The sequence below is a fragment of the Neobacillus drentensis genome (genome assembly GCF_036962125.1).
Taxonomy (GTDB): Bacteria; Bacillota; Bacilli; order Bacillales; family Cytobacillaceae; genus Neobacillus; species Neobacillus drentensis_B.
Genome location: NZ_JBALOA010000018.1, coordinates 57,672 through 168,875, shown reverse-complemented (window position 1 = coordinate 168,875; position 111,204 = coordinate 57,672). Strand labels below are relative to the sequence as shown.

Genomic DNA, 111,204 nt, shown 5'->3' with positions numbered 1-111,204 from the left:
AGCTTCCAAGTCTTTTTTAGTAACCTTCAATTATTTACAAAATATATGTTTACCAATTCTTTTGATTTGCGGCCGACTCCAGATCCAGCCGCTTGTCGCGGTATCAGGATTAAAATAATAAATCGCTCCGCCACTTGGGTCCCAGCCGTTAATAGCATCCATAACTGCTTTCTTTGCAGTGGCATTGGGTGTTAAATTAATCTGTCCATCCGCTACTGCTGTAAAGGCACCTGGTTGATAGATGACACCTGCAACTGTATTCGGAAACGATGTGTGGCTGACTCGGTTCAAGATAACAGCTGCAACGGCAACTTGCCCGGTGTATTCCTCTCCGCGGGATTCCCCGTAAACAGCGTTAGACATCAATTGTATATCATTTTGGGAATAACCGTTAGGTACTGAAGCAGAACTGGTGCCTGATGAACCTTGTTTTTCATACTTGGTTGCTTTGACGATTGCTGCCTTTGTTTTAGCCCCAACCACACCATCAACAGGCAGACCGAATTGGTCTTGAAAATTCCGAACGGCCCAGTATGTATTCCAGCCAAATACCCCGTCGACCTTACTTGTGAAATAGCCGTTATATTTGAGCCGTGATTGTAGCTCAATTACATCTTCTCCTGTCGAACCTCTTTGCAGCACCTGACTTGTGAATGCTTGTACATCTTTACTTTGTTCGCTAGTGGTGATTACCACAACAAGTAAAAAAGTGAAACAAAGTGGTAACTTGAGGATCCCTTTTCCCAGCATACCTGTCCTCCTAACGACAATACTTGCTATTAACATATATTCTTCCAATCTTGTCTCTTATTATTTATTTCCATCATGGTTTGATACTAATTTTTACAGAGAGTTAAAAAAAGAATACCACCTAATAGGCGGTATCCATTCTTAGCTATTAGCTTCTTTAATGACTTCGGCATAAAACTGAATGGCCCTGAGGTAATTTTCAACACTGATCTGTTCATTCGTGCCATGCATCCGGTTTAGATCTTCGGAGGTAATCTGAACTGGTAAGAATCGATAGGTATTACTTGATATCCGGTCATATTGTCTAGCATCAGAGCCGGCAAACATTAAGTAGGGGGCGACGACGGCATTTCCATAAACATTTCTGGCCGCCTGTTGAATCGAGGTAAATTGCCATCCCTTAATCGAAGACACCTTGGATGCTTCGTTGCCCGTTATCGTTACTTTAATATCATCATCGTCAATCGTTTTCTCTATAAATGATTTCACCCCAGCTAAGGAATCGCCAGGCATGAGTCGAAGATTAATAAAGGCGGTAGCTTTTTCGGGTAAAGCGTTATACTGTTCACCGGCTTGAAAAATTGTCGGGGCAATTGTGGTCCGAATTAGTGCCGCCGAAGCTGGCTGCCTGAGCAATATTTTTTCAATAAGCGGCTCAAAGATCCCCTTGTTGGCAAATACATATTTCATTCCAAAACTCATTTCCGGTGCTACGAATTCAAACAAGTCTTCACCAGGTCCTCGAAGGTCACCGTTAAACTGGGTTTCTTCTAATTTAGCAATCGCGCTTGAAATTCGGCCAATATTGGTGTGATCCTTTGGCTGGGAAGAGTGACCACCGCTGCCTTCAATCGTCAATTTTGCCGTAGCCGAACCTTTCTCGGAAATACCCACGACACCAACCGGCTGGCTCACACCTGGAACCATGTTTTCGACTATTGCGCCTCCTTCATCTAGAACGTAGTCAAAGGTAATTCCTCTATCTTTTAGAGTGTCTACAATGGCATTGGCACCTTCGTCCCCGCCAATTTCTTCATCAAAACCAAACATAAGGTAGATATCACGCTCTGGTTTGAATCCTTCCGATAATAAATAATCAACGGCTTGTAAAATACCAATCACGCCGATTTTGTCATCCAGCGTTCCCCGGCCCCATATTTTACCGTCCACAACAGCACCACTAAAAGGGTCTTGCTCCCACTTAGACTCCGTACCAGATAGGACAGGGACAACATCATAATGACTGGTTAAGCCGATAGGATTTTTGCTTGCATCTGACCCTTTCCATTTAAAAACGAGGGCATAATCATTTACTTTTTCAAATTCAAGCCGTTCATAAACGTTGGGGAAGGTTTCATGTAAAAAGGCAATAAACTTCTCGAATTCCTTAAAGTCAAACTTACTCCGATCCTGATAAGATACCGTTTTGTAGGTGATTGCTTTGGATAAATGCTGAACGGCTTCGTCCTTGTTAATTACTATGTTTGTTGGGTGGGGGACTGGTTGTTTTGACTTAATTACGAGAGAATTAAAAACGGTTACAATTAGAAAAACAAGAGCAATCCCACCAAGCAACTTTAGTGCAAGTTTTCCCTTTTCCATACAAAGATCCCCACTTTTCCTATTAATATCTTAATAGTACAATATTTATCTGAATAGGGGGAATTTTATGTGAGTTTATAAAAAAAGAACGATTATGCCAGAGGATAATCGTTCTATTTCCAAGCTTCTTTATTTAAGTGCCTTGCTAACCTTCAGTTTTTTCCCTTTAATCGTGGCGTTCTCCATCGCCTGTAAAACAAGCGCACCTTTGCCATTAAGAATATCAACATAGGTCATTTGATCATGGATGGTAATAATGCCGATATCATCGGCTGTGACTCCAGGAATCTTCGCGATGGTTCCGACAAAATCGACCGCCCGCATCTTTTTCTTTTTGCCGCCGCTGAAATGGAGTTTGGTAATACCTTGGTTAATCCGAGCTGTTTTATTATTTCGTACGACGCGACGGCCATTGATTTTTTCCTCAAACGCGTCCTTTCCTCTCTCTACGTCCTCAGGCTTTGGTGCTTCGATTTTCGGAATCTCAAAACCAATATAACGTTCAATCGCACGAACGAATTTTCCTTCATGAGGGGTGGCAAATGTGATTGCTTTTCCTTCATTGCCGGCACGGCCTGTTCTGCCTGTACGGTGGACATAACTTTCCTTTTCCATTGGGACGTCATAATTGATGACGAGGGTGACGTTATCAATATCAATTCCGCGCGCAGCCACATCCGTTGCGATTAGGTAGCGGAAATTCCCCATTTTAAAGCCATCCATGACAGCAAACCGGTCTTGCTGTTCTAATCCTCCATGGAGTCGTTCACAGGAATATTTAGCGCCTTCTAATTCTGAATAGACCGTATCGACATGTTCTTTGGTCCGGCAAAAAATAAGGCAGCTATCTGGATTTTCGACAACGGTAATGTCTTTTAAGAGGGCAAGCTTAGCATCTTCTTTAACCTCAATTAATTGATGCTCAATTGTATCGGTCGTGATACCTGTAGATGCGATCTCGATATTAACAGGATTTTTCATGTATTTATGACAGAGGTTTTCAACATCCTCAGGTAAGGTAGCCGAGAAGACCATGGTGATTCTGTCCGAAGGGAGTTCTTTGATGATCGCTTCGACGTCGTCGATAAACCCCATATTGAGCATTTCATCCGCTTCATCGATAATAAGATACTTAATCTCATCAAGTACTAGGGTTTCTCTATCAATATGGTCGATGACACGTCCTGGTGTACCCACAACAACATGCGTTTTTTGCTGCAATTCTTCCTTTTGTTTTGAAAAGGGCTCTTTTCCGTAAACTGCCATCGCTTTAATCCGTTTAAATCGGCCGATATTGGTTACGTCCTCGCGTACCTGTACCGCAAGCTCCCTTGTTGGGGTAAGAATTAATGCTTGTGGGTTTCTTTCTTCCCAATCGATCATGTCGCATATAGGGATTGCAAACGAGGCCGTTTTACCACTGCCTGTTTGTGATTTAACGACAAGATCTTGATTTTCCAGTGCTAAAGGGATGACTTCGGTTTGAACCTCGGTAGGAGCATCATATTTTAAAATAGCCAGTGCTCTAGTGATTTCCTCACTTAAATTATAATCTGAAAAGCTTTTTTCGCTCATGTATTAACCTCATTTTATAGTATTATCCAGCTTATCTATAGGATTTCTCGCAAAGAAAATTCATATGCATAATCAGAACATGGTTCATTATACTTGAAAAATAGAAAAAAGACGAACAGTGCCAGCACTGTCCGCCCTATTTAATTCGCGGGAATTGTATTTTTAGCGACGCTTATTTTGTGTGTTTCCTTTTTCAATCCGTAAAGTGCATAAATCAGAAAGGCCAGGTTTAACAGAACAAATATCGATAACCAACCTAGTGAATATTGAATACTGTGAACCCCGTATTCACCAGTTGCCGCATATTCTATCGCATCTAGAATGAAATGAAATCCGATGGCTGGAAGTAAACTCTTATTTTGTAAGCGCATTGCTGTAAGGGCCATACCGCCAATAAAGGTCCAAGCAAACTGGAAAAGAGCAAAGGATACATCAGCGCCAACAAAAATATTGCCTAAGTGTGTTGCTCCAAACAAAAGCGAAGGGATGATGATGGCAACCGCTTTTCCAAATGGGAGCATAGCACGAAGTAGGATTCCACGAAACAGGATTTCTTCATTAATCGCCACGCCTAAAGCGGCAATCAATAAGAATGGGACATGACTCCATGGTGAGTGAAAACCTAAATAAAAGGCTAAAGTTAATGGAATAATTAGTACCGGTAACCACATGTACCATTCCTTAACTGAGGGTTTAATTAAACCAATCTCCTTATCGATCCTTACCCATTTAACTGCTAAAACGGCACAGACGGCATATAATAGCATGATTAACCAGCCTAAATCCTTTTGGACAGAAAGTGTGGGGTTGAACATTTGAATACCTTTCACTGTCACCATTCCGAGGATTCCTCTGCCAATCATAACCCCTAGAAATAAAACTACGGCATGCCGGTATAAAAATGACTTCATTAAAATCTCTCCTTTATTAACTAATTTGTATCCTCATTATCAAACAGAATTGGTCATAACAAACAGTGAATTTCGTCATTAAATGTTCTGGTAAAGTCATATGACTTTTGAAACAGGAAATATGGATTAGTTTGTTGAATTACTTACTTTAATTGGATTAAATTGCACAGAAGGAGAGCATTATGCTGCCATTGCAAAATGAAACCCATTGGGTTTACAAAGCTGCACAAATCACGAGAATAGGCTGGTTCATTTTTCATTTATTAATTATGGTAGTATTCCTGCAGCCCTTTCAGTTAGATTGGCTGCTCTTGACTTTGCTATTTGCTGCTTTTCTTATTCCTCAATGGATAGGGGATTGGTTTAGTACATCTAAAAGAACAAACTATCCGTTGCTAGAATTAATTTTTAGCGGACTGTTCTTAATTGTTGCTTGTTCCTTATTAGGCAAATATTCTTCCTTTTTGGCTATTCCATCCCTTTGTGCTGGTATATACAGTAAAGCTGGGAGAGAGAGATGGTTTCTATGGGGAGGTTTTACTATTGTGCCTTTTCTCGCCTACACAGCCATTGGGATAAACGAGATGGGAATGGGAGTGATTGATGGGTTCTTTTTTTTCGGGGTAGGTATTGCTGTTGCTAAGGTCCTTGAGGCAGAAAAAAAGACACAGCTTTTACTGGATGAAAACCGTCGCCAAAATCAACTGTTAGAGGAATACGCCAAACAGATTGAAAAAGTCACATTATTGGAAGAACGAAACCGGCTTGCCAGGGACTTGCACGACACGGTGGGACATACATTTACATCAGTGATTATGGGGCTTGATGCCCTCTCATTCATAATGGATTCTTCGCCCCAAAAAGCTAAAGAACAAGTTGGCAGGTTAAGAGAAGTAATGAGCAGGTCGTTAGATGAAACAAGAACCTATATTCATCAAATTTCGCCGAATGAGGGAAGAGAGGATTTCTCTACCCTACTGAGGAAAATAGCAAGTGAATTTGCTTCCCATACAAAAACAAGCGTTATCTTTAAAAATTTAGGTACCCCAGCTAATATCTCTTTCCAAGGGTCGACTGCCTTAAGCCGCTGTTTACAGGAAGCACTAACAAATGCAGTCCGCCACGGTCAGGCAAAGGAGATTATCATCATGTTGAAACAGGAACCTTCACAGGTTATCTTAACGATTATAGATAATGGGATTGGTATGGACAAAGAAAAGTATGGGTTTGGTCTGAACGGAATGAGAGAACGCTTAGAAGCACTTCAAGGTGAATTGACTATTGAGTCGAAGGTGGAGGATGGTACGGTTGTTACTTGCTTTTTACCAATAAGAGCTGAACGGAAATTAGGGGGAATCAAACAAAATGATAAAAGTGTTGATTGTGGATGACCAAGAGCTCATCCGTGAGAGTCTGTCGATTGTATTAGGAGGGGAAGATGATTTAGAAATTGTTGGGGTAGCCGAGGATGGAAAAATGGCGGCAGCAATGACACAGCAATTTTTACCAGACCTTGTATTGATGGATATTCATATGCCTGTAATGGACGGAGTGGAAGCAACAAGGCAAATAAAGAGTCAGCTTCCTAAAGTTAAGGTGATAATTTTAACTACCTTTCAGGAATTGGAATATGTCAGGGAAGCATTGGCAGCCGGGGCAGAAGGCTATCTACTTAAAGCCATCCATCCGAGAGATTTAGCTGCAGGGATTAGATTGGTTCATCACGGTGGAACCCTAATTACACAGGAGATTGCCAAACAGCTGATTGCTGATTGGATTAATCCTTTGGAACAACCAAAAGCGGAAAAAAATAAAAAAACATCCTACGGTTTGACTGAAAGAGAAATGGAGGTGCTGATGGTACTTGCACAAGGGGCTAGCAATCGTGAGATCGCCAGAAAATTATTCTTAACAGAAGGAACAGTTAAAAATTATATCTCCAATATTTATTCGAAATTAGAAGTCACTGGACGACAAAAAGCTGTCTTCAAAGCAAAGGAAGAAGGAATCATACACCCTAATTAATTGATGAATTTAATTTTTTTTTTAAAAAGTGCCTGACACCAAAAAGTATTGATATAACTGGTGTCAGACACTATTTCTGTTGAAAAATATTATTGTGATGTGACATTTGTCATACCCTGCACATGACACCTGCTACTAACAAGTCCAAACTCCCTTCTATATACTGTGGTTATAACGATACAAAGAAGGAAGGGAATTTAAAAATGACCTTACAAAATACGAAGAATCTAAAAAAACAAGTAGCTCCCTTTGAAAAATCAACGACAAAAGAAAGTGTATGGCAGATGATTAACACGGTCGTGCCATTTATTGGTTTGTGGTATCTAGCCTATCTAAGCTTATCTGTTTCTTATTGGTTAGCATTAGTTCCGATTGTGCTTGCAGCAGGGTTTTTAACTAGGATTTTCATCATCTTTCATGACTGTACCCATCACTCCTTTTTTAAAAGCCGTCGTGCTAATCGAATTGTCGGAACGGCGATGGGTGTCCTAACCATCTTCCCGTTTGATCAGTGGGGCCATGACCATTCGGTTCATCATGCGACAAGCGGTAACTTGGATAAACGCGGCACAGGTGATATTTGGACTCTGACTGTTGATGAATATTTAGCTGCACCACTTAGACTTCGTTTAGCTTATCGTTTTTATCGTAATCCACTTGTGATGCTTGGATTAGGACCGATTTATGTGTTCCTAATTAAAAATAGATTTAACCGCAAAGGTGCGAAAAGAAAGGAACGTAATAACACGTATTTAACTAATGTTCTGATCGTTGCTTTGGTTAGTTTCCTTTGTTGGGCCATTGGATGGCAGTCGTTTCTATTAGTTGAGGGCTCAATTTTCATGATTTCAGGCGCAGCAGGGGTATGGCTGTTTTACGTGCAGCATACATTTGAAGATTCTTACTTCGAAGAAGATAAGGAGTGGGAATATGTGAAAGCAGCAGTTGAGGGCAGTTCATTCTATAAGCTTCCAAAAGTTTTGCAATGGCTGACTGGAAATATTGGATTCCACCATGTACACCATTTAAGCCCACGGGTGCCTAACTATAAATTAGAGGAAGCACATAATAATACGCCTCCGTTACAAAACGTACCAACCATTTCTCTTGCTACAAGCTTAAAATCACTACGTTTCCGTTTGTGGGATGAGGAAAGAAAGAATTTTGTGAGCTTTAGAGAAGTCAAAGCTTTAGCGAAAAAGAAGTTTTCCGTACAAGTGAAACCTGAAATTTAACTAGGTTAATAAAGGCTTGCTCCCCTTAATTTAAGGGGAGTTGTTATTTACATAACAGCTGCCAGATAAGGAGAGAACTTATATGATTCGAATTGTGATTGCTGAGGATCAGGAACTTCTATTAGGGGCAATGGGTTCTCTCCTGAATTTGGAAGAGGATATAGAAGTTATCGGTCAAGCGAGTAATGGGGAAGAGGCTCTTGCACTTGTGCACCGATTGCAGCCTGATGTTTGTCTTATGGATATAGAAATGCCTATAATGAGCGGACTTGATGCAGCTGAGGCTTTAAGGTCATTGAGTTGTAAGGTCATAATCCTCACAACCTTTGCGCGTAGTGGATACTATCAGCGTGCCTTACAAGCGGATGTAAGCGGGTATTTATTGAAGGACAGTCCGAGCGAGGAATTGGCTCGATCAATTCGTAGAATTACTGATGGACAGCGAATATACTCCTCTGAACTTATCGATGAAGACGCGGTCGATAACGAACAGAACATCAACATGCACCAAGCCCTAAAAGAAAGACCGACAAAAACTAACATCGTCAGAAACTACTTCTCCACCATCCTAGATAAAATAAAATTACCAACAGGATAAAAATTAGGTGTCAGGTACCATGTGAAAATTTCACATGGTACCTGACACCTTTTAAATTTCAATAATGATCGGCAGGATCATTGGTTTTCTTTTCGTTTGGGCGAATACGTATTGCCCAACGGATTTTTTGATGTTTTGTTTAATGACATTCCATTGTCTGATATTTTCGCTTTGCAGGTCATTGATGGTCTTTCTGGCAAGGCGATTAATCTCTTTTAGCAGTTCATCCGAATTTCTTGCGTAGACGAAACCACGGGTAATCGTGTCCGGTCCGGAAATGATCTTCCTATCGCCCTTATTAATGGTGATGACAATCACGAGCATTCCATCTTCAGACAGTTGTTTACGATCGCGCAGAACAATGTCACCGACATCGCCAACTCCCATCCCGTCAACATAAGTATCCCCAGCTGGTACTGACCGGGTCTGACGAGCAACTTGGTTTTCCACATCGACCACATCACCATTTTTTATTATGAAGGTATTTCCCTGCTCCACTCCTACGGATTCAGCCAACAACCGGTGGTGGTGCAGCATGCGATATTCACCATGGATTGGAATAAAGTAGGTTGGTTTCATAAGAGTTAGCATCAATTTTAAATCTTCTTGATAGCCATGCCCAGAAACATGCATACCTGTGGTACTTCCAGACCCATAGATCACTTTAGCTCCCAATTGAAATAAGTTGTCGATGATGCGTGAAACGTCCTTTTCATTTCCTGGTATTGGTGATGCAGCTAAAATAACCGTATCTCCGGGATAAACGGAGACATCGCGAAAGTTTCCACTCGCCAGGCGGGAAAGAGCTGCCATTTGCTCCCCCTGACTACCAGTACAAAGGATGACAACCTTTTCAGGAGAAAGGCGATCGACTTCGCGAGGTTCGATAATCATCCCCTCGGGCATGGTTAAATAACCACGGTCAATCGCAACAGAGACGACATTTACCATACTCCGGCCAAGAAGTGCGATCTTTCGATTGGCCTTTATCGCTGCCGCAACCACCTGCTGAACACGATTCACATTCGATGCAAAGGTGGAGATAAAGATTTTTCCGTCAGCTTTCATGAAGGCCTCATCCAAATTGTCACCAATCATTTGTTCGGACGGTGTCAGCCCTTTTCGCTCAGCATTCGTACTTTCAGATATTAAAACAAGGACACCTTCCTGACCAATATTGGCCATTTTATGAATATCTGAATGTTGATTATTCACAGGTGTTAGGTCAAATTTGAAATCTCCAGTATGAACGACATTACCTTCAGGTGTATGAAAAACAACACCGAGGCAGTCCGGAATGCTATGACTGACTCTGAAAAAGGATACAGTCACATCGCCAAACTCAAGTTTGGAGTTAGAGTCAATTGTCATAAGCTTGGTGTTGCCTTGAAGCCGATGCTCGTCAATTTTTAATTCAATCAGCCCAAGTGTAAAATGAGTGGCATAAATAGGTATGTTCAATTTTCTTAAGATATAAGGAATCCCGCCAATATGATCTTCGTGCCCATGAGTCACAATCATCGCACGGATCTTCTCTTGATTTTCTTCAAGGTAGGTAATATCGGGGATAATCAAATCAATGCCTAATAAACTTTCATCTGGAAACTTACCACCGCAGTCAACAATAAAAATATCATCCGCGTATTGAACCACATACATGTTTTTGCCAATCTCATTGATGCCGCCTAAAGCGAAAATGGACAGTTTATTATTATTAGTTCCCAAGGTTAAAATCCTCCCTAATCCCATTAAATAAAAGTAGTATGCCCTTTTGGGAAAACTTTACCCGAAAGGAGGGAGAGAAGTTAACTTTTAACCGGAAACCAATAAAAAGCTGCCAAACACATTGTGTTTGACAGCTTATAGTACACTTTAAGATAATACTTTCACTTTACTTGCTGGAAGAATCCCTTGTAGAGTTATTTTTTCTTCATCGCTTAACGGGAGCAATGGCAGGCGCAGACCGCCTACATTTACTCCATTCATATTCAAGGCTGCTTTTACCGGCGCTGGGTTTGGTGCTGTAAATAATCCTTTCATAACAGGGAGGAGACGGCGATGAGCGATTGCCGCCTCTTGGACACGACCATTTTTAAAGAGATTAATCATTTCTTGTAATTCATTACCTATGACATGTGAAGCAACAGAAACAACACCTGCTCCACCAATCGCTAATACTGGCAAGGTTAAACTATCATCACCACTATAAAGGATAAAATCACTTGGTGTTTGGCTAATAATTTCAGCCATGGCATCAAGGTTGCCGCTTGCTTCTTTCAAGGCAACAATATTTTCTATTTTTGAAAGGCGGACAATGGTCTCAACCGATATGTTGACCACACTACGGCTAGGAATATTATAAAGCATGATCGGTAATCTTGTGGAATCAGCAATCGCTTTGAAATGTTGAAACATCCCTTCTTGACACGGTTTGTTGTAGTAAGGAGCAACCAGCATAATCCCGTCTACACCTGCTTCCTCCGCCTGCTTTGTTAAACTGATCGATGCTCTAGTATTATTAGAGCCAGTTCCGGCAATGACTGGAACTCTTCCATTGACAGCAGCAGCGACAAATTTAAATAAAGCAACTTTTTCCTCCATTGTTAAGGTAGGTGACTCACCTGTTGTACCAGCAACGACAATTCCATCCGTACCATTTTCGATTAAATAGTCTACAAGTGTTTTTGTTGCGTTAAAATCAATCTCACCATTTTGATTAAATGGCGTAACCATCGCGGTTAATACTTGGCCAAAATTCATCAGATTTCACCCTTTATAATAAATTTTTTAAAATTTAGAGGGGGTAGGCCATTCATGAATCAACGCAAAAAAGCAACAGCGAGGGTTCGCTGTTGCAGTAGAAACGTAATAAAAATAAGTTCCCGTGCGTAAGATAGCCCTCCATATAGTTACCTATATGACAGTTCTGTATTTCTTCAATAGCAGAACCAGCTTCATGTCAATGAGATTCATGGAAGCTTCGGCAAATTCCCCTTTCCACAGTCATCAATGGATCTCATTATCCTCCGTTTGTGTACTGATGGTTTTTGCGCCTCTATCCTCACTTCATAATAGTGAAGTAAGAAAATATATAATTGTTGTAAATATATCAGAATATTTCATTTCGTTCAAGGGGATATAGAACTATATTTACAACCAGCACTAAATTTTCATTGCTTCTAATCTTTGCTTTTCCTTTTCTACTTCCAATGCCGAGACGATATAGGCAAACCCGTTCATAACTAAATAAATAACATTAGATTGAACTTTTTCCTTTTCTCCTAAATAAGTATTTAAGATAATACTAAAAGAAAAGAAGACAACAAACGATAAGGCTATTTTATTAAAAATTACCATACCTAACGACCCCTTTAATTAGGATTCTTATGATAATCATATTTGCCAAAAATCAGTTTTATGCGTGCCTTCGATAGGGTGCCGTGCTTCCAATTAATTAGGATTAGCTGTTGGTTGAGTCCTCAATGATCTTACCGCATTTTCTTTCTTACCATGTAAAAAGTAATAAAGGACAATAGCGGCAAGCGAGACAATGCCTAAGATGACGTACAGGGTCCGATAGCCTGTTAATGGAATGATGAAGCCAAGCAAATAGGGACCGAATCCAAGACCTGCATCCAGAAAAATAAAAAAGGTCGAGGTTGCTAATCCCATCCGGTGGGGAGCAGTCAGTTTAACTGCGATTGCTTGGGTACTTGACTGCATGTTTCCAAAGCCGAGGCCAATTAATACGCCTGCTAATAATAAGGTTATGCTGATTGATGCGGTACTTAAAAGAAACAGGCCAGCTGCTAAAGTGATAAAGGCTGGATACATGATATAGTTTGACCCTTTTAAATCCATTAACCGACCTGTGATTGGACGTGATAACAATACGGCAATTGAATAGACGAGAAAGAAGAAACTTGCAGCACTAACTAAATCAATTTCAATCGCGTAGAAGTTAATAAATGAAAGGACACTGGAATAGCAAAACGCTACAACTAGCGTAATCACAGCGATTGGCAGTGCCTTTGGTTCAATATAGTTGAAAAGCTTAAATCCTTTTGCTTCGGATGGTTTTCCTTTTAATTCTAAAGCAGGTACATCTACGAAGAAAGCGGTGAGCAAGCTAATTACCCCTAATACAAGTGAAAAAGCAAAAATCATTTGGAAACTGGTATGCTGAGTCATGTAAAGTCCGATAAATGGCCCAATCGCGGTAGCTAAGGTCGCACTCATGCTGAAGTAACCGATGCCTTCCGCTTTACGAGAAGCCGGAATAATCTGGGCGACGATGGTTCCTGTTGCTGTCCCGACCATTCCCGCTGCAATACCATGAAGAAAGCGAGTAATCAGCAGGAATGTAATCCCAGAATTCACAAAGTATAAAAGGAGCGTCAAAATAAAACAAACGGTCCCAATGATTAATGTTTTCTTTCTGCCTATCGACTCAATAAATCGGCCAATCAACAATCGGCCAATTAACGACCCGACAATAAAAATCCCTGTTACCAGTCCAGCTTGGCTTGTTGAGGCATGATATTCATCAACGGCATAAACACCGATGATGACGATTAATAAATAAAAGACTAAAGTGATGAAAAAATTGACTCCGGATACAATAATGAAATCCTTGCTCCAAAGTTTTGCGCTATGTTGATTCATGTGGTTAAACCCCTTAGTTAATAATATTATTGCGAATTTCTCCCATCATACGAATCGCCGCAAGCTGTTCCTGCTCGGAGATTCCTTTTAAAATATCTGATTCAAATTGATCAATGGTTACTCGGACATCCAAATATACTTTTCTCCCAAGCTCTGTTAGTTGGATCCGTTTCTCACGTTTATCCTTGCTGGGGACTTGCTCGACGTATCCAAGTTCTTCCAAGCGGTTAATGGTCCTGGTTACTGTAGGCTTCTCTACATATAGATAATGAGAAAGGTCTACAAGTGTGGCCGCACCATGGTTAAATAAGTAGTATAAAATGGACCATTGCGCTCTATGCAGTTGATGCTCGGCAAGATGGATATTAAGTTTATTCTCAAATGGCCGGTACAATCTTAGTAATTGATGAAAAAATTTTTGAGAAGTTTTTATGTGAATCACCTCTTAATAAATAGTTATCTAGAGTAATAATTACCTTAGGTAACTATAGTAGTGTACCAGATGTCATCATAAAATTCCAATCACTGAAATTTTTTGAACTCGATAGAAAACTAATCAAACGTTTGATTAAAAGGGGTTGAGTCCTTGGTATATATGACTTTTGTTTGAGGTTGGATGAAACCTCTGGAAAACTAACCAAACGTTTGATTAAATAGGGCTGAAGCCTTAGTATATATGAATTTTCAAAGGTTGGATGATATTTCTAAAAAACTAATCAAACGTTTAATTAAATGGGGATGGGACCGTGGTATATATGTGTTTTGAGAGGTTAGATATTATTTTTTGCTAAAAACTAATCAAACGTTTGATTAAAAAGTAAGTGTTTTTTATTGAAAAAAACTAATCAAACGTTTGATTAGAGAGGGATGAAGGCTTGGAATGTTCCCTTTTCTAGTGGTCTAGACCTTATATAAACGAAGACCTTTACTGGTTTCGATACAAATACAATCCAAACCCTAGCGTATCTCTCCCCCAAGTCAAATAAGTCCGGCGCCATGTTCGAATCCGCTCCAGCATAGCACCACAATCTGGGTCATTTGGATTCAGAAGACAATAATTCTCAATAGACATAGAATACAACCATTCATACTCATCCCACTCATCATCGTTGGCAACATAAGACCAAAGCGGGATTAGTCCTAATTCTTCACCAGTCTTTACTGTGTCTGCATGGCTTTTACATTCCGATTCGTCTGCTCCTCCAAGCGCCTCTAAATAGGCAGGACTAGGAGTCTGCTTCCAATAGCCTTCACCAATCAGAATATAGCCGTTTTTCTTTACGAGACGTTTTAAGGTCTTTAAGGTGGGTTCAAGCCCGTCCAATGCATGAGTAGAACCGATACAAACTCCTAAATCATATCCAGCTTCCTCACATTTTTCCACCGCCAAGGCGGCATCATCCACAATAAACTCAATACTGCCGTCAGGGATTCTATTGCTTGCCTTTCGCTTTGCTTCGTCGATCGCACCGTCATATAATTCGATTGCGGTAGCAGATACTTGGAAATTCTCCACTAATCTTATCAACAGTTCACATTTTCCTGCACCAATATCTATTACCTTTTCTGAAGGTTTAGGTGAGATCATTTCAAGCATCTTCATAATTTTTGCTTCGCTAATTGGATTACTAAATGAATGGTTTTGATGGGCTATTGCTGAGAATTTATTTCTATCCATATTACAACTGCTCCTTTTTACTCTTTTTGAATCAACATTTTACCGAACCTCAATTAAACTTTGTGGAAAATTTTTATTATAGCTTCGCCAGCACCGTTTATAATATATATACCATATCTAATTTAGACAAGAAATCCGAAATTAGGAACTCACCATACTTATTTTAGTTGACTCAGATGATTATTCATGTTAATTTGTATATGCAAATGAAAATGAGGATTGATAAGAATGAATGAAGAGGAACAAGTATTAATTCATTGTTTATATTTTACTGCCAGCCGCTTTGCTCGTAACATTACAAAGTTAGCTGAAAATACCTTTGATTTCGAGGACCTTGCTCCATCATATTTTTACATGATCATGACTGTGAAATTCCATCCAGAAATCACCCAAAAAGAACTATGCCATAAATTATCCATCGCGCCTTCCACGAGTACGAGGTTTATTGACAAACTCGAAAAACTTAAGCTGGTAACGAGAAAAATGGATGGCAAACAAACTCATATTTCTTTAACAGATGAGGGAGAAAAAGTATACCACCAGTTCCGTACATCATTAAAAGAATTGTTTACGGGCTACTCAGAAATTTTAGGTCGAGAATTTAGTATTGATTTAAGCAAAATGCTTCATGAAGCGAGCAATAAGCTAGAAAAAGAACTGTAATTTTTTTACCCTTTCATTTGCATATACAAATATAGGTTTAACTAAATGAAAAAATAGTAGAAGTTATATTGGAGAAAGTAATATTTTTTTAACTTTTCATTTGTATGTACAAATGAAAACAGGATTTATTGATGGAATGAAAAGCTATAGGCTAGATAAATCTAGAGTATTAGCCATGGAAAGTTAAAATTCAAAAGGAGACTAAAACATGAAAACATTAGTTATTGTCGCACATCCAAACTTAAAGCACTCAGTCATAAACAAAATGTGGGTGGATCGATTATATGAAGAAAAAGATATTACTGTGCATGAATTATATAAAGCCTATCCCGATGGAAAAATTGACGTAGCGGTTGAACAGCAACAATTGCTAAACCACGATAGAATTGTCTTTCAGTTTCCATTCTACTGGTACAGCAGCCCGTCATTACTAAAGGAGTGGCAGGATGTGGTCCTTACTTACGGATGGGCGTACGGCTCGGAGGGAACTAAATTACGTGGAAAAGAGTTTATGCTGGCGATTTCTACGGGCGGGCCAGAAGCGGCATATCAAGCTGGCGGCTATAATCACTACAGCATGAGTGAATTAACAAAGCCATTCCAAGCAACAGCCAACCTGACAGGAATGCGCTTCCTGCCAACCTTTACCGCACAAGGAGTCCGATTTCTATCTAACGAGCGAGTTCGTGAAAGCGCAGAGAATTTAGTAGAACGCCTAAAAGCTTCATATTAATTGGTTTTAAGGATCTGTTGATTTCTTCAATCGGAATATTTGGATTGACGCGTGCAGGTTGATACAGGTCAATATAATCGATACCTAATGTGGGCCAAGGAGTTATTTACTACTTGCGGACGGCCTTCTACGCCATTCCACGACTTAGTTGCAATCCATAGGGTAATTCTGTTTAATAAGAACGTAATCAAAAATAAAGGCTTTGTTATTTTTCATTGTTGATTTCTGTATAGGTATGAGAACTCATAAGCGGAGAATTTCCGGCTATGTAATAAAGGAAGTGTAAGAAGCGAAAATAAGCGGAGAGATTCCGGTTAACCGCTCGACGTAAGACAAAATCCAATGATTTCGATCATATAAGCGAAAAAACTCCGCCTGTTTTTAAGGAAATATGGGTGTTTCCCAATTTAAACGGAATTCTTCCGTCTATTTTTCAAACACATTGAAATCAGCAATCAGATATAACAGAGCTAGTTAAATGGGGTTATCGATATGAAAGCACTCGTGTTTAATACATTCGGAGGGCCAGAGGTCCTTGAGTATACCGAAATTATGGATCCTGTGATCGGTCCAGATGAAATCCTACTTAAAATGAAAGCAATTGGTTTAAATTTTGCCGATATATATAGAAGAAAAGGAAACTATCATCTCGCCGGTGAACCACCCTATATCTTAGGCTATGAAGGAGCAGGAATCGTTGCAAAGGTAGGAACAAATGTGCAGGGCATCAGCATTGGCGACCGGATTGCCTTTGCGGATGTACCATATGCTAACGCTGAGTTAGTAGCCGTTCCAGTGGAAAAAGCAATTCCATTGCCTGAAGCCATTTCATTTGCTGAAGGGGCTTCTGTGCTGTTACAAGGATTGACGGCTCATTATTTAACAAAAGATAGTTTTTCCGTGAAAAAGAATGATACGGTGCTTATCCATGCAGCAGCCGGTGGAGTCGGTCAGCTCCTCGTACAAATTGTAAAATTATTAGGCGGGACGGCAATTGGGTTAACTTCTTCGACGGAAAAAGCAGCTGCCGCACAAGCGGTGGGAGCAGATAAAGTTTTCTTGTACAAGGATGACTGGAAGAGCCAAGTCCTAGAGGCGACGAATGGCAAAGGCGTTGATGTGGTTTATGAATCAGTAGGGTCAACACTCCAAGACAGCTTTGCAGTCACTCGAACAGGTGGAACGGTTGTTTTTTACGGGATGTCAGGTGGAGACCCTGCTTTGGTTGACCCAAGAATGTTAATGGATACCTCCAAAACCTTGACGGGTGGGGACCTATGGAATGTCCTTACTTCCCGTGAAGAGCGAATTGCTCGCTCGAATGAGCTGTTTAAGTGGATGGAGGAAGGGAAAGTTACGCTATCCGCACCAACGGTCTTCCCGTTGCAAAAGGGCCAAGAAGCACACCGATATTTAGAAAGCCGGAAGAGCACAGGGAAAATCTTATTAATTCCATAATTGAATGACAAGATATTCAATCACGAAACTATGTTCTGGATTTTAACAGCCTCCACAATGGTGGGGGCTGTTTCTATTTAACTTAACAATTAATTCCATTACAAAAAATCAAAAACTTTCTCTTGCAAGAGCGCTTACATTGGGTTTATAATATGAATAAATCGATTTACTAAATCGGTTTACTAAAACGATTTACTATAAAAAGGGGTCCTTGTTATGAAACAAGTGATTGTCCCGTTAAATGCTTTTGATAAAACAGAAGTATTAACGAAGGGACAAACTTCATTTATTAAGCTCATTGCTGAATCCGGTGCTTTTGGAATCGAGATTCGCCGTGAATTACTGACGGAACAAGATCCGCCACTAGATAGCATTAGAAAAGAAATTGATCAATATCAGCTATTTACCGTTTACTCCGCGCCGATTGAATTATGGAGAGCCAATCACCAGTTAAATGTTGAAGAATTAACTGAAATTTTTCATGAGGGAAAACAGCTTGGGGCAAAGTGGATTAAAGTTTCACTAGGGCATTTTCTTAAGGATTCATCTGAACTAAAAGATCTCCTTACATTTTTGAAGCAGCAGCAAGGCATTCAATTGTTTGTTGAAAACGACCAAACATTGCATGGTGGGAATGTTCATCAATTAATAGCCTTTTTTGAAAGCGCATCCGAGCAGGATATACCAGTGAAAATGACCTTCGATGCGGGGAACTGGTATTACTCCAACCAGGATGTCGATGAAGCATTCAGTAAACTGGCACCATTTGTTCATTATCTTCATTTAAAGCAAGTAGAAAATGATAATGGTGAACTGCTAACTGTTCCACTTCAAAAAGATGGGCGTCACAGCTGGGAGAAGGTTATGAATAGTTTTCCATCTGACATGGTAAAGGCACTTGAGTTCCCGATTGAACCAAAAGAGAAAACAAGTGAGTACATTCAGATGATAACGGAAAGTGAGGCAGTAACATGCAACAATTAGATACAATTACGTTTGGTGAAGCAATGGCCATGTTTATGGCCAATCAGCCGGGTTCACTGCATGAGGTAAGCCAATTTACCCGCGAACTAGCTGGAGCAGAGACAAATGTTGCCATTGGACTTGCCAGACTTGGCTTGCGCTCTGGATGGGCAAGTAAGGTTGGAAACGATGCGTTTGGAAAATTTGTTATCAATCGGATTAAAAATGAAAACGTTGACATCAACCACGTGTTAATTGATAAAAATTATCCAACAGGATTTCAATTAAAATCGATGGTGTTAGAAGGTGACCCAGAGGTTCAATATTTCCGCAAAGGGTCGGCAGCAAGCCATCTATGTAAAGAAGATTTCAATGAAGCCTATTTTCTAAGTGCAAAGCACTTGCATATGACAGGTATTCCTCTAGCACTCTCGAACAGTGCAAGAGCCTTTGCTAAATACGCATTATCCTTTATGAAAAAGAATGGCAAGAAGGTTTCCTTTGACCCGAATTTAAGGCCAACTCTTTGGGCATCACAAGAGGAAATGGTAAATGAAATTAATAACGTCGCCTTTCAAGCAGATTACGTATTACCAGGAATCGCTGAAGGTGAAATCTTAACTGGTTCAAAGGATCCGCGTGAGATTGCTTCCTTTTACTTAGAAAAAGGTGTCGAGCTTGTGGTTATTAAGCTTGGGGCTGAGGGAGCTTTTTATAAAACAGCAACTGAAGAAGGTATCGTACGAGGATTTCATGTGGAAAAGGTGGTGGATACCGTTGGTGCAGGTGATGGTTTTGCGGTTGGGGTGATCAGTGGATTACTCGAGGGTCTTCACGTTCGTGAGGCGGTATTAAGAGGCAATGCGATAGGTTCGTTAGCCGTTCAATCACCTGGTGACAATGACGGCTATCCAACCAAAGCAGAGTTAGAAAAATATATAGAAAATCAATTAGAGGGAGTGAAATAACATGAAACAAACAATTGCAAAACAACGATGGTTACGTCTTATTCCAATTGCTTTTATCACTTACAGCCTTGCCTACCTTGACCGGGCCAACTATGGATTTGGTGCAGCTTCCGGTTTAGCGGAGGATCTTCACATTACAGCGGGGACCTCATCATTACTTGGTTCATTATTCTTCTTAGGATATTTCTTTTTCCAAGTGCCAGGTGCGGCATTTGCTGAGAAAAAGAGTGCCAAGGTTCTTATTTTCTGGTCATTGATTGCATGGGGATTATTAGCATCTTTTACAGGTATGATTACAAATATTAAATTGTTATTTGTGATTCGCTTTGCTCTAGGGGTCGTCGAAAGTGCCGTAATGCCTTCGATGCTAGTCCTTTTAAGTAACTGGTTTACGAAAGCAGAACGTTCTCGTGCCAATACGTTCTTAATTTTAGGTAACCCAGCAACCGTATTATGGATGTCGATTGTTTCTGGTTATTTAGTAAACTCTGTGGGCTGGAGATGGATGTTCATTGCTGAAGGTATTCCAGCTGTTATTTGGGCCTTTATTTGGTGGAAAATTGTCAACGACAAACCTAGAGATGCTAAATGGTTAACTGAACAAGAAAAGAATGATTTTGAACAACAATTACTAAAAGAACAAGAAGGTATTAAACCGGTTAAAAATTACGGCGAAGCCTTTAAATCAAAACCAGTTATTTTGTTAAGTGCGCAGTACTTCCTTTGGAGCATTGGTGTATATGGATTTGTTATGTGGCTTCCATCGATTATTAAAGCAGCGCCAAATATGGATATTGTAAAAACAGGCTGGTTATCATCTGTACCTTATATTTTAGCTATTATCCTAATGTTAGTTGCTTCTTATTTCTCTGATAAAACCTTGAATCGAAACGCCTTTGTATGGCCATTTCTACTAATTGGTGCAATCGCTTTCTATGCTTCTTATGCAATTGGAACAGAACATTTCTGGATCTCCTTTATCTTACTCGTAATTGCAGGTGGTGCGATGTATGCACCATATGGACCATTCTTTGCAATTATTCCAGAAATACTGCCACGTAACGTAGCAGGTGGCGCGATGGCTCTTATTAACAGTATGGGTGCGTTAGGCTCCTTTGTCGGTGCCTATATCGTCGGCTATTTGAATGATTCTACTGGTGGATTTGGTGCATCATATATTTTCATGGCAGGCTCGCTATTCCTTTCCGCGATTTTAACAATCTTAGCGGTAAAAGCGGCAAAAAAAGATAAAAGCAAGCCAGTAAATGTAAAAATGACTGCTTAACACTATTAACAGCTTTGGAATTTTTCCAAGGCTGTTACTAATTTAAAGTAAAGAAAGGAAGTTTTATAAATGGGAGTAGAAGAAATCAAAAAGCGTGCAGTTGTCGCGGTTATTCGCGGTGCAAAACTGGACACGATCATTCCGATGGCCCATGCCTTAAAAGAAGGCGGAGTCACAGCTCTTGAAATTACCTTGGAAACACCAAAAGCACTAGCCATAATTGAAAAAGCTGCCGATGTGTTTGGTGATGAGATTTTTGTTGGTGCAGGAACCGTATTAGATGCGGAGACAGCGCGTGCAGCCATTTTGTCAGGTGCAAAGTTTGTTTTTTCACCGACAGTAAGAAAAGAAACAATCGAGATGACGAAACGATATGGAGTAATTAGTGTTCCAGGTGCATTTACAGCAACGGAAATCCTAACTGCCTATGAGTACGGTGCCGATGTAATTAAAGTGTTTCCAGCCGGAAGTGTAGGACCAGGATATTTTAAAAATATCGCTGGTCCACTGCCACATGTTCCGTTAATGCCAACAGGCGGCATTGATATGGAAAATGCAAAGGATTATATCCGTGTAGGGGCTGTGGCTGTTGGTGTTGGAAGTTCGTTAGTGGACCCGAAAAAAGCTTTAACGGAGGATTATTTACGGCAAATAACCCTGAATGCAAGAAAGTTAATGGAAGAAGTCCAATCAGCACGATAAGCGTAGAGAGGGAGGATAGCCACTTTGTGGAGAGTACTTGTTATTACGGGAACTCTGTTGCAAAGTTGGTTATCCTCCTTTGGTTTACAGGGAATTATCCTCTATTCGAACATTACTGGAAAATTAGTATTTAAGGCGCTAAAATGAAGACATTGGAATAAGAGGAAGAGGGAAGATAGGCATGGAAAAAGTAACAATGGCCGATGTTGCCAAAGCGGCAGGTGTATCGAAAAGTACAGTTTCTCAATATTTAAATAATCGGTTTGAATATATGGGGGAAAAAACGAAGCTTAAAATTCAAGAAGCCATTGAAGAACTCGGCTATCAGCCAAATTTTATCGCAAGAAGTTTAAAACAAAAGCGTACCTCGATGGTTGGTATCATTGTTGCGAATATTACTCATTATTTTTCGACGGAAATCAGCCGGGCGATTGAGGATTTCTGCCATACGCATGACCTGCACGCCATTGTCTGTAATGCAGATGATGATCCTGAAAAAGAGAAGAAATATATTGAGATGTTAAGAGCTAAACAGGTTGACGGGTTGATTATTTTTCCAACAGGACAAAATAATGATTTATATGAAAGTATGGTTCGGCAGGGCTACCCTGTTGTGTTTGTTGATAGAAGAGTAGAAAACCTAGAGGTATTTTCAGTGATAACGGATAATGCCGAGTCCACTTACAAGGCCGTACAGCATTTCATTGAACAAGGTCACCAGAATATTGCCTTTGTCGTTCAGCCGTTAAAGGTTAGTACCCGCATCGATCGATTGGCAGGATATAAAAAAGCATTAGTAGATGCTGGATTAGAAGTTAATCCAAATCTGATTATTGAAGCAAGCATTTCCGATATGAAAAGCGAATTGGAGCGGCTCTTTTCGTTAGAGGGGAAACCAACTGCCCTGTTTGCTGCCAATGATCGTGTATTTTTAGAGGTGGGGGAATTTTTAAAAGAAAAGGGAATTAAGCTGGATAACGAGCTTGAGTTGGCTGTGTTTGATAATATCCCATTTGCCCACCTGCTTGATGCACCGATTTCTTTTATTACTCAGCCTGCAACAGAAATGGGAAAAAAGGCTGCCGAGCTGCTATTTGGACAAATTAATAAAGAAAACAATCCTCCTGAAGTGTTTGTTTTTCCAAGTGAAATTTTGTGATTGGAAGCATTAGTGCCTGACACCACCGACCCGGTTCAGGCACATTTTGCACATTGAAAAACGCTTTCAAATGGAGTATAATCAATTCATAAACCGATTTAGTAAACCGATTTATCTACACCTTATGAAAAGGAGTTCGGATTATGAAAATACAACTTGCTTTGGATCGTATGGAAATAGCTGAAGCGATTGAAATGACTAGACAAGTAGAGGAATCCATTGATTGGATTGAAGTGGGAACCTCATTAATTAAGGAATTTGGTGTATCAAGTATCAAAGAAATAAGACAAGCGTTTCCCAATAAACAAATTGTCGCAGATATAAAAACGATTGATAATGCCCGTTATGAATTTGACCTATGTTTTGAATCAGGGGCTGATGTGGCAACCGTTATGGGAGTATCTCCCCTTGTTACAATCGACACTTGCATGGAAGTGGCCAATCGTTATCAAAAAAAGGTCATGATTGACCTGTTAAATACCTCAGATGAACAAAAACGAGAATTACGGAAGTACAAAGATGCCATTTTTTGCGAGCACGTAAGTAAGGACCAGCAAGAGGAATTAGGCAGTCAAAATCAAGGGATAAGCGAAAGTGCTTTTTCAGGGTTTCAAATAGCAGCAGCAGGTGGAATCAAGTTGGATTCGATTCAAGAGCTGGCGCAATCATTAAACCCCGCGGTTGTGATTATTGGCTCTGCCATTACCAAAGCGAATCATCCATCCAAGGCTGCGGCCCAATTTAAACAACTGATTAACCAAATGGGGGGAAAATAGACGATGTTAGTTATGCCTACGATATTAAAAGAAGTGGAAACAGTCCTGAGCCAAGTGGACGAAGGGCAGTTACAAGAGTTAGCGGTGCAATTACAAAAGGCAAATCGGATTTTTGTGATTGGAGAAGGACGTTCCGGTTTAATGGCAAAGTCATTTGCAATGCGCTTAATGCATTTGGGTGCTACGGTGTTTGTTGTCGGGGAAACGATCACTCCGTCCATCGCAGAAGGGGACCTTTTAGTCGCTATTTCAGGCTCAGGGACAACGAAGAACGTGGTATGGACCGCTGAAAAAACAAAGTCACTTGGTTGTTCGGTCATGGCCATCACCACGAATCCCGAATCACCGTTAGCGGCGGCAGCAACGCAGATCTTTCACGTACCTGCAGCGACCAAATATCGCCGTGAAAATGAGTTAAAAACAATTCAGCCGCTTGGTTCACTATTTGATCAATGTGCCCATATTATCTTCGATACCTTATGCCTACTGTTCAGCAAATTGAATGAAGTAGATCATAACCTAGCTTTCGGAAATCATAGCAACTTAGAATAAGAATGGTGTCAGGCACCTTTTTTTTCCAAATTATAAAATAATAAAGGCTTCAACCAAGTTGATGGTGTGGCTTGTTATGAATATATTTTGAAGAAATAAAACCAGCATAGACTTGTATCCCTAGGATGTATTAGAATAACAGGATGAATGGAGGAATTTCAATGTCTAATTTGCCAAATTGCCCGAAATGTAATTCTGAATACACCTATGAGGACGGAAGTCTTTTTGTTTGTCCAGAATGTGCCCATGAATGGAGTTTAGAAACAGAAGCAGAACAGGACGAGCAAAATGTTGTGAAAGATTCCAATGGAAATGTCTTAAACGATGGAGACTCTATTACTGTTATCAAGGACTTGAAAGTAAAAGGAAGCTCTTCGGTCTTGAAAGCAGGTACTAAAGTTAAAAACATCCGTTTAGTAGATGGCGACCATAATATTGATTGCAAAATTGACGGTTTTGGCGCGATGAGTTTAAAATCTGAATTTGTAAAAAAGTTATAATAAATAGAGCTAGGTAGACGCCTAGCTCTAACTTTTCACAGAATAGGGCACGTAGAGCCATCCTACGTTACCATTCCACCTTTAGCAATGTCCCATTTCTACATGGTAGTTTTTTTCGGTAAGAACTTTATGCAATTGTTCTATATGCTCATGGTTTTTAGTCTCTACTGAAATTTCAATTAGGGCATACCCAGGATAGATATCCTTGCCAATCCGGTGAAGATTAACGGATTGGACGTTGGCATCTAATTCGGTGATCGAACTTAATACTCTTTGAAGTTCTCCCGGTTTGTCTTTCAGAGTAATCGTGAAATTCGCGTACCTGCCAGACTCCACTAAGCCTCGTTCGATAATCCTTGAAATAAAATTCATATCGACGTTCCCGCCGCTTAACACAGCTACTACTTTTTTCTCTTTGATATTCAATTTTTCATAAAGTAAGGAAGCAAGTGAGACGGCACCAGATCCCTCTACTAACAGTTTATTTCTTTCCAATAACATAAGCATGGTTCGGGCGATTTCCATTTCATCTACACAAAAGACATCGTCCACATATTTTTGGACAACTTCAAAGGGTCTAAGCCCGGGCTTCTTAACGGCAATCCCGTCTGCCATGGTAGGCGTGGAGTCAACCATTACCGGTTTATTTTCAAATAAGGACTGCTTCATACTCGGGCAGGCTAGTGCCTGGACACCGTAGACAGCAATATGAGGATTTTTTTCCTTTACAGCCATTGACACCCCTGCGATAAGTCCTCCGCCGCCTATTGGGCAAATTACTGCTTCCACGTCTGGAAGTTGATCAAGGATTTCTAAGCCAACCGTTCCTTGCCCTGTCATCACTTCTTCGTCGTCAAAAGCATGGACAAACGTGGCATCCATTTTCTCTTTCAGTTCTAAGGCATAGGCAAGAGCATCATCAAAGACGGCTCCTTCTAAAACCACCTCGGCCCCGTATTGTTTCGTAGCAAGAATTTTACTCAGTGGAGCCCCTTTCGGCATCACAATCGTGCAAGGAATACCTAGCATTTGACTTGAATAGGCGACACCTTGAGCATGGTTTCCAGCTGAGGCAGCAATTACTCCCTTTTTCAGTTCTTCCTCTGATAATGATTGAAGCTTATTGTAAGACCCCCTCACTTTAAAGGAGCCTGTTTTTTGCAGGTTTTCTAGCTTTAGATAGACCTCATTATGTGCAAGCTGACTGAATGTTTTCGAGTAATCTAGGGGAGTGGTATGGACAATGCCCTTCATTTTGTCGCGTGCTATGATAATATCATCGATGTTCAAGTTCTTTTCCTCCTCCGTCCAACATGTATTTGTTTTTAGGATGTGACTTTCGAAAATAAACTATGTCAAAAACGCCTAATTTTAGAAAAACGGTGCCATCAATTACTTCCTCTGAGTTCCGCCCATGTTACTAATGTGAATGCAAACTGCTTTCTTCCATCCAGTAGGCTTCTCGAATATTAATCTGTTTGCGGATTTTTCGGATGACATCTGAAGTGATTTCACCTTCTTCGTATAAATTCTGAATCTCATCCCGTTCTGCCTGGAAGGCCTTAACGCGCAGTTCTCTTTGCAATTGGCTGTAATGTCTAGAATCTCCTCCTTTTCTAGCCAGTTTAAACTTCGTGATCATTTCGCTATATTCTCCGATAATGCTTAAATAGACATGTTCATTTTCAGGTGTCATTTGACTATTCAAATACTTAATGGCTGCTTTAGCCATATTCACTTTTAACTGGATGATTCTCTTCGCGTGTGCCTGTTGGTTTTTAAGTCGTTCCTGCCTCTTCGGAACAAAAAGCTGTAAAAGCCTAAAGAAACTTCTTTTAGCCAAAGTCCATATAAATAGTCTTCGAAAGTGAATCCGATTGGTAACAGCGAGCCGCATGCGATGAATATGTTCATCAGACATATAAATGGTTTCGCGGTCAATTTGTCCCCCATTTTTCAACTTTTCTATGTAGTTTGCCTCGGCATCGAGGGCCTTCATCCGAATTTCAGTTTCTAATATTTTTAATCGCTCGGAATTCACGTCATTATTAACTGTGTTCAGTCGATTACGAATTTGATTATAAGATGTGATTAGCGAGACCGCCGCGCCACGATTTTCATCATTCATTAATTCGCGTATTGACAGGATCGCAGCATCAATCGTCCGCAGTAAGGCACCTCGTTCCATTTCTTCCCTTAGTTCATTCGTATTTCCTTTTTCCGGCTTCGCAAGCAGCGGTAAGAATACGCTTGCCGCGATAAGAGTTACTAAAATAACGCCAGCAGCAATAAAAATAATTAAGGAACGCTGTGGAAAGGGACCCCCATCGGCCAGAACATAGGGAATCGTAAAGGCTCCGGTTAGTGTAACAGCCCCCCTGACACCGGAAATTGTAAGGATGCCAATTGCCCTCATCGAAGGCATTTCGATTTGTTTCCTGAGCCAGCCCCACTGCCAGGCAGCACCGATCCATAAAAATCGAAGGACGAGCAGGGCGGCAGATAGGATGAAAATGTACTTGCTCACTACCCAATTATTAAACAGCGGGTCTTTGAAAATTTCACTGATTACATTTGGGATCTGTAAGCCTAAAAGTAAAAAGACTAACCCATTCAAAATATAGATAAGTACCGTCCATGTACTTTGGGAAACGACTTGCAATTGCATCGCTGGAGATTGGTCACGTTCCCGATAAATGGTATGAACCATGCCAGCCGCTACTACCGATAAAATACCAGATAGATGAAGATGCTCCACTATATAAAAGATCACAAACGGGGTGAGAAGTTGAATCAGCATGTGGATTGTCACATCTTCCATCCCGAGCCGGCGAATAAAAATTTTCAGTTGAATGATTAGGATAGATAGAATGGTTCCACCTACTAAACCGCCGATTGAAATCAATAAGAAACTCCCGCTTGCCTGAGTCAATGAAAATACACCCGTTACTGTTGCGGCCACCGCGAATTTAAAGGCGACCAATCCGGAGGCATCGTTCATAAGGCCTTCTCCTTCTAGGATATGCATAATCGTTTGTGGTATTTTCACTCTGCTCGAAATGGCACTCACAGCGACCACATCGGTAGGGGAAAGAATCGCTGCCAATGCAAAGGCTGCAGGCAATGGAATCGACGGAATCAGCCAATAGATTAAGTATCCAATCGCAAATACGGTTACAAACACTAAACCGAGAGCTAGCAAGAGGATCGGTTTTCGTAGTTTCCATAACACATGCCTAGACACATTTTTTCCATCATGAAAAAGTAATGGGGCAATAAATAATACAAAAAACAATTCCGGCTCCATCGGGATATGAATGCCAAAAGGCAGCGATACAAGCAATATCCCCAGCGCAATTTGAACCAGCGGCACGGGGACGTACGGCAAAAAATGATGGATGAAACTAGATATTCCGATGACAGTAAGTAATAAAAGGGTAAGTAGAAAAAAATCCATGACACGTCTCCTCTCTTACGTATTTTGTGTAACAAAGATATTTTTCAACACATGAAATCGTTCTAACCTTGTTTAAACGGCTCCGCACAATTGGTGCAACTGAAGACTAATGCCCGTCGAGGTCCAAAAATCGGTGCAACGGTAACTAGAGGAGGCGACTAATGCCCGCCGAGATTTATAATTCAGTAAATAACAAAAAACCGGGCGATTTTGCCCGGTTCTCTTTTACACTTCAACTTGTGCAACTTTTAATGTCCAGTGGAATGGATCCTCTTTTTTACCAAGTTGGATACCAGTCATCTCATCATAGATGCGCTGAGAGAGTTCGCCGATTTTTCGGTCATTGATGACAATTGCTCGGTCATTCCAATTTAATTCGCCGACAGGGGAAATAACGGCTGCCGTTCCTGCCCCAAAGACCTCTTCAAGTTCTCCTCGTTCATGGGCAGCAAAAACTTCTTCAATCGAAATCCTCTCTTCATGAACAGGGATGTTCCAATATTTTAAAAGCTCGATGACTGAATCACGGGTAACGCCAGGTAAAATACTGCCATTTAATCTTGGTGTAACAACCTCTCCGTTAATTTTGAAGAAAATATTCATACTGCCGACTTCTTCAACATATTTATTTTCTTTTGCATCGAGCCAGAGGATTTGCGCAAAACCATTTTCTTCTGCTTTCTCTTGTGCCTTCAGACTGGCTGCATAATTTCCGGCAGTCTTTACATGACCGACCCCGCCAATTACTGCACGGACATAGTGCTCTTCGACATATATTTTCACAGGGCTTAATTGGTCGCCATAGTATGCTCCAGATGGTGAAAGGATGACAAGCAATTTATATTGCTTTGCAGGCCGAACTCCTAGATATGGTTCGGTTGAGAAAATAAATGGACGGATGTAAAGGGAAGTCCCTTCACCATTAGGAATCCAGTCTTTTTCCGTTAAAATTAATTGCTTAATGGCCCCTAATAAAAATTCCTCGTCAATTTGGGGAATGCACAGCCGTTCGCATGAATCATTCAAGCGTTTCATGTTTTTTTCGGGACGGAAAAGCTGAATCGTGCCATCCGCTGCTTTATATGCTTTCATTCCCTCGAAGATTGCCTGTCCATAATGAAAAACCATCGCAGACGGTTCAAGTGTTAATGGTTCATACGGAGTAATTCGCGGGTCATACCAGCCAAGTTCATGATGATAATCCATCACAAACATGTAATCGCTGAAATACTTTCCAAACCCAAGTGCATTAAAATCAGGCTTTTCCTTTAAAACTTCTCTTTGAATAAATCCAATTTCTTGTTTCATGGTTACACCCCTTGTCCATTCTTCTAAAGTAGGCTATGCTTTCAGGAAAACTTAAATTACTGAATCACCATATTATCCAAATAGGATGACAAATTGAAATTAACTGTATTATCTAACTATACCACTTAAATAGTACTGACTTCCATTCTCTATTAACATAATTATTTCAAAAAAGGATTAAACTAGGTAGGGTAAATCATACCTAAAGTCAGACGGGGGGCAAACAAGTGGTAGATGTTTATACAGAAATAATAATTGACCGTCCAGTTAAGCTGGTTTCAAACTATGCCGCCAATCCTGATAATGCCCCTGATTGGTATGTAAATATTCAATCAGCCGAATGGAAGACTGAAAAGCCATTAAAATTGGGGTCAAGAGTTGCATTTAATGCACAATTTCTTGGAAAAGAACTTGCATATATCTATGAAATTACCGAGTTTATTCCAGAAAAAAGGTTAGTTATGAAAACCGCGCAGGGTCCTTTTCCAATGGAGACCATCTATACTTGGGAAGAGTTAACGAAGAACCGAACAAGAATGACGTTAAGAAACAAAGGAAATCCTAGCGGTTTCTCAAAAATATTTGCCCCAATTATGGCCCCGATGATGAAGCGTGCAAATAGGAAAGATTTAAAAAAAGTGAAAGATATTCTGGAATCCAAATGACAACCGGATCCAATAAAAAAACGCCACATAGGGCGTCAAAATTAATCATGATTGTTCGTTGTTGTCACTACTATTTGTAAATGCATTTGGGTCGACCGTATTTGCGCCGTAATCTGGAACATGGCTGGCATGCTCTTTGTGATACTCCGTCCCAGACCCTTGTTGAGTAGGATTTACTTTCCCTTTTTGCTGATTGTTTTGTTGATTTGGCATTAAATTCACCTCCTAAACACAAAGAATAGTATGTGTAGGATGGTGGTAATTATGCAAATTAGAAATGGACATAAGGGAGTGAGACAACCAAATTTCCTTCCTTTTTATTTAGGAATTATGAGTTTTAGCGCTATTTCACCATTTCATGATTAATAATAGAATAAATGATTTTCTTAAATAAACAGCACACAGGCATAAAAGCCTGTGTGTTTATTTGTGTTTAAATAAAACTTGATTTTCATGTAAATATTTTAGAATTTTCAGGCTTATATAAATAAGTATTGACGTCTGTTCCTGTTTTGTTATATATTTTAACAAATTGATGTTAGGAAATATAACATGAGGGGCTGATTCTTTGAAAAAGATTGAGGCAATCATTCGACCGGAGAGGCTCACTGAGACGATTAAAGGATTAAAAAGAATCGGAATTACCGGTTTTACCGTTTCACAAGTTGTTGGCAGGGGGAAACAAAAAGATACTCAAGGAGTGTATCGCGGGAAGAATTATCAGGTTACACTCCATCCAAAAGTGAAAATGGAGATTGTTCTATCGGATTATTTGGTGGAGTCTACCATCCAGTCGATTATTACTTCTGCTCAGAGTGGTGAAGATGGGGATGGGAAGATCTATGTATATCCAATCTTAGAAGCATATAACATTCGGACCGGTACCATTGACTTTGATATTGAAGATTTAGCGAAGGGTGAGGGGTGATCTTTTGGAACTTATGTACATAAATACAGTCTGGGTTGTCCTTGCGGCAGCTATGGTGTTGTTTATGGAGGGTGGATTTAGTTTACTCGAAGCCGGGTTTGTCCGAACAAAAAATGCGGTTAATGTGACGATGAAAATATTCGTAGACTTAACGATAGGAGCCTTGGCGTTTTGGCTTATTGGATTTGGGATTATGTTCGGAAAGGATGCATTTGGTTTCATTGGGACCAGTCTTCTAGGAAATCCCGAAAAAATTGCACTTTCCATTGAATTGCCAAGTGTTGCCTTTGTCCTTTTTCAAATGGGATTTGCTGTGGCCTGTGTCTCGATTATTTCGGGAGCAGTAGCAGAACGGATGAATTTTAAAGCCTATGTGGTCACGGCTGCACTTATTTGTATGATTATCTATCCTCTTTCCGGTCATTGGATCTGGAACAGTGATGGATGGCTGGAGAGGCTTGGAATGAAAGATTTTGCGGGTTCCGCCGCGATACATGCTCTCGGAGGGTTTACGGCTTTCACAATGGCAAAGCTTTTGGGACCAAGAAAAGGAAGGTTTAATTCGGATGGAAGCGTGAATGTTTTTGCCCCCAGTAACATTCCTTTAGCTTCAGCAGGTGCCTTTATTTTGTGGTTCGGATGGTTTGCTTTTAATGCAGGAAGTACTTTAGATGCTTCAAGTTCAGCTCTGGCACCTATTGCTATTAATACGATGTTAGCCGGGGCAAGTGGCGGTTCAGCAGCTCTCTTTTTGACGATGAGGAAGTTCGGAAAAGCTGATCCGAGTATGACGATAAACGGGGTATTAGCCGGGCTGGTTGCGATAACGGCCGGATGTGCCTATGTTTCTGAATGGAGCGCAATCCTGATTGGTATTTTAAGTGGGTTAATCGTGATTTATGCCACTCTGTTTGTTGATTATTTAAAGGTAGATGATCCAGTCGGGGCTGTGGCGGTTCATGGTTTCGGTGGTGTGTTTGGAACCATCGCTGTTGGATTGCTTGATCAGTCACAAGGCTTCCTAACGACGGGTGATTTCTCGCTTTTAAAGGTCCAGTTGCTAGGCGCAGTGGTGGTCATTGTCTGGGGGCTAATTGGTGGAACGATTATTGCAAAGGTATGCGAAAAGACAGTCGGTTTCCGGGCATCAGAACGGGAAGAAGAAGAGGGCTTGGATATGTCTTATCACGGGATTCCTGCTTACAATGAATTAGAGCGTTTTACCGATATCCCAGCCAGCCTATTTAATTTTGAAGAAACAACAGGTATTACAGTTGCCTCACCGGCCATTAGGAAGGAAAAGGAAGTAATATAGTTTTATCTTTAAAAAATATAGTAGATTGCTAAGGAATCCCTTTATGGAGGGATTCCTTATTTTTAGCTATGTTATAACTGAAATGTTGATTTCACAGTGTTTGAAAAAATAAACGGATAAATTCCGGTAAACGTTCAAATCGTTTTATATAGTAGAAATGCTATTTTTAATATCACATAATCATCCATGTTTCTTGGATTGTAGCCGGTCAGTTTGTCTAGTTTATTTAGTTTGTACTGAAGGGTATTTTTATGAATAAAAAGATCGTCTGCACATTTTGTGATGCTCCCATTATTTTCTCCGTAAACCCTTAAGATGTTACTGTAATCATTGATTTCTGCATCAGACAAGTTTGAAAAGACTTTTTTAAGAAAAAAAGTTTTGTCATAGGAAGCAGTGGAATTTAAAATCAACCCTAAATCTAAATTGTTAAAGTAGTAAATACCATTGTTGGAAAATAGTCTTACCCAATTTAGCGTCTTTTTGGCCATTTCATAGGAAGCTTGATGGGAAATGGTTGGACTTGTCGTTAGACCGATTCCAAAAAGTAAATCGGTGGATAGATTTTCTGCTGCTTCCTTTAACATGCTGTGAAGATTGAATTCAAGATCATTTACAAAGGTATGATCAATGATCATGATGATTTCGTCGTTTTTGATCGTATAAATATTTTGCTGCTTACTAGGAAAATATTTATCAAGGATGATATTCATTCGCTCCGTTACATTAGGAGGAGATTCTTCTCTTTTAATCATGTTACCAACCACAACAATTTTAGGGGAAAGTAAATTAATATCAAACATATTTGAAAAACTAGAACGACCTTCCTCATGGTCAGAACTAAACAGTAAATAATCAATGATGGTCCGATAATTTTCCCTTAACTGAATGATAAAATCCTTGACCCAAGCTTCTTTAATTAAGATTTCGGTCATTTTTTTAATAATTTGCCCGTATTTGACTACCTCGTTTTTTTCTCCAGTAATTCCGATAACCCCAATTAGCTTATTTTCAAAATAAATGGGTAGATTGATTCCTTCCTTGGTTCCTTTAAATTGGCCCGTATCTTCAATGATTAGGTCTTCCTTTGTAGAAATTACTTTTTTGGCACCTTCATGGTAGGTATTAATTCGGTTTGGGTCTGTACTAGCAATCACAACACCATCCGTATCCATGAAATTTAACTCTTGGTTGATAATTTTTTTCATATCCGTAACGATCACTTGGGCTAAAGTAGAAGAGATTTCCACTAATATCACGTTCCTTGCAGCTTTTAATAAAAAATATGTTATGCATAATAAAAAAAGGCTCGTTTAAACATGAAATACCTATTACCTATAATATAGCAAAAAAAATGAAAAAGCCTAAAATTAGAAGTGTAGTAAATGAAATTAATCAACCTGTACTGAATGTAAATGCATCAATTGTTTGGTATGATGGACGAATATTATAAAGTTTGTGAAAAAACGCACAAGTGAATTGATTAAAGCTAACAGATTGAAAGGGGATTATAAAATGAAAGTTGGATTTATTGGATTAGGAATTATGGGTAAGCCTATGGCAAAAAACGTATTAAAAGCTGGTCACGAACTGATAGTTTTTGATTTTAATAAGAGTTCAATTGAAGAGCTAGTTGCAGCTGGTGCTACGGCAGCCGAGAATGGCAAGGGAGTAGCAGAGCAAGCGGACGTAGTCATTACAATGCTGCCAAACTCTCCACATGTGAAAAGCGCTATTTTTGCTGAAAATGGCCTAGCAGAAGGACTTTCAACAGGTAAAGCCATTATCGATATGAGTTCAATTTCTCCAGTAGCTAGCCGTGAATTCGCTGCTGAATTAGAAAAATATAAAGTAGACTTTCTAGATGCACCAGTTTCAGGCGGAGAACCAGGAGCCATTGCTGGTACGATTGCTGTTATGGTTGGAGGCAAGAAAGAAGTCTTTGATAAATACTATGATTTATTAATGACAATGGCTGGCTCTGTTACTTATGTTGGTGAAGTGGGCGCAGGAAACATTACAAAATTAGCTAACCAAATGATCGTTGCTTTAAATATTGCTACTGTAAGTGAAGCATTAACTTTTGCTACAAAAGCTGGCGTAGACCCTGAATTAGTATTCGAAGCAATTAAAGGCGGTTTAGCAGGAAGCAATGTGATGAATGCGAAAGCTCCAATGATGTTAGACCGTAACTTTAAAGCTGGTTTCAGAGTGGAATTGCATATTAAAGACTTACAAAATGCATTGGATACTTCACATGAAATTAATGCTTCCATTCCGTTCACATCACAAGCAATGGAAATTCTTCAAGCGATTAAAATTGATGGCTATGAAAAAGAAGACCATTCAGCCATTGCAAAATACTTCGAAAAACTTAACAATATTACGATTCAAAGCAATAAATAATCAAAGCTGATTTGAGAAGTTATTAAGAAAATGAAGCCATAAATTTTTCTTAATAGCTTCTCCATTGCTTTATCATTTTTCATTTTAAAGTTTATGAAAACGCTTTATTTAGATTTCATTTGATATATATATTAGGAGGATTTGAAGTTATGTCCATTCCAAAAGTTACTGAAATGAGAGTTATCCCTGTTGCTGGTTATGATAGTATGTTAATGAACTTAAGTGGGGCACATGGTCCCTATTTTACAAGAAACCTTGTTATTTTAACGGCGGATAACGGTGAAACTGGGGTCGGTGAAGTTCCGGGCGGCGAGAAGATCCGTACCACACTTGAACAAGCAAAGGAGCTTGTGATTGGCCGATCAATTGTAGAATACAAGAATATCTTAAAATCAGTCGAAGATCAATTTGCCTTTCTTGATCAAGGTGAGGGTGGAAGAGGTTTACAAACCTTCGACCTTCGTACAACTGTACATGCGATGACAGCAATCGAAGCGGCATTACTAGATTTACAAGGAAAGTTCTTTGAATTACCGGTTGCCGCTTTATTAGGAAACGGTCAACAACGTGAAAGTGTAAAAATGTTAGGCTATTTATTCTATATCGCTGATATCAATAAGACAGATTTACCATACCTAACTGGGGATGATGATTCAGATGATTGGGGGAGATTAAGAAGAAAAGAAGCCCTTACTCCCGAATCAATTGTTGAGTTAGCTACCGCAGCCTATAAACGTTATGGATTCCAAGACTTTAAGCTAAAAGGCGGAGTGCTTGAAGGAAAAGAAGAGATTAAGGCTATTAAGGCATTACATGAAGCTTTCCCAGATGCAAGAATTACGTTGGATCCAAATGGTGCCTGGTCCCTTGATGAGGCAATTAGCCTTTGCAAGGATATGCATGGAATCATGGCCTATGCCGAAGATCCATGTGGGGCAGAGAATGGATACTCTGGACGTGAGGTTCTTTCTGAATTTAGAAAAGCAACTGGCTTGCCAACAGCTACAAATATGATTGCTACCGATTGGCGTCAAATGTCACATGCTGTGGCACTTCAAAGTGTGTCGATTCCATTAGCTGATCCACACTTCTGGACAATGGAAGGATCCGTTCGAGTCGCACAATTATGTCATGATTTTGGGTTAACTTGGGGTTCTCACTCTAATAACCATTTTGATATTTCTTTGGCGATGTTTAGCCATGTGGCTGCAGCTGCACCTGGCAATATTACCGCGATTGATACCCATTGGATTTGGCAGGATGGACAAGGCTTAACGAAAAACCCACTGGAGATCAAAGACGGAGAAATCGCCGTTCCTAAAGATATGCATGGCTTGGGTGTTGAACTGGATATGGAAAAAGTAGAAGCAGCTCACCAGCTTTATTTAGAAAAAGGTTTAGGCGCACGTGATGATGCAATCGCGATGCAGTACTTAATTCCTGGCTGGAAGTTTGATAACAAAAAGCCAGCTTTAGTTAGATAATTGATAATGGAAGGATTCAAGTTATTATTGAATTCTTTATAAATAATAGAGTTGTGAGGGATCATACAGTGAAAACGGATTTTATAAAAGGGATCATTGTTCCAATTATTACACCGGTTGATGCAGAAGAAAATATTGATGAAAAGAAGCTGCGCTTTATGGTGGATCATGTCATTGAAGACGGAGTTCACGGAATCCTTGCTTTTGGAAGCAACGGTGAATTTTACATGTTTGATGATGAAGAACTTCAACGCGGCTTTGAAATTATGGTCGATCAAGCAAACGGACGGGTTCCCGTTTTCTTCGGAATTGGCGCTATCCGTACCAAACATGCCATTAAGCTGGCAAAAATGGCTGAATCATGCAAAGCAGATGGAATTTCCATCTTGCAGCCAATGTTTTTAAAGCCAACGAATGATGAATTGTACGATCATTTTAAGGCGATTGCAGAATCTGTTCCGAACACTCCTGTGTTACTTTATAATAACCCAGGAAGATGCGGATATAATATCTCAGTCGAATTAGTTGAAAAATTAGCCTGCAACGTTGAAAATATTGTCGGCATCAAGGACTCAAGTGGTGATTTCACGATGCTGAGCGAGTTTGTTCGAACAACTAGAGATATTGATTTTAAAGTTATGGCTGGAAAAGATACGCTTGTTTTCCCTGGACTATGTATTGGTACAGTAGGAAGCGTTTGTTCCATTGCTAATATGTTTGGACCACTAGTTACCTCTATTTATGAAAAATATATGGCAGGCGATATAGCAGGCAGCTTAGAAGCACAATTCAGGTTAAATCCAGTACGACTTTCTCAGGATAAAGCAAGTTTCCCTGTGGCAACGAAGGACATGGCCAATATGATGGGCTTAGAAGTTGGAAAGTCGGTCCTTCCTAGCCAAGCATCTACTGGTGCAGTATTGGAGAATATGAAGAACAAAATAACTGAAGCAGGTTTGTTATAAGAGATAGTCCCCCCACTATCCATATATAGTAAATGGCCCCCAAAATAGGGGGCCATATTTATCTTTATTGGTAAACGGGTAGTTCGATTGTAAATTTTGTGCCATTTCCATTGCTGCTGGCACGAATTGTTCCTTTATGGTTTTCTACGATTTTTCTGGATACGGATAATCCTAAACCGGTACCAGTATCTTTAGTCGAAAAGAAGGGGTCAAAAATATGTCTAAGGATAGAAGGCTCGATGCCTATACCATTATCACTAAATAAAATTTGAATATGAGAATTAACTAATTTGGTACTAATGTTAATTTTTAAAAAGGAATCTCCTTTGGCTTGAAGTGAATTTTGAAATAGATTAATAAATACCTGCAACAGTTCTCCGCGATTACAATGGATTGACAGGTATTTAGAAGCAGGAAGAATTTCTAATTCGATATCGGCATTGTATAATAAGGATTCACTTTTTAGGAATTCACAGAGATAATCATTTAAAAACTTGTCGACTTGGATCATCTCTAACTCTTGATCTGAAGGCTTGGTAATCCTTAAAAAGTCAGAAATAATTTTATTAGCACGATCAATTTCTGGAATTAACAAGCTATCAAAAATCTGCGCTACCTTTTCCTCTACATCACTACCCAAAAATTGCAAATATCCTCTGACTGTGGTTAAGGGATTTCTAATTTCATGGGCAATTCCAGCGGCAATTTGACCGGCAAGGGCTTGTTTTTCGGCCTCTTTTATTTTCTCATCTAACAAATACCATTCAGTTATATCCCTGTATTGGCCAAATGCACCAACCACTTTTTCCTCTTCATAGATTGGCTGTGCATCAAATAAACAGACCACCAAATCGCCATTTTTATTGATAAATTTAAGCTCAAGATTTTCCTGCTTTTCTTCATTCTTAATGATCCGTTTAAAATAGTCCCCATTCAAAATGGACTCATAGACAATCTTTCCAATCACCGAACTTCTACTCTCATTAAAAATTTGCTGGGCAAAGTCATTAAACTCAACAATTATTCCATTTTCATCTGTAATGACTATTCCATTTTTTGTTCTATCTAACATGATTTGATTCAAAATATTAAGTTTTCTATTTTGTTTTCTAAGAAGTAATTCTCGTTCGATTGAATCTACCACCTGAGATAACATTGTTAATAATAAGGGATTTTGAAAATAAACAGGTGTCATAATCGATACACTACCAAGTAAATTATCTTCATCTGTATAATGGAATGGTGCGCCATAACAAGCAATTTCATAAAGAAACTTATGATAATGGTCTTGTCCAATTAGCTTTACAGGGTGTCTTTGCTGTAGTGTTAAACTGATTACATTTGTCCCCATGTCTTCTTGTGTAAAAAGGCAGCCTACGTTTATCCCCAATTTTTCAATAGTAGATTTGATAGTTTCGTCTCCAACCATGTCTAACAAGTAGCCATTAGAGTCGGAGATACAGATTAATACAGGCGTTCCTTTTAATGATTCCATAAGCTTTTTGGAGAAATAACTTACGACGGACAAAACTTCTCTGTAGGCCTTTCTCTCAAAATCAAGATCTTGACTTGTCAAAAAATGTTTCGGGCTAGCTATTTCGTTTGGGTCCATTCCACTTTCTTCACACATTTTCTTTGATTGAGTTATATAAATTGGTTCTCGTTCACTCATGATTTTGCCACCTCAGGATTTGTAAAAATAAAACAATAGTAGGTTAATCATAATTTAATTAATGCTCAATATGCTATAACAATCACATAGTAATAGATAATTAGTAAGTCAAATGTAACGGGATTGTGACCATCGAAACCAAAAACTATAGATGCGCGTTATAATTCTATGGGTAACAAAATGGGCTTTTTAACGAAGGCAAGGAAAAGGCAGTCTAGCGGAAACAAAGAGGAACAATTTGATTTAGAATAATTGAAACCTTATGGGACTTTTTTCGTATAACTATAACAAAGATTAAAAGGAGCGGTATGTCATGTTCTTAAAAGAACTTCAACAAGAGGAGAAGATAGCCTTCCTAGAACTGGCGGCACTAATTGCCAACATTGATGGGAAAGTATCTATTTATGAAAATTCCTTACTAAAAAAGTATCAAAAAGAAATGGAATTAGAGGATTATAAACTCCAAGGTCTTGCAATCGATGAAATATTAGCGGTATTTAAAAATGAACGCTCCAAATATATTGTCTTAGCTGAAATTTTTCAGCTGATTTATTCAGATGGCGTTTTCCACGATCAAGAAGGTGAATCCGTCCGTCTTATTAAGACACATTTTGGATTTAATTCAAGTGAATTTGGAAGTTTCAAGGATTGGGTTGAAAAAATAAAGGAATTATCAGTGACCTAGCCAGAGCATTAGATTTGTTCAAAAACCAAGATGGCCCCAGTCCTCCTTAGGACTGGGGCCGCTTTTATTTTTAAAAATTACAGTTAGATTTTCTTAGTAAAACTGGACTATTCCTCTTCTGTATAAGCTTCAGTGGTCGTATCCATACACTCCCAGCATTCGCTTCTATTCCTCTCAAATTTGGAAAGTTCATTCCCACAAGAAATGCAAACATCCATCGCAATTGATTCCCCTTTCAAGTGAAAATTTTACCTATTTATAATTATTTATATTCCGGCATAGCTTGGAAGAGAACCTAGAATCAACATACAAAATAAATCTACCGTATTTCCTATTTTAGAATTTCATCGCGTAGTGGCATTGGGCAATACCATTGTTTAGACAACATGTCTAAGCAGGCTTGGTCAATTTCCATATTAATATAGTATTAGATCATCTAATGTTAAATTTCTTCCACAATAAAAGATAGTTCGATTTCAATTTGTCCAACCGTTCCAAATTCGTTAAACTATAGAGGATGGAATTTTTTTCAGGTAACTTATAAATGGGTGGGAGAGAGCATTAGATGAGTAAAAGAGTAGTGATTACAGGTATTGGAGCAGTCACACCTTTGGGGAATGATGCTCAAACAACATGGGAAAACATAAAAAACGGGGTATCAGGAATCGGACCTGCTACTATTTTTGATATTGAAAAGGTCGATATCAAGATTGCGGCGGAAGTAAAAAGCTTTGCCCCAGAAGAGTTTATGGACAAAAAAGAAGCAAGAAGGATGGGGCGTTACAGTCAGTTTGCTGTGGCGGCAAGTTTAATGGCAATTAAGGATGCAGAAATCGAAATCGGTAAGGATATTCAACCTGAACGTGTGGGGGTTTGGATTGGATCAGGAATTGGCGGTTTAGCTGAGTTCGAGGAACAGCATCGAAAATTTATTGAAAAAGGTCAAAGAAGGGTCAATCCGTTTACGATTCCGATGTTTATCCCAGACATGGCAGCTGGACAGGTTTCGATTGCACTTGGAGCCAAAGGGATCAATAACTGTTCTGTTACGGCATGTGCGTCAGGTGCCAATTCCATCGGTGATGCATTCCGCGTCATTCAAAAAGGGGATGTGGAGATGATGATTGCGGGTGGAACAGAAGCGACGATTACAGAAATGACCGTTGCCGGATTTTCAAACATGACCGCTCTTTCCAAAAATCCTGATCCAAACACAGCAAGCCGTCCTTTTGACCAGAACCGCGATGGATTTGTCATTGGGGAAGGTGCAGGAATAGTTGTGTTGGAAGAATTAGAACACGCGCTTGCCCGTGGTGCTAAGATATATGGAGAATTGGTTGGATATGGAGCAACGGGTGATGCCCATCATATCACCACACCTGCACAAGATGGAGAGGGTGCAGGCAGGGCCATGAAATTAGCATTAGATGATGCGGATATTTCGCCTGAACAAGTCGATTACATTAATGCCCATGGGACCTCCACTTATTATAATGATTTGTATGAAACGTTAGCGATTAAAGAAGTTTTTAAACAACATGCCTATCATTTATCAGTGAGTTCTACTAAATCAATGACTGGCCACATGTTGGGAGCAACAGGTGCTATTGAAGCGATATTCTCTGTTTTAGCCATTAGGGAAGGAATCGTCCCTCCAACCATTAACTATGAAAACCCGGATGAACAGCTTGATTTAGACTATGTCCCTAACGTAGCAAAGAAAAAGGATGTACAAGTGGCTTTATCGAACTCATTAGGATTTGGCGGCCATAACGCTACATTGATTTTTAAAAGGTTTAGCAAATAACAATAGCAGCTATAAAAGAAGGTGTCTAAATATCGATTTAGATACCTTTTTTGATGAACAAGAATAAGTAGTACATAGTTAATATTGGGGTAGTTCAAAAAAAGAATTATTGACAAAAAAATCAAATGTATTATAATTATCTCGTATTCAAGATATTTTAATTCGAGATTTCAAGAGGAGGTGTACTTAATGGAGAGGAAATGCAATAACTTGCCCTTTCTGATATTAATGCAAACATCGAAATCCATTCATGACCGAATAAAGGAAGAAATGACAAAAAACAAGCTAAGTATAACGGAATTTTCCGTTTTAGAGGTACTTTATCAAAAAGGGAAACAAACCATTCAACAAATTGGAAGTTGCATATTGGTTTCAAGTGGTTCGATGACTTATGTGATAGATAAGCTAGAACAAAGGGGTTTATTAAGCAGAAATGCCTGTCTGGAGGACCGTCGTGTGATACATGTGAGATTAACTGAAGATGGTAATGAATTGATGAATGAAATCATGCCGAAATATCATAAGTTTGTTAATCAAATGTTTGACTCATTAGATTTTGGCGAAGCAGAGACATTAGTGCACCTTTTGAAAAAAGTAAGGAAAGTTTAAACTACATTTTTTTTGAAAATTTATCTCGAATTCGAGATAAATAACATTTAGGGGGATTTTAAGGTGATAAATATTAGTTTATTAATCATTTAACGTGACCTTTTACCCCTAAAGGGGAACATTAATTTGAAACAAAAGAATTGAGTTATATTGTGACGGGAGTGAAATGAGATGGAACTCTTAGGACTACATCATGTATCAATACTAACTGGAAAAGCGGAAAAAAATTATGAATTTTATACAAAAATTTTAGGAATGAGATTAGTAAAGAAAACTGTTAACCAAGATAATACAGAATCCTATCATCTTTTCTATGCTGATGCGGAAGGAACGCCAGGAACTGAAGTTACGTTCTTTGACATTCCTCATCTTGGGCAAACATACAGGGGAACTTCAGATATTTCTACTGTATCATTAAGAGTTAAAAATTCGGATTCATTGGTATTTTGGAAAGAACGTTTTGACCAGTTTGGGGTTAAACATGATGATATTCAAAAAAGAGCAAATCGAGATACATTGGCTTTTACAGATTTCGAGGGGACTCGTTTAATACTGGTAGCCGATAACGATGAAAAAGGTGTGAGAGCTGGGGTTCCTTGTAAAAAGGAGGATATTCCACTGGAACATGCGATTATTGGTTTAGGACCTGTAACCCTCACAGTCGGAATTGCAGAACCAACGATCGGTGTTTTAACAGAAGTTATGGGTTTTCGATTTGCCGGTTCGTATCCTTCCCTTGAAGGGGATTATGCTGATATATTGATTTATGCGACGGGAGAAGGCGGCAGCGGTGCGGAAGTTCATATTGAAACAAGACCCGATTTGCCAAGAGTCCGCTTAGGACGTGGTGGTGTTCACCATGTTGCCTTCCGTATTCCGAATGAGGAAGAATATGATCAATGGGCAAAGCGTTTGAAAGAAAACAGATTACCGAATTCAGGGAAAGTGGAACGGTATTACTTCAAGGCACTATATTTTAGGGAACCCAATGGGATTCTTTTTGAATTATCAACAGATACACCAGGATTTGCGACAGATGAACCAATGGAAACAATGGGGGAAAAACTAGCACTGCCACCATTTTTGGAATCGAATCGAAAAGAGATCGAAGAAAAATTAAGACCATTGATTTTAAATTAAAATTTGGAGAAACATATCAAATGGTACAGGGGTGCTGTAGAATCCTGTAGATTTCATTAAAGGAAGTATGAGAAGAACTGTACTTCAAGAAACGTGTGCTCCGCTTAAGAGTTACAAAAAGTGGATAGTAAAATGGCTCAGGAGGCACCTGAGCCATTTTACTATTTAATTGCAAAAGCAGAGACAAAAGGCAGTAAAAATTTAGTTACATTTTCGGGTTTTTGCGATAGGAAACGGAATCCGTTATAAAAATACCCGGTTCTCTTTTGTCTATTCAATTTTCCTTAATAGGAAATTACTTTGCTTCTGCTTTTCTGATTTGTTTGCTTCGCAACTGTCCGCATGCCGCATCAATATCAGTTCCGTGTTCTTGACGGATTTTACAATTTACTCCGCCTTTTTTCAACGTATCATAAAATGACAATACGGATTCCTGCTCACTTCTTTGGTATTGACTATGCTCATCGACAGGATTATATGGAATTAAGTTCACGTAGACCTGCTGTCCTAGTGGACGCAGGAGTTCGGCAAGTTCCACGGCTTCTTGCATATGATCATTGACATCCCGCAATAGAATATATTCAATTGTAATCCGTCGGTTGGTTTTATCTACATAATATTCCATCGCCTTCATCAACTTTTCAATCGGAATCGCACGGTTTATTTTCATAATCCGCGTCCGAAGTTCGTTGTTTGGAGCATGTAAGGAAACCGCTAAATTTACCTGCAGCCCTTTATCGGTGAACTCAATCAACTTGTCCGCAAGACCGCTGGTTGAAACGGTAATCCGTCTAGCCGCAATGGCGAGCCCTTTATCATCTTTAATCACCTTAATAAAGTCGATGAGGTTTTTAAAGTTATCAAATGGTTCACCTATTCCCATTACGACAACATGACTAACGGTTTCTCCTTGACCTTTTTTGTCCAGATGCAGCTGCACATTCATGATCTGCTCAACAATTTCCCCGCTCGTTAAATCCCGGCTTTTTGCTAATAAACCACTCGCGCAAAAGCTGCAGCCAATGTTACAGCCTACTTGGGTAGTTACACAAACGGAAAGGCCATACTTCTGGCGCATTAAGACTGTTTCAATTAAGTTCCCATCCTGCAGTTTAAATAAGAATTTAATCGTCCCATCAGCTGATTCTTGTTTAATATGCTCTTGCAAGGTTTGAATCTCGAAGTGGTCTGCCAATACCTCAACACACTCTTGGTTAACTTCTGTCATCTCCGAGAATGCAGTGACACGCTTTCGATAAAGATATTCCCAAACTTTCTGTGCTCTCGATTTCTTGTGACCGTGCTCTTCAAGCCAGTCTCCCATTTGATCTATGGTTAATCCATATATGCTTTGTTTATTCATATGTTCCTCCTCGTTTTCAAACGATAATACTATAAACTTTATATAAATAGTGAATTGACGATAAAACAGTTATCCACCATACATGTAATCTTAAAAACATTATCTATTATACCAAGAAAATACACATAATAAAAAAATACCTTTAATTGGTTGTTAAACAAGGTGTTAACTTTTAAAATTGGAGGCAGTTACATGAAGGTTCTATCAATGATTCAGCCTTGGGCAAGCCTTTTTGTTCTGAGAGAGGCCAAGTTTGAAACAAGAACATGGAGAACAAAATATCGAGGGCCGTTGGCAATTCACACGAGCAAAAAAATAGATAAAGCGGTCTGTAACCATATCGCGATACAAAAGCTGCTTGGTAAACATGGGTACCAAAAAGAGGACCTTCCGACGGGGAAGATAATTGCTGTTTGCCAACTTATGAATTGTTTAAAAGTCATAGAAAACAACGAAACATGGGCGGTTCTTGAAGATGGACGAATCGTTTCTGGCAATGACTATTTCTTAGGTGACTACCGTGTGGGCGGCTTCGCTTGGGAGGTTGAGGATATGAAAATACTTGAGGAATACATCCCAGCGAAGGGCCACTTGGGTATTTGGGAATATGAATAGGATTATTTATTTATAAATAGATGGTGATTTTTTACTCGGTAAAAAGGCGTGATTTACTAGAATCGCGCCTTTTTATAATTTTAAAGAAATTTAACAAAAAATTTTTAAAATTTATATTGCAGCTATTGTATTGTTTAATTATAATACAAGATATAACAAATAAAACGTTTTCACTTAAAAGGAGGGAGTCTTCAAAACCAAAAATATGAATTAAAGGAATGAAAGTATTATCAAAACCCGCAAGATGCAATCATGAGATCTCTTAACAAAATAAAGGCAATGGGAATCTTATCATCTGAATATGGAGGAACTCTTTATGAGTAATGGTGCACTTACACGCAAGCTGGGTTTCTGGTCTGCGCTAGCAATCGCTGTTGGAACGACGGTGGGATCAGGTATATTTGTTTCTTCTGGAGATGTGGCAAAAGCGGCTGGCAGTCCATCTATTTCTATTCTTGCCTGGATTATAGGCGGAGTTATTGCGATTCCGCAAGTAATGGTATTAGCCGAGCTATCAACAGCCTATCCCCAAAATGGAAGCGGTTACGTTTATTTGAATAAAGCAGGGTGGAGACCACTTGGCTTCCTGTATGGCTGGGCAACGTTCTGGGCATTGGATCCACCGTCTATTTCGATTATGGCGTTAGCGATCGTGTCCTACATAGCATCCTTTGTACCGTTCTTTTCAGGGGTGCCAGGGAAATTATTGGGTATTGCTATCATCCTCATTATCACAGCTATTCATTATCGAAGTGTTAAAGAAGGCGGCCTTTTCCAAGTCATTATAACAATTGTAAAAATCATTCCATTCTTGATTGTTATTGTTCTAGGATTAATGTATATGAATCCAGAAAACTTTGCCTATACTCCTGCAACTGGAGTGGTAAAAACAAGCTTAATTGGCGGTGTTTCCGCTACGACTTGGGCTTATACAGGTATGGCAGCTATTTGTTTCATGGCAGGAGAATTTAAAAACCCTGGAAAGGTTCTTCCACGTGCACTTATTAGTTCTGTATTCATTGTACTAGCCCTATATACGTTACTTGCCGTTTGTGTTATAGGTTTAATGCCTTTTGAAAAGTTAATCAACACAAACGCTGCTGTATCAGAAGCTGTAAAGTATATCCCTGGACTGTCTGATATTGCCTCTTCATTTGTAGCAGTAACAGCAATTATTGTAATTTTAGGATCATTGAGTTCCTGCATTATGTTCCAGCCTCGCTTGGAATATGCGATGGCAAAAGATGGCTTATTTTTCCAACGCTTTGCAAAAGTGCATCCAAAGTATGAAACACCAAGTTTTTCGATTATTGTTCAAGTAGCGTATGCCTGTATCCTCGTCATGTTTAGTAATTTAACCGCATTACTTGGGTATTTCACGCTTATTCAATTGGTAATTAATATATTAGATTTTGCAGCAGTCTATAAATGCCGGAAAAGAGATGATTATAAGCCAGTTTATAGGATGCCGGCCTGGAAATTAACAACGGTATTGGCTATTCTTGGCGCATCATGGTTAGCATGGGGAACATTTACCTGGGCTCCTTGGCAAGGCATGCTTGCTGCGTTAATAGTCATCGCAACAGGTCTTCCTGTTTACTACTATTGGGAAAAGAAATATGGGTCGAAGATAGAGAAAGATAGTAACTCAGTTGCTTAGTAACGAGGTGGGGGAAGTTAGAGTTGTTTAAGTAACTTCCTTCTTTCTTAAAAATACACAAATAAACAGCTTAATAAAATGGAATGAATTAGTTCACGTTCCATTTAGAGGAGGAACCATACATGTTAAAATTTGATGAAGAATTATTTCTTAAACTGGTAGAAAAAGAGGGCCTTACTTTTAGAGGTCAAATTGAAGACATTGTGGATGGGATTTCAAAAAGAGGCTACAGCAATATTTTCTTAATCGGTGCTGGAGGAACGATTGCAATGATGTATCCTTATGAATACATTTTAAAGTCCAACTCTACAATTGATGTTCATGCAGAAATTGCAGCAGAATTTATGGTCATGAATAATAAACGTTTTAGCAAAGATTCTGTTTGTATCTTTACCTCCGTATCTGGTACAACAAAAGAAACAGTGGAAGCAGCAGAATTTTGTAAAGAAAGAGGAGCCACTACGATTGCCTTAGTTGCTGAGCCGAATACTCCATTAACACAAATTGTCGATTATTGCATCACAACTGGTTCAGAAAAACATTCATTTGATACGTTCTTTATGCTTCTCTACATGGTGGTTTTCCGTTTCATGTATAACAACAATGAATTCCCTCAATATGAACAATTCACCAAGGAAGTAGCACTGCTTCCAAGAGCTATTCTAAGTGCAGTAAAAGCTTTTGATAAAAAAGCAGAGGAATTCGCCATTAAACACAAAGACACAAACTACCACATGATGGTGGGTTCAGGTAACTTATGGGGTAACACCTATTCATACGCCATGTGTATTTTAGAAGAAATGCAATGGATTCATGCGAAATCCATTCATGCAGCAGAGTTTTTCCACGGTACACTTGAGCTTGTTGTCGAGGATACAAGTGTGATTTTACTAAAGGGTGAAGACGAAACTAGACCATTGATGGACCGAGTGGAGAGATTTGCTGAGCAGATTACAAAAGAGCTTACCATTATTGATACGAAGGACTTCGAAATGGAAGGCATCAGCGACGAATTTAGAAAGCACTTTGCTGTGAGTATTAACTGGTCTGTGTTAAGCCGGATTAGTGTTTACTTAGAACGTGAACGAAACCACTCTTTAGATCTTAGAAGATATTATCGAGTAATGGAATATTAAGTCCAGCAATGAGCACTACATTGTAGTGCTCGTTTCTTCCATTTAATGATTAATCATTAGAAAGAAGGGTAAAGGATGAGAATTGCAACAGTCGGAGATAACTGTATGGATGTTTATCATGCAAGCGGGAAGGCCTATCCCGGAGGAAATCCTGTGAATGTGGCTGTCTATTTAAATCAATTAGGTGCCGATTCTGCGTATATTGGCTGGGTTGGTACCGATACATATGGTAATAGAATGATACAAGCAATAAAAGATAAAGGGGTAGATGTCACTCATTTATCGCAGAAGGTAGGAAAAACAGCCATTACCTTGGTTGAATTAATTGACAATGACCGGAAATTTGGGGAGTACGATGAAGGAGTAATGGCTAACTTTTCCTTAACCCAGGAAGAACTTGACTTCATTGGAACACATCAGATTGTCCATGCAGGAATTTGGGGTCATGTTGAGAGGTATTATCCACTTTTTAAAGAGAGAGGAATCCCTACCTCCTTTGATTTCTCCGATCAATTAGATCATAGTTTAGTAAAAACGTTACCGCCATTTGTAGATTATGCATTCTTCTCCTACACAAAGGACGATGTATATATTCGTCAGTTATTAAAGGATGTCAAAAGGGGCGGTTCTAAAATGGCTGTAGCAACCTTAGGGGAAAATGGCTCGCTGGCCTTCGATGGTGAACAATTTTATCAATGCAGTGTGGTTGATACAGATGTTGTCGACACGATGGGAGCCGGTGATTCGTTTATTGCTGGCTTTATTTATGGAAGATTACAAGGACTCGCAATCAATGAATGTTTAGAGCTGGGCACTGAGACAGCTTCAAAAACGATAAGATATTTTGGTGCATGGTGACGAGGATTGGTAATCAAGGTATAATAGATACTATATAATTTATTTACGGATAAGGATGAAATAAGCTATGAATTTAAATCCTTCAACCCCCCAGCCTCTCTATATGCAGATTAGGCAAATGTTGAAGAATGATATTCAGAACGGAAAATATAAACCAGATGAACAAATCCCTACTGAAGCAGAACTTTGCGAAATCTATAATGTAAGTCGGATTACGATTCGAAAAGCTATTGAGGAATTGGTGAAAGAAGGAACCTTGACACGGATTCCCCGTAGAGGTACTTTTGTTGCGTCTAATAAGTTTCATAATGAATTATTATCGGTAAGTGGATTTTCAGAGTTTAGTCATCAACTGGGGATGATACCTAATTCTCGTATTCTAAGAAGCGAAGTGATCCCAGCAACTGAAGATATTGCAGGGCATCTCCATATTGAGATGGGAAGTCCTGTTTTGGAACTGGAGCGGCTCATGTATGTAAATGGCCGGCCTCTTTTTTACGATATTGCTCACTATTCGTTGATGCATTTTCCAGATTTAGAAAAGAAAATTGCAGGGGATGAATCAACTTATAAGATCCTTTTGGAAGATTACCAAACAGAAATTGTGAGTAATGATAAAATTATTGATGTAATTGGTGCTACACAAGATTATGCTAAGTTATTAGAATGTGATATTGGTGCGAATCTCTTCCGAATTTTAAAAATTGCATTTGATGCAAACGATCAGCCTGTCCACCTTTCAACGTTTATGTGTGAGACCAATAAAGTCAATTTGACCGTCCATCGGGCTAAATAGACGCTACAGTTTTCGTGTGAAAGAATAATTTAATAAAAGCTAGGAGATACTCAGACGTACAGCGATTGGGTGTCTCTTTTTTATATTTCTTCGACAATGGGTGAAAGAGGGTTGCTTTTGACCTGTTTTATACTAAAATGAACATAAAAAGCATTAAAAACTCAAATAAGTAAGGAACCGAAGGCAGTTTTTTTAAAGTGTTTGCAACAGGAGGATTACTACAAATGACAACAGTAGGGACATTTAATGGTGTCGATGGAATAGAACTTTTCTTTCGTGTAATCGAACCATTAACGGCTCCAAAAGCGGCGGTTATTTTAGTTCATGGACATGGTGACCATAGTGGAGGGCTCCAGAACCTTAGTGCCAGCTTGGTTGAAAGTAATTATATCGTTTATGCCTATGATTTACGAGGTCATGGAAAAAGTGCGGGTAAAAGAGGATTTATCCGAAGCTGGGATGAATTTAGAGACGATTTACACGAGTTTCGTAAGCTTGTTTCTCTTGATCAGCCGGAATTGCCTTTGTATATCGTAGGACATAGTCTTGGAGGCTTGATGACTCTCGATTATACCTTGGACCATAGTGCTGGCATTTCAGGGATCATCGCCATTTCTCCTGCCATTTCATACGAAGTGAAACCATTTGAGCAAATAGGTATCACGCTAATGGGAAAAATCAAACCAGACTACAGTATCAATAAATCTAAAAAAATTCGCTTATTAAAGAAGAATTCAACGCTGCATACAAAATACTATTCTGATCGTCTACGTCATAATATCGTTACACCTGGATTGGGAAGTGGCTTGGTCCAAGCGATAGCCCGGTTAGAAAATCAGGCCGCGTCGATTAAATTACCCTTATTATTGCAAAACGGAATGGAAGATAAGATTACACCGCCAACCAAACTAAACCAATTTTTTCACCTAGTAGCCTCTAAGGACAAGCAGTTATACGAGTACCCTTTGGCCAAACATCGTCCCTTTGATGAAGTAGGAAAAGAGAAGTTTTTAGGAGATTTAGTTGCCTGGTTAGACAATCAAATGAATAAAAAACAAAAAGTGTTATACAGAGAGATTGTTTAGGGTATAGGAAGAGGAAAAATAGAAAATTTAGTAGGATTATTAAGAAAAAAGCGGAGATATCCCCGCTTTTTTGTGTGTTTGGGCATTTTGTTTATTTTTATTTAACGAGTTGTCCAATCAATGGGCGAATTTCTAAGGTTTATGAGCGAATTTTAGCTCCCAATGAGCGGATTCTCTATTTCAATGGGCGAATCTAGTATTTTTATGAGCGAATCGAATTTTATAAAGCGTTAGTAGCGCCGAATGTAATGCAAATCTATAGCCACCCGCCAATTTGCAAAATCGTCAAGACAATCTCAATCACAATCAGAGTTACGATGATCCATTCTACAAATAATCCCCGAATCGAATGGCTAATAGTGGAAAAGCCGTCCATGATGTTATACAGAATATCTGTTTTACTTTTTAAAATTTTATAACGGTCGTTCAACTCGAAAAACTCGACCATCTTGTCGTAAAACTCGCTGGCTGTGCTGCTCGACCAGGTAATATCAGGCTTATCCAATATCATGATATATGCAAGCGTATTGTACTCGTGGCGGACGATTTTTGCCGTGGTCCGGGCCAGTTCCTTATTACCGATGCGGAGGTTGCCTTTTTCCAGCCTGTCAATCATGGTTTCGAGTTTGTCGTGAATTTTCCCAAGCTGTTCCTCTGTTTTCTCAAGTGCCACCGATTTTGCAATGACAGTAGAAATCAATTCAGGGTAGAAATCCTCATATTCAGGTACCACCACATATTCATCGGTCAATTCCAGGTTCTCTGTTTCACTGATGTGAAGACAATAATCATCGCTATATCGGTCAGCCTGTTCGATGTCAAAGTCAGGTTCAAAAGAATGGATGTAGTGCAATAAACTTTGAATCTCATCAACACGTGAATGATTAATGAAGACAATGCTGCCAAACGAAAATATAAGCACCATTTGCGAGTCGTCTACATTTTTATGAAGGATTGATTCAAGAATGGCGCCTCTCAGAATTAATGGTTGCTCCCAAGTGAATTTTTTTGGTATCCCGCAATGGATGGCGATTTTGTTCAAATCAATTTCATGGGTAACAGCAAATGCTTTAAAGGTAATTTCTTTCACATTGATCACCTTTCCAGTGGATTGTCCTTTTTTCGATTGTATTCTATACATTACAATAACATGCTTGGGCAATTCTTGGAAAAACATATTTGATAAATAATCACTAAATAAAAAAAGAGATCGGTTCTATTAGGAACCGGTCTCTTTTTACCTGCTTAGATTATATTATGCTAATCTCATCTTGAAGTCCTGATAGCCGAATTCGCGCACGACTCGACAATCTCCATCTTTATCTTGAACAGCGATGGCAGGTAGTGGCATGCCGTTAAATGTGGAGTTTTTGACCATCGTATAAATCGCCATATCACCGAAAACTAATCGGTCACCGCTCTTCAGGGGTTGATCAAAGGAATAATCTCCGATGACATCACCTGTAAGGCAGGTTTGGCCGCCGAGCCGATAGGTAAATGGCTTCTCACCAGCTTCTCCTGATCCAAATAAAGGAGGACGGTAAGGCATTTCTAAAACATCAGGCATATGGCAGGTTGCCGACGTGTCAAGAATCGCAATTTCCAAACCATTTTCGTGGAGATCAAGAACGGAGGTAATTAAGTATCCTGCATTAAGAGCGATTGCTTCTCCCGGCTCAAGATAAACTTCTAATCCGTACTTATCTTGCATTCTCTTAATACACGCTTCTAGTCTAGGAATATCATAATCTTCTCTTGTAATATGGTGACCGCCGCCAAAGTTAACCCACTCCATTTGCGGAAGCCATTCTCCAAACTTTTCTTCAAAAGCATTGAGCGTTGTTTCTAAATCGTCCGAGTTTTGCTGACAAAGGGTGTGGAAATGCAGACCAGAAACCCCTTCAAGCAAATCGGGACGGAAATTCTTCTTAGTGACACCAAACCTTGAACCTGGTGAACATGGGTCGTAGATCGCATGACCAATTTGGGTAGAGCACTCAGGATTGATACGCAAGCCCACTTTCCGGCCAGCAGCAAGTGCCTTATCTTTAAATTTTTCCAACTGTGAGAAGGAATTAAAAATAATATGATCACAAATCGAGATAATTTCATCGATTTCATCTTCACGGTAGGCAGGGGCAAAGACATGATTCTCTTTGCCCATTTCTTCGTACCCTAGGCGCGCTTCATACAAGCCGCTTGCAGTGGTACCACTTAAATACTTTCCAATGAGTGGATACATGGTTGTCATCGAGAATGCCTTTTGTGCCAAAACAATCTTTGCTCCCGTACGTTCCATGACTCCGTTCAGGATTTTTAGATTTTTTTCAACAAGCGCTTCATCGACTACATAACATGGTGTTGGTAATTCTTCAAACCGCATCTTATCGAACTAGCTCCGGTTCTTTTGCTTCTTCAGGTAATTCATCAACAAGCACAGGACTAAAATCTTCTACCCATGGAAGTCCCCATTTATTTAACTCTTCCATAAATGGATCTGGATTAAATTCTTCAATATTGAATACGCCTGGTTTATTCCATTTGCCAGTCATGATCATTGCTGCACCGATCATCGCAGGAACGCCAGTTGTATAAGAGATAGCTTGAGAGCCGACTTCTTTATAGCACTCTTGGTGGTCACAAATATTATAGACGTAATAGGTTTTATCTTGTCCGTCTTTTTTCCCTTTGAAGATACAGCCGATGTTGGTTTTCCCAACTGTACGTGGACCAAGGGATGCTGGATCAGGTAAAACTGCCTTCAAGAATTGAAGAGGAATGATTTGTTTTCCTTCGAATTCAATTGGCTCGATAGAAGTCATTCCTACATTTTCAAGGGCTTTTAAGTGTGTAATATAACTTTGGCCAAATGTCATGAAGAAACGGATGCGCTTAATTCCTGGGATATTTTGCGCAAGAGATTCAAGCTCTTCATGGTAAAGTAAATACATATCCTTTTGACCAACTTCAGCGAAGTTATATTCACGTTTAATTTCCATTGGCTCAGTTTCGACCCACTCGCCGTTTTCCCAGTATCTTCCGTTAGCAGAAACCTCACGGATATTGATTTCAGGATTAAAGTTTGTTGCAAATGGATAGCCGTGGTCGCCGCCATTACAGTCAAGAATATCGATATATTCGATTTCATCAAAGTAGTGCTTTAGAGCATAAGCAGAGAATACACCTGTTACACCAGGGTCGAAGCCGCTGCCTAAAAGAGCTGTAATTCCAGCTTTTTCAAAACGCTTGCGGTAGTCCCACTGCCATTTGTATTCAAATTTTGCCGTATCTTCCGGCTCATAGTTTGCTGTGTCCATATAATGTGTTTTTGTAGCAAGGCAAGCATCCATGATCGTTAAATCCTGGTATGGCAATGCTAAGTTCATGACGATGTCTGGTTTAACTTCTTCAATTAAAGCAATTAACTCGTCCACATTATTTGCATCTACTTGAGCAGTAGTAATTTTTGTTTTGCCGCCATCTAATTTAGCTTTTAAATCATCACATTTTGATTTTGTGCGACTAGCGATACAAATCTCTTCAAATACCTCACTGTTTTGAACACATTTATGAATGGCTACTGAGGCCACTCCACCACAACCAATTATAAGAGCTTTTCCCATTTTCTTATCTCCTAACTTAATAGACTTTTTGATAAAGCAACGAGGAATTCCATAACAATATAACGATGAAAAGAACAAAGAAGACGAATGTCATAACCTCTTAAGAACGTTTGCAACACAACAAAAAAAAGCAAGTGAATCATAACGCAAACCTGCGCACAACACTTGCTTTTGATATAATCATCAATATTAAAAAGCATACGTATACCGTAATAGAAAACATACTACTACAATAAACATCCTTGATTTACTAGTAAGGAAGCTTTTATAATATTCAAAATATATCGTCATAGGATCAGAGTCTATATAGCAAATAATTACTTTTACTACTCTTATTGACCGTTTCACAAGTTGTGTGCATATGCACTGGTTGTAAAGTAACCAACTTATAAAATTTGAGCTTCTAACTCAATCAATAAGGCAACTAAAGTTGCCAATCGGCATTTGACCCGGCTGTCCGTATGGCCTTGACTTCTTTTTAAGGAAGTGGTCAAAAATTATCTGCTTGGAAAGATCCAGACATATTGAATATTAGCTTTCCAATTTACGCACCTCCAATAATATCAGCAACTTATATAAATGGCAATAAGGAAATTAAAAAAAGTGTCGGAAAATCTTAGCAATCTTAACTTTTAAAGAAATTACTATCAAATGGGAGCCATTCTCCAGGCCAATTCAAATCTTTTAAGGAAGTCTTTCTGGAAATACATTGCTGTATTCCTTCTTTTCTTGACAAATACTTGAATTAACAATAGTGTATCACTATCCATTCGAACTTCATTTCAGGAGAGATACAGATGAATATTTATGTTGATGCTGATGCTTGTCCGGTAAAAGATATTATTATCTCTGAAGGCAGAAGTGCAGGAATCCCTATTACCCTTGTCACGAGCTTTTCCCATTTTTCAAATGCGGAGCAGCCATCAGGAGTGGAAATTATTTATGTGGATTCTGGAGCGGATGCAGCCGATTATCGAATTATGAAGTTAGCCAAATCAGGAGATATCATTGTGACTCAGGATTATGGACTTGCATCGCTAGGATTAGCAAAAGGATGTATAGTTCTCCACCACAAAGGGTTTACCTATACAAATGAAAACATTGATCAATTATTACAAACACGATATTTAAGCGCAATGGCTCGGAAAAGCGGGAAGCGAACAAAGGGACCAAAGCCTTTTACCGCGGAAGACCGGGATCAATTTAATAGGCTGTTTTTACAAGTTATTTCTCGTTATCAATAATTTAATGGTAAACAGTTGCAGGCACTTGTTCGCTAAGTTTCAATCCAAAGGCGGTTCGGACTTCTGAATCGTCTTTTAATTCATTCCACTGGGCCAGTATCTCCGCATGTAACCTCAAAAAGCTAACTACAACGATTCAACTACTAAAATACAGACTCCAATCTAATAGTAGAATATTTACATTTTGTTTGAATGTATTTTACAAAATTTCATTGTTTTTTAAAATTTAGGTAAAAATCTGAATTAAATAGATAAATCTAAATCATTCTGGTGGAAATGGAAATATTTTTTTACATTTTGTTCATTCTTTGTTTAACGTTTGTTCAAAATATGTGTTATATTATTGAAGTGATTTTAGAACTACTGATGAAAGCGCTCGCTTAGTCCGGTAAGTGAAGGAGGGAGAGTTGTGAAAATGGCATTTCACAACAATTAATATGGGATTTGTTGGTTTATTTCTTTCGGGAGCAGTTTTATTTCTAAACAGTTTGATGCTACTAGGAAAAGCAGAGGCAAAGAGTGTTGGTATTTTTAATATTTTTGTAGGAACTCTTCAAATAATAATTCCATGTTATTTAATCGTGGTTTCGGGTCAAGACCATTGGGAGCTTTATAATTATGCATCTATTTTCTTATTTGGGTTAACTTATTTATATGTTGGCTGTACCGCTTTGAAGGGACTTGAAGGCAGCGGACTTGGCTGGTTCAGTCTATGGGTTGCTATTATTGGAATCGTATATACTTTAACAGCTGTTATTCACTTTCATAATGTTGTCGATGCACTAACATGGGCCATGTGGGTATTCTTATGGTTTCTGTTCTTTTTATCAAGTGCACTTAATAAGAAAATTGACCATTATCTCGGAAGAGTTGCATTTGTTCAGTCATGGTTGACATTGACTATACCAGCGCTCCTTTATTTTTTAGGGGTTTGGAATACACCAATTGTTTATCAAATCTGGACCTATGTATTAATTCTGGCCATCGTCTATTTTATTATCAGCTTTTTCAGATTGAAGCTTTCGTATAAAAAAGAGAAAAGTAGTCAAGCAATTCAAGTTATTAATGCTTTGGAGGTAAAGTAATATGTCAATCTTAATCGGAATCGTTGGTATCCTAGTTCTAGTAGGTGCTGCTTGGTTAATGTCCAACGATAAGAAAAACATAAACTATCGTGCAGTTGGTATAATGGTAGTCGTTCAGTTGTTTATAGCTTGGTTTATGCTCAATACTTCAATTGGTCAAAAGGTTCTTCACAAGGTTGTAGAGGGCTTTAACAAGGTTCTTTCTTTCGGGAATGACGGGATCTCATTCGTATTCGGTGACCTTGCAGGTAAGAATTTATTCTTTGTGAATGTTCTCATGATGATTGTATTCGTAACAGCTATTCTCGGTATCTTAACCTATTCAAGAATATTACCATTAGCGATTAAATACATTGGTGGGGCAGTTAGTAAAATTACTGGTCTACCAAAAATTGAATCCTTTGTTGCGGTGAATTCTATGGTATTTGGTGATACTTCCGCTATTCTTTCGGTTAAGTCATTCATACCTAGTCTTTCTGGAAACCGCTTGTTTGTTGTTGCAACTTCTTCTCTTGTGGCAGTAAGTTGTTCAATCCTCGGTGCTTACATGCAAATGATTCCACCAGAGTTTGTATTGGTTGCCTTACCAATTAACGTCTTCTCTGGACTGATCTTATCAACGATTGTATGTCCTGTAAGTAAAGAAGAGGATGAAGTAATCGATATTAAGGGAATGATACCTGAGAAATCTCTTTTCGAAGCAATCGGCAACTGGACATTGCTCGGCGGAAAGACGGCCTTAATCGTTGGTGCTATGCTTATTACTTATGTAGGATTAATCGCGGCTGTTAACTGGATTTTTACTTCAATCTTCGGTATTTCTTTCACCGGCGTACTTGGATATGTTTTCGCGCCAATCGCTTGGATTATGGGTATTCCTTCAAATGAGATTGTTAGAGCTGGCTCAGTCATGGGTACTAAGGTAGCGGCTAACGAGTTCGTCGCTATGTTAGACTTCATGAAAATGATCCCTAAACTATCTCCGAAGACAGTAGGTATTGTATCAGGGTTCTTAGTATCATTTGCTAACTTTTCTTCAATTGGAATTATCTTGGGAACTGTGCAAGCAATTGATGGGGAAAAGGCAAGTCAGTTAGCTAAGGTTGGTTTAAAAGTTCTATTAGTAGCTACAATGGGATCAGTCTTAACTGGAACGATGATCGGCTTATTCCTATAATTTCTAATAATCTTTAGTACCCTAAGAAAGCCCTGATCAGGGGCTTTTTTTTGATGAAAAAAATCAAAAGACTCGCTTCAGCCAAAGAGTCAGTTTCATGTTCAACATTCCGTCAAATCATTTCAAACAAACTGTGAACTTATCACTATACCTATGTTGTTTAAGGTGAAAAGTGATTATAGTGTAATCATAAAGAACAAATAAATCGCGAAGGGCGGAATGAACTTATGTTTAATAAATTTTTAAGAGAAAATAAAATTGCAGCGGCAATTCTTACGGTCTTACGTTTATACCTTGGCTATTCTTGGCTTACAGCCGGTTATGGAAAATTATCAAGCGGCGGCTTTGATGCGGCAGGATTTTTAAAGGGGGCAATCGCCAATCCGGTAAAAGGTCCAGATGGCGCGGTTGTATTTGGCTGGTATGTAGACTTCTTGAAACACTTTGCCTTACCAAACGTTGATGTGTTTAACGTCATTGTACCTTGGGGCGAAACCTTAATCGGTTTAGGGTTAATCTTAGGCTGCTTAACAACTACAGCAATGTTCTTTGGTCTAGTGATGAACTTCAGCTTCTTCTTAGCAGGTACTGTTTCTCATAACCCAAGAGACATCTTCATTGGCTTCATTATCCTAACAGCAGGTTATAACGCTGGAAGAATCGGCTTAGACCGCTGGGTGGTTCCATTCTTTACAAAAATGAGCAAAAAAGGTACTGGCAACGAAAAAGCAAACGTAAGTGCATAAATTAGTTCTTACCTAAAAGACGATTCGGAATTCCGAATCGTCTTTTTGTGCATGGCGCTGAGTATCTGATGGGATAGACTTTCTGAAAATCGGTTGCTGTCTTCCGTGTTTTGTTGATAAATACTTAGATAAACATAGAGAAGACATTGTGCGGAAAGCGAACAAAAGGGCCGAAGCCTTGACAAATTTAGGAATTCTATTAAACTAAAAATAGTTTTATCCTCAAATTCTTCTCTAAATATTCTTACTTATATTAGCTACTTCGCAAGTCTATATTTGTTTTTACATTCTCCAATTGCATCCACATTTAACACTCTTTTTACTCCTATTAATCTCATTAATTTTTACAATTTATCTGAAGCTGAATGAAGAATTTACACCAATAACAATATTGGATACAAGGGAAAATTGATAATAGTAGAAATGGAGGAAAGATGGTATGGGATTTGAAGAAGAGTACCAAGTATTTTTTAATGCTCACTTGCAGGGCAAGATCCGGTGAACGTTTGCGGCGCTTACAAGAAGGTCATAACCAGGCTGAAAAGTTATTTTTGAAGCAGGTGTGGTGGCCTTCATTTTACCACTTTCGGTATCTGCATCCGGAATATGAAGTTGATGATTTTAAGGATGGGAAAAGGTATTTGGATTTTGCATATATACGTCCCGCCATCAGGATTTGCTTTGAGGTCGACGGGTATGGTCCTCACCTTAAGAACATAAGCAGATGGCAATTTTCCGACAGCTTGGAACGTCAAAACCAGTTGGTGATTGACGGATGGACAGTAATCCGCTTTTCTTATGATCAAATCAATGAGAATCCTCGCCGATGCCAACAAATTGTTCAGCAAGTAATAGGCCGATGGCTAGGTGATGAACTGGACCAGACATCTCTGTCCTTTGTCGAAAAGGAAGTGCTTCGGCTAGCGATTCGAAAAGGAGAAGCCATAACCCCTATAGAAGTCGAGAAGTATTTGAATTCAACTGACAAGACTGTAAAAAAGGTACTTTCACAACTAGTTGATAAAAAGATGCTAATTCCCACATCTGGAACCATGAGGGTCCGCTCTTATCGGTTGGGGGATCAGGTTAAGCATCCAATCTTATAAATAGACGGAAAAATTCCGCTTAATTAGTAAATAGAATTAATAATAGCTTAAATAGGCGGAGGGATTCCGCTTATTCACCCGAAGAACATGAAACTAGGGGGATTTTGCATTGAATAGCCGGAAATTCTCCGCTTATATATCCCGAAACGTGCTCCATTCTGCAAATAAGCGGAAATTCTCCGCTTATTTTTTTCTGGTTACTTAATTAAGGATAGAACTTCTATTTAAAAAGGATTGGACAAGCATTCTTTTGTTATCTCATTTAAATCCATCAATTAAAACCATTGAGTTCTACTGAGGAAAAGTCATTCAAAAAAGGAAATTTAGACCATTTTTTTGTTTGAACTATTATAATAAAAGTATTGTTTGAAATTGTTATATAAATAGAAGGTTGAAGGGGGGAAGACATGAATGATCCCAGCAAAAATAGAGCCTATTTCAATCACTACCATAAGCAAAAAAGGCGTAGATTCCATCTACGATTGGTTGGAGAAGCATAAACAAACGTTCTATATACTTGGTTGGTCTTATCTTCGTAATCATCAGCAAATGGAAGAGCTATTTTACCGATTCATAATAAAAGTCCACAAGGAGTTGCCGCGATTTAAACGTGAAACATCATTCGAATTGTGGGTTACATCCATTTTCATACCTATTTGCCGGGAACTTTCTGTGGATCAAGGGGAAAGTGAACCACGTCAGGATCTATTCAACGCACTTGATCAATTGAAAGAGTACGAGAAAGAAGCGATGATCCTTACCTACGTAAAAGGACTTTCACATGAGGAAGCGGTACAGCTTCTCCAAGTTTCTGTAGAAAAGATAAAGGAGCTTTTATTTTCAGGAATTCAGTCGCTCAGAAAAGAAATGGGATATGAATCCGCCTTTAATGGCTGTAGGGAGTATCACAAGTATTACATCGATTACTTAGAAAGAACCCTGGAGCGGCCGAAAAAAATTGATTTAGAGATACATATATATCATTGTCAAGACTGTCAGGATGATTTGGCTTCCTTTCAGGATGTCCTGTTAACCATGGCAAATCTTTCGGAAAAAATGGAGGATTTCCATGTGCCAGCAGATTTCATGGAAAATGTTAAAACTCGACTGGCAGAAAGGGAAAAACATAGACAACAGAAGAACAAGAAACGTTTAAGAATCGGCATGGTTATTGCGAGTTTTTTCGCATTATTGATAGGGATAGAAGTTTTTACAGGGGCATTCACCAACTACTACTATACATGGACAGAGGAAGATCAGGAATTGCGTGCCTTATTACAACAGGACGCGGGTGAGAGGCTAAACCTTGAAGCGGAAAGTGCTGGGGTGAAAATTAAGATCAGGAGTGCGGTGGCTGATGAGGTTCAGACTCTAGTTTTTTATGAAATTGAAGATACAGCTGAAGATAATCAATATATGATGAATTATGATGATGGAGTGTTTGTGGAGAACGAACATAAAATCATGAATACTGAAAGCCAACCATGGTACAATCCTCCTGACCTTAAATCGGCTGTAAATAAGAAAAGAAAGAACGTTTATCAAGGAAAGCTTAGTCTGCTGCCACTCACAACGGATAAAGGGACAATCAAACTCAAGATCACAAAGCTCCTGAAATTGATTCGTGATTCCTCTGACCAAAGTAGTTTTATGGCTTACGACAACACGGAATATAAAACAGGGGAGTGGAACTTCGAAATCCCTGTCACCAAAAAGCCTTCCGTCGAATACGCATTAAAGGAAGAAACTGAAGTTGAGGGGATCCCGGTTAGATTTGATAGACTAACTATTGCCCCAACTGCTACAATTCTGCAATATAGTATTAATACTGAACAGACAGAGAAGCGGATCGATGCTCTTAATTTTGACAATATAGAAGTGAACAATAAAAAAGTGAAAACGGATATGTTTGGCAGCTCATTTATGAATGCACAGCAAGTCATGAATTGGACTACTTTTCAAACATACTTTGACCCTCTTTATGGAGAAAAACCAAAACAGATTAATGTTCCACTCAAATCTATTCATTTAACGTTTGAAGACCCAAAAACTATCGAACTGGATGCTTCTCAAAAATATCCTCAAACCTTTGAATATGCAGGCAGTACAATCTCCATCGATAAGGTGGAAGTTGGACTACCTTCCATGGTTGTCATAAGCAATCATGAAATTAAGAATCGAGCGTATGAGGAGCTTAACTTTAGTGTTCTGGGTGAGGAAGAAAATGAGCCTATTTCAATGGAGATGGATACTGAAGGAGTACTCGTTGATAAGAATGGGATGGAATACAATCAAAATAAAATCCCTGTCTCATATGAAGAAATTGATCAGCCCCGTAATTTCATTACAGTTCAAAGCTTTCGGATAGACGGTAACAGTGCTGGAGAGAAAGTGATTCCTAAAAGGCTGGAGATTTATGGGTATAATACCACGAAATATTTGGATGATATTGTGAGAATTTCATTGAAATAAGCTGAAAATTAAGTGACTGACCTCCAATGCACGCTGGAGGTCAGTCACTGGTTAGTTAGTGGGTAAAAAAACTCTCACTTCAGTCCCTTTTTTTACCTCACTATTAATTTTTATCGTACCATTATGTTTTTCGATAATACGGTTGGAAGTTAATAATCCCAGCCCTGTTCCTTTTTCCTTTGTGGAGTAAAATGGTTCACCAATCTTCTTTAATCGTTCTTTTTCAATCCCACTTCCGTTGTCAATAAAGATAATTTCTACTCCACTTTCTGGAACATTCCTCAAATATATATATATGTCCCCATTACTACTAATGGCTTCAACCGCATTTTGAAAGATATTAATAAACACTTGTTTAATCTCATTTGGATTACACATAATTGGGTAAGAACGATCTAACTCTGAGTGAATAGTAATATTTTTCAAGTTTGTTTGACTTTCAAAAAGAGTCATTACATTTCTAACAAGAGTATCAATATTTTGATGTGATTGTAGTGAGCTTTGGTTTGGTTTCGCTAATGATAAGTATTCGGAAACAATAGACTCAATTCTCGATATTTCACTTAACATGATTTGTACGTGGTTGGGATTAAATTCTCGTTCTTGATTAGCTAACTGCATAAACCCTTTTATTGAAGTGAGCGGGTTTCGTATTTCATGGGCAACACCAGCAGCAAGCTCACCTACCACAGCAAGTTTTTCAGATCTTAAAAATAAGTCATATGCCATCTTTCGTTCTGTAATATCCCGACCAATAACCAATAAACTTTTCCTGCTGCCGTCTGCAAAAAAAGTAGGAACCTTGATAATATCAAATGTAGCGGAGAACTCATTTTCTATAGAAAGTTCCAATTCAAATCGATAGGGAGTGCCTTTCTCCCAAGAAATTTCATCATTCGAAAAGCAATTTTGAAAGTTTCTAAACCATTCATTTTTGGAAAAAAGTTCGTCAAGATGTTTATTCCTATAATCAACGTCTTCCAAATTAAATAAGGCTGTGGCATATTGATTCATTTCGATAAATCTTCCTGTGCCATCCTGAATATAAATTAAATCGGGCATCGAATTGATCAGGGCTAAAATTTGTTGTTCATTGTCCTTTCTTACTTCTTCCTTTTTTGCATGATCATCTCTTTCGACTGCTCTGCTATAGCGAATTTGCAGGAAAGCAACTAGAAAGGTAACCGAAAGTGTAAATAAAAAGTAAGAAAAGTCACCATTGTGATAAGTATAATTAAGACGATCTCCGTATTTATAAAAATGGGCACCTATAAAAATACTAAGTATACTCATTAAAATAACAGGCCGGTAATCCTGATATAAAGATAAAATAAAAATGACCAAAAAAATGAGGTAGAAATTAGATATAACAGGCTCATTATCGATAAGGACAAATGTTACAAATGACATCCCCAGAACACATAAATACATGGTTTGTTCAATAAAAAGTTTCTTGAAAATAAAAATTGAAATGATACCACATACTAAAATCCCGCTGCCAAAAAGGATACTGATAAAAGCAGGATCTTTATGTTTTAAAACTTGGACTAACATACACAGGATAAAGCAGCCCCATAAAATACGGATTAACAAAACATTCTTACTGTGAATTTTTTGAATATTCAACTTTCACTTCACCTCTAAGTAATACATAAACTACCTTTTAATTAATCTGATAGTATGCTCCAATAATACATTTTACCTGTAGATGCTATTAATTAAAATGAGAAACATCGCAATCCTATAGCTGCTGGAATAGCGTTCTTTAAACTGTTCAAAAGTTGGTCAAAACAATTCAAACAAACTGTGAACTTATCACTATAACCGTGTTGTTTAAGTGGAAAATGCAATATAGTGTAATCATAAAGAACAAACAAATGACGAAGGGCGGAATGAACTTATGTTTAATAAATTTTTAAGAGAAAATAAAACTGCAGCGGCCATTCTTACGGTCTTACGTTTATACCTTGGTTATTCTTGGTTTACAGCAGGTTTTGGAAAATTATCTAGTGGCGGCTTTGATGCAGCAGGATTCTTAAAAGGAGCAATTGCAAACCCAGTAAAGGGTCCAGACGGCGCGGTCGTATTTGGCTGGTATGTAGACTTCTTAAAACACTTTGCACTTCCAAACGTAGATGTCTTTAACTAATCGTCCCTTGGGGCGAAACATTAATCGGTTTAGGGTTAATCTTAGGATGCTTAACAACAACTGCGATGTTCTTTGGTCTAGTGATGAACTTCAGTTTCTTCTTAGCAGGAACCGTATCTCATAACCCAAGAGACATTTTCCTAGGCTTCATCATCTTAACAACTGGTTACAATGCAGGTAGAATCGGTTTAGACCGTTGGGTGGTTCCATTCTTTACAAAAATGAGCAAAAAAGGTACTGGCAACGAAAAAGCAAAAGCGAGTGCATAAATTAGTTCTTACCTAAAAGGCGATTCGGACTTCCTAATCGTCTTTTCTGCGCTTTGCATAAGGAACACTTACTCAGGCAATAAAGAATACTACGGTTAAAAAGGTTTGATGCTCGTTGGGAGTATCAACCCTTTTTAACACTGAGCAAACCCTTTCAGCATTAATTGTTTTTATGTAATTTCATACGAAAAAGTCTAATTTATTAAAATATGAGTATTATTTTAAAAAGAAGAGGAGGGGATACGGTGAAATCAATTGGAATCTTAGGCGTAGGCCAAGCAGGAGGAAATATAGCGGAAATAGCATCAAGTATGGGCTTTCAAACAGCGCTTATCAATACGAACCAACGAGATGGCTTAGTAAACACGAGGGTGGAAAAGAAATATTTCGTCCCAGGGTATAATGGTGCTGGGCAGGATCGATCAATAGGATTAAACGCAGTTAATCACAACTATCGAGAAATTATTGACTTTGTACAGCGGTCCTTTAAGAACATTAGGCTTTTGTTGGTGGCCTTTTCTACCGACGGTGGTACGGGATCTGGTATGAGCCCGATATTAATTGATTTGTTATTAGACCAACTCCAAGGTGTCAACATAGGTGCGATTGCGATTGTACCTGATCGTAATGTATTGGCTGGGAATCGAATCAATGCTACTGAATGTATTGAAGAAATTTCTAAGATTGACTCGATTTCATCTGTGTTTCTTGTAGACAATGATCAGATGCGCAAGTTGAACCCACAATCCAGTAAACATGAAATCTACCTTTCTTCTAATCATCAAGCTATGGAAGCTATTAAGAATGTGCTGCAAGTAACGAAAAAGAGTTCCTTTTACGGAAACTTCGATGAGACGGATCTGATGAATATACTTAGTACAAGAGGCGTTACGATTATATCTTCAACCACGCTTACAGACGCAAAGACAACCACAGATGTAGCTAGTAAAATACAACAATCTTGGGGAAACTCGATATTTTGTCCAGTTGAATCGACAGGTGTGATTCGAGCAGGTTTGATTTATCAAGGACCAGAGAATATGGCAAAGCTAATTAATGTCCCATTGGTTTTTGAAAGGGTGGGAGAACCTCTTGAATTGTTCGAAGGAACCTATATCTCAGAATCAGACCCCACAATAACCACCATTTTAGCGGGAATGTCATTTCCTACCCGCAGGATGAGGGCTCTTGAAGAATCCCTTGAGAAAAATAAAGAGCGTCTACAAAGCCTAGTTAACAAGGAACATACCCAGAAATATGATTCAAAAATATCATGGGCCTCCAACTTAAAAGCGAGAACACCTCACAAACAGACTGGATCGGTAACCTCCAAGTTATCAAAGTATCAGAGATAATGAATGAACGGGTCAGTTCACTATCGTGCAAAACGATGGGGGACTGACCTTTTTTGCAAAGAAAGACTAGGCTTTTGTCAATAGCAATTAGAGGTATACGCTTATTTAGTAGAGGAAATTCCGGCTAATGTTGATAGATGAGCTTAAAAAGACGGTTCGGGCATCCGAACCGTTTTTTTTTCTAGGGATGGTAAAAGATTACACATCTGATTTTCCGAATCAATGTTAAAATGTATATATTACTTTTGGAGGTTAAGAACCATGCAAAATACTTTGGATTACACTAAAACTGCCGAAAAAGACAAACTGGTTCCAACAACATTTTCACGAACAAATCCATTTCATGCAAAGATTATTAAAAACATCAATATAAATGGTGTAGGATCTAGTAAAGAAACAAGACATATTGAGTTATCTCTCGAAGGGTCTGGTCTTTCTTATGTACCAGGTGATGCCCTTGGCATTATTCCCTCAAACGATCCAGGACTTGTGACTTCCCTACTTGAGGAGATGCACTGGGATGATGAAACGATGGTAACGATCAATAAGCAAGGTGAGACACTTCAGTTGAAGGAAGCACTAACTACCTATTTTGAAATAACACTCCTATCAAAAAAGGTTTTACAGCAGGCAGCGGCATTTACAGAAAATGAAGAGTTACAAAAGCTTCTCCTGCCTGATAATGCAGCCCAATTGAAGGAATATTGCTATGGGCGGGATTTACTTGATATGTTACGTGAATTCGGTCCATGGAAAGCAACTGCTCAAGAATTCGTCTCTATCTTAAGAAAAATGACGCCTCGCCTTTACTCGATTGCAAGCAGCATAGCAGCCAATCCGGATGAAGTACATTTAACCATTGGTGCTGTGCGCTACACAGCTCATGCACGCGAGCGTAAAGGGGTTTGCTCTATTTTATGTGCTGAACGTGTAAATGAAGGAGATACACTTCCAGTTTTTATTCAAGCAAATAAACATTTTCATCTGCCGGAGTCTCAGGATACGGATATTATTATGGTTGGACCAGGGACAGGTATTGCACCATTCCGTTCTTTTATACAAGAGCGTACAGTGAACAAAGGAACAGGCCGATCTTGGCTATTTTTTGGTGACCAGCACGCAGCTACTGATTTCTTATATAAAGATGAATTGGAAAAATATCAACAAGATGGGGTCCTTTCCAAATTAGACACTGCCTTCTCTCGTGACGGAGATCAAAAGGTTTATGTTCAACATAAGATGATTGAACAAAGTAAAGAGCTATTCGAATGGCTGCAAACAGGTGCTTATTTCTATGTGTGTGGAGATAAGGATTATATGGCGAAAGACGTCCATGAAACACTGATCAGCATCATTGAAAAAGAAGGTTCAATGAGCCGCGATGAAGCAGAAGCGCATCTAAAAGATATGCAGAAGCAAGGGCGTTATCAACGTGATGTGTATTAAAAAGTAAGGATAAATATACTGCAAAAAACCTTCGTTCCTTGTTGGCACGAAGGTTTTTATATAGTATTTTGGGTCACTGGCAATGGCTCCAAAAAAGAGGACAACCTGTATAGCTAGGAAGTCCTCCGACAAAATTAGAAATAGTCATTAATGCATTTGATTCATCACTGAATGATTGACGACCACGCGGCGGATGAAGAATGCCAGAGCGAGGCCGACCAGTGTCACAATCATCGCAAATAAGAACACATGCTGTGAGCCTGCCGTCATAGCGTTAGCCATCTCGGTCTGCTTAGTCGGTGCAGAGGAGTCATGCAAATAGTTCTCCATTCCAGTCGTAAGAATGATGATTGCGATAGCTGTACCAATCGCACCCGCTACCTGCTGCAACGTGTTCATTACTGCTGTTCCGTGTGGGTATAGCGCAGGAGGCAGCTGGTTCAGGCCGTTGGTCTGTGCTGGCATCCACACCATAGAAATGCCGATCATTAATCCAATATGAAGGACAACGATAAAAGCGACCGATGATGTGGGCGTTATGCTGGAGAAAAACCATAACGTTACCGCAACGACGGCAAGTCCGGGAATAACGAGCCACTTCGGTCCATACTTGTCAAATAATGTTCCCATCCGTGGTGATAAGATGCCGTTTAGCGCGCTGCCCGGCAACAGCATAAGCCCGGCAGTAAACGCAGACAGTTTCATACCATTTTGAAGAAACATTGGCAGAATAATCATGCTCGACAAAATGATCATCATACACGAGAGCACCATAAGTAATCCTACATTGTACATTGGATACTTGAAGACGCGCAGATCCATCATCGGATCGCTCATGGTCATCTGCCGTAGTGTGAACAGAACAAGAGCGATTAACCCGACGGCAATCGAAGTAATCACGACCGTGCTGGTCCAACCCTCGGATCCTTCTCCTGCTTTGCTGAAGCCGAAGACAACTCCTCCGAAGCCGATAGTTGATAATACAACGGACAGTAGATCAATCCGGGGCTTCGTTACATCGGTGACGTTTTCCAAATACTTCAGCCCTACCAACAGCCCAATAACCAAAAACGGCAGTGAGAGCCAGAAGATGTAGTGCCATGTAAAATATTCGATGAGAAGACCTGCCACAGTTGGACCGGTTGCCGGCGCAAACATGATGACAAGTCCAACGAAGCCCATCGCGGCTCCACGTTTCTCCGGTGGATACACGACGAGGATCGTATTGAACATGAGCGGTATCAAAAGACCCATGCCTGCAGCCTGTAGAATACGAGCGATCATAAGCATTTCGAAGTTGGATGCGAGAGCCGCAATCAATGTACCGATGATAGAGCTTACGAGCGAACCGATAAACAATTGCCTCGTCGTAAACCATTGTAGAAGCAACCCAGTCATCGGCATAAGAATGCCGAGAGTAAGCAGGAACCCCGTCGTCAGCCACTGTGCTGTCGCTGCCGAAATTCGGAACACCTCCATTAAATTACTAATGGCAATGTTTAGAGCGGTCTCGCTGAACATGCCAACGAAACCGCAAATGAGTAGCGATGCCATGATGGCACGCGTATTGTATTGCTTCATTATCTATATCACTTTCCTCTCCTGAAAAATCTTTCTCTTATACTCCCCTAAAAATACGGTTATTTGATACAATACAGTTCAAATTTATCCTAGTCAATCAATCAAGCTCAGTTTTGGCGTAGGGTGAAACAGACTCCTCTCCGTATAGCACCTTTGAAAAGAGATGTGACATTTTCATTTTAAGGAGATCGAAAGCTGTTCAACATTCCGTCAAATCATTTCAAACAAACTGTGAACTTATCACTATACCCATGTTGTTTACTGTGTAAAGGGATTATAGTGTAATCATAAGAACAAACAAAACGCGAAGGGCGGAATGAACTTATGTTTAATAAATTTTTAAGAGAAAATAAAATTGCAGCGGCGATTCTTACGGTCTTACGTTTATACTTAGGCTATTCTTGGCTTACAGCTGGTTATGGAAAATTATCAAGCGGCGGGTTTGATGCAGCCGGATTTTTAAAAGGAGCAATCGCCAACCCAGTAAAAGGCCCAGATGGCGCCGTTGTATTTGGCTGGTATGTTGATTTCTTAAAACACTTTGCACTTCCAAACGTTGATATCTTTAACGTAATCGTTCCTTGGGGCGAAACATTAATTGGTTTAGGATTAATCTTAGGTTGCTTAACAACTACTGCGATGTTCTTTGGTCTAGTGATGAACTTCAGCTTTTTCTTAGCAGGTACTGTATCTCATAACCCAAGAGACATTTTCTTAGGCTTCATCATCTTAACAGCTGGTTACAATGCAGGTAGAATCGGTTTAGACCGTTGGGTGGTTCCATTCATCACAAAAATGAGCAAAAAAGGTACTGGCAACGAAAAAGCAAAAGCAAGTGCTTAAATAAATTTACACACAAAAGACGGTTCGGGCATCCGAATCGTCTTTTGTTTGATGTAAACCCCAAGCTCCAACTAGTGATAGATAAGGCAGCTGTAATTAAAACACTTATTTGAAAACATTTTAGGTTATACTAAGTTCATTCAATAACGAAGGCTATAATGAGGAGTGAAAATGTGGCATCAAACACACAGATAGCCAAAAAGTTGTCTTTAATATCACTAGTTTTAATGATTTTTACTTCTGTTTATGGATTTAACAACATTCCACGATCCTTTTATAAGATGGGTTATGCCGCTATTCCTTGGTACATATTTTCAGCAATCACCTTCTTTGTACCTTTTGCATTAATGGTGGCTGAATTTGGTTCCGCCTTCAAAGACGAAAAGGGTGGAATCTATTCATGGATGGAAAAATCCATTGGTCCTAAGTTTGCCTTTATTGGAACGTTCATGTGGTATTTTTCTTATATAACCTGGATGGTTAATGTTGCCTCAGGTATGTGGGTTCCAGTATCCAATGCGATCTTTGGAAAAGATACAACGCAAAGCTGGACTTTTCTTAATCTGCAGGGGCCACAGGTTCTAGGTATTTTAGGAATTGCCTGGATTCTTGTCGTTACCTACACATCCACCAAGGGTCTGGATAAGATTAAGAAAGTCACCTCTTTAGGTGGTTCTGCCGTTTTGCTATTGAATGTATTTCTTTGGGTTGGTGCCATAGCAGTACTTATCGGTAATCACGGCCACTTGGCACAGCCGATAGAAGGGGTAAAATCCTTTACTCAAACACCAAATCCGGTATATGCCGGGGATATTATCGCTTCCTTAGCGTTTGTCGTATATGCCCTATTCGCTTATGGCGGACTTGAAGCTGTTGGTGGGTTAGTGGATGTAACGGAAAATCCAGAAAAAACGTTTCCGAAAGGAATTCTTCTATCCGCAGCCATCATCTCTGTCGGCTATTCATTAGGAATACTATTATGTGGCATATTCACAAACTGGGCAGTTGTCATGGGGATAGAAAATGTGAACCTAGGAAACGCAAGTTATATTGTTATGGCTAATTTAGGCTACTCGCTTGGAACCGCATTTGGAGCAAGCCATGCTGCAGCCGCGGCGTTGGGCTCTGGGGTGGCAAGATTTGTCGGACTATCGATGTTCCTAGCACTTTCCGGAGCTTTCTTTACTTTGATGTTTTCACCGCTAAAGCAGCTAATTGAAGGAACACCTAAGCGACTGTGGCCAGGAAAAGTTGGCGAAACAAAGAATGGATTACCTATTAATGCGATGTGGATTCAAGCTACAATTGTTTGTGTGATGATCGCCTTAATCGCTTTCGGTGGCAGCACAATGGCCGCATTCTTTAACATACTCGTTTCGATGACGAACGTGGCTATGACGCTCCCCTATGTATTTATCGCACTTGCCTTCCCGTATTTTAAGAAAAAGGTGGAAATAAAAAAATCGTTTATCGTTTTTAAAACGCAAGCAAGTGCAAATTTTTGGGCATGGGTGGTTATTCTAACTGTTGGATTTGCCAATTTTTTTAGTATCATGCAGCCAGCTTTAGAAGGGGATATGCAAACAACCATTTGGAGCGTGGCCGGACCTGTGATTTTTTCGATTGTTGCCTGGTTAATGTATCGAAGATATGAAAAAATGCCTGATATAGAAAAGCAGAAACAGACGAAAATAAGTTAGGATATTCATGCTGAAAGTCCAATTCAAAAACAAAAGATCAATTACAAGGACATTTCCTCTATTATGAAGTCGGAAATGTCCTTGTCCGAAAACGTGTGAACTTCGGACACGGCAAGGCTGAAAAAGCAAGGTCGTGTCCGAAGACGTGTGAACTTCGGACAAGAAAAGGCCGAAAAAGCAAGGTCGTGTCCGAAGACGTGTGAACTTCGGACAAGGCAAGGCGGAAAAAGCAAGGACGTGTCCGAAGACGTGTGAACTTCGGACAAGGCTGGGCCGAAAAAGCAAGGACGTGTCCGAAGACGTGTGAACTTCGGACACGGCAAGGCGGAAAAAGCAAGGCATGTCTGAAGACGTGTGAACTTCGGATAAGGCAAGGCCGTTATTTATTTAAAATGCAAAATGTCTTTTAAAGAATTATCGGAGGGAAGGATAGATATAGTAAAATCGTTAACTTCAGGAGGGTAAGTATGTTTAGTCAAGTAGCAAAAGCAGTACCCAATTTATTTACAATGGGAAATTTATTGTGTGGGGTTCTTTCTATTACTTGTAATATGAGTGGCTTTTTAGAAGTAGCCTCCCTTTTAATTTTCATTTCAGCTATTTTTGATCTACTTGACGGAAGGATTGCAAGAGGATTAAAAGTTAACAGTGAATTAGGTGTACAATTGGATTCCTTAGCGGATATTGTTAGTTTTGGTGTTGCTCCTGCGCTGCTATTTCATACCATTGCAGCACCGTCCATTTTAACTTCTTTGGCATTTATCCTTTTCCCGATATTGGGTGCGTTAAGATTAGCCAAGTTCAATGTAAAACCAACTATAGGATATTTTAGTGGATTGCCTATTCCAGCGGCTGGATTGCCAATTGCTGCAATGGCGTTCTTTTCATATAGTAATGCATGGATTACCATTATTCTTGCAGTTTTGATGGTAAGCCCAATTAAAGTGAAAAAACTTTAATTTGGATTCATATGGCGAACAGTGACAGATCCTGTTCGTCTTTTTTATGCAATTTAGGGGAGTAACCTCTCATTTCGTGAATTATATTAGAACGTTTTCATTTTTTATTATTTTATAGAACAAAACTTGATAGAATAAAAAGTATTTTATTTTTAGAGGGAGGTGAGTGGCTTGAATACTTTAACCAGAAAAGAAATTATGTTTATTGGATTTATGCTATTTTCCATGTTATTCGGTGCAGGAAATTTAATTTTCCCGGCCTTTTTGGGACAAGCGGCGGGAGAAAATGTCTGGCAAGCAGTTAGTGGATTTATTATTTCAGATGCGGGTTTCGCTGTCCTAGCTTTTATTGCAATTGCAAGGTCAGGGACCTTCGATACTTTAATTAATAGAGTACATCCTATATTTGCATTACTATTTCCAATGGCAATTTACCTGTCGATCGGACCTGGTCTTGCGATACCACGGGCAGGTAGTCTGGCATTTGAAATGGGGGTAAAGCCTTTTTTACCAAATACTATTCAATCTTCACCCATCGGATTAGTGATTTACACAGTCATATTTTTTAGTATTGTCTATTGGTTTGCCAAATCACCATCTAAATTAGTAGATAGATTTGGAAAGATTTTGACCCCTTCATTATTAGTATTAATTATCATCGTGTTTATTAGATCTATATTTACAGACCTATCTAGCTTTAAAGGTGCTGCATTAGCTTATAAAGAGAATCCAATCTCACAAGGATTTTTAGATGGATATCAAACAATGGATGCCATCTGCGCTTTAATTTACGGAATTGTATTTACAACTATTTTTAAAAATAAAAAAATAAGTAATTCCAAATTACAGGTTAAATATTTAGCCATTTTTGGCCTTATTTCTGGTCTGCTTTTAACGATTTGTTATCTCATTATTGCTTACTTAGGTGCATCAACGGCCATTCAAGGAAACGTTGAAAATGGAGCAGTGGTATTAAGTACGGTATTACAGCAATTGTTTGGGCAGGGAGGAACGATTGTCTTAGGCTTAATTTTTACCTTGGCTTGTCTAAGTGTGTGCATCGGATTAATTACATCCTGTGCTCAATACTTCTCAAGTGTTTTTCCAAAATTATCGTATCTTAAATGGGCCATTCTTTTATGCCTAATCAGTGGGTTTGTCGCCAACCTTGGTCTATCTCAAATATTAAAGGTGTCTGTCCCAGTGCTGGGTTTAGTATATCCAATGGCCATTACCATAATTATTTTAGGCCTTTTCCATGATCGATTACACTTTAATAATCGGCCGGTGTATGTAGCAACGATTAGTCTAGTTGGCTTATTTAGCTTGATAGATGTCGCTAATTCAACCTTTTTGAATGATTCATTTTCAGAAGTACTAACCAATGTTCCCATGCAAGATAAAGGCTTCGGTTGGGTGATACCTGGTTTGATTGGTTTCACAATCGGAAGCATTATTGAAAAATTAACCTTTAAGGAAGTTACGTCTGTAAAAAAAGTAGCTTAAATATTAAAATATAGGTACGAAAAAGTAAAAGCGAGTGATTAAATAATTATTAACTTAAAGACGGTCGGGCATCCGAACCGTCTTTTAGTGGAAGAAATGTCTCGGGAATCCTTCTCTCGCGACAAACCGAAAGTCGTAATTGTTATTAGATGTATCTAAGGAAATTTGCTGGAAATATAGAATGGTTCAGGAAAGAAGTAAATAAGGTGGAAGATAGAAAGCATTTATTTTGGGAGATTTTGCATAAGAAAAAAGGACTGGGCAAGTTCGCCCGGTTTTTCTAATGCAGTTATGATCGCAAATTGCTCGGTGTGATAGTGTATTATTGATTCTGCTTTATCTTTTCCATTTCTACTTTCAATTCCTCTGTGGATATGTAATCAAGGGATCGGTACTTTGGTGAAACATTTTCAATTTTGGTTTTAAGGCCTTCAGGTGTTTTAGTGACAGTTTAGTGACAGAATGATAAGAACGTGTCGCTAGAAGTCCAGAAAAGAGAATAACGAATGTAACAACAAGCCAAGATTTCCTCAAGGTAATTCCTCCTTTTACTATATATTTCCCCGATTCTTTTATTCAATATACTAGAGTGCAACTCAAGACAAAATAAAAGGAACCGTGTCTGAACGGTTCCTTTTAAACATCATATCCATATCTCATTTGTTCTGATAATTCTTGACTGGATGCTTCGAGAAGATCAATAAAAACGGATAGTTCTTGGTCATTAACCCGCGAGACGAGGGTAGAAATACTAATTGCTGCGAGTACTTTTCCTGTGCCATTAAATATCGGCACTGCTGCACATCGGACCCCTTGCTCATTTTCTTGGTTATCAATTGCAAACCCCTGCTGCTTGATTTTTTCGAGTTCCTTCTGAAAGACAGCTTCATTGGTAAGCGTATTTAAGGTTTGCTGCTGGTAATGATAGTCTTGTAATAAACGTTTGAATTCTGGTGCATTTTGATAAGTTAACAAGACTTTTCCGATGGCAGTAGAGTGGAGGGGAAGTCTTCGGCCGATTCGGGAATAACGGATAATCGATTGTTCGCCCTCCACTTTATCAATATAAACACCTTCCCGACCATCCAAAATCCCCAAGTGTACCGTTTGTCCTGTTTTAGCTGACAAATCTAGAAGGTACTTTCGTGCAGCTTTCCTTATATCAATATTGCTGATGACAAAATTTCCCCGTTCTGCCAGCTTTAAGCCCAATCTATATTTTCCATCTTCAGGATTTTGACCAATGTAGGAATATTCTTGTAAGGTTTTTAAAAGGGAATGAACCGTACTTTTATGGAGTCCCATTTTCTCACTGATTTCGGTAATTTTTAGTTCGGTTGTATGCTCATCAAATAAATCCAATATCTTTAAAGCGCGTTCTACTGATTGAATAATTGGCATCTGTTACACCTCGTGTGTTTTATAATATAAAATTATACATTATTATATAAAACAAAACCAATCTCTTAGTACTTTATTACTAATATATTTTATTAATTGGATTCAAACTTTGTAACGGAATAGACATAATGTTTCCGTTTACATTAGGTAAGTTTTGCTATAATCAAGGTGTCAGATTTCTAAATAGTAAAACGTGGTTTTATAATATAAAACAAAATCGAAGAATGATGCGTTTTATAAGGATAGAGGTGAATAAGCCGCAGCGTAAAATCAGGAAAAGCAACAAACAACAGGTTTAGCATATTACTTAACAGAATGTTTATTTATTATGTGAAGTTTTTCGCATTCAATAAAACTATGTAAGGAGAGATAATGATGTTAACACCAAGAAAAATTTACTGGCCAGCTATTAATCTTGTGGGTCCTGGAAGCGTGAAGTTTGTAGGAGAAGAAGTAAAGAAATTGCACTTAACAAAAGCCTTACTAGTAACAGATAAAGTCTTAAATGAAAATGGTGTGGTACAACAAATCACCGGTGCACTTGATCAAGATGGAGTGCGGTACACCATTTTTGATGATGTAAAGCCGAATCCAACTACTACCAATGTCCATGATGGCTTGGCTGTTTTCCAAAAAGAAGAATGTGATTTTATCATTACCATAGGCGGCGGCTCTCCGCAAGACACCGGTTCAGCCATCGGAATTTTGGCGACAAACGGTGGTAATATTGCCGATTATGAAGGCATCGGCCAGTCCAAAAACAAAGCTGTTCCGATTGTTGCGATTAGTACAACGGCGGGAACTGCAGCCGAAGTGACCATCAATTATGTGATTACGGATGAAGCACGTAAATTGAAAATGATTATGGTCGACCCGAACGCGTTGCCAACTATTGCGGTTAACGATCCTGAGCTAATGATCAAAAAGCCAAAAGGGTTAACGGCGGCTACTGGTTTAGATGCACTTACCCATGCGATTGAGGGGTATACCGCCAACGGAGCGTTCGAGCTTTCTGATGCGATTGCCTACAAATCCATCGAGTTAATCGGAAGGTACATAGAAAAAGCAGTAGAGAATGGTTCTGATTTAGAAGCCCGTTCAGGTATGGGCTGGGGCTCCTTTATCGCCGGTCTATGCTACTCCAATGCCGGACTCGGAATTGTACATAGTATGGCCCATCAATTAGGCGGCGAGTATGACCTGCCTCACGGTGTTGCCAATGCCATGCTACTCCCATACATCATGGAATTTAATATGGATGCTTGTCCGCAAAAATTTGCTGATATCGCCCGAGCATTAAACGTAGATACATCAGCGGCTGCATCAGTAGAGGAAGCCGCCAAAATGGCGATTGAAGAAGTCCGTCGGATATCGAAAGCTGTAGGTATTCCGCTGCTTCGTGAATCCGCGTTCAGAGTAGAGGATGTAGAAAAATTAGCCGAGCAGGCACTGAATGATGCTTGTACAGGAGCAAACCCAAAACCTGTTACGAAGGAAGATATTATTGCCATTTATATGAAGGCGTATAAGGATTCACCAGTTGCAGCTGTAGTTCAATAATAGGGAAATTTTGATAAGGGAGCAGCAAGCGGGCTCCCCCTTTAATAAACCTTAGGAGGGTTTCATTATGTCTATCAACTCAATATATGGTGAAGATAACGAAACGATTTACGGTATCCAGACACATGCAGCAGGACCAAAGGGTTCACTGCCATTGACTCCAGAGATGTTAAGAGAACGCCCAAGTGGTGATATTTTTGGGATGACCCTAAATGCAGGGATGGGCTGGGAACCATCGAAGCTTTTGGGAAAAGAAGTCCTTATCCTAGGAACTCTCGCCGGTATGCGTGACCAGGATGGGACGCCAATTGCATTAGGCTATCATACTGGAAACTACGAACTCGGCTTGCAAATAAGAGCAGCGGCTGAAGAAGTGGCCCAATTGGGTGGTGTTCCTTATGCGTCCTATGTGAGTGACCCCTGTGATGGACGATCCCAAGGAACGCCAGGAATGTTTGATTCGCTTCCATACCGAAACGATGCAGCCATTGTCATGAGACGCTTAATTCGTTCTATTCCGAATGGAAAAGCTGTTATCGGTGTCGCCACTTGTGATAAGGGTTTACCGGCGACGATGATTGCACTGGCTTCGATGCATAACCATTCAACCGTCCTCGTTCCAGGTGGTTCTACGCTTCCACCAACTGAAGGGGAAGATGCGGGTAAGGTTCAAACCATTGGCGCTAGATTTGCAAATAACGAGCTTTCATTAGAAGATGCCGCAAGACTTGGCTGTGTTGCCTGTGCCTCTGCCGGAGGAGGATGTCAATTTTTAGGAACTGCCGGAACCTCCCAAGTTGTCGTCGAAGGTCTGGGATTGGCACTGCCGCACTCAGCGTTGGCGCCATCAGGACAGCCAGTGTGGGAAGAAGTAGCTAAACAATCTGCCCGTGCTGTGTTAGAGCTAGAGAAAAGAGGCATTACCACGAAAGATATTATTACCGATAAAGCAATTGAAAATGCGATGTTCATCCATGCTGCCTTTGGCGGGTCCACCAACTTGCTACTACATCTTCCGGCCGTAGCTCATGCGGCTGGCTGTAAAGTACCAACAGTGGATGATTGGGAAAGAATTAACAAATTAGTCCCTCGTTTAGTCAGTGTGCTGCCAAACGGACCAGTTAACCATCCAACTATTCGTGCATTCTTAGCTGGCGGGGTCCCTGAAGTGATGCTTCACCTCAGAAAATTGGGACTGCTGCATGAAGATGTTCTCACCGTGACAGGACAGACACTTGGCGAAAACCTTGACTGGTGGGAAAAATCAGAACGTCGTGCGAAGTTCAGACAGCTATTAGTGGAGCGGGATGGAATTCAACCTGATGAAGTCATCATGAGTCCAACTCAAGCAAAAGAACGCGGCTTAACTTCAACAGTTACCTTCCCGAAAGGAAACATTGCACCAGAGGGTTCTGTTATCAAATCAACTTCAATTGATCCGTCTGTGGTCGGTGAAGATGGTGTTTATCGTCATACCGGTGCTGCCAAAGTCTTTACATCTGAAAAGGCAGCGATGAAGGCAATCAAAACAGGCGGTATCCAAGCGGGCGACATTATGGTTGTCATGGGCGGGGGACCGTTAGGAACGGGTATGGAAGAAACCTATCAATTAACCTCTTCCTTAAAACATTTATCTTATGGCAGACATGTATCGCTGATCACGGACGCACGTTTTTCAGGTGTATCCACAGGGGCATGTATTGGCCATGTCGGACCGGAAGCGTTAGCAGGGGGACCGATTGGTAAATTGCGTGATGGGGATTTAATTGAAATCGTAGTTGACCCCAACCATTTAATTGGTTCCGTTAACTTCATTGGAACAAGTAATAATAGATTACCAATAGACGAGGCTAATAGAGTGTTAGAAGAGCGTGAAACACACCCAGACCTTAAACCGGAGCCTGGTTTACCGGATGATACACGTTTATGGGCTGCGCTTCAATCCGTAAGCGGCGGCACATGGCGGGGAAGCGTTTATGATGTCGATCGCATTATTGAAGTATTAAATGCAGGGGTAAAAGCATTAGCTAAAGAGAAAGAAGCAGAATTAACCACACGATAAAAAAATGGCAGCTTGTGGCATTCGTTTTCAACAGATCCATCACAAGCTGTCTTCACCCAGTCAGTCAGTTTATAAGTCAAAAAGTAAGCATTATCCGAGGAACTCATTAAGATAACTAAAATTTTATTTTTGGAGGATTATTATGCCACTGTTTATTGTCGCACTCGGAATTATCGTTTTACTCATTTTAATTACTGGCTTTAAATTAAACACGTTTGTATCGTTAATTATTGTCTCCTTTGGGGTAGCGTTAGCCCTGGGGATGCCTCTTGATAAAATAGTCGCTACCATCGAAGGTGGATTAGGCGGTACACTAGGTCATATCGCTTTAATCTTTGGACTTGGTGCGATGCTGGGTAAATTGATTGCTGATGCAGGCGGTGCGCAGCGGATTGCGATGACATTAATCGAAAAGTTCGGTGAAAAAAGAATTCAATGGGCTGTTATGGTCGCTTCTTTTATCGTCGGAATTGCGTTATTTTTTGAAGTTGGAGTCGTTCTTCTTATTCCTATCGTCTTTACGATTGCTAAACAATTAAAAGTTTCCATTGTTTATTTAGGGATTCCGATGGCAGCTGCCTTATTAGCAACACACGGCTTCTTGCCTCCTCACCCTGGTCCGACTGCGATAGCTGGGGAATATGGTGCCGATATTGGTATGGTTTTACTATATGGAATTATTGTCGCCATTCCGACCGTTATTATCGCAGGTCCGTTGTATACAAAACTGGCAAAGAAAATAGTACCCAGCGCTTTTAAGAAGACAGGTAATATTAATTCTTTAGGAGAGCAAAAAACATTTAAGCTTGAAGAGACACCTGGTTTTGGAATTAGTGTGTTAACCTCTATGTTTCCTGTCATTTTAATGTCGATGGCTACCATTATTAACATGATTCAAACATCTTCAGGGATGAAAGATAACACATTCTTCTCAGTTGTTCGCTTTTTAGGTAGTGCTTCCCCAGCAATGATCGTCTCGTTAGTGCTTGCATTCTATACCATGGGTATTGCCAGAAAAATACCGGTTAAAACAATCATGGACTCCTGTGCTGTATCGATTAGTCATATCGGAATGATGCTGCTCATTATTGGTGGAGGCGGCGCTTTCAAACAAGTGCTGATTGATGGCGGTGTCGGTAGTTATGTTGCTGATATCTTCAAAGGATCGCATATGTCACCGTTAATCCTGGCATGGATTGTCGCTGCTATCTTACGTGTCTCCTTAGGGTCAGCAACTGTGGCAGCGTTATCAACGGCGGGCTTAGTCATTCCGTTACTAGGTCAATATGATGTGAATTTGGCTCTCGTGGTTTTGGCAACTGGAGCAGGAAGTTCAATATGCTCCCATGTAAATGATGCTGGTTTCTGGATGATCAAAGAATATTTTGGACTTAGCATGAAAGAAACCTTTGGTACATGGACTGTCCTATCAACGATTACCTCGGTAGTAGGATTAGCACTCATTCTATTATTAAGCTTAGTAGTATAATAGATTATAAAAAAACTTATATATAGCGGAGCAGGCTCGCTAAGCCAGGAGGCTGCCCTATATTTCATTTTGAGGAGAGAGCATGATGAAAAAGGCACAATTTTTAACACCTGTTGTCACAGCATTTGACGCTGAGGGCAATGTGGACCAACAGGCTAACAAAGATATTTATGATTATTTAATTAACGGCGGAGTAGACGGTTTAGTCATTATGGGCAGCACCGGAGAATTCTTTGCTATGGAGGATACTCAAAAGAAAGAATTAATCGACCTTGTCGTCAAGCATGTGAATCACAGAACGAAAGTGTATATTGGGACTGCATGTATGACAGTCGAAGGTACCATTGAACTTTCCAACTATGCCATTGATGCGGGTGCGGATGGTGTAATGATTATTAGTCCTTATTATTTTGCGCTATCGGATGAAAGCATTGAATCATACTATGATCAAGTGGCAGAATCCGTGAAGGGCGATATTTACTTATATAATTTCCCTGCCCGAACCGGTCATGACTTGTCTCCAGAAGTAACCCTTAATCTATTAAGAAGACATAAGAATATTAAAGGATATAAAGACACTGTCACGGAAATGGCTCATACTAGAAAATTACTTAAAACGGTCCAGACTGAATTCCCAGACTTCATTGTCTACTCTGGATTTGATGAAAATTTTGCCCATAATGTACTTAGCGGCGGAAACGGATGTATCGGAGGACTTTCCAACTTGTATCCTGAAGTGTTTTCGGAGTGGGTGAAGGCGATCAACACTAATGATTTTAAAAAAGTTTCTGATATCCAGAGGATTGTTGATAAAATGATGGAGCTATATGATATTGGCACTCCATTTATCCCAATTACAAAAAAGGCAATGGTACTCAGAGGTATTCAATTACAAGGATTCTGCAAAAAACCTATTGTCCAGCCTAACCCTGAACAAATTGAAGCTATTCAGGTTCTTTTGAAAGAAATAGACGGGTTGATCTCTGATGCTCTGCCTGATACTAAATTTTCAACCGTATTTTAGGGTAAAATGGATATATTATTTACATGTGTATAATATTCGTGTTCAATTGCTTGATTAGTGAATAATCTTTTTATCGTTGCTTGAGTACGGAATAGAGATTTACCTAATAAAAATCCTCTTATCGTAAGGGGATTTTTTTTTTAGACTTACCTCGATTTTGATCATATACGCGGAAAAGCTCCCCTTGTTTTTAAGGAAATATGGGTATTTCCTAATTTAACCGGAATATCCCCGCGTATTTTTCAAATGCAGTGATATAAAAAGGCTTTACATATTAGGGAAATCAAGGCTGTTCAACATTCCGTCAAATCATTTCAAACAAACTGTGAACTTATCACTATACCCATGTTGTTTAACGGAAAAAGGGATTATAGTGTAATCATAAAGAACAAACAAATTACGAAAGGCGGAATCATTTATGTTTAATAAATTTTTAAGAGAAAATAAAATTGCAGCGGCCATTCTTACGGTCTTACGTTTATACCTTGGCTATTCTTGGTTTACAGCTGGTTTCGGAAAATTATCAAGTGGCGGCTTTGATGCGGCAGGATTTTTAAAAGGAGCGATTGCAAACCCGGTAAAAGGTCCAGATGGCGCGGTTGTATTTGGCTGGTATGTTGATTTCTTAAAACACTTTGCACTACCAAATGTCGATGTATTTAACGTAATTGTCCCTTGGGGCGAAACACTTATCGGTTTAGGATTAATCTTAGGCTGCTTAACAACAACAGCGATGTTCTTTGGCTTAGTGATGAACTTCAGCTTCTTCTTAGCAGGTACTGTATCTCATAACCCAAGAGACATTTTCCTTGGATTCATCATCTTAACAGCAGGTTACAACGCTGGTAGAATCGGCTTAGACCGTTGGGTCGTTCCATTCATCACAAAAATGAGCAAAAAAGGTACTGGCAACGAAAAAGCAAAAGCGAGTGCATAAATAAATTTTCAACCTAAAGGCGATCCGGACTTCCGGATCGTCTTTTTATTAAGTTCACTTATTTGCACGTCGAATGTTCTCCTGGTCTTTCATCAGGTTAGAGTAAGCAGCAGAACAAGCTCCCTTGGTTCATACAGTTCAGAGTTTAGGATACTGGAAAATCACAACTAACCGATTCATGTAGTTCTGCATTTTTTCGGAAAGATTGTAATCGCCATCATGCAGACACCAATCATAAATTACTCCTCTTGCTGCAATAAACAGGTGATCCGTTATCTCCCCAGGGGACAGTTCGGTAATAATCTTACCCTCCATTTGGCCCTCAAAGATAATCTTTTCTAGGACAGTTTGCATCCCTCGGCCCTTTTTAATAAACAGGTGATTATTTGTATGATATAACTGCTTCATTGTACTAATCCCAATCATTACATTGTAATTTGCATAGATGACAAAGTACTGGACCAACTTTTCCGTTGAGTCCATATTTTGTAAGCTGTTGTGAGACTTCATCAAGAAAATATTGGTCTGCTCTTTTAGTAAAGGAACTGGCACCTGAAACGATGATACATGGAGTTTGTTGTTGGCTGGTCACTCATGACTGGTAAAAAAATGAGACCAATCACCATCCTCAAATCTGGTGATAAGGAAGAAGTGGTGAAAGCTGATTCGGCCATCCTTGCAGTCGGTTATACTTCTCAAAAGGAATTATTTGAGGAAATTCGCTTTGATGTACTAGAGGTCCACCTTTTAGGAGATGCTAGACAAGTGCAAAATATTATGTACGCTATCTGGGATGCTTATGAAGTAGCTAGAAATATTTAATCATTGAAAAACATTGAACGCTACTGACCTATGTCAGTAGCGTTCAGAAAGGCGGTTTGGGCATCCGAACCGTCTTTCTTTTTATGCTATTATTCAACGAATTTGCAAAAAATGCCTTCAAAAATCATATTTGGAGGCATTTTTTTTGTGTTTGGTACCAAAAACGCCCTCAAAAGTAAAAAATGCAAGTTCGCTTAACGAAAGGCAGTGGTGCAAGATGGCAAAGTACCGAATGGTGCGCACGAATTCTTGAAAAATCAAATGGTTTCTGAGGAGATGAGTCAGAGGACAAATATTTTTTAACCAAGTCGATTTATGATTGAATTTTAATTTAGGTAATACTTGTCTCTAAAGGAAGTGTCAGCAATCCGATCTACATAGGATTTGCCGTTCAAATATTTGATCACAGTAACACTGCAATTTTCATGGTGAGTATAACGGCTCATTTTTGCTAATTGCATTAAGTAGTTGCCTATGGTTACTCCATGTGAAAAGACTAGAACATTACCACCCTCATTTTTATGATTCTGAATGATTTCATCGATAGCAGCGCAGGTTCGTGTAAATAGCTGTAGGTAGGATTCTCCTTCAGGTGCTGACATATTAAGATCCTTAAGACTAAATAATGTCTTTAGAATATCTCCAAATTGGGCTTGAATTTCCGTTTGTAATAGAGTTTCCAATACACCAAAGTTCATTTCCTTTAAACGTGGATCTGTAATGATGGGTATGCTTCGATGGCCAATGGCATACCTAGCCGTATCTATTACTCTCTGGCTTTCACTTGCGTAAACTGCTTTAAATTCTATATCAGATAAACCCATTCCTACAGATTTAGCTTGTGCAATTCCGTTATCTGTAAGGGGTGAATCACAAAATCCCTGTAATCGTTTCTCGACATTAAAATGGGTCTCTCCATGCCGAACAAAATAAAGCTTCACTTCTTTCTCAGCGGACACGTGTAACCACCTGCTTTGTACTGGATTTAATTGATTGATAAAATAAATTTTATCACACCTTTCGAGTAGTTTGTAATGAAATAAACCAAACATTTCCAACTCAACTAAGGTTGTGAGATATTATTTTTAGAAAATGTTTGTATGGATAGGAGTTTTCGTTTTGGAAAAAGCATGGGCAAAAATAAATGCAGTATTAATTGCTGATGATCCAGAGACATTTGTAACCAAAAGAATAGCAAAAGCCAATCTGGAGTTTGGGGGGATTCGTGGGGATCGTCACTTTGGTGTAACCAGTAAGGCTGATTCAAGGCAGCCGATGTATCCAAGAGGAACAGAGATTCTAAACCGCCGCCAAATTACGATTGTGTCTGTGGAAGAATTAGATAATATTGCAGAAGAATTAGGTGTTGAATTGATTCTGCCTGAGTGGTTAGGGGCTAATGTCTTGGTCAAGGGATTTCCGGAATTAACAAAACTCACCATGGGTTCACGAATTCTTTTTCCAAGTGGTGCAGGATTAATATGTATGGGGGAAAACCAGCCTTGTACCTTACCTGGTGATGAAATCCAAAAGTATTATGAAGATCGGGAGAAGTTATCCCTCCGTTTTGTACGTGCAGGATATAAGCGACGAGGAATAGTATGTGCCGTAGAAAGGCCAGGAATCATTCATGAAAATGATGAAGTGCAGATTTTGGTTAATAATTTTGGAAATCCGATGCAGTAGATAGTTGGGAATTCCAGGAATCCCATTACCTGTCACAGCTCGGATTTGGTCGAATTTTTCGACATTAATTGGACGGTGACAGGCACTGTTCACCATAGAACGTTTGGTACCAGTGAAAAAGTTGGCTTTATGTCTCTTGTTGCTGTCATGGTTGAAGGATTATTGGGTAAGTTTAGCGGCTTGACTCGCATTCCTGTTTAATCAAGGTTAACCATATCAAAAGTAAATAAGGTTTTTCCTAACCCTTCATTTTCGAGCGCCAATTTAACCGTGTCCAATAAACTCTAACAATGATTACATAGTTTTCCTCTTATAAAATAAACTAATGTTATGGAAAAAACGGAGGAATGATACATGAAATGGGCTGTAGGAATTTTTTGTGTCTTATTGGGAATCGGTGTAATTCGGTTTATGACGATTGAATATGCCTACACACCCCCTGATGAAAAAATAGTAAATTTGGAAGGAAATCAAATGTTTACCGGGACCTCTTTAGCTGAAGGTGGTACAGATAAGCAAATAAAACTCGGAAGGAAGGAGTTTTTTGAAGAGACTTTTGGCAATGAAGTATTCTTTACGGATATTATGGGACTTTTTAATGGCCCGTTTACGCTTGGGAATATAACAAAGGCTCTTATAAAACTGAACGGGGAGGGAACCTCTAATTTAAAGGTTGAGGCGGCGAAATCTTTTCAAGCGGGAAACATTACGATAAAAAAAGGGGATCTCATTGATACAGGACTTGATGTTGCCAAAGGTTCTTATATTCCACTTGGAATGAAGTTTGTTTATGATCAGGGAAGTCCAAAGATTGGATTAAGCTGTGCTGCTTGTCATGCCACCGTAACAGAAAAGGGAACTGTGAGAGCGGGGGCTCCAAATACGGATCTAAATATAGGTCTGACACTAGCGATGGCCTCCAATACCGCTGCTTATTTTACACATACAGAGATGCACAATATCAAAGATTTTATCGAAAAAAATACTGGAAGCGATCAGATTATTTCTTTGCCGAATAAGCAAAAACTTGAGAAATTTGTCGATTCAGAAGTTGTCAAATGGCCACGTGGCAGTAATGACACGACGATTGATTTCAAAAATAACCCAGTACAGGTTCCTGATGCCTATACTAAGGGAGATCATCCGTATGGATGGAGCGGTCAAGGACAAATTGGACCTTTTAAGGGGTTAAGTGCAGCGATTAATAATGCTCATTCACAAAATATGGATACCCTCTCGCAATCAGAAATTAGCAGGCCAGTATTAAATATAGATAAGGATTTATATTTGGGAACGATTTTGCAAAATGCTGCCAACAAAAAATATAGGTATGATCATAGGAGCGGCATAAAACCATCTCACTTTTTTGTAAAGGTTGATCCTACCCCGGGGATTCCGGGAGTACTAAGACTGGTGCAGTCAGCCACTTATCCGAAGATTTCTTATCTATCAAGTGTCGGGCTCCTACCAAGTTCTCCGGGATATAAAGCGTGGGAGCAAATAAATGCAATGTCTGCTTATATGAATTCATTAAGCCCTGGATCGTCCGAGTTAAAAATAGATACCTCATTAATGGAAGAGGGAAAAACCGTTTTTGCTAAAGCAAACTGCATATCCTGTCATGCCGGGGATTATTTAACCAGTAATCGTCTTATAGGTGTAAATGAGATAAAAACAGAACCTTCTCGGGCCAAGGCATTCAAAAAAACCGAGCTATACTTTTCAAAGCCTAAAATGTATAAAGAAGATACTCCGGTACCACTGCCAAAAAATCCAAAAACGGTTGAAATCAAGCTGACTTCCTCGCAAAAGAAGATGTTGGACTTGGGCTGGGCTCATGGAAATTCTAGAGGCGGATATAAAGTCCCTAGTTTATATGGTTTAAATCAAAGTGCTCCTTATTTGCATGATGGAGGAGTCTCCGTCGGTAGCGGGAGAGAGTTAGGGATTTCCAATACATTGAATAAAGGAGTAAAGGCTGATCCTTTTAACAGCCTGCAAGCTTTAATAGATTCCGGCTTGCGCAAGCAGGTTGTCGAAGCGAATTTGTCTTCACCAGCGGTGAAAAGTGCGCATGTTACCGGGCAAGGCCATGAATATTGGGTAGATGAATCAACTGGTTTTACAAATGAACAGCAAAAGGCATTGATTTACTACCTGCTGCGTGTTTCAGACAAATAAAAAGTAAACACCTTCAAATTTGAAGGTGTTTTTTACGGCTTTAATATGACTTTAATGCAGGAATCATCATGATCATTAAAAAGTTTATATGCCAAGCTGGCTTGTTCCAGGGGTATTTTATGTGTAATAACCTCTGTCGCATCAAGCTCTCCCTGTGCAATTTTTTGGTATAGTTCTGTTGCATTAAGGTGAGGTCAAGGCGAGGGAATGACCCAATATACGATTAGCCTACTAAGCCTAAAGATTAAATGAAGTTTGTCAAAAAGTAACAGGGAAATAATAAATAAATCCAGGATTTGGATTAAACTAAAAGTAGTTCCATCTTAAAAATCCTTCGATTAATAAAGTTCTTATTTTTTTCCTTACAAAATCTACTTAAACCTACTCCAAGAAAGACTCCAAATGCTACAACAAAGAGACTCTTAACACCTTTTCCAAACCACCATTTCATCTTAATAACACACTCTTTCATGAACGATCTATTATTCAAAGTTTAGGTTAATAAAAAAGGAAAGGAATCATTCGTGGGATGGAATATATATGCTAGAGAATTTCCATGTTGTGGACATTCAGGGGGGCTGATCCTAAATTACAGTAGATTTATGATTGGATTTTATTTACAGAACTTGTCTCTAAAGGAAGAGTCAGCAATCCTGTCTACATAGAATTCACCATTTAAATATCTGACCACAGAAACACTGCAATTATCATGGTCAGGATAACTGTCCATTTTTGCTAATTGCATTAAATAGTTGCTGATTGTATCCCCATGTGAAAAAACTAGAACATTTCCACCTTCGTTTTTATGTTTTTGAATGATTTCATCGATAGCAGCGCTTGTTCGTGTAAAAAGCTGTAAGTAGGATTCTCCTTCAGGTGCTGACATATTTAGATCGGTTAGGCTAGATAATTTCTTTAGGATATTTCCATATTGAGCTTGGATTTCCGTTATTAATAAGGAGGCCAAAACACCAAAGTTCATTTCCTTTAGACGTGGATCAGTAATGATGGGGATATTTCGATAGCCAATGGCAAACTTAGCCGTATCTACTACTCTCTGGCTTTCACTTGCGTATACAGCTTTAAATTCTATATCAGATAAACCAATTCCTACAGATTTAGCCTGTTTAATTCCTTTATCCGTAAGAGGTGAATCACAAAATCCTTGTATTCGTTTCTCTACATTAAAATGGGTTTCCCCATGCCGTACAAAATACAATTTCACTTCTTTTTCAGCGGACACGTGTAATCACCTGCTTTGTATTGGATTTAATGGATTGATAAAATAAATTTTACCACACCTTTCGAGTAGTTTGTATAAACACACCAAACATTTCCAATTCAACTAAGGTTGTGAGATATTATTTTTAGGAAATGTTTGTATGGATAGGAGTTTTCATTTTGGAAAAAGTATGGGCAAAAATAAATGCCGTATTAAATGCTGATGATCCAAAGACATTTGTAACTAGAAGAATCTAAGAGGCAAATCTCGAATTTGGAGGAATTCGTGGGGACCGCCACTTTGGAATAACTAGTAAGGATGATTCAAGGCAGCCGATGTATCCAAGAGGAACAGAGATACTTAACCGGCGTCAAATAACGATTGTATCTGTGGAAGAATTGGAAAGGATTGCAGAAGAATTAGGTGTTGTTTCTGTTCTGCCCGAGTGGTTAGGGGCTAATCTCTTGCTAAAGGGATTTTCGGAATTAACAAACTCACCATGGGCTCACGAATCCTATTTCCAAGTGGGGCAGGATTAATCTGTATGGGGGAAAACCAGCCATGTACCTTACCTGGTGATGAGATACAAAAGCATTATGAGGATCATGAGAAGCTATCTCTCCGTTTTGTACGTGCAGGTTATAAGCGGCGGGGGATTGTATGTGCAGTAGAAAGGCCTGGCATCATTCACGAAAATGATGAAGTGCAGATATTGGTTAATGATTTTACAAATCCGATGCAATAGCTAGATGGGAACTCCATCATCATAATGATTTTTTCCATGATACGGTGAGCCTTATCATAAGTAAATGAGGTTTTTTAGGGAAACAGAACAACACCAATCCATAATAGGGCTGGTGTTTTGTTTTTTATTTGAAATTACATGGGAGGTCTCAATTTCAATTACTAAATCATTTTCATCAATTTCCATAGAATCAAAGATTTATCATCCTAAAATAGGTTTGTGGATGGATTTTTTTTGAAGTCTTTGTGAATAATTGGTAAAAATAGAAACTGACTCAACGAAAAATGTCGAATTAAAGTATAATAGATTTATGAAAAAATTGTTAGTTCGTGTGGGTACAGATTCTCATTTTACTAAAATGAAGGTTGAATATGGGGGAGAAACGTATGAGAGAAGAAGGCAAAATATCCAAAAGTGATCTAGATTATCTTATTAATGAGCTGAAACAAACTCAAAAGGAAACAGCGTCCACTTTAGCAGTACAACCAGTTAGAGCTGTTCATCGACATCAAAAATTACAATCAGTTAAACCTTGGATTTGGGGAATTGGAATAGGATTTATCATCTGTCTAGTCAGTGTAATTGCATGGAATGTTTATTCACAAAAAGGAGAAACATTAGAAAGTTCATCAGTCGTTGAGAGCATTCAAAAATTAGCTACATTGGCAACGGCACAAACACATATCAAAACGATTGTATCTAAAGAAGATAATAAATTATTTGGCAAAAGCATCCCATGGGATATTCCTGGGTCAAAAAAGACATTTTTTTTGGTAGCTTCTGGAGAAGTGACTGCAGGAGTTGACTTGATGAATTTGACTAAAAAGGACATCACTGTGGATACCAAAACGAAGGCGATTCAAATCACTTTACCGCATGCTACCATTGTTCAAGAACCATCTATCGACTCAAAGAACATTCAAACCTATTCAAGTGAAGGCATGTTTCGTAGTGAAGTCAATTTGGATGAAGGATTCGACCAAGAAGATGTTGCTAAACAAAAGATAAAAAAGGAAGCCATTCAGTCTGGTCTTTTAAAAACTGCTGAAAATAATGCCCGCATTGCCCTAAAGGATTTTTTTAAAAATCGAAATTATAACGTAACGGTTACTTTTAAATAATCGGTTGCAGCGGCACCTGTGTTAATAAGTGGTTTATAAGGTTTTCCCTCAAACTAATGGTTTGGGGGAATATTTTTGTTTCTAATCCGATAAAGTCCGTATAAAAAATATCGAGTGAAAAATAAAAAATTGCGATACGATTTATTTGTAGAGGAGGGAAATGAAATGTTACAAGAGTTTAACCATTTAATGGATTACATTGAAAAACATTTAACGGAGGAAATCTCTAGAGAAGAAATATCGAAAATTGTTGGGCTATCTGATTATCATTTTAAAAGAATGTTTTCTTATATGGCTGGAATGACATTGAATGAGTATATCAAAAACAGGAGATTATCCAAAGCTAATGTTGAATTAATAAACGGTGCAAAAGTGACGGATATTGCCTATAAATATGGCTATCAATCAGTCGAAGGATTTTCAAGAGCCTTTCGTGAATGGAGCGGCTTCTTACCCTCAGTAGTAACTAAAAATAAAATTCAAAAATCATTTCCCAAATTTTCATTCTTTATAGATATTAGGGGAGGAACTTCCATGGAATTCAAAATTGAAAAGAAAGAGAAGTTTAATATCATAGGTGTATCAAAAAGGGTGCCGATCCAATTCGAAGGTGTCAATAATGCCATTTTAGAACTAGCCCAGTCCATTACCGAGCAACAAAGAAATGAAATGCATCAATTAGCTGATTTATATCCTCATCAAGTTTTGAATGTATCTTATAATTTTGATGATGGATATTTGGAGGAAAAAGGTTACTTAACTCATATGATTGGTTTTGCAACGACAAAAGAAAATCCATTCGATGATTTAGAACAACTTTCGATCGAAGAAAGTTTATGGGCAATCTTCCCTAATCAAGGCCCATTTCCTGCTACCCTTCAAGAAACCACCGCAAAAATTTATTCGGAATGGTTGCCGTCTTCAGGTTATGAAATAGCCAACCTACCTAGTATTTCTTTTACAAAACATGATGGTAGTTATGAAAATGTATATAGCGAAATATGGATGCCAATAAAGTAAAAAGTAAAAGTAAGCTTATTTATAAGAATGAAGACCTGTTTTCGAGGGGATGAACAGGTGCTCAGATTTCTTCGCAAAGAATATAGGGCAATAGGAATAAAACCTCATAATGTCAGATCAAATGGCGAACAGTGACAGGTACTGTTCGCCAATGTTTACTTATATCTTTGGTAGGGCAAACTCCGGTAATGTTCAAAATTATTTAGCTATTATTATTCCAATGAGGCCCGGTTATTCAATTATTCCAGAATTTTTAAGGGTTTTAACAAGCAGGGCCTTAGGTTGAAAACCAGTGATCCTTTTCAGCAACTGACCATCTTGAAAAAGTAATAATGTTGGTAAACCCATTACCTGAAACTCACTGATAAACTCCGGATTTTCATCCGCATTTACCTTTACAATTTTTACATCAAATTCTGAATCAATTTCCTCCAAAACGGCTCCAATCAATCTGCAAGGCGGACACCATGGCGCCCAGCAATCGACCAGCACAGACTGACTTGTTTGAATTTCTTTATAAATTTGCTGTCCTTCTGCTTGTAATAAACTCATGATTTTCTTCACCTTTCCCTTTATCTTTTGTATGTAGTATATGATGAGTTATACTATAAGTAAAATTAATACTTTGAATGATATGTATAAGTTATAACTAATGTATAAATGTGAGGTGCCCCATGACCCTATTTCAATTAGAGGTTTTCTTAAAGGTGGTGGAAACAAAAAGTTTTACAAAGGCTGGTGAACAAATTGGACTCTCTCAATCCGCCGTCAGTCAAGCTGTAGCTGCTCTGGAATCAGAATTAAATGTAAAGTTATTGAACCGAAGCAGAAACGGGATTACCTTAACCAAGATCGGCGAACGCATCACGGGCCTTATTCGGGAGTTAATTGCGATTAAAACCAAGATTATCAATGAAGCAACCGGAATTGCGGAACTTGAATCAGGAACAATCAGAATCGGAAGTATTTCAGGAATATCGGCAAAACTATTGCCGGGAATGATCAGTTCTTTTAAGAAACGATTTCCAGGGGTAGAAGTGGTACTCTATGAAGGGAATGTGGAGGAAGTAAAAAATTGGCTTAAATTATCAGTAGTGGATGTTGTGGTGGTTACGGAGGAACTGAGGGAATTTAAATTTGTCCCTTTACTTCAGGATAAAATGGTCGTTTTTGTCCCGGAAAACCATCCAATGAGCCATCAATCATCGATTCAGGTAAAAGATATCGCCAATGAACCTTTTATCATGCCAAAGGAATGCAATCATTTGATTCGATCAATTTTTAAGGAACAAGGATTCTCTCCGAATGTTCAATTTGAAGTCAGTGACATTGCAACTATTATCGCAATGGTTCAGGAAGGAGTAGGAAATACGATTCTTCCGGAACTTTCCATACCTTCAGCCTTATCCAGAGTTACGGTTTCCTATTTAAGCCCGCAGGTATACCAGAATTTAGGCCTAGAGATACGATCTACAGAATTCATGAATCCCGCCCTATATGCATTGATTCACGAGGCGCAGGAATTCACAAAGAATTTTTCAATCAAATTATTTAATAGCTACCAATCTGTTATTGTGAGAAAAGGATAGTGGGTTTTCTACAGTTTTCCACATCAACTTTCTTCCAGCCCGTATCATAAGTAAATGAGTTTTTTAGTCTGAGGCATTGATATCACTTAAATTAGAAAAGACAAGGGACGTTTGGAAATTTTGACATATAGATTTACATTTTAATTAAAGGATGATACACTTAATTCTATTAAAAACAATATATTGTATTCGTTTTACAAAGGTACTACTATATGTAGTTTAATAGGGAAGTTCGGTGTGATGCCGACGCTGTCCCCGCAACTGTGAAGCTGACGATGATTCAAAGCCACCATGATTTACATGGGAAGGGAATCGGAGAATGAAGCGAAGCCAGGAGACCTGCCTATATAAAACAGATGAATCATTTCTTCGGGGATTGAGAAATGGAGACGTGTCCATTTTTTTATTTCTGAACGTTTCCATTTAGGCTGCCTTTTTCCGAAGAGGTAGCCTTTTTATTTTGACGAAAAGAGGGATTATATGAAACTTTATACAAAAACAATTTGCCCTAAATGCCTTTGGGTAAAATCCGAATTACAACGTGCCGGACTTGAAGCAGAAATGATTAACATTGATCAAGATGAACAAGCAAAGCAAAAAATTATCGAAGCAGGATTTTTTAGTGTTCCCGTTCTTGAATTCGAAGGAAAGTTGATAGGAGATGTTAAGGCCGTTATTTCTCAAATTGAGCTGATTGCGCAATGATTGCTTATGCCAGTCGAACAGGTAATGTACGATATATTGCATTTAAATTAAAGGCGGAGCCTATTGAAATCTCTGAAGAATTAATATTGAAGAAGCCTTATCTACTAATTACCTATACAGATGGACTAGGAGATATTCCTGAAAAGGTTGCTCGTTTTTTAGAAAAAAACGCGAGATTTTGTAAAGGTGTAGTAGTTAGTGGCAATAGCAACTTTGGTCATACGATATTTGGTGGCGCTGGTGAAAAAATTGCAGCAATCTATCAGATACCCCTCGTGCGTAAATTAGACTTACGGGGATATCAAGCTGATTATGAGGCCATTCAGCAGTTCTATGAAACGAGGGTGACGGGATGAAAACGTATTTAAAGCTAAATAATGATGTCCTTAACCGGTATAGTACAACAGGACAATTAGAATTAGAAAAAGATCGTGAAGCAACACGGCGTTACTTTTTAGAATATGTAAATGTGCGTCTACGTTACTTTATTGATAGTGAAGAAAAAATTCGTTATCTAGTCGATGAAGGCTACTACGAGAAAGAATTTATCGACCTGTACGAGATGGAATTTATTAAAAAAATGTACAAAAAGGCTTATGAATATCGTTTCCGTTTTCCATCTTTTATGAGTGCTAGCAAGTTTTACGATAGTTATAGCTTAAAAAGCCGTGACGGAGAAGAAATTCTAGAAAAATATGAAGATCGTATAGTGATCATTGCCTTGTATTTAGCACAAGGTGATCCGGTGCTTGCAGAACGTGCAGTCGAGGCGATGATGGAGGCTTATCAGCCTGCGACTCCAACCGCACTAAATAGTGGGAAGAAAGCACGCGGAGAGTTGGTGAGCTGTTTTAAATTATCGATGGATGATTCGATGAATAGTATTGCTGAAAATATTGGTTATTGTTTGGAATTGTCCCGGCTAGGTGGTGGTGTGGGCGTGAATTTAACTGATCTGCGCCCATTAGGGGATCCCATTAAAGGCATTTTAAACCGTGCAAGTGGTGTTATACCAGTTGCAAAGCTTCTAGAAAACTCATTTAGTTATTCGAATCAACTCGGACAACGAAACGGTTCTGGTGTTGCCTATTTAAATATATTCCATGGTGATATTGAAAACTTTATTTCGTCTAAGAAACCAAATGCGGATGATAAAATACGTCTAGCCACCCTTTCAACGGGGATCATTATTCCAAATATTTTCTTTGAACTTATGAGAAGAGATAAAGAGATGGTGTTGTTCAGTCCATATGATATTTTTAAGGAATACGGCAAGCGTATGTCTGAGATTTCAATGTCAGAAATGTATTATGAATTACTAGAAAATCCGAATATCCGTAAAATTAAGCGGTTAAACGCACGAAAGCTTTATACAGAAGTGAAAAAGGCACAATTTGAGTCGGGGTATCCATTTGAAATCTTTGATGACAATGTCAACGAAGACCATCCACTTAAAAATATGGGTCGAGTAAAAATGTCTAATCTATGTACAGAAATTCTTCAGGTGCAGCATACTAGTGTCATCACTGACCAAAACGAACCAAATCAATACGGCTTAGATGTATCTTGTAATTTAGGTTCGATTGATATCCATGCAGCAAGTAAAGTGAAGGATTTTGGAAAGTTAGTGGATACTGCGATGCGCCTATTAACAAATGTTTCACAAATGACAAACATTAAAAATGTTCCATCTGTGGAGAAGGCAAACCGATTAATGCATTCTGTCGGCCTTGGTGTCATGAATTTACACGGACATCTTGTGATACAGGGAATCCTATACGGATCAAAGGAATCTATTGAATTTATTGATTGTTTTATGGAAGCGATGAACTATTATTCACTGAAAATATCAATGGAAATTGCCAGAGAACGCGGTGAATCATTCTACCGATTTGAGGATAGTGATTACGCATCAGGAATTTATTTTAATCAATATGTGAATAAAATAGAACAAGAACGATCACCCGTTGTGTTAAAAGCACTTGGTCATATTCCAATCATCTCTCAAGAAATGTGGCAAGCTTTAATGGAAGACGTCATGGAATACGGCGTTTTCCATTCCTATCGTTTAGCGATTGCGCCAACGGGCAGCATTTCATATATTCGTAGCTGCACCGCTTCCATTGCTCCTTGTACAGAACGCGTGGAGGTACGTGATTATGCGGATAGTCGTACCATTTACCCAATGCCGCACTTAACAAACGAGAATACTCATTTATATGTGGAAGCATACGATATCAATGCTTATGACTTAATAGATGTATATGCTGCCGCTCAAAAACATGTGGATCAAGGAATTTCAATGACGCTTTATGTCACTGACAATTGGACCACCGAGCAACTAGCGAAAATTTATATTTATGCCTGGATGAAGGGGATTAAGTCGGTTTACTATGTGCGCCAGCGATTACAAACATTAGAGGAGTGTGTAGCATGCCAAATTTAACCTATGAGGCGGTCAATTGGAATAAACCAACAAGTGAACTCGCACAAGTATTTTGGGATCAGCAGTGGAAGCAAATTTGGTTTCCAGAAGAAGTCGCCGTCAGTAAAGACGTCAAACAGTGGCAAAGTTTTGAACATCAGGATACGTATAAAAAAGTATTTGCAGGATTGACGTTACTTGATACGGTTCAAACCAATATTGGCATGAATCATATTGCTGCCTATGCAACTGATTTCCAAGAAAAGGCTGTTTTGACTGTTTTTGCAGCTTTTGAAGCCATTCATGCGAAATCTTACTCCTATATATTTACAACCCTTTGTACCAATACAGAAATCGACGAGCTTTTTGAATGGGTGAAGGAAAACGAGTATCTACAGTATAAAGCAAATAAAATTGGCGATATTTATAACAATATAGAAGAAGGAAATTCAGAAAGCTTATGGAAAGCCGAGTTTGCTTCCGTCATGCTTGAATCCTTCCTGTTTTACTCGGGTTTTTTCTACCCTCTATACCTAGGGGGACAAGGCTTCCTGCGTAATAGTGCAGAGGTCATTTCGCTTATTCTGCGTGACGAATCGATTCATGGTGTGGCAGTTGGCTTTTTTGCTCAAAATTTATTTAAGCACTTTTCAAAGGAAAAGCAAGATGAGCTGAAAGTTTGGGGCTATGAACTATTACTCGATTTGTACCAAAATGAAATGAAGTATACCGATGATGTATATGTTGAGACGGGTTTATCACCAGAGGTAAAAGCGTATGTACGCTATAACGCCAATAAAGCCTTAATGAATCTAGGTTTCGAACCCATGTTTCCAGACGAAGAGGTCAATCCAATCGTGATGAATGGTATTCGAAATGAAGGCTCAACCTATGATTTCTTTTCACAAAAGGGTTCTACTTATGCAAGAGCAAAAGTGACTCCTATTACAGATGAAACTTTTAACTTTAATAGATAAGGAGAAGCAAAATGAACTTGGAAGTAAAAATCAAAAAAATTCATGCTGATGCGAAGACCCCTTTACAAGCAACTCCAGGGGATGCCGGAATGGATCTTTATTCAATTGAAACAGCCATGATTCCATCAGGAGAAGCAAGATTAATTGGGACTGGCTTACAAATAGAACTGCCAAAGGGAACGGAAGCACAAATTCGTCCTAGAAGCGGCCTCGCTTTAAAGCACAGTGTGACGGTACTGAATAGTCCGGGAACCATCGATGAAGGATACCGAGGTGAGATTGGAGTTATTTTAATAAATCATGGAAAAGAAACCTTCGTTGTTGAAAAATCAATGCGTATCGCTCAATTGGTTATTCAGTTTGTTCCATCCATACAGGTCACTGAGGTAAATGAATTATCTCAAACGGTCCGTGGATCATCTGGATTTGGCTCTAGTGGTACAAAATAATTAAGACTTCATTGTACTGGTACTTTATAAGAAAGAACGTGATGATTTTGTCAACGATGAATAAAATACAAGAAGTAATCAAACGAGATAAACGTATAATTCCATTTTGTCCTAAAAAAATAATTCAGGCTGTTGAAAAGGCAGAACTAGCCACAGAAGAAGGAGTTACACCGTACCTAGCTCAGAAGGTATTGGAAGGTTTGAATGAACGTATTCAACAGATTCGAATCTCAGTAGAAGATATTCAAGACTTAGTAGAAATTGAACTTATGAAGAGTGAGAGAACGGATGTAGCAAAAGCCTATATTTTATATCGTGAAGAAAGAACGAAAGCTAGAAATGGAAAATCATTTGATACCATTACGTCGATTATTAAAGCGGAGTCAAATGATATTACAATGGAAAATGCCAATATGAGTGCGGAGACACCTTCTGGAATGATGATGAAGTTCGCAAGTGAAACGACAAAAGCTTATACATCAGCCGAATTACTGAAACCAGAATATCATTTCTTGCATCGAACTGGAGCGATCCATATCCATGACCTTGATTTTTATCCCACTCGAAGTTTAACCTGTGTACAGCATCCGCTTGATAAAATGCTCGAAAATGGAATGGAGGTTAATCATGCTGCACTGCGTCGTCCCAATGGGATTCATGGGGCTGCAGTAATGGCGTGTATTTCTCTTGAAACTGCTCAAAATGAAATGCACGGAGGACAAGCAATTCCAGCTTTTGATTTCTATATGGCTCCGTTTGTTAAAGTAACCTATGAAAAAGAATTGAAGAAGTCTTGTGAATTTATAGGATGTGATTTTGATAAATTAATAGCTGTTCCTATTTCTGTTTATAAAGAAAAAGATTTGGATGGTTTGACCGGAGATGAGAGAGTCATTCAATATGCTTTAAATCGAACAATAAATATTGTATATCAAGCGATGGAAGGGTTTATACATAACATGAACAGCATTCATTCGCGCGGCGGGAATCAAGTCGTTTTCTCTTCCATTAATTATGGGACAGATACATCTCCAGAGGGACGCTGTGTGATAGAGCAGCTACTCCTTTCAACAGAACGTGGCGTTGGCAATGGGCAAACAGCTATTTTTCCCATTCAAATCTTTAAAGTAAAAGACGGTGTCAACTTAAAGGAAGGCAATCCTAATTATGATTTATTCCAATTAGCATGTCGCGTAACGGCAAAACGTCTCTTTCCAAATTTTATCAACTTAGATGCGCCCTTTAATCAGCATGAAAAGTGGAATGTCGAGGATCCAACACGTTATCTGTATGAAGCAGCTACAATGGGTTGTCGTACCCGTGTATTTGAAAATATTCATGGAGAAAAAACATCCGTCGGTCGGGGGAACGCTTCCTTTACTTCTATTAATCTAGTGCGTATCGCATTAGAGACAATGGAAGAAGTCGAAAAAGAATGGTCTTCCGAAGAAGAGAAATGGGCCCGTTTCTATGGGAAACTTGAATATTTAGTGGAGGAAGTCGGAGAACAATTAAAAATACGCTTTGATTTCCAGAAACAAGCTTTAGCGAAACAATTCCCAACGGTTATGAAATACTTATGGCGGGGTGGAAGTGAATTAAAACCCGAAGAACCTATTGAAAAAGTGATAAATCAATCCACTTTAGGAATCGGATTTATTGGACTAGCAGAATGTTTACTCGCATTAATAGGGAAACATCACGGAGAATCGGATGAAGCACAAACAAAAGGGTTGGAAATTATCACCTTTATGCGAGATAAATGTACGAAACTAAAAGAACGTCATCAACTTAACTATAGTTTACTTGCTACTCCAGCTGAATCGTTGTGTAAAAAGTTCCCAAAACTTGATAGAGAACGTTTTGGTGAAGTGGTAGGAATCAATACTCGGGAATATTATACCAATTCAAACCATGTCCCCGTTTGGCATCCTATATCTGCTGTAAAGAAAATGACCATTGAAGCACCGTATCATGCCCTCACCTTAGGTGGACATATTGCTTATATCGAATTAGATGGAAAAGCATCCGAAAACTGGCAGGCGATTGAAAAGATGATGCTGATGGCACATCACCTAAAAATTGGATATTTTAGCTTAAATCATACAATCTGTCGTTGCTTAGATTGCGGACATGAAACAAGCGATGCTGAAGCAACAACTTGTGAAGCATGTCATAGCAATCATTTGGATGTGATCCAACGTATTACAGGATACTTGGTTGGGACAACAGGCAAGTGGAATGATGGTAAAAAAGCAGAATTACAAGATCGAGTCATTCATTTCTAAAAGGCAGGGGGGAGACGAAATTGAAAATCGGAGGATTCTATTCTGATTCTATCTCGAATGGTGAAGGATGGAGAGCTGTTCTTTTTATATCAGGATGTCCACATCATTGCCCAGAATGCCATAATCCAGAATCCTGGGATAAGGACTATGGTGAACTGTATGACGAAGATGATATTTATAATCAAATTATAGAGAATCCCTTTTTAGATGGGTTAACACTATCTGGTGGAGAACCTTTTCTTTATTGCCAAGAGCTATTTTCGTTAGTGAAACGTGTAAAAGCAACGGGATTAAATATTTGGTCTTATACAGGCTTTACATTTGAGGAACTTTTACGCTGGTCTGAAAGGAATTATGATGTACAAGCATTTCTACAGGAAGTAGATATATTAGTAGATGGAAAGTTTTTAATAGAGAAGATGGAACCGAAGCAACGTTTTCGTGGAAGTTGCAATCAACGTATCATAGATGTTCAGGCTTCGTTAAAGGAACAAGAGGTTGTCTTATATATGGCTTAAATGTAATAAGCGTGTTTTGATCAGTCTTTTTCAAAACACGCTTTTTCTTTTTGCTAAATAAGATCGTTTTGTTTTCGGGCTAGGAAATGTAGATTAGGAGAATGTTTATTCACTTTTTTTTATTTTTTTATACGCTTTCAAAATAAATTAACAATGTGATATTATTATATTTGAATTGTAATATTTTTGTAGAATGATAAAAAAATTCCATCATGATTTTGTGCAGAAGAGAAGAGTATATTTTTAATGAAAAAGGAGAATTCGATGTTTAAAAAACTGTTTCTAGTCATTGTTGCTTCTATCTTTTTAATGACCGCATGTGATTCGATTAAAGGTGTTAATTTAAATCAAATGATTTTAAATAATGCCAAGATTAAGTCATCCCAAAGTTATGCAGTTGCTTCACTTCATCTTTCTTATAAGAAATCAAAAGTAAAGGATAAAGAGTATTTAAAAGTATTAGATCTTTTAAATAATATGGAAATTCAGGTTCAAACCAAAATGCAAAATGCTGATACGGTCTCGGTGGGTGGATTTGTCAAACTCAAAAAAGGTAAAATTCCGTTCCAGTTATATTCCGATAAAAAGCAGATGGTTTTATTATTAGATCAAGCTTCTAAGGCAATCCGCATCCCTGTTCAGCAGGATGGGGGATCTACTGAAAAGTTAGTTCAAACGATTCAATCCAAATTGCTCCCTTATCTTGTAAAGGATCTGCCAAACCCAAAACATATTAATGTTCAAAAGAACGTACATTTTAAGGTACATGGCGAGAAAATAACAGGTCACAAGATTCATGCTGCAGTATATGCTAATGAATTGCCTAGTCTATTGTTTAAATTCCTTGATAATCTGTCAAAAGATCAAAAAGCGCTCACACAATTGGCTAAGACTATTAATGAAGTAAATAAAATATCAGGCGATGATATGGTTGTTTCTGTAGAGGAGATTAAGCAAGTCATACAACAAGCTAGGGTTGGGTTCAATCAGTTATTACCTGAGATGAAAAAATCGGGAATGCTGGATAAAAGAAACTTTCTAAAAACTGATATTTTGGTAGATAAACACTTTAACGCAAGAAAATCTTACACGGAGATTGGATTGAAAAAGCTTCCAGAAGAGAGTGGCGGGTTAGATGGAATCACTCTTAAGGTTACCCAAGAAGTTTGGAATATTAACAAAAAGGTAAAAGCACAAAAAATTAAAAGAACGAAATTTTTGAGTGAAGACGCTTCAGAAGATCAATTTTTGTCAACATTGGATAAAAAACATAGTGTTCTTTACCGTGTAATAAAGTCTATTGAACCAAGCATTCCAACAGTGAATGCTGTAAATGATCATTCTACTGTTATTAAAGGCGAAGTTGAATCCGATTCAAAATTGTTTGCAAAGGTTGGAAGCAAACAAATAGGCAAAGCAACTGCAAAAAATGGAAGATATACCATTAAAATTAAAAAGCAAAAAGCAGGTACAAGCATTGTTGTTTATGCGGTTGATATGGCAGGAAATAAGAGTAAGAGTAAGAGAATTAAGGTACTAGATAAAACGCCACCTGTTGTCCCGACTGTTAATAAAATAACTAGTAAAAATGTAACGGTAAGTGGTAAAGGTGAAAAAGCAGCAACTATTTATATTTACAATGGAAATAAGAAGATTGGGCAAGGAATCGTAGATCGTCGAGGAAACTATAAAGTGAAAATTGAGGTACAAAAGACGGGTTCAACATTAAAGATATATGCTCAAGACAAATCAGGAAATAAGAGTAAGAGTAGAACGATAAAAGTAAGTTAGGTTTTTTTAAATCCCATGCAAGCATTAGGAATATAGGTGTCTGTCCCCATGAGCATTAAAGCTTTAACACACTGGGGGTCAGGCACCTTTTTTTGTTACAGCAAGTCAAAAACGCTCCATTTAGGTAATGAATAAACAAGACATAGTGTAAAATAAGCAATATATAAATGGTGAGTTCACCAAAGAAAGGGATTCTATTATGCCAAAACGTAAAAAATCCATCTTGAAACCACTTATTTTGTCATTCCTATCGTTGCTTATTATTCTAGTTGTTGTTATTTATGTTTTTGATAAGGACAGGGATGGGAAACAGCCCACAAAGGAAAACTCTCAACAATCTGTTGAACCTTCACCCAATTCTCCAGAGGAAATAGGTGAAAGCAAAGATCAGAAACTGCATGACTATATTAATGAACTTTTTTCCTTGGCAAAGGAAGGAAAAGTGGACGGTATTCCTTTCGAATCGGGTAAGGCTAAGAAACAGGAGGTACATAATAAATGGGGAGAACCGAACCAAACAACAGACACTGCAAGTGGCAGGTACGAAGAATATAAGAATCGAAATGTCGTCATAGGATATCTGGGTGAGATTGTCTCTGATATCAGGTCATATGATTCTGAGTTACAAAGAATCCGGCAAAATGATATCAAATTAACAGGCGGAGAACCTGATGAGATTCGGTACTTTAAAGATGAAACTCATGACCAAATCATTCTTGTTTATCAGCTTAACACTTTAACAGAGTTAAAGTGGATCTTACCAAAACCGACCAATCAGGAGCCAAATCCAAAAGTGGACCATATTTCAGTCTATACACAAATAAAAAATCAAGCAGAGCCATCTACTCGACCTGACCAGCAAAAACCCATCGCTGACATGAGTTTAGATGAGAAAATTGGGCAAATGATCTTCGCAGGTATAACTGGTACCACCATGGATACAAATACAAAAAATTTATTAACGAAATACAAGGTTGGCGGGATTATTTTTTTCAAGCCTAATTTAATAAGCCCAACACAAGCAGTACAGCTATTGAATCAAATGAAGTCTGAAAATGACCAGAAGGTGCCGCTTCTATTGGGAGTAGATCAAGAAGGTGGGCGTGTTACCAGACTCCCTGGTGGATTGATTAATTTTCCAACCAATAAAGAAATTGGGGCAATTAATAATTCTCAGTTTTCCTATCAGGTGGGGACGCTGTTAGGGAAGGAGTTAAAAGAATTTGGTTTCAATCTTGATTTTGCTCCTGTCCTGGACATCAACAGCAATCCCAATAACCCGGTTATAGGAGATCGATCATACGGGAATAATTCTGAAATTGTTAGTAAGCTTGGTATTCAAACCCTTAAAGGTATACAGTCGCAAAACATTATCCCAACCATTAAGCATTTTCCAGGTCATGGAGATACGTCTGTTGACTCCCATCTTGAGCTGCCAATTGTAAATAAAAGCCTTCAGCAACTAAAAGAGCTCGAATTAATCCCGTTTGAGCAGGCAATCAATAGCGGTGCTGATGTTGTTATGGTTGCCCATATCTTACTGCCTAAACTGGATGCTAATTTTCCATCTTCCATGTCCAAAAATATAATAACAGGGATCCTGAGGCAGCAATTGGACTATAACGGTGTTGTAATAACCGATGACATGACAATGAAGGCAATTATCGATCATTATTCGATTGGCAGGGCAGCAGTTGAATCAGTCAGGGCAGGCAGCGATATTATTTTAGTTGGACATGGTTATAGCAATGTAGTAGAAGCCATTTCTTCTTTAAAAACCGCTGTCCAAAAAGGGGAAATTACTGAACAAAGAATAAATGAAAGTGTAAGTAGAATTTTGAAGTTAAAAAAGAAATATGAACTAAATAATTCTAAAGTGAAGAATCCAAATATAGAAGAAATGAACCAATCAATAAAAAAACTCCTGGATGAATATTCAAAATAATTGTTCGTATATTCCAATCAGGCAAAAAATATCATTTGGACTAAGTAAGTTTTGCTGATAATGGCGAACAGTGACAGGTACTGTTCGCCATTAATTTTAAAAAAATAAAACTGAAAATTATAAATAATCCGATTTTATTATAAATACATTCTTTTTTATTCTCTGTATCCTAGGGGGGGAAGACGAATTTAATAATGAAATATTGGTCAATTTTTATAGTAGCATTAAGAAGGCAACTCGCCCTAATTGGGGAGTTGCCTTCTGGTGATATATGCTCTTATTTTAAGTTACCTGGTACTGATTTCATAATTTTTCCAGTGTTATTATTGTTAACTGGAGATGAAGCTGGACGTAAAATGCGCATGTAACTCACCCCCTTTCACTTTGGATTAATAGGCGTAAAACCGATTTGCAATATCCGTTTTCTTTACAAACTATTTTTCCATATTAAGTTTAATACCTTTTTAATATTCCTCTTTTCATAAGGGCAAGGCCTCTCCCCAGTACGGATACGATATAATGGACAATGATTGCCTTGGCATGCTGGACGGTAGAAGCAGGATTGACAAACTGCATCCGTTTCCTCTCCTGAAGTGACCCAACTGGCGATTTTATCATAATCAAGATCTAGATGACCATCTTCATGTATTTTTCCGACTTTATTAAATTCCTCATCAAGAGAGAGGGTACACTTGTACAATTGACCATCAGAACCAACTACTAATGAGTGTGGTTTTGCTGCATAGCAGACCGATCCAGATGGCATTAATGACTCTGTTACCATGGGGCTCATATTTAATCCTTGTGTAATGGCTTCATCTGTCAGCTCCCAAATCTTTTTGTTAGACATGGTGCGGCTACATACAGGGATGTCATCATCGTTTTTTCCACCCCATTTTCCAACAGGACGATACATAATTCCAAAACGCTTATCATCTGCAAAATGTTCTACTAAGAACTCAGTTAACTTTGATGCTTCCTGTAAATTACTTTCATCGAAATTTGTTCGAATGGTGATATCAAATGAATCCGGGATGTCTTTAATGGCTAATAGATTATCGATGATTTTACCAAATGTTTTCCCACCACCTAATAAAGGTCTTCGATGATCGTGTACTTCCCCAATTCCATCAATCGTAATCATAAATTGATTAATATTCCAAGATAGTAATCTTTGAAAAACATCTTTTGTTAATAAATAACCATTTGTAACAAGGTCACAAGAGTATTGTATATTGTTTTCCTCAGCAATCGATAAGAAGTGAGTGGAAAGTTCCTCAATGACATCTAAAGAAACTAATGGTTCACCACCAAACCAACTAATATGTAGGGTCGATAAATTTGCTTTCTTTTCTTGTACGAATGCCTTGAGACCATTGATTATTTTGCGATCCATTTTCCCGCGTTCAAACGTTTCATAACAATATGTACAACGGAAATTGCAGGCTTGGGTTGGTAAAAGGACAAGGTGCATGATATCTGTTCGGTGTAAGGATTGATGAAGAAATTGTGCCCTTCTCTTTTCATCAACATCGCTAGAAACTAAAAAACCATTATTATATAAATCTTTATGTATTTCGTTTTCTAAACTTTCTGTACCAGCTCTTTTTATAGAAGATAAGACAGCTTCTTTTTCTTCATCTGAAAAATGAGCAATGGCACCAGTATAACTATTTAGAAGCACAACTCCATTGTCATCAGTATGTGATAGAGCATTAAATCTAGATGGAACATAACTATTCTTGTTTTTCATACAACACTAACTTTCTATTAAATATAGTTTGATGGCCAAAAACTATTATAGGAGTGTAAATAAAAATATAAAATGAGATAAATCACTAAGTGGTGGGGTATAGATTATTAATCGTGATTAATCGAATCAAATGACTCGACCTGTAAGCAGAACGTGAGGATCATATGCAAATGGATTATACATGAAAATCCTCAAAAGTTTATTTTAGCTTTCTTCTTGCAAAAATTTAAAACTTTGTTATACTTCCTTTAGTACTAACTGACTGAAATCATCAATTGGTCATATTGTAAAAGAGGTGTTTAATGTTAGTTGACCGTAGGAGAAAAATTATTGAAGCTACGATCCACTCCTTTTCAATCTTTGGTTACAAGGCAACAACAATGGATCAGATAGCAAGACTGGCCAGTGTAGGTAAGGGTACGATTTATACTTTTTTCCAGAGTAAAGAAGAGTTGCTTGATGAGATTATCACATCGCTGATATCAGAAATGAAAGAGGAGGCGGAAAAAGCTTTTAATCCGGAATTATCCTTCATTAATAATCTTCATAACGCCCTTTATCGAATTCTTGAATTTAGATTAAAGAACCAATTGACAATTAAATTAATTCAAGAAGAAAGAGAAATGGGAACGAAGGCAATTTTGGGAAGTATGGAAAAACTCGAACAAGAAATTGTTCACTATATTTCACAAAAGATAATAACTGCAATCAATAATGGAAAAATCAATGATTGTAATCCAGAGCTAACGGCATTTATCATGTTAAAATTGTACATAGCACTTATTTTTGATTGGGAAAAACACCATAATCCATTACAAAAAGAAGAAATATTAAAAGTTTTTGAGATGAATATTTTTTATGGATTATCTAAATGAGATATTCCTATTTTTAATCAATAAAATGACCAAATGAGGATTTTAGTCAGATATTCAAGGAGGCACATCTTATGAAGAACATTCTACTAAAAGCAGAATTAAGGGAGATATTTACAAATAAAAAAATATTAATCCCAATCATTGCTGTTTTGTTTGTCCCTGTTATGTATGCCGGAATGTTCTTATGGGCATTCTGGAATCCTTACAGTAAAATGGATAAATTGCCAGTCGCTGTGGTTAACTCGGATGCAGGAGCAAATTTTGACGGTGATAGATTGAAGATTGGTAATGATCTTGTGAAAAAACTCAAAGATGGAAAGAATTTCAAGTATAGTTTCGTTGGAAAAAAAGAAGGTTATCAAGGGCTTAAAAATGAGAAATATTATATGTTGATTGAGATTCCAAGGGATTTTTCAAAAAATGCAACTACGCTTCTTGATCATGATCCCAAAAAATTAAAGATGATTTATGTTCCGAACGAAGGTTACAACTTTTTGTCTGCTCAAATTGGGAAGACAGCCACGGCAGAAATCAAAACAGCAGTTGCCCAAAAAGTAACAGAGACATATGCTGAAACGATGTTCTCAAAAGTGAAGGAGCTTGCTGACGGAATTGATAAAGCTAGTGATGGGGCAGACAAGCTAAACGATGGTGCTGTTAAGATAAATAATGGAGCAAAGGATTTAAAAGACGGACTGGCAACACTGGCAGGAAAATCAATTGAATTCGATAATGGTATGCAGAAAGCTGATTCTGGAGCAAAAAAACTCGCTTCAGGCTCTGAACAACTAAACAATGGTCTAGAAACACTTGGGCGAAAATTAATAGAATATAATAATGGCATGCAGAAAGCTAATTCGGGAGCAGGTGAGCTTGCCAGCGGTTCGAAAACTTTAGCTGATGGCCTTGGACAATTACAGAATGGCCATAAGCAGTTAGAGGACGCATCTGGCCAATTAACTGATGGAAGTAAACAATTAGCGGATAATTTGAAAAAAGCAGATGAGGGTATTCAGTTAATGAATAGCCAAATGCCACACTTGGTTAAAGGAACGGCTGAGTTATATACCGGTGCTGAAAATCTGTCAGGGGGCTTAAATCAGTGGCAGCAAGGAGCAAATGCCGCAGTTACAGGTGCCGAGCAAATTAATCAAGGAATTACATCTTTAAAACAGCAACTGGAATCTTTAATGCAATCTCCTTCTTTCGCAGCATTGCCTGATGGACAAAAAACGGCTTTGTCTAAAGGATTGCAGGATTTGGAAACCGGAAGTGCTAATTTAGCAGTTGGGACAAAAAGTTTATATGATTCTGCCGGACGACTTTCAAGCGGCGTTTCAACCATTGCAGAAAAGTTAGGTGAGCTCAATCAAGGGCAAACCGCATTGCAACAAGGGATTGCTAAACTAGCCAATGGAAGTCCACAGATGGTTGCTGGTGCTACTCGACTTGCTGTCGGGGAAGGAGACTTTTTGGCTGGAATGCAGCTATTTGGGCAGAAGCTTTCCGAAGCAAAAGTCGGAGGAAATCAATTAACAATAGGAAGCAATAGTTTAGCAAATGGTATGTCTCAGTTAACGAGCGGTTCAAGTGCGATTGTTTCTGGGACAGGACTATTGTCGGGCGGTTCTAAGGATCTGAATAAGGGTGCTTCAGACTTGTCAAAAGGAATGGAACAGTTAGCAACTGGTTCCCATGCTTTAACTTCAGGAGCGGGACAGTTAGCCGATGGTTCGCAGCAATTAGGTGTTGGAACGAATGATTTGTCAAAAGGTTCAAAAGAACTTGCCAGTAAATTGGCAGATGGCTCAAAAGAGGCATCCAAGGTGCATGCAGATAAGAAAACCTATAATATGATGGCCGACCCTGTAAAACTATCCAATAAAAAAATCAATAAGGTTCCCAACTATGGAACAGGTTTTGCACCTTACTTCATTTCTTTAGGATTGTTTGTCGGGGCCTTATTAATCTCGATTGTCTTTCCATTGCGTCTGCCTGCCATTACACCTTCTAGTGGTTTTAATTGGTTTATTGGAAAAATAATAATCATAGCAACTATTGGAATCATTCAAGCGTTAGTGGTAGATTTACTATTGCTTAACGGATTAGGTTTACATGTCGAAAGTACACCGAGATTTATCTTGTTTACCATCCTGACGAGTTTGACTTTTGTAACACTCATTCAGTTTCTGGTTACTGCATTTGGGGATCCGGGGCGTTTTGTGGCAATTATTCTGTTAATTTTGCAATTAACAACAAGTGCCGGTACATTCCCGCTTGAACTAATTCCTAAGTTCCTTCAGCATTTTAATGCCATTCTGCCAATGACCTATACTGTTCATGGATTTAAAGCTGTCATTTCGGATGGTGATTTTGGAATGATGTGGAGGAATTCAGGAGTACTTCTTTCCTTTATGGCAATGTTCATGTCATGTTCCATTGCGTACTTTAGTATGCGGTTTCGACACGATTATCAAAAGGTTGAAGCTTTAGAGCAAGTGGAGGTAAGACAGGGAAGTTAGATAGTATTAAAGCAAAAAGACGAGGGTCCCTATAGCGGAAGCTTTGGGCCCTTTTTCCTTTTCATCAATCGAATGAATGGGAATTAAGAATGAATTAAAGACATCCACAAATAAAGAATTACTAGATTTATTAGCAAATGATGGAATGTAATTGAAAAAACCAATATTAAAGGGGAGTCTACTATCTGAAAACAGAGGCTCCTATTAATAAAATTCATTATTAAATGCATTTCCTACTTTTTCAAAATAGTTTTAATTCATTTCGTTTCTAGAAACGTCCCTTGTTTACCAAGTAGCTTTTTGGAAATAATATGGTGGTTAAACAATAGATGAAGGAGGACTTGTATGCCACAGGATCGAAAAGCCGAAGTTCAGAACGACGCAAACGAAGGAATAAAGGCATTGCCAGATAAACCACAATATCTGCCGCGTCACGTGCAAATGAAGCTGCCTCACGAATTTTCTGTGAATCCTCTGTTTGCCCGTGAAGGAGAAATAGTCGTTCCGCGCTTTCAAATGCCTGATACAGGCATGTTACCCGAAACAGCGTATCAAATCGTCCATGATGAAATTGCTCTTGATGGCAATGCACGCCTGAATCTTGCGACATTCGTTAGCACATGGATGGAGCCTGCCGCTGAGCAATTATATACCAAATCATTCGACAAAAACATGATTGACAAGGATGAGTATCCGCAAACAGCCGCAATTGAGGAACGGTGTGTCCACATTTTAGCCAACCTCTGGCATTCTCCCAACCCCCTTACGACGATGGGCGTTTCAACTACAGGATCGTCGGAAGCCTGTATGCTCGGAGGACTTGCGTTAAAGAGGCGCTGGCAAAAATTGCGCAAAAGCCAAGGGAAGCCGGTGGATCAGCCCAATATCGTGTTTAGTTCCGCTGTTCAAGTCGTTTGGGAAAAATTCGCGAACTATTGGGAGGTCGAACCGCGTTATGTGAAGATTAACCTAGAGCATCCCCACTTGGATCCAGAGGGGGTCCTCGCTGCCGTGGACGAAAATACGATTGGTGTGGTGCCGATTCTCGGTGAGACTTATACGGGGCTTTACGAACCGGTTGCTGACATTGCGAAAGCGTTGGATGATTTACAGGAGAGGACGGGCCTCGATATTCCCATGCATGTGGATGCGGCTTCGGGAGGATTTATCGCACCGTTTCTTCAACCAGACTTGGTCTGGGATTTTCAATTACCTAGGGTGAAGTCTATCAATGTTTCCGGACATAAATATGGATTAGTCTACCCTGGTCTAGGTTGGATCATATGGCGGGAAGCTGAAGATCTTCCAGAGGATCTCATCTTCCGCGTGTCCTATTTGGGCGGGAACATGCCGACCTTTGCCCTGAATTTCTCTCGTCCTGGCGCACAAGTGCTCCTGCAATATTACAATTACCTGCGTTTAGGCAAAAATGGGTACTATGAGGTGCAAAAGGCCTCTCAGACAGTCGCCCATTTTCTTAGCAAGGCAATTCAAGAGATGGAACCGTTTGAACTTTTGTCCGATGGTTCGGATATTCCAGTTTTCGCTTGGCGGCTGAAAGAGGGATACACATCAAACTGGAATCTGTATGACTTGTCTCGACAATTACGTGTGTTCGGCTGGCAGGTGCCCGCCTATCCATTGCCGCCAGATATGGAAGAGGTGACGATCATGCGCGTTGTGGTTCGGAACGGCTTTTCCATGGATCTCGCGCATTTGTTTTTGATGAACCTCAGACAGGCCGTTGCCTTTCTGGATTCCCTAGACGGTCCTATGCCGCATGATACGAAATGTGATAATGGGTTTCATCACTAAGAGGGGGTCAGACCTGATCGGATTTCCTCTCAGTTTGGATTGAATTACCACAAGCAAGCCCTATCCAATAACTAGTTGGATAGGGCTTTTTATAAGTTGATCGATTTCCATAGGGTTAAAGATTTCCTTGAATAAGTAAATATCTAACCATGCACACAGCGATTGGTTACTCTTCTTTACATAACCACATCACTATAAACGATATTGGAAGTTAAATTTGTTAACATATCGATATCATGCACTTCTGATTCCTGTAAAGCTACACCATC

Annotated in this window: 95 protein-coding genes, 3 pseudogenes and 2 riboswitches (1 of these 100 cut by a window edge); of the genes and pseudogenes, 68 read left to right on the top strand and 30 right to left on the bottom strand. The window is 38.9% G+C overall.

Going from position 1 to position 111,204, the window contains the following annotated elements; all coding sequences use genetic code 11:
* Nucleotides 1-30: 30 nt before the first annotated feature.
* The 4 genes from sleB to V7121_RS17055 all read right to left on the bottom strand — a co-directional run bounded on the left by sleB (nt 31) and on the right by V7121_RS17055 (nt 4,838).
* Nucleotides 31-750 (bottom strand): spore cortex-lytic enzyme, encoded by a 720-nt coding sequence (gene sleB, locus V7121_RS17070; protein WP_335494077.1) that lies wholly within the window; start codon nt 748-750, stop codon nt 31-33.
* A 141-nt stretch (nt 751-891) separates the two neighbouring features.
* A complete protein-coding gene (locus V7121_RS17065; RefSeq protein ID WP_335494079.1) occupies nt 892-2,352 on the bottom strand; it encodes a M20 family peptidase in 1,461 nt (486 codons plus the stop codon).
* 129 nt (nt 2,353-2,481) lie between these two features.
* Nucleotides 2,482-3,927, bottom strand: coding sequence for a DEAD/DEAH box helicase (locus V7121_RS17060; RefSeq protein WP_335494081.1), 1,446 nt, complete (start codon nt 3,925-3,927; stop codon nt 2,482-2,484).
* A 140-nt stretch (nt 3,928-4,067) separates the two neighbouring features.
* Nucleotides 4,068-4,838: a CPBP family intramembrane glutamic endopeptidase gene (locus V7121_RS17055; RefSeq protein ID WP_335494083.1), complete on the bottom strand. Its 771-nt coding sequence runs from the start codon at nt 4,836-4,838 to the stop codon at nt 4,068-4,070.
* A gap of 182 nt (nt 4,839-5,020) precedes the next feature.
* On the opposite strand from V7121_RS17055, the gene V7121_RS17050 reads away from it, so the two are divergent.
* The 4 genes from V7121_RS17050 to V7121_RS17035 all read left to right on the top strand — a co-directional run bounded on the left by V7121_RS17050 (nt 5,021) and on the right by V7121_RS17035 (nt 8,696).
* A complete protein-coding gene (locus V7121_RS17050) occupies nt 5,021-6,229 on the top strand; it encodes a sensor histidine kinase (protein ID WP_335494085.1) in 1,209 nt (402 codons plus the stop codon).
* On the top strand, nt 6,204-6,863 hold the full coding sequence (locus V7121_RS17045) for a response regulator transcription factor (RefSeq protein WP_335494087.1): 660 nt from the start codon (nt 6,204-6,206) through the stop codon (nt 6,861-6,863). The genes V7121_RS17050 and V7121_RS17045 overlap by 26 nt, the downstream gene beginning before the upstream one ends.
* A 203-nt stretch (nt 6,864-7,066) precedes the next feature.
* Nucleotides 7,067-8,098, top strand: coding sequence for a fatty acid desaturase (locus V7121_RS17040; protein ID WP_335494089.1), 1,032 nt, complete (start codon nt 7,067-7,069; stop codon nt 8,096-8,098).
* Nucleotides 8,099-8,180: 82 nt separating this feature from the next.
* Nucleotides 8,181-8,696, top strand: a complete 516-nt coding sequence (locus V7121_RS17035) for a response regulator (protein WP_335494090.1) — start codon at nt 8,181-8,183, stop codon at nt 8,694-8,696.
* A 51-nt stretch (nt 8,697-8,747) separates the two neighbouring features.
* On the opposite strand, the gene V7121_RS17030 is transcribed toward V7121_RS17035, so the two are convergent.
* The 6 genes from V7121_RS17030 to V7121_RS17005 form a co-directional block, all read right to left on the bottom strand.
* Entirely contained in the window at nt 8,748-10,445 is a 1,698-nt protein-coding gene (locus V7121_RS17030) for a ribonuclease J (RefSeq protein ID WP_420490726.1), read from the bottom strand.
* 123 nt (nt 10,446-10,568) lie between these two features.
* Nucleotides 10,569-11,456, bottom strand: a complete 888-nt coding sequence (gene dapA, locus V7121_RS17025) for a 4-hydroxy-tetrahydrodipicolinate synthase (protein ID WP_335494094.1) — start codon at nt 11,454-11,456, stop codon at nt 10,569-10,571.
* A 126-nt stretch (nt 11,457-11,582) separates the two neighbouring features.
* Nucleotides 11,583-11,762: riboswitch (Lysine riboswitch) on the bottom strand.
* Between the two features lie 96 nt (nt 11,763-11,858).
* Nucleotides 11,859-12,053, bottom strand: a complete 195-nt coding sequence (locus tag V7121_RS17020) for a hypothetical protein (RefSeq protein WP_335494096.1) — start codon at nt 12,051-12,053, stop codon at nt 11,859-11,861.
* A 93-nt stretch (nt 12,054-12,146) separates the two neighbouring features.
* Nucleotides 12,147-13,361: an MFS transporter gene (locus tag V7121_RS17015; protein ID WP_335494098.1), complete on the bottom strand. Its 1,215-nt coding sequence runs from the start codon at nt 13,359-13,361 to the stop codon at nt 12,147-12,149.
* Between the two features lie 13 nt (nt 13,362-13,374).
* Nucleotides 13,375-13,794, bottom strand: coding sequence for a MarR family winged helix-turn-helix transcriptional regulator (locus V7121_RS17010; RefSeq protein ID WP_335494343.1), 420 nt, complete (start codon nt 13,792-13,794; stop codon nt 13,375-13,377).
* Between the two features lie 492 nt (nt 13,795-14,286).
* Complete coding sequence (locus tag V7121_RS17005) at nt 14,287-15,039, bottom strand: class I SAM-dependent methyltransferase (RefSeq protein ID WP_335494100.1); 753 nt, start codon at nt 15,037-15,039, stop codon at nt 14,287-14,289.
* A gap of 228 nt (nt 15,040-15,267) precedes the next feature.
* Here V7121_RS17005 and V7121_RS17000 point away from each other — a divergent pair, with 228 nt between their 5' ends.
* The 11 genes from V7121_RS17000 (at nt 15,268) to V7121_RS16950 (ending at nt 24,798) form a co-directional block, all read left to right on the top strand.
* Nucleotides 15,268-15,702 (top strand): MarR family winged helix-turn-helix transcriptional regulator, encoded by a 435-nt coding sequence (locus V7121_RS17000; protein WP_335494102.1) that lies wholly within the window; start codon nt 15,268-15,270, stop codon nt 15,700-15,702.
* Between the two features lie 208 nt (nt 15,703-15,910).
* Complete coding sequence (locus V7121_RS16995; protein WP_335494103.1) at nt 15,911-16,435, top strand: NAD(P)H-dependent oxidoreductase; 525 nt, start codon at nt 15,911-15,913, stop codon at nt 16,433-16,435.
* 492 nt (nt 16,436-16,927) lie between these two features.
* Complete coding sequence (locus tag V7121_RS16990; protein ID WP_335494105.1) at nt 16,928-17,893, top strand: quinone oxidoreductase family protein; 966 nt, start codon at nt 16,928-16,930, stop codon at nt 17,891-17,893.
* A gap of 216 nt (nt 17,894-18,109) precedes the next feature.
* Nucleotides 18,110-18,877, top strand: a complete 768-nt coding sequence (locus V7121_RS16985; RefSeq protein ID WP_335494107.1) for a sugar phosphate isomerase/epimerase family protein — start codon at nt 18,110-18,112, stop codon at nt 18,875-18,877.
* Nucleotides 18,865-19,824 (top strand): sugar kinase, encoded by a 960-nt coding sequence (locus tag V7121_RS16980; protein ID WP_335494109.1) that lies wholly within the window; start codon nt 18,865-18,867, stop codon nt 19,822-19,824. The genes V7121_RS16985 and V7121_RS16980 overlap by 13 nt, the downstream gene beginning before the upstream one ends.
* A 1-nt stretch (nt 19,825) precedes the next feature.
* Nucleotides 19,826-21,109, top strand: a complete 1,284-nt coding sequence (locus tag V7121_RS16975) for an MFS transporter (protein WP_335547255.1) — start codon at nt 19,826-19,828, stop codon at nt 21,107-21,109.
* A 69-nt stretch (nt 21,110-21,178) separates the two neighbouring features.
* Nucleotides 21,179-21,811, top strand: coding sequence for a bifunctional 4-hydroxy-2-oxoglutarate aldolase/2-dehydro-3-deoxy-phosphogluconate aldolase (locus tag V7121_RS16970; protein ID WP_335494113.1), 633 nt, complete (start codon nt 21,179-21,181; stop codon nt 21,809-21,811).
* 181 nt (nt 21,812-21,992) lie between these two features.
* Nucleotides 21,993-22,970, top strand: a complete 978-nt coding sequence (locus tag V7121_RS16965; protein WP_335494115.1) for a LacI family DNA-binding transcriptional regulator — start codon at nt 21,993-21,995, stop codon at nt 22,968-22,970.
* A 143-nt stretch (nt 22,971-23,113) separates the two neighbouring features.
* The gene (hxlA, locus tag V7121_RS16960; protein ID WP_335547253.1) at nt 23,114-23,746 is read left to right on the top strand and encodes a 3-hexulose-6-phosphate synthase; all 633 of its coding nucleotides are present in this window, start codon (nt 23,114-23,116) and stop codon (nt 23,744-23,746) included.
* Nucleotides 23,747-23,749: 3 nt separating this feature from the next.
* Nucleotides 23,750-24,298: a 6-phospho-3-hexuloisomerase gene (hxlB, locus tag V7121_RS16955; protein WP_335494119.1), complete on the top strand. Its 549-nt coding sequence runs from the start codon at nt 23,750-23,752 to the stop codon at nt 24,296-24,298.
* A 161-nt stretch (nt 24,299-24,459) separates the two neighbouring features.
* Nucleotides 24,460-24,798: a zinc ribbon domain-containing protein YjdM gene (locus tag V7121_RS16950; protein WP_335494121.1), complete on the top strand. Its 339-nt coding sequence runs from the start codon at nt 24,460-24,462 to the stop codon at nt 24,796-24,798.
* Nucleotides 24,799-24,879: 81 nt separating this feature from the next.
* On the opposite strand, the gene ilvA is transcribed toward V7121_RS16950, so the two are convergent.
* The 3 genes from ilvA to V7121_RS16935 form a co-directional block, all read right to left on the bottom strand.
* On the bottom strand, nt 24,880-26,052 hold the full coding sequence (gene ilvA / locus V7121_RS16945) for a threonine ammonia-lyase (RefSeq protein ID WP_335494344.1): 1,173 nt from the start codon (nt 26,050-26,052) through the stop codon (nt 24,880-24,882).
* A 166-nt stretch (nt 26,053-26,218) separates the two neighbouring features.
* Nucleotides 26,219-28,255: a Na+/H+ antiporter gene (locus tag V7121_RS16940; RefSeq protein ID WP_335494123.1), complete on the bottom strand. Its 2,037-nt coding sequence runs from the start codon at nt 28,253-28,255 to the stop codon at nt 26,219-26,221.
* A 225-nt stretch (nt 28,256-28,480) separates the two neighbouring features.
* The gene (locus V7121_RS16935; RefSeq protein WP_335494125.1) at nt 28,481-29,563 is read right to left on the bottom strand and encodes a branched-chain amino acid aminotransferase; all 1,083 of its coding nucleotides are present in this window, start codon (nt 29,561-29,563) and stop codon (nt 28,481-28,483) included.
* 227 nt (nt 29,564-29,790) lie between these two features.
* Between V7121_RS16935 and V7121_RS16930 the strand changes: the two genes are divergently transcribed.
* Nucleotides 29,791-30,228: an SRPBCC family protein gene (locus V7121_RS16930; protein WP_335494127.1), complete on the top strand. Its 438-nt coding sequence runs from the start codon at nt 29,791-29,793 to the stop codon at nt 30,226-30,228.
* Between the two features lie 45 nt (nt 30,229-30,273).
* Here V7121_RS16930 and V7121_RS16925 read toward each other — a convergent pair whose 3' ends face one another.
* Nucleotides 30,274-30,441 carry a hypothetical protein gene (locus tag V7121_RS16925; protein WP_335494129.1) on the bottom strand — a complete coding sequence of 56 codons (168 nt, stop codon included), beginning with the start codon at nt 30,439-30,441 and terminating at the stop codon, nt 30,274-30,276.
* 355 nt (nt 30,442-30,796) lie between these two features.
* Between V7121_RS16925 and V7121_RS16920 the strand changes: the two genes are divergently transcribed.
* Entirely contained in the window at nt 30,797-31,156 is a 360-nt protein-coding gene (locus V7121_RS16920; protein WP_335494131.1) for a P-II family nitrogen regulator, read from the top strand.
* A gap of 4 nt (nt 31,157-31,160) precedes the next feature.
* The gene (locus tag V7121_RS16915; RefSeq protein ID WP_335494133.1) at nt 31,161-32,471 is read left to right on the top strand and encodes an ammonium transporter; all 1,311 of its coding nucleotides are present in this window, start codon (nt 31,161-31,163) and stop codon (nt 32,469-32,471) included.
* A 134-nt stretch (nt 32,472-32,605) separates the two neighbouring features.
* On the opposite strand, the gene V7121_RS16910 is transcribed toward V7121_RS16915, so the two are convergent.
* The gene (locus V7121_RS16910) at nt 32,606-33,730 is read right to left on the bottom strand and encodes a CdaR family transcriptional regulator (protein WP_335494135.1); all 1,125 of its coding nucleotides are present in this window, start codon (nt 33,728-33,730) and stop codon (nt 32,606-32,608) included.
* Between the two features lie 256 nt (nt 33,731-33,986).
* Between V7121_RS16910 and garR the strand changes: the two genes are divergently transcribed.
* The 3 genes from garR to V7121_RS16895 all read left to right on the top strand — a co-directional run bounded on the left by garR (nt 33,987) and on the right by V7121_RS16895 (nt 37,326).
* Nucleotides 33,987-34,877, top strand: a complete 891-nt coding sequence (gene garR, locus V7121_RS16905; RefSeq protein ID WP_335494137.1) for a 2-hydroxy-3-oxopropionate reductase — start codon at nt 33,987-33,989, stop codon at nt 34,875-34,877.
* A gap of 149 nt (nt 34,878-35,026) precedes the next feature.
* A complete protein-coding gene (locus V7121_RS16900) occupies nt 35,027-36,361 on the top strand; it encodes an enolase C-terminal domain-like protein (RefSeq protein ID WP_335494139.1) in 1,335 nt (444 codons plus the stop codon).
* 68 nt (nt 36,362-36,429) lie between these two features.
* Entirely contained in the window at nt 36,430-37,326 is an 897-nt protein-coding gene (locus V7121_RS16895) for a dihydrodipicolinate synthase family protein (RefSeq protein WP_335494141.1), read from the top strand.
* A 64-nt stretch (nt 37,327-37,390) separates the two neighbouring features.
* Here the strand turns inward: V7121_RS16895 and V7121_RS16890 are convergent, their stop codons facing one another.
* Entirely contained in the window at nt 37,391-38,998 is a 1,608-nt protein-coding gene (locus V7121_RS16890) for an ATP-binding protein (protein WP_335494143.1), read from the bottom strand.
* A gap of 313 nt (nt 38,999-39,311) precedes the next feature.
* Between V7121_RS16890 and V7121_RS16885 the strand changes: the two genes are divergently transcribed.
* From V7121_RS16885 to V7121_RS16870, 4 genes are all read left to right on the top strand, one after another.
* Nucleotides 39,312-39,683 carry a hypothetical protein gene (locus tag V7121_RS16885; protein WP_335494145.1) on the top strand — a complete coding sequence of 124 codons (372 nt, stop codon included), beginning with the start codon at nt 39,312-39,314 and terminating at the stop codon, nt 39,681-39,683.
* A 565-nt stretch (nt 39,684-40,248) separates the two neighbouring features.
* A complete protein-coding gene (gene fabF / locus V7121_RS16880) occupies nt 40,249-41,490 on the top strand; it encodes a beta-ketoacyl-ACP synthase II (protein WP_335494147.1) in 1,242 nt (413 codons plus the stop codon).
* A 189-nt stretch (nt 41,491-41,679) separates the two neighbouring features.
* A complete protein-coding gene (locus V7121_RS16875) occupies nt 41,680-42,099 on the top strand; it encodes a MarR family winged helix-turn-helix transcriptional regulator (RefSeq protein ID WP_335494149.1) in 420 nt (139 codons plus the stop codon).
* A gap of 171 nt (nt 42,100-42,270) precedes the next feature.
* Nucleotides 42,271-43,239 carry a ring-cleaving dioxygenase gene (locus V7121_RS16870; RefSeq protein ID WP_335494150.1) on the top strand — a complete coding sequence of 323 codons (969 nt, stop codon included), beginning with the start codon at nt 42,271-42,273 and terminating at the stop codon, nt 43,237-43,239.
* Nucleotides 43,240-43,534: 295 nt separating this feature from the next.
* On the opposite strand, the gene rlmN is transcribed toward V7121_RS16870, so the two are convergent.
* On the bottom strand, nt 43,535-44,602 hold the full coding sequence (gene rlmN, locus V7121_RS16865; protein ID WP_335494152.1) for a 23S rRNA (adenine(2503)-C(2))-methyltransferase RlmN: 1,068 nt from the start codon (nt 44,600-44,602) through the stop codon (nt 43,535-43,537).
* 192 nt (nt 44,603-44,794) lie between these two features.
* Between rlmN and V7121_RS16860 the strand changes: the two genes are divergently transcribed.
* The 6 genes from V7121_RS16860 to V7121_RS16835 all read left to right on the top strand — a co-directional run bounded on the left by V7121_RS16860 (nt 44,795) and on the right by V7121_RS16835 (nt 50,752).
* On the top strand, nt 44,795-45,217 hold the full coding sequence (locus V7121_RS16860; RefSeq protein ID WP_335494154.1) for a 2-oxoglutarate dehydrogenase E1: 423 nt from the start codon (nt 44,795-44,797) through the stop codon (nt 45,215-45,217).
* A gap of 316 nt (nt 45,218-45,533) precedes the next feature.
* Complete coding sequence (locus V7121_RS16855) at nt 45,534-46,877, top strand: amino acid permease (protein WP_335494156.1); 1,344 nt, start codon at nt 45,534-45,536, stop codon at nt 46,875-46,877.
* 122 nt (nt 46,878-46,999) lie between these two features.
* Nucleotides 47,000-48,013 (top strand): SIS domain-containing protein, encoded by a 1,014-nt coding sequence (locus tag V7121_RS16850; protein ID WP_335494158.1) that lies wholly within the window; start codon nt 47,000-47,002, stop codon nt 48,011-48,013.
* A 75-nt stretch (nt 48,014-48,088) separates the two neighbouring features.
* Nucleotides 48,089-48,871 carry a fructoselysine 6-kinase gene (gene frlD, locus V7121_RS16845; RefSeq protein WP_335494159.1) on the top strand — a complete coding sequence of 261 codons (783 nt, stop codon included), beginning with the start codon at nt 48,089-48,091 and terminating at the stop codon, nt 48,869-48,871.
* Nucleotides 48,872-48,938: 67 nt separating this feature from the next.
* Nucleotides 48,939-49,667: a GntR family transcriptional regulator gene (locus tag V7121_RS16840; protein WP_335494160.1), complete on the top strand. Its 729-nt coding sequence runs from the start codon at nt 48,939-48,941 to the stop codon at nt 49,665-49,667.
* A 224-nt stretch (nt 49,668-49,891) separates the two neighbouring features.
* Nucleotides 49,892-50,752: an alpha/beta hydrolase gene (locus V7121_RS16835; protein ID WP_335547252.1), complete on the top strand. Its 861-nt coding sequence runs from the start codon at nt 49,892-49,894 to the stop codon at nt 50,750-50,752.
* Between the two features lie 256 nt (nt 50,753-51,008).
* Here the strand turns inward: V7121_RS16835 and V7121_RS16830 are convergent, their stop codons facing one another.
* From V7121_RS16830 to V7121_RS16820, 3 genes are all read right to left on the bottom strand, one after another.
* The gene (locus V7121_RS16830; RefSeq protein ID WP_335494164.1) at nt 51,009-51,893 is read right to left on the bottom strand and encodes an RMD1 family protein; all 885 of its coding nucleotides are present in this window, start codon (nt 51,891-51,893) and stop codon (nt 51,009-51,011) included.
* 114 nt (nt 51,894-52,007) lie between these two features.
* Nucleotides 52,008-53,135, bottom strand: coding sequence for a carboxynorspermidine decarboxylase (gene nspC / locus V7121_RS16825; RefSeq protein ID WP_335494166.1), 1,128 nt, complete (start codon nt 53,133-53,135; stop codon nt 52,008-52,010).
* 1 nt (nt 53,136) lies between these two features.
* Nucleotides 53,137-54,375, bottom strand: coding sequence for a saccharopine dehydrogenase family protein (locus V7121_RS16820; RefSeq protein ID WP_335547250.1), 1,239 nt, complete (start codon nt 54,373-54,375; stop codon nt 53,137-53,139).
* Nucleotides 54,376-55,172: 797 nt separating this feature from the next.
* Between V7121_RS16820 and V7121_RS16815 the strand changes: the two genes are divergently transcribed.
* From V7121_RS16815 to V7121_RS16790, 6 genes are all read left to right on the top strand, one after another.
* Complete coding sequence (locus V7121_RS16815) at nt 55,173-55,619, top strand: YaiI/YqxD family protein (RefSeq protein ID WP_335494168.1); 447 nt, start codon at nt 55,173-55,175, stop codon at nt 55,617-55,619.
* Between the two features lie 437 nt (nt 55,620-56,056).
* Nucleotides 56,057-56,704 (top strand): AmiS/UreI family transporter, encoded by a 648-nt coding sequence (locus tag V7121_RS16810; protein WP_335494169.1) that lies wholly within the window; start codon nt 56,057-56,059, stop codon nt 56,702-56,704.
* 1 nt (nt 56,705) lies between these two features.
* Nucleotides 56,706-57,881 (top strand): NupC/NupG family nucleoside CNT transporter, encoded by a 1,176-nt coding sequence (locus V7121_RS16805; RefSeq protein WP_335494171.1) that lies wholly within the window; start codon nt 56,706-56,708, stop codon nt 57,879-57,881.
* A gap of 227 nt (nt 57,882-58,108) precedes the next feature.
* Complete coding sequence (locus V7121_RS16800; protein ID WP_335494173.1) at nt 58,109-58,627, top strand: DoxX family protein; 519 nt, start codon at nt 58,109-58,111, stop codon at nt 58,625-58,627.
* 434 nt (nt 58,628-59,061) lie between these two features.
* Nucleotides 59,062-59,733, top strand: a complete 672-nt coding sequence (locus V7121_RS16795; RefSeq protein ID WP_335547248.1) for a DNA-binding response regulator — start codon at nt 59,062-59,064, stop codon at nt 59,731-59,733.
* A 411-nt stretch (nt 59,734-60,144) separates the two neighbouring features.
* Entirely contained in the window at nt 60,145-62,205 is a 2,061-nt protein-coding gene (locus V7121_RS16790; protein ID WP_335547246.1) for a DUF4179 domain-containing protein, read from the top strand.
* A gap of 51 nt (nt 62,206-62,256) precedes the next feature.
* Here the strand turns inward: V7121_RS16790 and V7121_RS16785 are convergent, their stop codons facing one another.
* On the bottom strand, nt 62,257-63,831 hold the full coding sequence (locus tag V7121_RS16785) for an ATP-binding protein (protein WP_335547244.1): 1,575 nt from the start codon (nt 63,829-63,831) through the stop codon (nt 62,257-62,259).
* A gap of 274 nt (nt 63,832-64,105) precedes the next feature.
* Here V7121_RS16785 and V7121_RS16780 point away from each other — a divergent pair.
* From V7121_RS16780 to V7121_RS16770, 3 genes and pseudogenes are all read left to right on the top strand, one after another.
* Nucleotides 64,106-64,623, top strand: a pseudogene (locus V7121_RS16780) (DoxX family membrane protein).
* 245 nt (nt 64,624-64,868) lie between these two features.
* Nucleotides 64,869-65,978: a tubulin-like doman-containing protein gene (locus tag V7121_RS16775; RefSeq protein WP_335494182.1), complete on the top strand. Its 1,110-nt coding sequence runs from the start codon at nt 64,869-64,871 to the stop codon at nt 65,976-65,978.
* Nucleotides 65,979-66,239: 261 nt separating this feature from the next.
* On the top strand, nt 66,240-67,424 hold the full coding sequence (locus V7121_RS16770; protein WP_335494183.1) for a sulfite reductase subunit alpha: 1,185 nt from the start codon (nt 66,240-66,242) through the stop codon (nt 67,422-67,424).
* 147 nt (nt 67,425-67,571) lie between these two features.
* Here the strand turns inward: V7121_RS16770 and V7121_RS16765 are convergent, their stop codons facing one another.
* The gene (locus V7121_RS16765; protein ID WP_335547242.1) at nt 67,572-69,005 is read right to left on the bottom strand and encodes a DHA2 family efflux MFS transporter permease subunit; all 1,434 of its coding nucleotides are present in this window, start codon (nt 69,003-69,005) and stop codon (nt 67,572-67,574) included.
* A gap of 324 nt (nt 69,006-69,329) precedes the next feature.
* Between V7121_RS16765 and V7121_RS16760 the strand changes: the two genes are divergently transcribed.
* From V7121_RS16760 to brnQ, 4 genes are all read left to right on the top strand, one after another.
* Entirely contained in the window at nt 69,330-69,848 is a 519-nt protein-coding gene (locus V7121_RS16760) for a DoxX family protein (protein ID WP_335494186.1), read from the top strand.
* Nucleotides 69,849-70,021: 173 nt separating this feature from the next.
* A complete protein-coding gene (yjeM, locus tag V7121_RS16755) occupies nt 70,022-71,548 on the top strand; it encodes a glutamate/gamma-aminobutyrate family transporter YjeM (RefSeq protein WP_335494188.1) in 1,527 nt (508 codons plus the stop codon).
* A 467-nt stretch (nt 71,549-72,015) separates the two neighbouring features.
* The gene (pssA, locus tag V7121_RS16750) at nt 72,016-72,507 is read left to right on the top strand and encodes a CDP-diacylglycerol--serine O-phosphatidyltransferase (protein WP_335494190.1); all 492 of its coding nucleotides are present in this window, start codon (nt 72,016-72,018) and stop codon (nt 72,505-72,507) included.
* A gap of 171 nt (nt 72,508-72,678) precedes the next feature.
* Entirely contained in the window at nt 72,679-74,013 is a 1,335-nt protein-coding gene (gene brnQ / locus V7121_RS16745) for a branched-chain amino acid transport system II carrier protein (RefSeq protein WP_335494191.1), read from the top strand.
* 636 nt (nt 74,014-74,649) lie between these two features.
* Here the strand turns inward: brnQ and V7121_RS16740 are convergent.
* Nucleotides 74,650-75,414 carry an IclR family transcriptional regulator gene (locus tag V7121_RS16740; RefSeq protein ID WP_335494193.1) on the bottom strand — a complete coding sequence of 255 codons (765 nt, stop codon included), beginning with the start codon at nt 75,412-75,414 and terminating at the stop codon, nt 74,650-74,652.
* 372 nt (nt 75,415-75,786) lie between these two features.
* Between V7121_RS16740 and V7121_RS16735 the strand changes: the two genes are divergently transcribed.
* The 5 genes from V7121_RS16735 (at nt 75,787) to V7121_RS16715 (ending at nt 82,486) form a co-directional block, all read left to right on the top strand.
* Nucleotides 75,787-76,974 (top strand): iron-containing alcohol dehydrogenase, encoded by a 1,188-nt coding sequence (locus V7121_RS16735; protein WP_335547240.1) that lies wholly within the window; start codon nt 75,787-75,789, stop codon nt 76,972-76,974.
* 67 nt (nt 76,975-77,041) lie between these two features.
* The gene (locus V7121_RS16730; RefSeq protein WP_335494197.1) at nt 77,042-79,036 is read left to right on the top strand and encodes a YjhG/YagF family D-xylonate dehydratase; all 1,995 of its coding nucleotides are present in this window, start codon (nt 77,042-77,044) and stop codon (nt 79,034-79,036) included.
* Nucleotides 79,037-79,178: 142 nt separating this feature from the next.
* Nucleotides 79,179-80,525: a GntP family permease gene (locus V7121_RS16725; RefSeq protein WP_335494199.1), complete on the top strand. Its 1,347-nt coding sequence runs from the start codon at nt 79,179-79,181 to the stop codon at nt 80,523-80,525.
* Between the two features lie 85 nt (nt 80,526-80,610).
* Nucleotides 80,611-81,549, top strand: a complete 939-nt coding sequence (locus V7121_RS16720) for a dihydrodipicolinate synthase family protein (protein ID WP_335494201.1) — start codon at nt 80,611-80,613, stop codon at nt 81,547-81,549.
* Nucleotides 81,550-81,967: 418 nt separating this feature from the next.
* Nucleotides 81,968-82,486, top strand: a complete 519-nt coding sequence (locus V7121_RS16715) for a DoxX family protein (RefSeq protein ID WP_335494202.1) — start codon at nt 81,968-81,970, stop codon at nt 82,484-82,486.
* Nucleotides 82,487-82,624: 138 nt separating this feature from the next.
* On the opposite strand, the gene V7121_RS16710 is transcribed toward V7121_RS16715, so the two are convergent.
* Nucleotides 82,625-82,996 (bottom strand): TetR/AcrR family transcriptional regulator C-terminal domain-containing protein, encoded by a 372-nt coding sequence (locus V7121_RS16710; RefSeq protein ID WP_335494204.1) that lies wholly within the window; start codon nt 82,994-82,996, stop codon nt 82,625-82,627.
* A 57-nt stretch (nt 82,997-83,053) separates the two neighbouring features.
* On the opposite strand from V7121_RS16710, the gene V7121_RS16705 reads away from it, so the two are divergent.
* On the top strand, nt 83,054-83,308 hold the full coding sequence (locus V7121_RS16705; RefSeq protein WP_335494206.1) for a hypothetical protein: 255 nt from the start codon (nt 83,054-83,056) through the stop codon (nt 83,306-83,308).
* Nucleotides 83,309-83,634: 326 nt separating this feature from the next.
* Here V7121_RS16705 and V7121_RS16700 read toward each other — a convergent pair whose 3' ends face one another.
* Nucleotides 83,635-84,267, bottom strand: a complete 633-nt coding sequence (locus V7121_RS16700) for a histidine phosphatase family protein (protein ID WP_335494207.1) — start codon at nt 84,265-84,267, stop codon at nt 83,635-83,637.
* A 160-nt stretch (nt 84,268-84,427) separates the two neighbouring features.
* Between V7121_RS16700 and V7121_RS16695 the strand changes: the two genes are divergently transcribed.
* Together V7121_RS16695 and V7121_RS16690 are read left to right on the top strand one after the other, a co-directional pair.
* Nucleotides 84,428-84,994 carry an MOSC domain-containing protein gene (locus V7121_RS16695; RefSeq protein WP_335494209.1) on the top strand — a complete coding sequence of 189 codons (567 nt, stop codon included), beginning with the start codon at nt 84,428-84,430 and terminating at the stop codon, nt 84,992-84,994.
* Between the two features lie 354 nt (nt 84,995-85,348).
* Nucleotides 85,349-87,175: an electron transport protein gene (locus V7121_RS16690; RefSeq protein WP_335494211.1), complete on the top strand. Its 1,827-nt coding sequence runs from the start codon at nt 85,349-85,351 to the stop codon at nt 87,173-87,175.
* 32 nt (nt 87,176-87,207) lie between these two features.
* On the opposite strand, the pseudogene V7121_RS16685 reads toward V7121_RS16690, so the two are convergent.
* A pseudogene (locus V7121_RS16685) lies at nt 87,208-87,351 on the bottom strand (glutathione-dependent formaldehyde dehydrogenase); the annotation flags it as partial.
* A gap of 437 nt (nt 87,352-87,788) precedes the next feature.
* Entirely contained in the window at nt 87,789-88,418 is a 630-nt protein-coding gene (locus tag V7121_RS16680) for a histidine phosphatase family protein (RefSeq protein ID WP_335547238.1), read from the bottom strand.
* Nucleotides 88,419-88,732: 314 nt separating this feature from the next.
* Between V7121_RS16680 and V7121_RS16675 the strand changes: the two are divergent.
* From V7121_RS16675 to V7121_RS16665, 3 genes and pseudogenes are all read left to right on the top strand, one after another.
* Nucleotides 88,733-89,142, top strand: a pseudogene (locus tag V7121_RS16675) (MOSC domain-containing protein).
* 386 nt (nt 89,143-89,528) lie between these two features.
* Nucleotides 89,529-90,263, top strand: coding sequence for a DUF4230 domain-containing protein (locus V7121_RS16670; RefSeq protein WP_335494215.1), 735 nt, complete (start codon nt 89,529-89,531; stop codon nt 90,261-90,263).
* 165 nt (nt 90,264-90,428) lie between these two features.
* A complete protein-coding gene (locus V7121_RS16665; RefSeq protein WP_335494346.1) occupies nt 90,429-91,283 on the top strand; it encodes an AraC family transcriptional regulator in 855 nt (284 codons plus the stop codon).
* A gap of 231 nt (nt 91,284-91,514) precedes the next feature.
* On the opposite strand, the gene V7121_RS16660 is transcribed toward V7121_RS16665, so the two are convergent.
* Nucleotides 91,515-91,835, bottom strand: coding sequence for a thioredoxin family protein (locus V7121_RS16660; RefSeq protein ID WP_335494217.1), 321 nt, complete (start codon nt 91,833-91,835; stop codon nt 91,515-91,517).
* 122 nt (nt 91,836-91,957) lie between these two features.
* Here V7121_RS16660 and V7121_RS16655 point away from each other — a divergent pair, with 122 nt between their 5' ends.
* The 10 genes from V7121_RS16655 to nagZ all read left to right on the top strand — a co-directional run bounded on the left by V7121_RS16655 (nt 91,958) and on the right by nagZ (nt 103,970).
* Nucleotides 91,958-92,872 (top strand): LysR family transcriptional regulator, encoded by a 915-nt coding sequence (locus tag V7121_RS16655; RefSeq protein ID WP_335547235.1) that lies wholly within the window; start codon nt 91,958-91,960, stop codon nt 92,870-92,872.
* Between the two features lie 183 nt (nt 92,873-93,055).
* Nucleotides 93,056-93,233, top strand: a riboswitch (cobalamin riboswitch).
* Between the two features lie 119 nt (nt 93,234-93,352).
* Nucleotides 93,353-93,577, top strand: a complete 225-nt coding sequence (locus V7121_RS16650) for a glutaredoxin family protein (protein WP_335494221.1) — start codon at nt 93,353-93,355, stop codon at nt 93,575-93,577.
* A complete protein-coding gene (gene nrdI / locus V7121_RS16645; RefSeq protein WP_335494222.1) occupies nt 93,574-93,933 on the top strand; it encodes a class Ib ribonucleoside-diphosphate reductase assembly flavoprotein NrdI in 360 nt (119 codons plus the stop codon). The genes V7121_RS16650 and nrdI overlap by 4 nt, the downstream gene beginning before the upstream one ends.
* Nucleotides 93,930-96,023, top strand: coding sequence for a class 1b ribonucleoside-diphosphate reductase subunit alpha (gene nrdE / locus V7121_RS16640; RefSeq protein WP_335494224.1), 2,094 nt, complete (start codon nt 93,930-93,932; stop codon nt 96,021-96,023). Before nrdI ends, nrdE begins: the two co-directional genes overlap by 4 nt.
* Complete coding sequence (nrdF, locus tag V7121_RS16635; RefSeq protein WP_335494226.1) at nt 96,011-96,979, top strand: class 1b ribonucleoside-diphosphate reductase subunit beta; 969 nt, start codon at nt 96,011-96,013, stop codon at nt 96,977-96,979. The genes nrdE and nrdF overlap by 13 nt, the downstream gene beginning before the upstream one ends.
* A gap of 11 nt (nt 96,980-96,990) precedes the next feature.
* Nucleotides 96,991-97,428: a dUTP diphosphatase gene (dut, locus tag V7121_RS16630; protein WP_335494227.1), complete on the top strand. Its 438-nt coding sequence runs from the start codon at nt 96,991-96,993 to the stop codon at nt 97,426-97,428.
* A 56-nt stretch (nt 97,429-97,484) separates the two neighbouring features.
* A complete protein-coding gene (locus V7121_RS16625) occupies nt 97,485-99,716 on the top strand; it encodes an anaerobic ribonucleoside triphosphate reductase (protein WP_335494228.1) in 2,232 nt (743 codons plus the stop codon).
* Nucleotides 99,717-99,736: 20 nt separating this feature from the next.
* Nucleotides 99,737-100,234, top strand: a complete 498-nt coding sequence (gene nrdG, locus V7121_RS16620; RefSeq protein ID WP_335494230.1) for an anaerobic ribonucleoside-triphosphate reductase activating protein — start codon at nt 99,737-99,739, stop codon at nt 100,232-100,234.
* A 264-nt stretch (nt 100,235-100,498) separates the two neighbouring features.
* On the top strand, nt 100,499-102,025 hold the full coding sequence (locus V7121_RS16615) for an Ig-like domain-containing protein (RefSeq protein WP_335494232.1): 1,527 nt from the start codon (nt 100,499-100,501) through the stop codon (nt 102,023-102,025).
* Between the two features lie 199 nt (nt 102,026-102,224).
* Nucleotides 102,225-103,970: a beta-N-acetylhexosaminidase gene (nagZ, locus tag V7121_RS16610; protein ID WP_335494234.1), complete on the top strand. Its 1,746-nt coding sequence runs from the start codon at nt 102,225-102,227 to the stop codon at nt 103,968-103,970.
* A gap of 427 nt (nt 103,971-104,397) precedes the next feature.
* On the opposite strand, the gene V7121_RS16605 is transcribed toward nagZ, so the two are convergent.
* On the bottom strand, nt 104,398-105,723 hold the full coding sequence (locus V7121_RS16605; RefSeq protein ID WP_335494236.1) for a radical SAM/SPASM domain-containing protein: 1,326 nt from the start codon (nt 105,721-105,723) through the stop codon (nt 104,398-104,400).
* Nucleotides 105,724-106,025: 302 nt separating this feature from the next.
* On the opposite strand from V7121_RS16605, the gene V7121_RS16600 reads away from it, so the two are divergent.
* The 3 genes from V7121_RS16600 to V7121_RS16590 all read left to right on the top strand — a co-directional run bounded on the left by V7121_RS16600 (nt 106,026) and on the right by V7121_RS16590 (nt 110,935).
* The gene (locus V7121_RS16600) at nt 106,026-106,598 is read left to right on the top strand and encodes a TetR/AcrR family transcriptional regulator (RefSeq protein WP_335494238.1); all 573 of its coding nucleotides are present in this window, start codon (nt 106,026-106,028) and stop codon (nt 106,596-106,598) included.
* Nucleotides 106,599-106,669: 71 nt separating this feature from the next.
* On the top strand, nt 106,670-109,120 hold the full coding sequence (locus tag V7121_RS16595; protein ID WP_335494240.1) for a YhgE/Pip domain-containing protein: 2,451 nt from the start codon (nt 106,670-106,672) through the stop codon (nt 109,118-109,120).
* A gap of 345 nt (nt 109,121-109,465) precedes the next feature.
* Nucleotides 109,466-110,935: a glutamate decarboxylase gene (locus tag V7121_RS16590; protein ID WP_335494241.1), complete on the top strand. Its 1,470-nt coding sequence runs from the start codon at nt 109,466-109,468 to the stop codon at nt 110,933-110,935.
* Nucleotides 110,936-111,111: 176 nt separating this feature from the next.
* On the opposite strand, the gene V7121_RS16585 is transcribed toward V7121_RS16590, so the two are convergent.
* Nucleotides 111,112-111,204: the end of an HD-GYP domain-containing protein gene (locus V7121_RS16585; RefSeq protein WP_335494243.1), read on the bottom strand. 999 nt of this gene lie beyond the right edge of the window; 93 of the gene's 1,092 nt are visible here — the last part of the coding sequence; its start codon lies off the right edge, out of view; it ends in the stop codon at nt 111,112-111,114.

What these genes read in the sequence shown, in the direction of transcription:
- sleB (WP_335494077.1), bottom strand. Translation starts at nt 750, where the DNA reads ATGCTGGGAAAAGGGATCCTCAAGTTACCACTTTGTTTCACTTTTTTA.
- V7121_RS17065 (WP_335494079.1), bottom strand. Translation starts at nt 2,352, where the DNA reads ATGGAAAAGGGAAAACTTGCACTAAAGTTGCTTGGTGGGATTGCTCTT.
- V7121_RS17060 (WP_335494081.1), bottom strand. Translation starts at nt 3,927, where the DNA reads ATGAGCGAAAAAAGCTTTTCAGATTATAATTTAAGTGAGGAAATCACT.
- V7121_RS17055 (WP_335494083.1), bottom strand. Translation starts at nt 4,838, where the DNA reads ATGAAGTCATTTTTATACCGGCATGCCGTAGTTTTATTTCTAGGGGTT.
- V7121_RS17050 (WP_335494085.1), top strand. Translation starts at nt 5,021, where the DNA reads ATGCTGCCATTGCAAAATGAAACCCATTGGGTTTACAAAGCTGCACAA.
- V7121_RS17045 (WP_335494087.1), top strand. Translation starts at nt 6,204, where the DNA reads ATGATAAAAGTGTTGATTGTGGATGACCAAGAGCTCATCCGTGAGAGT.
- V7121_RS17040 (WP_335494089.1), top strand. Translation starts at nt 7,067, where the DNA reads ATGACCTTACAAAATACGAAGAATCTAAAAAAACAAGTAGCTCCCTTT.
- V7121_RS17035 (WP_335494090.1), top strand. Translation starts at nt 8,181, where the DNA reads ATGATTCGAATTGTGATTGCTGAGGATCAGGAACTTCTATTAGGGGCA.
- V7121_RS17030 (WP_420490726.1), bottom strand. Translation starts at nt 10,445, where the DNA reads ATGGGATTAGGGAGGATTTTAACCTTGGGAACTAATAATAATAAACTG.
- dapA (WP_335494094.1), bottom strand. Translation starts at nt 11,456, where the DNA reads ATGAATTTTGGCCAAGTATTAACCGCGATGGTTACGCCATTTAATCAA.
- V7121_RS17020 (WP_335494096.1), bottom strand. Translation starts at nt 12,053, where the DNA reads ATGGTAATTTTTAATAAAATAGCCTTATCGTTTGTTGTCTTCTTTTCT.
- V7121_RS17015 (WP_335494098.1), bottom strand. Translation starts at nt 13,361, where the DNA reads ATGAATCAACATAGCGCAAAACTTTGGAGCAAGGATTTCATTATTGTA.
- V7121_RS17005 (WP_335494100.1), bottom strand. Translation starts at nt 15,039, where the DNA reads ATGGATAGAAATAAATTCTCAGCAATAGCCCATCAAAACCATTCATTT.
- V7121_RS17000 (WP_335494102.1), top strand. Translation starts at nt 15,268, where the DNA reads ATGAATGAAGAGGAACAAGTATTAATTCATTGTTTATATTTTACTGCC.
- V7121_RS16995 (WP_335494103.1), top strand. Translation starts at nt 15,911, where the DNA reads ATGAAAACATTAGTTATTGTCGCACATCCAAACTTAAAGCACTCAGTC.
- V7121_RS16990 (WP_335494105.1), top strand. Translation starts at nt 16,928, where the DNA reads ATGAAAGCACTCGTGTTTAATACATTCGGAGGGCCAGAGGTCCTTGAG.
- V7121_RS16985 (WP_335494107.1), top strand. Translation starts at nt 18,110, where the DNA reads ATGAAACAAGTGATTGTCCCGTTAAATGCTTTTGATAAAACAGAAGTA.
- V7121_RS16980 (WP_335494109.1), top strand. Translation starts at nt 18,865, where the DNA reads ATGCAACAATTAGATACAATTACGTTTGGTGAAGCAATGGCCATGTTT.
- V7121_RS16975 (WP_335547255.1), top strand. Translation starts at nt 19,826, where the DNA reads ATGAAACAAACAATTGCAAAACAACGATGGTTACGTCTTATTCCAATT.
- V7121_RS16970 (WP_335494113.1), top strand. Translation starts at nt 21,179, where the DNA reads ATGGGAGTAGAAGAAATCAAAAAGCGTGCAGTTGTCGCGGTTATTCGC.
- V7121_RS16965 (WP_335494115.1), top strand. Translation starts at nt 21,993, where the DNA reads ATGGAAAAAGTAACAATGGCCGATGTTGCCAAAGCGGCAGGTGTATCG.
- hxlA (WP_335547253.1), top strand. Translation starts at nt 23,114, where the DNA reads ATGAAAATACAACTTGCTTTGGATCGTATGGAAATAGCTGAAGCGATT.
- hxlB (WP_335494119.1), top strand. Translation starts at nt 23,750, where the DNA reads ATGTTAGTTATGCCTACGATATTAAAAGAAGTGGAAACAGTCCTGAGC.
- V7121_RS16950 (WP_335494121.1), top strand. Translation starts at nt 24,460, where the DNA reads ATGTCTAATTTGCCAAATTGCCCGAAATGTAATTCTGAATACACCTAT.
- ilvA (WP_335494344.1), bottom strand. Translation starts at nt 26,052, where the DNA reads ATGAAGGGCATTGTCCATACCACTCCCCTAGATTACTCGAAAACATTC.
- V7121_RS16940 (WP_335494123.1), bottom strand. Translation starts at nt 28,255, where the DNA reads ATGGATTTTTTTCTACTTACCCTTTTATTACTTACTGTCATCGGAATA.
- V7121_RS16935 (WP_335494125.1), bottom strand. Translation starts at nt 29,563, where the DNA reads ATGAAACAAGAAATTGGATTTATTCAAAGAGAAGTTTTAAAGGAAAAG.
- V7121_RS16925 (WP_335494129.1), bottom strand. Translation starts at nt 30,441, where the DNA reads ATGCCAAATCAACAAAACAATCAGCAAAAAGGGAAAGTAAATCCTACT.
- garR (WP_335494137.1), top strand. Translation starts at nt 33,987, where the DNA reads ATGAAAGTTGGATTTATTGGATTAGGAATTATGGGTAAGCCTATGGCA.
- V7121_RS16900 (WP_335494139.1), top strand. Translation starts at nt 35,027, where the DNA reads ATGTCCATTCCAAAAGTTACTGAAATGAGAGTTATCCCTGTTGCTGGT.
- V7121_RS16890 (WP_335494143.1), bottom strand. Translation starts at nt 38,998, where the DNA reads ATGAGTGAACGAGAACCAATTTATATAACTCAATCAAAGAAAATGTGT.
- V7121_RS16885 (WP_335494145.1), top strand. Translation starts at nt 39,312, where the DNA reads ATGTTCTTAAAAGAACTTCAACAAGAGGAGAAGATAGCCTTCCTAGAA.
- fabF (WP_335494147.1), top strand. Translation starts at nt 40,249, where the DNA reads ATGAGTAAAAGAGTAGTGATTACAGGTATTGGAGCAGTCACACCTTTG.
- V7121_RS16875 (WP_335494149.1), top strand. Translation starts at nt 41,680, where the DNA reads ATGGAGAGGAAATGCAATAACTTGCCCTTTCTGATATTAATGCAAACA.
- V7121_RS16870 (WP_335494150.1), top strand. Translation starts at nt 42,271, where the DNA reads ATGGAACTCTTAGGACTACATCATGTATCAATACTAACTGGAAAAGCG.
- rlmN (WP_335494152.1), bottom strand. Translation starts at nt 44,602, where the DNA reads ATGAATAAACAAAGCATATATGGATTAACCATAGATCAAATGGGAGAC.
- V7121_RS16860 (WP_335494154.1), top strand. Translation starts at nt 44,795, where the DNA reads ATGAAGGTTCTATCAATGATTCAGCCTTGGGCAAGCCTTTTTGTTCTG.
- V7121_RS16855 (WP_335494156.1), top strand. Translation starts at nt 45,534, where the DNA reads ATGAGTAATGGTGCACTTACACGCAAGCTGGGTTTCTGGTCTGCGCTA.
- V7121_RS16850 (WP_335494158.1), top strand. Translation starts at nt 47,000, where the DNA reads ATGTTAAAATTTGATGAAGAATTATTTCTTAAACTGGTAGAAAAAGAG.
- frlD (WP_335494159.1), top strand. Translation starts at nt 48,089, where the DNA reads ATGAGAATTGCAACAGTCGGAGATAACTGTATGGATGTTTATCATGCA.
- V7121_RS16840 (WP_335494160.1), top strand. Translation starts at nt 48,939, where the DNA reads ATGAATTTAAATCCTTCAACCCCCCAGCCTCTCTATATGCAGATTAGG.
- V7121_RS16835 (WP_335547252.1), top strand. Translation starts at nt 49,892, where the DNA reads ATGACAACAGTAGGGACATTTAATGGTGTCGATGGAATAGAACTTTTC.
- V7121_RS16830 (WP_335494164.1), bottom strand. Translation starts at nt 51,893, where the DNA reads ATGTATAGAATACAATCGAAAAAAGGACAATCCACTGGAAAGGTGATC.
- nspC (WP_335494166.1), bottom strand. Translation starts at nt 53,135, where the DNA reads ATGCGGTTTGAAGAATTACCAACACCATGTTATGTAGTCGATGAAGCG.
- V7121_RS16820 (WP_335547250.1), bottom strand. Translation starts at nt 54,375, where the DNA reads ATGGGAAAAGCTCTTATAATTGGTTGTGGTGGAGTGGCCTCAGTAGCC.
- V7121_RS16815 (WP_335494168.1), top strand. Translation starts at nt 55,173, where the DNA reads ATGAATATTTATGTTGATGCTGATGCTTGTCCGGTAAAAGATATTATT.
- V7121_RS16810 (WP_335494169.1), top strand. Translation starts at nt 56,057, where the DNA reads ATGGGATTTGTTGGTTTATTTCTTTCGGGAGCAGTTTTATTTCTAAAC.
- V7121_RS16805 (WP_335494171.1), top strand. Translation starts at nt 56,706, where the DNA reads ATGTCAATCTTAATCGGAATCGTTGGTATCCTAGTTCTAGTAGGTGCT.
- V7121_RS16800 (WP_335494173.1), top strand. Translation starts at nt 58,109, where the DNA reads ATGTTTAATAAATTTTTAAGAGAAAATAAAATTGCAGCGGCAATTCTT.
- V7121_RS16795 (WP_335547248.1), top strand. Translation starts at nt 59,062, where the DNA reads ATGGTATGGGATTTGAAGAAGAGTACCAAGTATTTTTTAATGCTCACT.
- V7121_RS16790 (WP_335547246.1), top strand. Translation starts at nt 60,145, where the DNA reads ATGATCCCAGCAAAAATAGAGCCTATTTCAATCACTACCATAAGCAAA.
- V7121_RS16770 (WP_335494183.1), top strand. Translation starts at nt 66,240, where the DNA reads ATGCAAAATACTTTGGATTACACTAAAACTGCCGAAAAAGACAAACTG.
- V7121_RS16765 (WP_335547242.1), bottom strand. Translation starts at nt 69,005, where the DNA reads ATGAAGCAATACAATACGCGTGCCATCATGGCATCGCTACTCATTTGC.
- V7121_RS16760 (WP_335494186.1), top strand. Translation starts at nt 69,330, where the DNA reads ATGTTTAATAAATTTTTAAGAGAAAATAAAATTGCAGCGGCGATTCTT.
- pssA (WP_335494190.1), top strand. Translation starts at nt 72,016, where the DNA reads ATGTTTAGTCAAGTAGCAAAAGCAGTACCCAATTTATTTACAATGGGA.
- V7121_RS16740 (WP_335494193.1), bottom strand. Translation starts at nt 75,414, where the DNA reads ATGCCAATTATTCAATCAGTAGAACGCGCTTTAAAGATATTGGATTTA.
- V7121_RS16735 (WP_335547240.1), top strand. Translation starts at nt 75,787, where the DNA reads ATGATGTTAACACCAAGAAAAATTTACTGGCCAGCTATTAATCTTGTG.
- V7121_RS16730 (WP_335494197.1), top strand. Translation starts at nt 77,042, where the DNA reads ATGTCTATCAACTCAATATATGGTGAAGATAACGAAACGATTTACGGT.
- V7121_RS16725 (WP_335494199.1), top strand. Translation starts at nt 79,179, where the DNA reads ATGCCACTGTTTATTGTCGCACTCGGAATTATCGTTTTACTCATTTTA.
- V7121_RS16720 (WP_335494201.1), top strand. Translation starts at nt 80,611, where the DNA reads ATGAAAAAGGCACAATTTTTAACACCTGTTGTCACAGCATTTGACGCT.
- V7121_RS16715 (WP_335494202.1), top strand. Translation starts at nt 81,968, where the DNA reads ATGTTTAATAAATTTTTAAGAGAAAATAAAATTGCAGCGGCCATTCTT.
- V7121_RS16710 (WP_335494204.1), bottom strand. Translation starts at nt 82,996, where the DNA reads ATGAAGTCTCACAACAGCTTACAAAATATGGACTCAACGGAAAAGTTG.
- V7121_RS16705 (WP_335494206.1), top strand. Translation starts at nt 83,054, where the DNA reads ATGGAGTTTGTTGTTGGCTGGTCACTCATGACTGGTAAAAAAATGAGA.
- V7121_RS16690 (WP_335494211.1), top strand. Translation starts at nt 85,349, where the DNA reads ATGAAATGGGCTGTAGGAATTTTTTGTGTCTTATTGGGAATCGGTGTA.
- V7121_RS16670 (WP_335494215.1), top strand. Translation starts at nt 89,529, where the DNA reads ATGAGAGAAGAAGGCAAAATATCCAAAAGTGATCTAGATTATCTTATT.
- V7121_RS16665 (WP_335494346.1), top strand. Translation starts at nt 90,429, where the DNA reads ATGTTACAAGAGTTTAACCATTTAATGGATTACATTGAAAAACATTTA.
- V7121_RS16660 (WP_335494217.1), bottom strand. Translation starts at nt 91,835, where the DNA reads ATGAGTTTATTACAAGCAGAAGGACAGCAAATTTATAAAGAAATTCAA.
- V7121_RS16655 (WP_335547235.1), top strand. Translation starts at nt 91,958, where the DNA reads ATGACCCTATTTCAATTAGAGGTTTTCTTAAAGGTGGTGGAAACAAAA.
- V7121_RS16650 (WP_335494221.1), top strand. Translation starts at nt 93,353, where the DNA reads ATGAAACTTTATACAAAAACAATTTGCCCTAAATGCCTTTGGGTAAAA.
- nrdI (WP_335494222.1), top strand. Translation starts at nt 93,574, where the DNA reads ATGATTGCTTATGCCAGTCGAACAGGTAATGTACGATATATTGCATTT.
- nrdE (WP_335494224.1), top strand. Translation starts at nt 93,930, where the DNA reads ATGAAAACGTATTTAAAGCTAAATAATGATGTCCTTAACCGGTATAGT.
- nrdF (WP_335494226.1), top strand. Translation starts at nt 96,011, where the DNA reads ATGCCAAATTTAACCTATGAGGCGGTCAATTGGAATAAACCAACAAGT.
- dut (WP_335494227.1), top strand. Translation starts at nt 96,991, where the DNA reads ATGAACTTGGAAGTAAAAATCAAAAAAATTCATGCTGATGCGAAGACC.
- V7121_RS16625 (WP_335494228.1), top strand. Translation starts at nt 97,485, where the DNA reads ATGAATAAAATACAAGAAGTAATCAAACGAGATAAACGTATAATTCCA.
- V7121_RS16615 (WP_335494232.1), top strand. Translation starts at nt 100,499, where the DNA reads ATGTTTAAAAAACTGTTTCTAGTCATTGTTGCTTCTATCTTTTTAATG.
- nagZ (WP_335494234.1), top strand. Translation starts at nt 102,225, where the DNA reads ATGCCAAAACGTAAAAAATCCATCTTGAAACCACTTATTTTGTCATTC.
- V7121_RS16605 (WP_335494236.1), bottom strand. Translation starts at nt 105,723, where the DNA reads ATGAAAAACAAGAATAGTTATGTTCCATCTAGATTTAATGCTCTATCA.
- V7121_RS16600 (WP_335494238.1), top strand. Translation starts at nt 106,026, where the DNA reads ATGTTAGTTGACCGTAGGAGAAAAATTATTGAAGCTACGATCCACTCC.
- V7121_RS16595 (WP_335494240.1), top strand. Translation starts at nt 106,670, where the DNA reads ATGAAGAACATTCTACTAAAAGCAGAATTAAGGGAGATATTTACAAAT.
- V7121_RS16590 (WP_335494241.1), top strand. Translation starts at nt 109,466, where the DNA reads ATGCCACAGGATCGAAAAGCCGAAGTTCAGAACGACGCAAACGAAGGA.